The sequence below is a fragment of the Streptomyces botrytidirepellens genome (assembly GCF_003721215.1).
Lineage (GTDB): Bacteria > Actinomycetota > Actinomycetes > Streptomycetales > Streptomycetaceae > Streptomyces > Streptomyces himastatinicus.
The window spans coordinates 1-114160 of record NZ_RIBZ01000270.1 but is presented as its reverse complement, the minus strand read 5'-3'; the positions used below and the strand labels follow the sequence as shown (position 1 = coordinate 114160).

The 114160-nt window shown below is 68.4% G+C and carries 96 protein-coding genes and 23 pseudogenes (1 of these 119 cut by a window edge); 58 read left to right on the top strand and 61 right to left on the bottom strand.

What is annotated here, in order from left to right; translation table 11 throughout:
- The 3 genes in view from EEJ42_RS21880 to EEJ42_RS21870 are tightly spaced (each overlapping or abutting the next) and all read left to right on the top strand, a layout consistent with a single transcriptional unit that may run on beyond the window.
- Positions 1 to 4570, top strand: partial view of a non-ribosomal peptide synthetase gene (locus EEJ42_RS21880; RefSeq protein WP_221179404.1) — the 3' portion only. 278 nt of this gene lie to the left of the window's left edge; only the last 4570 of its 4848 coding nucleotides appear in the window; its start codon lies off the left edge, out of view; it ends in the stop codon at positions 4568 to 4570.
- The gene (locus EEJ42_RS21875) at positions 4567 to 5865 is read left to right on the top strand and encodes a condensation domain-containing protein (RefSeq protein ID WP_123102019.1); all 1299 of its coding nucleotides are present in this window, start codon (positions 4567 to 4569) and stop codon (positions 5863 to 5865) included. Before EEJ42_RS21880 ends, EEJ42_RS21875 begins: the two co-directional genes overlap by 4 nt.
- Positions 5858 to 7078 (top strand): cytochrome P450, encoded by a 1221-nt coding sequence (locus EEJ42_RS21870; RefSeq protein WP_123102017.1) that lies wholly within the window; start codon positions 5858 to 5860, stop codon positions 7076 to 7078. Before EEJ42_RS21875 ends, EEJ42_RS21870 begins: the two co-directional genes overlap by 8 nt.
- A 328-nt stretch (positions 7079 to 7406) precedes the next feature.
- Here the strand turns inward: EEJ42_RS21870 and EEJ42_RS21865 are convergent, their stop codons facing one another.
- From EEJ42_RS21865 to EEJ42_RS21830, 6 genes and pseudogenes are all read right to left on the bottom strand, one after another.
- Positions 7407 to 7970, bottom strand: coding sequence for a site-specific integrase (locus EEJ42_RS21865; protein WP_246097109.1), 564 nt, complete (start codon positions 7968 to 7970; stop codon positions 7407 to 7409).
- Between the two features lie 97 nt (positions 7971 to 8067).
- Positions 8068 to 8376 carry a hypothetical protein gene (locus EEJ42_RS21860; protein WP_246097105.1) on the bottom strand — a complete coding sequence of 103 codons (309 nt, stop codon included), beginning with the start codon at positions 8374 to 8376 and terminating at the stop codon, positions 8068 to 8070.
- 205 nt (positions 8377 to 8581) lie between these two features.
- Positions 8582 to 9408, bottom strand: a pseudogene (locus tag EEJ42_RS21855) (dienelactone hydrolase family protein).
- Between the two features lie 239 nt (positions 9409 to 9647).
- Positions 9648 to 10689: pseudogene (locus EEJ42_RS53040) on the bottom strand (transposase).
- A 20-nt stretch (positions 10690 to 10709) separates the two neighbouring features.
- Positions 10710 to 10904 carry a hypothetical protein gene (locus EEJ42_RS21835; RefSeq protein ID WP_123102007.1) on the bottom strand — a complete coding sequence of 65 codons (195 nt, stop codon included), beginning with the start codon at positions 10902 to 10904 and terminating at the stop codon, positions 10710 to 10712.
- Entirely contained in the window at positions 10901 to 11833 is a 933-nt protein-coding gene (locus tag EEJ42_RS21830) for a hypothetical protein (RefSeq protein WP_123102005.1), read from the bottom strand. The genes EEJ42_RS21835 and EEJ42_RS21830 overlap by 4 nt, the downstream gene beginning before the upstream one ends.
- A 495-nt stretch (positions 11834 to 12328) precedes the next feature.
- Between EEJ42_RS21830 and EEJ42_RS21825 the strand changes: the two are divergent.
- A pseudogene (locus EEJ42_RS21825) lies at positions 12329 to 12535 on the top strand (MHYT domain-containing protein); the annotation flags it as partial.
- Positions 12536 to 12537: 2 nt separating this feature from the next.
- Here EEJ42_RS21825 and EEJ42_RS21820 read toward each other — a convergent pair.
- The 3 genes and pseudogenes from EEJ42_RS21820 to EEJ42_RS21810 form a co-directional block, all read right to left on the bottom strand.
- A pseudogene (locus tag EEJ42_RS21820) lies at positions 12538 to 12876 on the bottom strand (electron transfer flavoprotein subunit beta/FixA family protein); the annotation flags it as partial.
- Positions 12873 to 14039: an acyl-CoA dehydrogenase family protein gene (locus EEJ42_RS21815; protein ID WP_123102003.1), complete on the bottom strand. Its 1167-nt coding sequence runs from the start codon at positions 14037 to 14039 to the stop codon at positions 12873 to 12875. The gene EEJ42_RS21815 and the pseudogene EEJ42_RS21820, both read right to left, overlap by 4 nt.
- Positions 14040 to 14084: 45 nt before the next feature.
- Positions 14085 to 15293 (bottom strand): CaiB/BaiF CoA transferase family protein, encoded by a 1209-nt coding sequence (locus tag EEJ42_RS21810; protein ID WP_123102001.1) that lies wholly within the window; start codon positions 15291 to 15293, stop codon positions 14085 to 14087.
- Positions 15294 to 15424: 131 nt separating this feature from the next.
- On the opposite strand from EEJ42_RS21810, the gene EEJ42_RS21805 reads away from it, so the two are divergent.
- From EEJ42_RS21805 to EEJ42_RS21770, 8 genes are all read left to right on the top strand, one after another.
- A complete protein-coding gene (locus EEJ42_RS21805) occupies positions 15425 to 16378 on the top strand; it encodes a LysR family transcriptional regulator (protein ID WP_123101999.1) in 954 nt (317 codons plus the stop codon).
- An 81-nt stretch (positions 16379 to 16459) separates the two neighbouring features.
- A complete protein-coding gene (locus tag EEJ42_RS21800; protein ID WP_123101997.1) occupies positions 16460 to 17257 on the top strand; it encodes an alpha/beta fold hydrolase in 798 nt (265 codons plus the stop codon).
- Positions 17258 to 17434: 177 nt separating this feature from the next.
- Positions 17435 to 17974: a thiamine pyrophosphate-binding protein gene (locus EEJ42_RS21795; protein WP_123101995.1), complete on the top strand. Its 540-nt coding sequence runs from the start codon at positions 17435 to 17437 to the stop codon at positions 17972 to 17974.
- Complete coding sequence (locus EEJ42_RS21790) at positions 17974 to 18588, top strand: thiamine pyrophosphate-dependent enzyme (protein ID WP_123101993.1); 615 nt, start codon at positions 17974 to 17976, stop codon at positions 18586 to 18588. The genes EEJ42_RS21795 and EEJ42_RS21790 overlap by 1 nt, the downstream gene beginning before the upstream one ends.
- Positions 18589 to 18628: 40 nt before the next feature.
- Positions 18629 to 20107 carry an aldehyde dehydrogenase gene (locus EEJ42_RS21785; protein ID WP_123101991.1) on the top strand — a complete coding sequence of 493 codons (1479 nt, stop codon included), beginning with the start codon at positions 18629 to 18631 and terminating at the stop codon, positions 20105 to 20107.
- Positions 20108 to 20175: 68 nt separating this feature from the next.
- Positions 20176 to 21552: an MFS transporter gene (locus EEJ42_RS21780; RefSeq protein ID WP_123101989.1), complete on the top strand. Its 1377-nt coding sequence runs from the start codon at positions 20176 to 20178 to the stop codon at positions 21550 to 21552.
- A gap of 19 nt (positions 21553 to 21571) precedes the next feature.
- Positions 21572 to 22444: an HTD2 family dehydratase gene (locus EEJ42_RS21775; protein WP_123101987.1), complete on the top strand. Its 873-nt coding sequence runs from the start codon at positions 21572 to 21574 to the stop codon at positions 22442 to 22444.
- Positions 22441 to 23289: an HpcH/HpaI aldolase/citrate lyase family protein gene (locus EEJ42_RS21770; protein ID WP_123101985.1), complete on the top strand. Its 849-nt coding sequence runs from the start codon at positions 22441 to 22443 to the stop codon at positions 23287 to 23289. Before EEJ42_RS21775 ends, EEJ42_RS21770 begins: the two co-directional genes overlap by 4 nt.
- Here the strand turns inward: EEJ42_RS21770 and EEJ42_RS54705 are convergent.
- The gene (locus EEJ42_RS54705) at positions 23195 to 23851 is read right to left on the bottom strand and encodes a LysR family substrate-binding domain-containing protein (RefSeq protein WP_425472939.1); all 657 of its coding nucleotides are present in this window, start codon (positions 23849 to 23851) and stop codon (positions 23195 to 23197) included. The genes EEJ42_RS21770 and EEJ42_RS54705 overlap by 95 nt on opposite strands.
- Between EEJ42_RS54705 and EEJ42_RS51045 the strand changes: the two genes are divergently transcribed.
- The 7 genes from EEJ42_RS51045 to EEJ42_RS21730 all read left to right on the top strand — a co-directional run bounded on the left by EEJ42_RS51045 (position 23801) and on the right by EEJ42_RS21730 (position 31136).
- Positions 23801 to 24289: an RraA family protein gene (locus tag EEJ42_RS51045; RefSeq protein WP_221179403.1), complete on the top strand. Its 489-nt coding sequence runs from the start codon at positions 23801 to 23803 to the stop codon at positions 24287 to 24289. The genes EEJ42_RS54705 and EEJ42_RS51045 overlap by 51 nt on opposite strands.
- Positions 24289 to 24843, top strand: a complete 555-nt coding sequence (locus EEJ42_RS21755) for an RraA family protein (RefSeq protein WP_425472935.1) — start codon at positions 24289 to 24291, stop codon at positions 24841 to 24843. The genes EEJ42_RS51045 and EEJ42_RS21755 overlap by 1 nt, the downstream gene beginning before the upstream one ends.
- Positions 24844 to 25144: 301 nt before the next feature.
- The gene (locus tag EEJ42_RS21750) at positions 25145 to 25831 is read left to right on the top strand and encodes a PepSY domain-containing protein (protein ID WP_123101981.1); all 687 of its coding nucleotides are present in this window, start codon (positions 25145 to 25147) and stop codon (positions 25829 to 25831) included.
- Between the two features lie 420 nt (positions 25832 to 26251).
- Positions 26252 to 26887 carry a CBS domain-containing protein gene (locus EEJ42_RS21745; RefSeq protein ID WP_123101979.1) on the top strand — a complete coding sequence of 212 codons (636 nt, stop codon included), beginning with the start codon at positions 26252 to 26254 and terminating at the stop codon, positions 26885 to 26887.
- 309 nt (positions 26888 to 27196) lie between these two features.
- A complete protein-coding gene (locus tag EEJ42_RS21740) occupies positions 27197 to 29221 on the top strand; it encodes a LodA/GoxA family CTQ-dependent oxidase (RefSeq protein ID WP_123101977.1) in 2025 nt (674 codons plus the stop codon).
- Positions 29218 to 30387 carry an NAD(P)/FAD-dependent oxidoreductase gene (locus tag EEJ42_RS21735; protein ID WP_123101975.1) on the top strand — a complete coding sequence of 390 codons (1170 nt, stop codon included), beginning with the start codon at positions 29218 to 29220 and terminating at the stop codon, positions 30385 to 30387. The genes EEJ42_RS21740 and EEJ42_RS21735 overlap by 4 nt, the downstream gene beginning before the upstream one ends.
- A gap of 35 nt (positions 30388 to 30422) precedes the next feature.
- Positions 30423 to 31136 carry a hypothetical protein gene (locus EEJ42_RS21730; protein ID WP_246097104.1) on the top strand — a complete coding sequence of 238 codons (714 nt, stop codon included), beginning with the start codon at positions 30423 to 30425 and terminating at the stop codon, positions 31134 to 31136.
- Between the two features lie 86 nt (positions 31137 to 31222).
- On the opposite strand, the pseudogene EEJ42_RS21725 reads toward EEJ42_RS21730, so the two are convergent.
- A pseudogene (locus tag EEJ42_RS21725) lies at positions 31223 to 31611 on the bottom strand (ABC transporter permease); the annotation flags it as partial.
- Between the two features lie 261 nt (positions 31612 to 31872).
- On the opposite strand from EEJ42_RS21725, the pseudogene EEJ42_RS54260 reads away from it, so the two are divergent.
- Positions 31873 to 32734: pseudogene (locus EEJ42_RS54260) on the top strand (Tn3 family transposase); the annotation flags it as partial.
- A 214-nt stretch (positions 32735 to 32948) separates the two neighbouring features.
- The gene (locus EEJ42_RS21715; RefSeq protein WP_123101971.1) at positions 32949 to 33545 is read left to right on the top strand and encodes a DinB family protein; all 597 of its coding nucleotides are present in this window, start codon (positions 32949 to 32951) and stop codon (positions 33543 to 33545) included.
- 52 nt (positions 33546 to 33597) lie between these two features.
- Here EEJ42_RS21715 and EEJ42_RS21710 read toward each other — a convergent pair.
- Positions 33598 to 33744: pseudogene (locus EEJ42_RS21710) on the bottom strand (ATP-binding protein); the annotation flags it as partial.
- Positions 33745 to 33889: 145 nt separating this feature from the next.
- Here EEJ42_RS21710 and EEJ42_RS21705 point away from each other — a divergent pair.
- From EEJ42_RS21705 to EEJ42_RS21690, 4 genes are read left to right on the top strand one after another with little or no spacing between them, the layout of a single operon-like run.
- Positions 33890 to 34954, top strand: coding sequence for a tyrosine-type recombinase/integrase (locus EEJ42_RS21705; RefSeq protein WP_221179399.1), 1065 nt, complete (start codon positions 33890 to 33892; stop codon positions 34952 to 34954).
- Positions 34951 to 35265, top strand: a complete 315-nt coding sequence (locus EEJ42_RS21700; protein WP_123101969.1) for a helix-turn-helix domain-containing protein — start codon at positions 34951 to 34953, stop codon at positions 35263 to 35265. The genes EEJ42_RS21705 and EEJ42_RS21700 overlap by 4 nt, the downstream gene beginning before the upstream one ends.
- Positions 35266 to 35278: 13 nt before the next feature.
- A complete protein-coding gene (locus EEJ42_RS21695) occupies positions 35279 to 36898 on the top strand; it encodes a site-specific integrase (protein ID WP_123102089.1) in 1620 nt (539 codons plus the stop codon).
- Positions 36899 to 36950: 52 nt separating this feature from the next.
- Entirely contained in the window at positions 36951 to 37733 is a 783-nt protein-coding gene (locus EEJ42_RS21690) for a 2-phosphosulfolactate phosphatase (RefSeq protein WP_123102087.1), read from the top strand.
- Here the strand turns inward: EEJ42_RS21690 and istB are convergent.
- The 3 genes from istB to EEJ42_RS21670 form a co-directional block, all read right to left on the bottom strand.
- A complete protein-coding gene (gene istB, locus EEJ42_RS21685) occupies positions 37690 to 38421 on the bottom strand; it encodes an IS21-like element helper ATPase IstB (RefSeq protein ID WP_123101967.1) in 732 nt (243 codons plus the stop codon). The two genes, EEJ42_RS21690 and istB, sit on opposite strands and share 44 nt — an antisense overlap.
- Entirely contained in the window at positions 38418 to 40073 is a 1656-nt protein-coding gene (gene istA / locus EEJ42_RS21680) for an IS21 family transposase (RefSeq protein WP_123101965.1), read from the bottom strand. Before istA ends, istB begins: the two co-directional genes overlap by 4 nt.
- Before the next feature lie 1633 nt (positions 40074 to 41706).
- Positions 41707 to 42774: an LLM class flavin-dependent oxidoreductase gene (locus EEJ42_RS21670; protein WP_123101961.1), complete on the bottom strand. Its 1068-nt coding sequence runs from the start codon at positions 42772 to 42774 to the stop codon at positions 41707 to 41709.
- 285 nt (positions 42775 to 43059) lie between these two features.
- On the opposite strand from EEJ42_RS21670, the pseudogene EEJ42_RS21665 reads away from it, so the two are divergent.
- The 3 genes and pseudogenes from EEJ42_RS21665 to EEJ42_RS53030 form a co-directional block, all read left to right on the top strand.
- Positions 43060 to 43494, top strand: a pseudogene (locus EEJ42_RS21665) (transposase family protein); the annotation flags it as partial.
- 89 nt (positions 43495 to 43583) lie between these two features.
- Positions 43584 to 43892: a hypothetical protein gene (locus EEJ42_RS21660; protein ID WP_123101957.1), complete on the top strand. Its 309-nt coding sequence runs from the start codon at positions 43584 to 43586 to the stop codon at positions 43890 to 43892.
- 41 nt (positions 43893 to 43933) lie between these two features.
- Positions 43934 to 44260, top strand: a pseudogene (locus EEJ42_RS53030) (hypothetical protein); the annotation flags it as partial.
- A 550-nt stretch (positions 44261 to 44810) separates the two neighbouring features.
- Here EEJ42_RS53030 and EEJ42_RS50315 read toward each other — a convergent pair.
- The 6 genes from EEJ42_RS50315 to EEJ42_RS21625 all read right to left on the bottom strand — a co-directional run bounded on the left by EEJ42_RS50315 (position 44811) and on the right by EEJ42_RS21625 (position 51542).
- The gene (locus tag EEJ42_RS50315) at positions 44811 to 45206 is read right to left on the bottom strand and encodes a hypothetical protein (protein ID WP_148082001.1); all 396 of its coding nucleotides are present in this window, start codon (positions 45204 to 45206) and stop codon (positions 44811 to 44813) included.
- A 271-nt stretch (positions 45207 to 45477) separates the two neighbouring features.
- Positions 45478 to 46437 (bottom strand): LysR family transcriptional regulator, encoded by a 960-nt coding sequence (locus EEJ42_RS21645; protein ID WP_123102085.1) that lies wholly within the window; start codon positions 46435 to 46437, stop codon positions 45478 to 45480.
- A gap of 555 nt (positions 46438 to 46992) precedes the next feature.
- Positions 46993 to 47220: a response regulator transcription factor gene (locus EEJ42_RS54700; RefSeq protein ID WP_425472938.1), complete on the bottom strand. Its 228-nt coding sequence runs from the start codon at positions 47218 to 47220 to the stop codon at positions 46993 to 46995.
- A gap of 147 nt (positions 47221 to 47367) precedes the next feature.
- Entirely contained in the window at positions 47368 to 48108 is a 741-nt protein-coding gene (locus tag EEJ42_RS21635) for a GNAT family N-acetyltransferase (protein WP_123102083.1), read from the bottom strand.
- A gap of 601 nt (positions 48109 to 48709) precedes the next feature.
- Entirely contained in the window at positions 48710 to 50080 is a 1371-nt protein-coding gene (locus tag EEJ42_RS21630; RefSeq protein ID WP_184503193.1) for an RICIN domain-containing protein, read from the bottom strand.
- Between the two features lie 31 nt (positions 50081 to 50111).
- The gene (locus EEJ42_RS21625) at positions 50112 to 51542 is read right to left on the bottom strand and encodes an endo-1,4-beta-xylanase (protein WP_123101953.1); all 1431 of its coding nucleotides are present in this window, start codon (positions 51540 to 51542) and stop codon (positions 50112 to 50114) included.
- Between the two features lie 821 nt (positions 51543 to 52363).
- Here EEJ42_RS21625 and EEJ42_RS21615 point away from each other — a divergent pair.
- On the top strand, positions 52364 to 53830 hold the full coding sequence (locus EEJ42_RS21615; protein ID WP_123101951.1) for a non-reducing end alpha-L-arabinofuranosidase family hydrolase: 1467 nt from the start codon (positions 52364 to 52366) through the stop codon (positions 53828 to 53830).
- Between the two features lie 509 nt (positions 53831 to 54339).
- On the opposite strand, the pseudogene EEJ42_RS53025 reads toward EEJ42_RS21615, so the two are convergent.
- Together EEJ42_RS53025 and EEJ42_RS21600 are read right to left on the bottom strand one after the other, a co-directional pair.
- Positions 54340 to 54471, bottom strand: a pseudogene (locus EEJ42_RS53025) (IS5/IS1182 family transposase); the annotation flags it as partial.
- A gap of 139 nt (positions 54472 to 54610) precedes the next feature.
- Positions 54611 to 55342: an SDR family NAD(P)-dependent oxidoreductase gene (locus EEJ42_RS21600; RefSeq protein ID WP_123101949.1), complete on the bottom strand. Its 732-nt coding sequence runs from the start codon at positions 55340 to 55342 to the stop codon at positions 54611 to 54613.
- A gap of 88 nt (positions 55343 to 55430) precedes the next feature.
- On the opposite strand from EEJ42_RS21600, the gene EEJ42_RS21595 reads away from it, so the two are divergent.
- Entirely contained in the window at positions 55431 to 56027 is a 597-nt protein-coding gene (locus tag EEJ42_RS21595) for a TetR/AcrR family transcriptional regulator (RefSeq protein ID WP_123101947.1), read from the top strand.
- Positions 56028 to 56443: 416 nt separating this feature from the next.
- On the opposite strand, the gene EEJ42_RS21585 is transcribed toward EEJ42_RS21595, so the two are convergent.
- The 9 genes from EEJ42_RS21585 to EEJ42_RS21545 all read right to left on the bottom strand — a co-directional run bounded on the left by EEJ42_RS21585 (position 56444) and on the right by EEJ42_RS21545 (position 65899).
- A complete protein-coding gene (locus EEJ42_RS21585; RefSeq protein ID WP_123101943.1) occupies positions 56444 to 57190 on the bottom strand; it encodes an NADPH-dependent F420 reductase in 747 nt (248 codons plus the stop codon).
- Positions 57191 to 57298: 108 nt separating this feature from the next.
- Positions 57299 to 58078 carry a zinc-dependent alcohol dehydrogenase family protein gene (locus EEJ42_RS21580; RefSeq protein WP_246097103.1) on the bottom strand — a complete coding sequence of 260 codons (780 nt, stop codon included), beginning with the start codon at positions 58076 to 58078 and terminating at the stop codon, positions 57299 to 57301.
- 88 nt (positions 58079 to 58166) lie between these two features.
- Positions 58167 to 58868: a nitroreductase gene (locus tag EEJ42_RS21575; protein ID WP_123101939.1), complete on the bottom strand. Its 702-nt coding sequence runs from the start codon at positions 58866 to 58868 to the stop codon at positions 58167 to 58169.
- Positions 58869 to 59144: 276 nt separating this feature from the next.
- On the bottom strand, positions 59145 to 59879 hold the full coding sequence (locus EEJ42_RS21570) for an NADPH-dependent F420 reductase (protein WP_123101937.1): 735 nt from the start codon (positions 59877 to 59879) through the stop codon (positions 59145 to 59147).
- Positions 59880 to 59985: 106 nt separating this feature from the next.
- Positions 59986 to 60579, bottom strand: coding sequence for a TetR/AcrR family transcriptional regulator (locus EEJ42_RS21565; protein WP_123101935.1), 594 nt, complete (start codon positions 60577 to 60579; stop codon positions 59986 to 59988).
- A 561-nt stretch (positions 60580 to 61140) separates the two neighbouring features.
- Positions 61141 to 61980, bottom strand: coding sequence for a helix-turn-helix transcriptional regulator (locus EEJ42_RS21560; RefSeq protein WP_123101933.1), 840 nt, complete (start codon positions 61978 to 61980; stop codon positions 61141 to 61143).
- Positions 61981 to 62283: 303 nt separating this feature from the next.
- Positions 62284 to 63033, bottom strand: a complete 750-nt coding sequence (locus tag EEJ42_RS21555) for an SDR family oxidoreductase (RefSeq protein ID WP_123101931.1) — start codon at positions 63031 to 63033, stop codon at positions 62284 to 62286.
- A gap of 191 nt (positions 63034 to 63224) precedes the next feature.
- Positions 63225 to 64565: a cation:dicarboxylate symporter family transporter gene (locus EEJ42_RS21550; protein WP_123101929.1), complete on the bottom strand. Its 1341-nt coding sequence runs from the start codon at positions 64563 to 64565 to the stop codon at positions 63225 to 63227.
- A 167-nt stretch (positions 64566 to 64732) separates the two neighbouring features.
- Positions 64733 to 65899, bottom strand: coding sequence for a mandelate racemase/muconate lactonizing enzyme family protein (locus EEJ42_RS21545; RefSeq protein WP_123101927.1), 1167 nt, complete (start codon positions 65897 to 65899; stop codon positions 64733 to 64735).
- 108 nt (positions 65900 to 66007) lie between these two features.
- Here EEJ42_RS21545 and EEJ42_RS21540 point away from each other — a divergent pair, with 108 nt between their 5' ends.
- Entirely contained in the window at positions 66008 to 66718 is a 711-nt protein-coding gene (locus tag EEJ42_RS21540; protein ID WP_123101925.1) for a GntR family transcriptional regulator, read from the top strand.
- Between the two features lie 731 nt (positions 66719 to 67449).
- Here EEJ42_RS21540 and EEJ42_RS21525 read toward each other — a convergent pair.
- Entirely contained in the window at positions 67450 to 67824 is a 375-nt protein-coding gene (locus EEJ42_RS21525) for a cupin domain-containing protein (protein ID WP_123101923.1), read from the bottom strand.
- A 72-nt stretch (positions 67825 to 67896) separates the two neighbouring features.
- Between EEJ42_RS21525 and EEJ42_RS21520 the strand changes: the two genes are divergently transcribed.
- The 8 genes from EEJ42_RS21520 to EEJ42_RS21485 all read left to right on the top strand — a co-directional run bounded on the left by EEJ42_RS21520 (position 67897) and on the right by EEJ42_RS21485 (position 76036).
- Entirely contained in the window at positions 67897 to 68370 is a 474-nt protein-coding gene (locus EEJ42_RS21520) for a MarR family winged helix-turn-helix transcriptional regulator (RefSeq protein WP_123101921.1), read from the top strand.
- A gap of 873 nt (positions 68371 to 69243) precedes the next feature.
- A complete protein-coding gene (locus tag EEJ42_RS21515; protein ID WP_123101919.1) occupies positions 69244 to 70239 on the top strand; it encodes a Gfo/Idh/MocA family protein in 996 nt (331 codons plus the stop codon).
- Positions 70232 to 71227, top strand: a complete 996-nt coding sequence (locus tag EEJ42_RS21510) for a LacI family DNA-binding transcriptional regulator (RefSeq protein WP_123101917.1) — start codon at positions 70232 to 70234, stop codon at positions 71225 to 71227. The genes EEJ42_RS21515 and EEJ42_RS21510 overlap by 8 nt, the downstream gene beginning before the upstream one ends.
- Positions 71227 to 71766: a VOC family protein gene (locus EEJ42_RS21505; RefSeq protein ID WP_123101915.1), complete on the top strand. Its 540-nt coding sequence runs from the start codon at positions 71227 to 71229 to the stop codon at positions 71764 to 71766. Before EEJ42_RS21510 ends, EEJ42_RS21505 begins: the two co-directional genes overlap by 1 nt.
- The gene (locus EEJ42_RS21500) at positions 71766 to 72677 is read left to right on the top strand and encodes a sugar phosphate isomerase/epimerase family protein (protein ID WP_123101913.1); all 912 of its coding nucleotides are present in this window, start codon (positions 71766 to 71768) and stop codon (positions 72675 to 72677) included. Before EEJ42_RS21505 ends, EEJ42_RS21500 begins: the two co-directional genes overlap by 1 nt.
- Positions 72674 to 73657, top strand: a complete 984-nt coding sequence (locus tag EEJ42_RS21495) for a Gfo/Idh/MocA family protein (protein WP_123101911.1) — start codon at positions 72674 to 72676, stop codon at positions 73655 to 73657. Before EEJ42_RS21500 ends, EEJ42_RS21495 begins: the two co-directional genes overlap by 4 nt.
- Before the next feature lie 181 nt (positions 73658 to 73838).
- Entirely contained in the window at positions 73839 to 75275 is a 1437-nt protein-coding gene (locus tag EEJ42_RS21490; RefSeq protein WP_123101909.1) for an MFS transporter, read from the top strand.
- A complete protein-coding gene (locus EEJ42_RS21485) occupies positions 75272 to 76036 on the top strand; it encodes an SDR family NAD(P)-dependent oxidoreductase (RefSeq protein ID WP_123101907.1) in 765 nt (254 codons plus the stop codon). The genes EEJ42_RS21490 and EEJ42_RS21485 overlap by 4 nt, the downstream gene beginning before the upstream one ends.
- Positions 76037 to 76183: 147 nt before the next feature.
- On the opposite strand, the gene EEJ42_RS53015 is transcribed toward EEJ42_RS21485, so the two are convergent.
- Entirely contained in the window at positions 76184 to 76384 is a 201-nt protein-coding gene (locus tag EEJ42_RS53015; RefSeq protein ID WP_123101905.1) for a hypothetical protein, read from the bottom strand.
- Here EEJ42_RS53015 and EEJ42_RS53010 point away from each other — a divergent pair.
- The 3 genes from EEJ42_RS53010 to EEJ42_RS21450 all read left to right on the top strand — a co-directional run bounded on the left by EEJ42_RS53010 (position 76379) and on the right by EEJ42_RS21450 (position 78518).
- Complete coding sequence (locus EEJ42_RS53010) at positions 76379 to 76657, top strand: hypothetical protein (RefSeq protein WP_246097101.1); 279 nt, start codon at positions 76379 to 76381, stop codon at positions 76655 to 76657. The genes EEJ42_RS53015 and EEJ42_RS53010 overlap by 6 nt on opposite strands.
- 445 nt (positions 76658 to 77102) lie before the next feature.
- Complete coding sequence (locus EEJ42_RS21455) at positions 77103 to 78080, top strand: hypothetical protein (RefSeq protein ID WP_148082000.1); 978 nt, start codon at positions 77103 to 77105, stop codon at positions 78078 to 78080.
- Between the two features lie 18 nt (positions 78081 to 78098).
- Positions 78099 to 78518, top strand: coding sequence for a hypothetical protein (locus tag EEJ42_RS21450; protein ID WP_123101901.1), 420 nt, complete (start codon positions 78099 to 78101; stop codon positions 78516 to 78518).
- 116 nt (positions 78519 to 78634) lie between these two features.
- On the opposite strand, the pseudogene EEJ42_RS21445 reads toward EEJ42_RS21450, so the two are convergent.
- Positions 78635 to 79404 (bottom strand): annotated as a pseudogene (locus EEJ42_RS21445) (transposase).
- Positions 79405 to 79787: 383 nt separating this feature from the next.
- Here EEJ42_RS21445 and EEJ42_RS21440 point away from each other — a divergent pair.
- Together EEJ42_RS21440 and EEJ42_RS21435 are read left to right on the top strand one after the other, a co-directional pair.
- Positions 79788 to 80636 (top strand): oxidoreductase, encoded by an 849-nt coding sequence (locus EEJ42_RS21440; RefSeq protein ID WP_042158760.1) that lies wholly within the window; start codon positions 79788 to 79790, stop codon positions 80634 to 80636.
- On the top strand, positions 80636 to 81250 hold the full coding sequence (locus EEJ42_RS21435; protein ID WP_018093608.1) for a TetR/AcrR family transcriptional regulator: 615 nt from the start codon (positions 80636 to 80638) through the stop codon (positions 81248 to 81250). The genes EEJ42_RS21440 and EEJ42_RS21435 overlap by 1 nt, the downstream gene beginning before the upstream one ends.
- 297 nt (positions 81251 to 81547) lie before the next feature.
- Here the strand turns inward: EEJ42_RS21435 and EEJ42_RS21430 are convergent, their stop codons facing one another.
- The 4 genes and pseudogenes from EEJ42_RS21430 to EEJ42_RS21415 all read right to left on the bottom strand — a co-directional run bounded on the left by EEJ42_RS21430 (position 81548) and on the right by EEJ42_RS21415 (position 86251).
- Positions 81548 to 82828 carry an IS701 family transposase gene (locus tag EEJ42_RS21430; protein ID WP_123101899.1) on the bottom strand — a complete coding sequence of 427 codons (1281 nt, stop codon included), beginning with the start codon at positions 82826 to 82828 and terminating at the stop codon, positions 81548 to 81550.
- Between the two features lie 76 nt (positions 82829 to 82904).
- Positions 82905 to 83798 (bottom strand): helix-turn-helix transcriptional regulator, encoded by an 894-nt coding sequence (locus EEJ42_RS21425; protein ID WP_123101897.1) that lies wholly within the window; start codon positions 83796 to 83798, stop codon positions 82905 to 82907.
- Positions 83799 to 83825: 27 nt separating this feature from the next.
- Complete coding sequence (locus EEJ42_RS21420) at positions 83826 to 84632, bottom strand: SDR family oxidoreductase (RefSeq protein ID WP_123101895.1); 807 nt, start codon at positions 84630 to 84632, stop codon at positions 83826 to 83828.
- Positions 84633 to 85170: 538 nt separating this feature from the next.
- Positions 85171 to 86251: pseudogene (locus EEJ42_RS21415) on the bottom strand (integrase core domain-containing protein).
- Between the two features lie 52 nt (positions 86252 to 86303).
- Here EEJ42_RS21415 and EEJ42_RS21410 point away from each other — a divergent pair.
- Positions 86304 to 87305: pseudogene (locus EEJ42_RS21410) on the top strand (integrase core domain-containing protein).
- Positions 87306 to 87367: 62 nt separating this feature from the next.
- A pseudogene (locus EEJ42_RS21405) lies at positions 87368 to 87640 on the top strand (transposase); the annotation flags it as partial.
- A 16-nt stretch (positions 87641 to 87656) separates the two neighbouring features.
- Here EEJ42_RS21405 and EEJ42_RS21400 read toward each other — a convergent pair.
- From EEJ42_RS21400 to EEJ42_RS21385, 4 genes are all read right to left on the bottom strand, one after another.
- On the bottom strand, positions 87657 to 88898 hold the full coding sequence (locus EEJ42_RS21400) for an amidohydrolase family protein (RefSeq protein ID WP_123101893.1): 1242 nt from the start codon (positions 88896 to 88898) through the stop codon (positions 87657 to 87659).
- Positions 88899 to 89082: 184 nt separating this feature from the next.
- Complete coding sequence (locus tag EEJ42_RS21395) at positions 89083 to 89526, bottom strand: Rrf2 family transcriptional regulator (protein WP_123101891.1); 444 nt, start codon at positions 89524 to 89526, stop codon at positions 89083 to 89085.
- A gap of 360 nt (positions 89527 to 89886) precedes the next feature.
- Positions 89887 to 90015, bottom strand: a complete 129-nt coding sequence (locus EEJ42_RS21390) for a hypothetical protein (protein ID WP_425472934.1) — start codon at positions 90013 to 90015, stop codon at positions 89887 to 89889.
- On the bottom strand, positions 90012 to 90611 hold the full coding sequence (locus tag EEJ42_RS21385) for a TetR/AcrR family transcriptional regulator (RefSeq protein WP_123101889.1): 600 nt from the start codon (positions 90609 to 90611) through the stop codon (positions 90012 to 90014). The genes EEJ42_RS21390 and EEJ42_RS21385 overlap by 4 nt, the downstream gene beginning before the upstream one ends.
- A 118-nt stretch (positions 90612 to 90729) precedes the next feature.
- Between EEJ42_RS21385 and EEJ42_RS21380 the strand changes: the two genes are divergently transcribed.
- Together EEJ42_RS21380 and EEJ42_RS21375 are read left to right on the top strand one after the other, a co-directional pair.
- The gene (locus tag EEJ42_RS21380) at positions 90730 to 91476 is read left to right on the top strand and encodes an SDR family NAD(P)-dependent oxidoreductase (protein ID WP_123101887.1); all 747 of its coding nucleotides are present in this window, start codon (positions 90730 to 90732) and stop codon (positions 91474 to 91476) included.
- 14 nt (positions 91477 to 91490) lie between these two features.
- Entirely contained in the window at positions 91491 to 92240 is a 750-nt protein-coding gene (locus EEJ42_RS21375; protein WP_123101885.1) for an SDR family oxidoreductase, read from the top strand.
- 437 nt (positions 92241 to 92677) lie between these two features.
- Here EEJ42_RS21375 and EEJ42_RS54255 read toward each other — a convergent pair whose 3' ends face one another.
- Both EEJ42_RS54255 and EEJ42_RS54250 read right to left on the bottom strand, forming a co-directional pair.
- Positions 92678 to 93193, bottom strand: coding sequence for an MmyB family transcriptional regulator (locus EEJ42_RS54255; RefSeq protein WP_342778305.1), 516 nt, complete (start codon positions 93191 to 93193; stop codon positions 92678 to 92680).
- 211 nt (positions 93194 to 93404) lie between these two features.
- Positions 93405 to 93518: pseudogene (locus tag EEJ42_RS54250) on the bottom strand (helix-turn-helix domain-containing protein); the annotation flags it as partial.
- Between the two features lie 501 nt (positions 93519 to 94019).
- Here EEJ42_RS54250 and EEJ42_RS21360 point away from each other — a divergent pair.
- The 3 genes from EEJ42_RS21360 to EEJ42_RS21350 all read left to right on the top strand — a co-directional run bounded on the left by EEJ42_RS21360 (position 94020) and on the right by EEJ42_RS21350 (position 97588).
- Positions 94020 to 95156, top strand: coding sequence for a GAF domain-containing sensor histidine kinase (locus EEJ42_RS21360; RefSeq protein ID WP_184503192.1), 1137 nt, complete (start codon positions 94020 to 94022; stop codon positions 95154 to 95156).
- The gene (locus EEJ42_RS21355) at positions 95153 to 95785 is read left to right on the top strand and encodes a response regulator (RefSeq protein ID WP_123102081.1); all 633 of its coding nucleotides are present in this window, start codon (positions 95153 to 95155) and stop codon (positions 95783 to 95785) included. Before EEJ42_RS21360 ends, EEJ42_RS21355 begins: the two co-directional genes overlap by 4 nt.
- 150 nt (positions 95786 to 95935) lie before the next feature.
- Positions 95936 to 97588, top strand: a complete 1653-nt coding sequence (locus EEJ42_RS21350) for an AMP-binding protein (RefSeq protein WP_123101881.1) — start codon at positions 95936 to 95938, stop codon at positions 97586 to 97588.
- A gap of 70 nt (positions 97589 to 97658) precedes the next feature.
- Here EEJ42_RS21350 and EEJ42_RS53005 read toward each other — a convergent pair.
- Positions 97659 to 97946: pseudogene (locus EEJ42_RS53005) on the bottom strand (metallophosphoesterase); the annotation flags it as partial.
- Positions 97871 to 98284, bottom strand: coding sequence for a winged helix-turn-helix transcriptional regulator (locus EEJ42_RS21340; RefSeq protein WP_123101879.1), 414 nt, complete (start codon positions 98282 to 98284; stop codon positions 97871 to 97873). The gene EEJ42_RS21340 and the pseudogene EEJ42_RS53005, both read right to left, overlap by 76 nt.
- A gap of 101 nt (positions 98285 to 98385) precedes the next feature.
- Between EEJ42_RS21340 and EEJ42_RS21335 the strand changes: the two genes are divergently transcribed.
- Positions 98386 to 99237 (top strand): alpha/beta fold hydrolase, encoded by an 852-nt coding sequence (locus EEJ42_RS21335; RefSeq protein ID WP_123101877.1) that lies wholly within the window; start codon positions 98386 to 98388, stop codon positions 99235 to 99237.
- Between the two features lie 26 nt (positions 99238 to 99263).
- Here the strand turns inward: EEJ42_RS21335 and EEJ42_RS53000 are convergent.
- The 7 genes and pseudogenes from EEJ42_RS53000 to EEJ42_RS53880 form a co-directional block, all read right to left on the bottom strand.
- Positions 99264 to 99603 (bottom strand): annotated as a pseudogene (locus EEJ42_RS53000) (metallophosphoesterase); the annotation flags it as partial.
- A gap of 226 nt (positions 99604 to 99829) precedes the next feature.
- Positions 99830 to 100038 (bottom strand): annotated as a pseudogene (locus tag EEJ42_RS52995) (5,10-methylene tetrahydromethanopterin reductase); the annotation flags it as partial.
- Between the two features lie 256 nt (positions 100039 to 100294).
- Positions 100295 to 100834: an NAD(P)H-dependent oxidoreductase gene (locus tag EEJ42_RS21320; protein WP_123101875.1), complete on the bottom strand. Its 540-nt coding sequence runs from the start codon at positions 100832 to 100834 to the stop codon at positions 100295 to 100297.
- 143 nt (positions 100835 to 100977) lie between these two features.
- Positions 100978 to 101958, bottom strand: coding sequence for an aldo/keto reductase (locus tag EEJ42_RS21315; RefSeq protein WP_123101873.1), 981 nt, complete (start codon positions 101956 to 101958; stop codon positions 100978 to 100980).
- Between the two features lie 147 nt (positions 101959 to 102105).
- Positions 102106 to 102542 (bottom strand): annotated as a pseudogene (locus tag EEJ42_RS21310) (nitroreductase family deazaflavin-dependent oxidoreductase).
- A 10-nt stretch (positions 102543 to 102552) separates the two neighbouring features.
- Positions 102553 to 103398 carry an SDR family oxidoreductase gene (locus EEJ42_RS21305; RefSeq protein WP_123101871.1) on the bottom strand — a complete coding sequence of 282 codons (846 nt, stop codon included), beginning with the start codon at positions 103396 to 103398 and terminating at the stop codon, positions 102553 to 102555.
- A 118-nt stretch (positions 103399 to 103516) separates the two neighbouring features.
- The gene (locus tag EEJ42_RS53880; RefSeq protein ID WP_281291483.1) at positions 103517 to 103651 is read right to left on the bottom strand and encodes a hypothetical protein; all 135 of its coding nucleotides are present in this window, start codon (positions 103649 to 103651) and stop codon (positions 103517 to 103519) included.
- A 214-nt stretch (positions 103652 to 103865) separates the two neighbouring features.
- Between EEJ42_RS53880 and EEJ42_RS21300 the strand changes: the two genes are divergently transcribed.
- Positions 103866 to 104825: a helix-turn-helix domain-containing protein gene (locus tag EEJ42_RS21300; protein ID WP_123101869.1), complete on the top strand. Its 960-nt coding sequence runs from the start codon at positions 103866 to 103868 to the stop codon at positions 104823 to 104825.
- Positions 104826 to 105125: 300 nt separating this feature from the next.
- On the top strand, positions 105126 to 106238 hold the full coding sequence (locus EEJ42_RS21295) for an integrase core domain-containing protein (RefSeq protein WP_123102079.1): 1113 nt from the start codon (positions 105126 to 105128) through the stop codon (positions 106236 to 106238).
- Positions 106239 to 106451: 213 nt separating this feature from the next.
- Here EEJ42_RS21295 and EEJ42_RS21290 read toward each other — a convergent pair whose 3' ends face one another.
- On the bottom strand, positions 106452 to 106562 hold the full coding sequence (locus EEJ42_RS21290; RefSeq protein ID WP_246097106.1) for an acyl-CoA dehydrogenase family protein: 111 nt from the start codon (positions 106560 to 106562) through the stop codon (positions 106452 to 106454).
- 88 nt (positions 106563 to 106650) lie between these two features.
- On the opposite strand from EEJ42_RS21290, the gene EEJ42_RS21285 reads away from it, so the two are divergent.
- The gene (locus tag EEJ42_RS21285) at positions 106651 to 107739 is read left to right on the top strand and encodes an integrase core domain-containing protein (protein WP_123101867.1); all 1089 of its coding nucleotides are present in this window, start codon (positions 106651 to 106653) and stop codon (positions 107737 to 107739) included.
- Positions 107740 to 108009: 270 nt separating this feature from the next.
- Here EEJ42_RS21285 and EEJ42_RS21280 read toward each other — a convergent pair whose 3' ends face one another.
- The 3 genes and pseudogenes from EEJ42_RS21280 to EEJ42_RS21270 all read right to left on the bottom strand — a co-directional run bounded on the left by EEJ42_RS21280 (position 108010) and on the right by EEJ42_RS21270 (position 110275).
- Positions 108010 to 108588, bottom strand: coding sequence for a rhomboid family intramembrane serine protease (locus tag EEJ42_RS21280; protein WP_246097100.1), 579 nt, complete (start codon positions 108586 to 108588; stop codon positions 108010 to 108012).
- A 313-nt stretch (positions 108589 to 108901) separates the two neighbouring features.
- Positions 108902 to 109066, bottom strand: a pseudogene (locus EEJ42_RS21275) (site-specific integrase); the annotation flags it as partial.
- 243 nt (positions 109067 to 109309) lie between these two features.
- Positions 109310 to 110275 carry a helix-turn-helix transcriptional regulator gene (locus tag EEJ42_RS21270; protein WP_123101865.1) on the bottom strand — a complete coding sequence of 322 codons (966 nt, stop codon included), beginning with the start codon at positions 110273 to 110275 and terminating at the stop codon, positions 109310 to 109312.
- A gap of 96 nt (positions 110276 to 110371) precedes the next feature.
- Between EEJ42_RS21270 and EEJ42_RS21265 the strand changes: the two genes are divergently transcribed.
- The 3 genes and pseudogenes from EEJ42_RS21265 to EEJ42_RS21255 all read left to right on the top strand — a co-directional run.
- A complete protein-coding gene (locus EEJ42_RS21265; RefSeq protein ID WP_046929261.1) occupies positions 110372 to 110737 on the top strand; it encodes a VOC family protein in 366 nt (121 codons plus the stop codon).
- 87 nt (positions 110738 to 110824) lie between these two features.
- Positions 110825 to 111514, top strand: a pseudogene (locus EEJ42_RS21260) (helix-turn-helix domain-containing protein); the annotation flags it as partial.
- A 234-nt stretch (positions 111515 to 111748) separates the two neighbouring features.
- A pseudogene (locus tag EEJ42_RS21255) lies at positions 111749 to 112396 on the top strand (hypothetical protein); the annotation flags it as partial.
- A 123-nt stretch (positions 112397 to 112519) separates the two neighbouring features.
- Here the strand turns inward: EEJ42_RS21255 and EEJ42_RS54245 are convergent.
- From EEJ42_RS54245 to EEJ42_RS53875, 3 genes and pseudogenes are all read right to left on the bottom strand, one after another.
- Positions 112520 to 112940, bottom strand: a pseudogene (locus EEJ42_RS54245) (IS630 family transposase); the annotation flags it as partial.
- Positions 112941 to 112956: 16 nt separating this feature from the next.
- Positions 112957 to 113511: a hypothetical protein gene (locus EEJ42_RS21245; RefSeq protein ID WP_123101863.1), complete on the bottom strand. Its 555-nt coding sequence runs from the start codon at positions 113509 to 113511 to the stop codon at positions 112957 to 112959.
- A gap of 395 nt (positions 113512 to 113906) precedes the next feature.
- Positions 113907 to 114038 carry a hypothetical protein gene (locus tag EEJ42_RS53875; RefSeq protein WP_281291482.1) on the bottom strand — a complete coding sequence of 44 codons (132 nt, stop codon included), beginning with the start codon at positions 114036 to 114038 and terminating at the stop codon, positions 113907 to 113909.
- Between the last annotated feature and the right edge of the window lie 122 nt (positions 114039 to 114160).

Sequence of the window (114160 nt, the reverse complement as noted above, 5' to 3'; positions counted from 1 at the left end):
AGTGGCGTTGGTGGTCGGCGCCCCGATCCCAGGCTTTCCGCATCTGGACGAGGTGTCCGAGGACGCCGGACCGGTCGAGGACCGGGACCCGCCCGAGGACCGGAACACGGCCGGGGACTTGGCGTATGTCGTCGCCACTTCCGGGTCGACAGGCACTCCGAAGCTGGTCATGATCGAGCACGGCGGCCTGATGAACCTGGTGCACGCGCAGCGCGAGTACCTCGGCGGAATCCCGGCGCGCTCACGGGTGCTCCAGTTCGCGCACCCGGCCTTCGACGCGGCCCTGTTCGACGTCCTGATGGCGCTGCCGAACGGAGCGCGGCTGGAGTTGCTGGGCGGCGCCCAGTTATCCGGCGATCCGCTCGCGGACGTGCTGACCGGCAGGCGCATCACACACGCGGTACTGCCGGCGGTGGTGCTGCGCACCTTGCGGCCGGGCCGGTACCCGGACCTGGACGTGCTGATGAGTATCGGCGATGTGTGCCTGCCGGAAACGGCCCGCCAGTGGGGTGCACACCACCGTTTCGTGAACGGTTACGGCCCCACTGAGACCACGATCTGCGCCACACTGCACACTTCAGTCGGCGCGGAGGACGCCCGCATGCCCATCGGGCGCCCGATCGCGGGCTACCACGTCGTCATCCTGGACGAGGAACGAAACCCGGTTGCACCGGGCACGGTGGGGGAAATCTGCATCGGCGGACCCGGCGTGGCCCGCGGCTATCTGGGACAGCCGGGGCTGACCGCCGAACGGTTCATCCCAGATCCGGCGGGCGGCAGGCTCTACCGAAGCGGGGATCTCGGGCGTGTGCTGGCCGATGGAACGATCGAGTTCCTCGGGCGCGCGGACGACCAGGTGAAGGTGCGTGGCGCGCGGATCGAGCTCAGCCAGGTGGAAGGTGCGCTGGCGGCGTTACCCGGCGTGCGCGACGCGCTGGCGGTGGTCGACCGGCGGGGTGAGCCGCGGCTGCTCGGGTACGCGATCGCCGACGTCGAATCCGAGGAGCTGAGGGCGGCGCTGGCGCGCACGCTGCCCGCGTACCTGGTCCCCGAGCAGGTGGTCGTGGTCGACGACTGGCCGCTCACCATGAGCGGCAAGGTGGACCGGGCCGCCCTGCCCCGGCCGGGCCGGGCGGTGCGTGAGGCGGACGTGCCGCGGGACCGCACCGAGGCCGAGGTGGTCCACGTCGCCGCCGAACTGCTCGGCGCCGAACGGGTCGGGGTGCACGACAACCTGTTCGAGCTCGGAGGCGATTCGCTCTTCGCCACGCAGCTCGTGGCCCGGCTGCGGTCACGGCTGGGGGTCGAGGTGCCGCTGCGGACGGTGCTGACGGGTGCCACGGCGGCCGGGATCGCGGCCGGAATCGGCGGCGAGGCCACCGATCGCGGGCCTCGGCCGGGGGCGGCGCCGGAGCCCTCGTCCGGGCAGCGGCGGGTGTGGCTGATGCACGGGCTGAGCCCGGACGCCCGTGCCTACCATGCGCAGTCGGTGTTCCGGCTTGCCGGCGAACTGTCCCTGGAATCACTGGAGGCGAGCCTCACCGGGATGGTGCGGGCGCACGACGTGCTGCGCAGCCGGTTCTTCGAGGTCGACGGCGAGCTCGCCTGCGTGGTCGACGAACCTGGGCCGGTCGCGCTGGAGGTCCGCGACCTGAGCGCGTCGGAGGACCAGGCCGCTGCCGTCGGCGCGGCGGTGCGCGAGCTGCTGGGCGCGCCGTTCGACCTGGCACACGAGCCACCGTACCGCTGGGCGCTGCTGCGGCTCGGCGCTGAGGAGCACGTGTTCGTCTGTGTGGAACACCACCTGGTGCACGACGGCTGGTCGTTCCATGTGTTCGTGCGCGAGTTGCTGGACGGTTACTCCGAGCACCTCGCACACGGAAAGATCAACCGGCCGATGCCATCGGTCGGCTACTACGACTACGCGCGCTGGCAACGGGAGTGGCTGGAGTCCGAGGAAGCCGCGGAACAACGGGCTTTCTGGCATGCGGAGTTGGCCGGCGCCGAGACCGTGCTGCGGCTGCCGCGCCGCATCGGGGTACGTACCACCGGCTTCCGGGGCCGCGCGCCGCGGCTCGAGATCGACGGCGAACTGACCCATCGCCTCAGGGATCTCGCCGAACGCGAAAACGTCTCCCTGTTCACGGCCCTGCTGGCCGCGTTCTTCGTGTTGCTGCGCCACAGCACTGGATCCCGCGACCTGCTGGTCGGGTCCGCGGTGGCGAACCGGCGATGGCAGCAGACCGAGGACGTACTCGGCATGTTCGTCAACACCGTGGTGTTTCGCGGGACGTTCGAGGGCGATCCGACGTTCGCCGAGTTCCTGCGGCGGGTCCACGAGCGGTCGATGGCCGTGTACGCACACCAGGAGCTGCCCTACGACCTGATCTTCGGCGAGTCGCCGGCCGGACACGGCGACGGTGCGCGCCCGCTGGTGCAGGCGATGTTCAACTTCCACGACTCGCCTCTGGGACCGCTGCGGCCGACGCCGCTCGACGTCACCATCGTCGAAGGGGTGGGCAACGGCTCGGCCAAGTTCGACATCTCCGTCGTCGCGGTGCCGCGATACGCCGAGGCCGGTCACATCTCACGGCACGCCGGCGACCTGATCGCGATCCCGAGATCGACCACACCGGTGATGCCCAGCTCGCGCTCCGCGCTTCAGGGCATCACGCTGGCCTGGGAGTTCGACACCGACCTGTTCGACGACTTCTTCTGCGCGCATCTGCTGACAGCGTTCGAAACCCTGCTCCGGTCGATCGTGGAGGCGCCCGGAACCCCGGTGTCGCGGCTTTCGCTGGTGGACGACCGGACCCGCGCACGACTACTCGCATGGGGGCGGGGCAGGAACGCCGAGCCGCACTCGTGGTGGGTGCCCGACCTGGTCGCCCGCTGGGTGCGCGACACTCCGGACGCGATCGCCGTCGCGGGCGCTCATCCGCTGACCTATGCCGAACTGGGGGCGTGGTCCGATCGGGTGGCCCGGCATCTGCGAGCGCGCGGGCTCGGCGCCAGCGATGTGGTGGCGGTGCGCATGGGGCACTCCCGCGAGGTCGTCGTGGCGCAACTCGCCGTGATGAAGGCCGGCGCCGCGTACCTGCCGTCCGATCCGGCACACCCGCCGGCCCGGCTGGGCGCGCTCATGGCCGACTGCGGGGCGAGGGCGGTCCTGACGACCGCCGCGCTCGCCACCGACGTGCCCGAAAACGCGATCGCCGTGGTATTGGAGGACGTTCCCGACACCGGTGGCGATCTGCCCGCAGGCACCGGCAGCGACGCCTGCTACGTCATGTATACCTCGGGCAGTACCGGCCGACCCAAGGGCGTCGTGGTCGAGCATCGCTCGGTCGCAGCACGCCTGCACGACGACGGTGTCACCGGCCTCGCCCCCGGCGACACCCTCCTCGCGGTCGCCGCCCTCGCCTTCGACGTGTCCGTACTGGAAGTGTGGGGCCCGCTCGTGGCCGGCGCGACCGTGCGGTTCCTGCCGTCCCCCTGGCATGTGACCGACCTGGCGCACGAGTTGGGCGAGCCCACGGTGACCCACGCCGCACTGTCCACCGCGGTGTTCCACGCACTGGTCGCCGAGGCGCCCGAAGCGGTCCGCGGGCTGCGCAACCTGCTCGTCGCCGGTGACGTGATCTCGCCGGAGTCGCTCACAGCATTGCGCGCCAGGGGAATCACGTCCGTCTCCAACACGTATGGACCGACGGAGACCACGGTGATCGTCACCGGAATGCCGGTGAACGAGTGGCGTCCCTCCGACCAGCCGCGCGTGCCGATCGGGCGTCCGCTGCCGAACACCTCGGTGTACGTCCTCGACGAGCACCTGCGGTTGGTGCCCCCGGGAGTGGTGGGAGAGATCTGCGTCGGTGGCCCAGTGGTGGCACGTGGCTATACGCGGCCGGAGCCGGGGTTCGTGCCGAACCCGTTCGGGGCGGGAATGCTCTACCGCACCGGCGATCGGGGGCGCTGGCTCGACGGCGGGGTGCTGGACTTCGTCGGGCGCACCGACGGCCAGGTCAAGATCCGTGGATTCCGGGTGGAACCCGCCGAGGTTCGCGCGGCGCTCCTCGCGCTGCCCACCGTGCGAGACGCGGTGGTCGTCGCGGACCGCGCCGCGGACAGACTGGTGGCGCATGTGGTGAGCACGCGGACGGGCACCGCCCTCCGGCGTGCGCTCGCCGCCGACGTCCCCGGCCACCTGGTGCCGAGCGTGGTCGTGCCGCACGAGCGGTTCCCGGTCACCGCCGGCGGGAAGGTCGACGTGCCGGCGCTGGGACTACCGCCGCAGCCGGTCCAACCGGACGCGCCGCGCACCGCGCTGGAGACCCTGATCGTGGACCTGTCCGCCGATGTGCTGGGCGTCCGGCCGGGCGTGCACGACAACGTGTTCGAGCTCGGCTTGCACTCCTTACAGGCCATGCGGCTCGCGTCCCGCATCACCGCCGCGACCGGCCGCGCGGTCGGGCTCGGCCTGGTGCTCGCCGAGCCGACCGCCGCCGGGCTCGCTTCCGCGCTGGAGTCGGCGCCCGACGAGGACGAGAAGATCACCAGGATCCCGCGGTGAGCACCTCGTTCCCCTTGTCGGCCGCACAACGGGCCGTCTGGAGGCGGCACACACAGGACCCCAGCGGGCACCGACAGAGCACCGTGCGCACGTTCGCGGTGACCGGAGCCCTGGACGTGGCGGCGCTGCGCACCGCGGTCGAGGCGCTCGTACGGCGGCACGAACCGCTGCGGACCGTCTACCTCGACGGGCCCGTACAGCAGATCCGTCCGGACGCGCCGATGGCGGTCCGGATCGTGGCCGGACCGCCGCGGCCGAGCGCCTTCGACCTGGCCCGCGGGCCGCTGTTGCGTGTGGACGTCCGCCCGATGGGCCCCAACCGGCACGAGGTCACGTTCTTCGTGCATCTGCTGGCGGCCGACGGCTGGTCGTTGAGCGTGTTCTTCACCGACCTCGCGGCCTGCTACCGCGCCGCGCTGCGGGGTGAGCCGGCCACCCTGCCCGATCTCGCCGTCCAGTACGTCGACTGGGCGGCATGGCAGACCAGGCGGCTGACCCGGGAGCGCACCGGCGAACTGGTGCACTGGTGGCGCGGCGCTCTCGACGGTTACGGGCAGCTGCTCGAAGCGGGGGCCGGTGCCACCACCGGTGAACCGGGCCGGGGCAGACGCCGGGCCGTGGCGCTGGACACCGGTCTGGTGCGCGCGATCGGCCACCTGGCCGCCGCACACGGCAACACCACGTTCACGGTTCTCTCGGCTGCATGTGCGATCGCCCTGACCCGGCGCACCGGTCAGGACCGCGTGCTGCTGGGCCTCGCGGTCGCCAACCGCGACCGCCCGGAAGTGGCCGGTGTCCTCGGCTTCTTCGCCACCCTTACGGTGCTGCCGGTGGACCTCACCGAAGACCCCGCGTTCGGCGCGCTGCTGGGGCGTGTGGCCGAGGCGACGGCGGCCACCTACCAACACCGCGACCTGCCGCTCGACGAGATGGCGGCCGCGCTCGGGTGCCCCGACGACCCGGACGCCCCGGATCGCATGCCCTGGGTGCAGGCGGTCTTCGCGCACCACCCGGCGGGGAGCACCGGCACGCTCCGCCTGGACGGCTGCGAGATCGCCGAGCTCCCGGTCCCCGACACGGCCAAATTCGCCCTGACCGTCCGCGTCGAGGACACCGTTGACGGCGCCGCCACGGTCTGGGCGGAGTACGACACCGCCCGCTACCGCGAGCCCCAGATCGACTCGCTGCTCAAGGCCTACCAGGCCGTCCTGCGCGCGGTCGTCGCCCGGCCGGCGACACGGGTGTCGGCGCTGCGCGCGCTCGTCCCACCACTTGGAGGAACCTTCCATGGCTGAGTTTCCCGCCTACCCGCTTGCCAGGGACCCTGAGCACCCACTCGACCCGCCGCCCGGCTACCGGGAGCTGCGCGCTTCCGCGTCACCCACGCGCGTACGGACGTGGGACGGCAGCACACCGTGGCTGATCACCCGTTACGACGACGCCCGCCACGCGCTGGTCGACCGGCGGCTCACCATGGACGTCACCTCGCCCGGATTCCCGCACACATCGCCGTCGTCGCTGTTACGCAGCCGGGGCGCGGTCTTCTTCCCGTCCCGCCCCGAAGAGCGGTACGCGGCTGCCCGGGCGATCGTGATCAAAGAGTTCACTCCGCGCCGGATGGCGGAGCTGCGCCCGTATGTCCAGCGCGTGGCGGACCAGAAGATCGACGCCCTGCTCGCCGGACCGCGTCCGGCCGACCTGATCGAGGCGTTCGCACTGCCCTTCGCCATCGAGGTGATCTGCGAGTTCCTCGGTCTCCCGCTCGCCGGCCGCGACCGCTTGCACGAGCTCAGCCGCGTCCTCGGCTCCCGCACGGCGCCCGCCGAGCAGGTCACCTCGGCGCTGTCCGAGATGGCCGCGTACTTCCGCGCCCTGGTCGCCGATCCGGGCGACGGGCTCATGGGCCGGATCGTGCGTGCGCACGTGGAGACCGGTGAACTGTCCGAAGAGGACGCGGCGGCCGACATCCAGGGCCTGTTCTTCACGGGCCACGGCCCGACCGCATACATGATCGCGATGGGAGTGGTCGCCCTGCTGCGCCACCCCGAGCAGATCGAGGTGCTGACCGGCACCTACGACGAGTCCGTGCACACGACGGCGGTCCAGGAACTCCTGCGCTACATCACCGTGTCACACAACGCGCGACAGCGCGCCGCCACCGACGACATCGAGATCGGCGGCACACTCATCCGCCGAGGAGAGGGCGTGCTCATCCAGATCGACTCCGCGAACCGCGACGAGACCGCCTTCCCCGACCCCGACCACCTCGACCTGCTCCGCACCCCGTCACGACGCCATCTCGCGCTCGGACTGGGCGTGCACCACTGCACAGGGCACACCCTGGCCGGCATCGAACTGGACATCGCCTACACCACCCTCTTCCGCCGCCTGCCCGATCTGCGGCTCGCCGTGGACATCACCGAAGTGCCGTTCAAGTTCGACGAAAACCTCGTCGGTGCACACGCCTTGCCGATGACCTGGGGCCCTGACCTTCGGGCAGCCCGGTGAAGGCATACGGACGAGGCGGCGAAATCGCTGTACCGCGCCCACGACAGATCGTCGCCGTACCCACCGTGGAGAAGGTAGAGGACCGGCCGTGAGGCACTGAACCGCGACCTGAACCGATCCGGAAGGATGATGCGCGCCGACGCGGTATGGCCCAGTGCGCCCAGTGCAACCGAGTCGATCGTGATGTCCACCGTGCGCGCATCAAGGAAGTTCTGCGCGATCACGCTCGCGCCGTTGTCGGCCTGGCGCGGTGCCGCCGTCAGGGGTGTGACCGAGATACGCGCCAAAGGGGCAACGGGATGATCTTGAAGCACTGATCCGCTCGGATTTACCTGCGGCGACGTGCAGCGGGGTCGCGTTCGGCGACGTGCCGGGCGACCGAGTCGACGCCGGGGCGGGCGTAGCGCTCCAGGGAGCGGACGGAGGCGTGGCGGGAGCGGGCCAGCAGCATCGGGGTGGAGGTGCCGTCCTCCGCGTCGTGCGTCAGGGCACTGTGACGTAGCCGGTGAAGCGTCCAGCCGTCCAGGTCCTCGATGTCGTCGGGCGAGGCGAGGGGGTTTGCCAGCAGCCGGGTGTTCTCCTCGAAGATCTCCTCAGCGCGGCGGTAGGAGAGCCGGGCCCGGCCGGTCTCCGGGCACACGTCGAGCGTGGGTGTTCCGGCCGGGGCCCTGCGGTCGGTGAGGAACAGCGGGCCGCGGGTACGGCGGGCGATGAGGCGGGGCAGGAGCTGGGCGGTGCCGGACTGCCAGTGGATCCACTCGGTCGCCCCGCCCTTGGCGGTGATCCTGCCGCGCTTGTCCTGCGGGTAGAGGTCTTCCACGTTGATGCACAGCACCTCGTCGGCCCGTGCGGCGGACTCGTAGAGCATCTTCCACTGCGTCTTCTCCCGCAGCGCGACGTCGAGGCGCCACAGGGCGGAGATCTGGTTCTCCGCGAGAGCCTTGGTGCGGTCCGGCGGCGCCGGCCGCCGCTCGATGCCGATCGTCGGATCACACTCGATCCAGCCTTGGCGCTGCCACCAGCCGATCGCCTTGCGCGCGAGACAGCTCCCGGACGGGCGGTTTCGCGCCTCGGCGGGCGGGTCCGGTCGGCGGCGGTTCGCCGGCGAGCATCCATCCCCACGTCGTGAGGGAGATCCGGTAGATCCGCGCGGAGGACTTCGCGATGCCCGCGCCGGTGAGGTACCGCTCGACCGCCGCGGTGTACGACGACGGCGGGGCGGACAGGGGTACGACCCGAGCGCGCGGCAACCGAAGTGCGCCCCCGCTCCCGAGTTCGGTCACCGGTTCGATCGTCACGCCGTCCGGCCCTTCCGGTACTGCCGCAGTAAATGCGTACACCTCGCCCCGGCGGCCGGATTGGTCCGCCGCAGGTCGCGGTGATCACGGCATGGGCTCTGCCGCAGTAAATCCGGTATTTACTGCGGTAGTTGTGAAGACGTCTCCGCGATCGAGTAACCGCCCGAATGCGTTTCTGCTGTGCGGACTTGAGGGGAGTGGACTGTCAGTGCCCGGGGCCAGCATGCTTACCTGGGTCATGCCCCAGATCCTCCGTCACGGGCAGGCACTCGGCGAGCAGGTCGACGACGTCGCGCCAGGCTCGCTGCGCGTGCCGTGGGTGGTAGCCGACGCCGGGGACCACGGGGTGGCCGACCGGCGGGTGGTGGAAGGCGTGCAAGGCGCCGCCGTAGACCGTGAGGCGCCAGTCGACGCCCGCGGCCTGCATCTCAGCGGTGAACGCGTTCCGTTGCGCGGGCGGCATGATCGGGTCTTCCGACCNTGCATCTCAGCGGTGAACGCGTTCCGTTGCGCGGGCGGCATGATCGGGTCTTCCGACCCGACCCCGGCCCACACCGGGCAGCGAATGCGCGCCGCCTCGCCCGGTCGGCCCGTGGTCAGTGCGTTGACTGTCCCGATCGCGCGCAGGCTGACGCCGCCGCGCCCGAGTTCCAGCCCGACGGCACCCCCCGTGCCATAGCCGACGGCGGCGATCCGGTCGGGGTCGGTCCGCGGTTCGGTGCGCAACCCATCGAGCGCCGCATGGCCGATGCCTCGCATCCGCTCGGGATCAGCGAGCAGCGGCAGGCAACGGGCCAGCATCTCCTCGGGGTCGCCCAAATAGCGCCCGCCATGAAGGTCGAAGGCCAGCGCTACATATCCCAGCTCGGCGAGAGCATCGGCCCGGCGGCGCTCGACGTCGCTGAGCCCCATGCCCTCTGGTCCGAGCAGCACCGCGGGCCGGCGGTCGACACCGGCCGGGAGCGCGAGGTGCCCGATCATCGTCAAACCGTCGGCCGGATACTCGACCGTACGCGTCGTAATCGTCGCCATGAGACTGGACTGTAGTGATCGTCGAGCCCGGTCCGGCCGGTGTTCTGCCGCTGGCAGAACAGCGCGGGTATCCCTCTGAAATACGGCGAGGGCCCACAAGAACCGTCACAAACCCCACCCCCACGGCAGCGCTATCGGATCACCTGCCCGGGCCACGGCGTTGGTGACCCTCGCAGCAGGATTCTGGGGCATACCGGCCCGCTCCCGTGAAGGGCGTCACCAGCTAGTTCCCTCACGGCTCAGACAGCCTGACCGAGACCGGCGGCGGTCAGGTCCTGCTCGCGCAGCGGGGTGAAGTCGACGTCGAGTTTCGGGTCGTACGCCTCGGGCTGGATGCCGAGTTCGTGGGTGCTGTACTCGCCGAACCGGTTGATGTGTTCGGTCAGGTACGGCGAGATGTGCGCCAGGTCTTCCGGGTCGATCTCCCATCCCTCTTCCAGCAGCTGGCGGACGATCTCCGCGATGTCCAGGGCATTGTGGAAGATCACCGCGTTCGTGAGCAGGGCGTTGAACTTCATCGCCTTTCCTGCTCGATGGGGTCGTTGTCGGCAATGACACCGCGGTTGCCGAAGCCAATCCACTGGGAGAACCGGTTGAACGACTCGACCTTGTTGGTCGCCGCGGTCACCCGTCGGCGAAGCGGCGCGTCCGAGAGGTAGCGCAGGAGCTGGACGGTGCGGATCACGCGGCCGACCTCGCGGAAGGCGGCGTAGGTGGCGTTCTTCCTCGACCCCGAGCGCAGGCGCTTGAGCAGTGTGGAGGAGGAGATGGTGCCCTCGCGTACGGAGACGGCCACCCGCATCAGGTGACGGAACTGGGACTCGATCAGGTCGAAGTCAATGACGTGCTTGCCCGGCTCGCCGAACAGGGCGTCGATGTGCACGTACTCGCTCTGCTTGGAAGGCCGGTAGAAGGTCAGTTCCTTCCAGTTCCTGATCCTGGGCATCAAGTCGAAGCCCAGCAGGTGGGCGAGCGCAAAGACAGGGAAGCTCTGGCCCTGCGTATCCGCGTGCACCGTGGTCGGCTGCACCTCGCTGGTGTTCTTCAGCAGTCCTCGATGATGTAGACGGCCTCCCACACCCCGCACGGGATGAAGTGCGTGAACAGCGCGATGTAGGTGTCCGAGACGTGGTGGTGGGCGATCCCGCCCGGCTTGCCGTACCGCACGCTCGTCTCGGAGAGCAGGTTGTCGAGATACGTGTCCATGTGGGTGCCGTCCGCCGCCACCGCGGTTCCGTCGCCCCACGCCTGCGAGATGTCCAGGCGGGCGTGCGCGTTCACCAGGTCCGCGACCGCCTCGTTCAGCACTCGTTGCCGGACGGCGGGCCGAAACGGCGCCACCACTCCACCCAGTACGCGGTCCGGGCCACGATCCCCATCAGGGAACGCTCCGGCATCCTCGCCTTGACCTCCTGCTCCAGCCGCTTCGCCGAGGGTCGCTGACCGTCAGCCCTGAACGCCTTCAGCGACGGGATACCCGTCTCCGGATCGATCACCAAGCCATCGTTCTCCGGGTACCCGGCGTCCGCCGCCGCGGCGGCACCTCGCAGCTTGTCCTCCAGTTGCCGGCGGAAGAACGTGGCGTCGAACTCGGCACTCTCGCCCTGCTCGGCAAGACCGACCTCCACCAGGTAGGGCCCCAGCGTCTCCTGGACGACCTCCCAGGCCAGCAGCTGCTCGGACCAGTCGGCGTACTCCTCCGAGCCGACCACCGCGACGTCGCCGGTGCGCAGCTCCTCGGCGAGCGCGGTAAAGACCATCGCCTCGAAGTGCTTGCGCACGAACTGCCCGGTCCGGTGTCGACCACCGCCTTGCGCCAGTTCTGGGTGGCGAAGGAGATGTCGACCTCCTTGCCCTCCTCGTTGAAGGCGGTGATGTAGTCGCCGCGGCCCGCCTGGTGCCGCTGGGCGTGCGCGAGGGCGTCCAGCACCCGGCTGTCCTCGCTGGTCGCGGTGAACTTCAGCTTGTCGTTGTCGGCCAGGTCGAACATCACCGCCCGGTCCCGGCCGATCTGCCCGTACAGCAGCACCTCCCAGAAGTCGCCGTGATGGGCAGAGACCTTCTCGATCTGCTCGTACTGCTTCGCGAACCCGCCGAAGCCGTCCACCGCGCGGGTGACCGCGCCGAACCCGCCGGCCTGCACCACCTGGGCCTTCACCAGGGCGAGGACCGCCGGGGAGACCCTGCCCTCCAGCCGCATCGCGACCTCGTCAACCGACGCCTCCTCGTCCAGACCCTCCAGGGTCTGGCGGACCTCGGCGGTCATGGCCGCGGCCTTCGCGAGCGCCTCCTGGGCCGGGCCGCCCTCGTCGATGTGCTTGAGCACCATGCGGTAGTTCCCGATCAGGGCCTCGACGATCTCCCGCTCCGCGAGCCGCTCCGCCTTGGCCTTCTTGATCTTCATCGCCACGCGCTTGCAGAACATCGTAGATGCAGCTCATGCGCGGTGATCAGCCGCTTGAACCGCGGATACGCGGTCCGTTCAATCGATGTCACAACCCACCCCAGGCCCAGACGACGCTCAACATCACCACCAACGACACTGAGCCGAATGGGTGACGGCCGACGGGTGCTCAGGGCTTCAAGATCATCCCGTTGCCCCTTTGGCGCGTATCTCGGTCACACCCCCGTCAGGCTTGCGAAGAACCCGCAGCCCGTCAAGCCCGAACGGGCCTTCAAGCGCTTCCCCACACGCCGCACCGTGATCTGTGCCATAGGCGCACTGCGAGAGTCTCGTCCCCCGGGACAGCTGAAGTGTCCGGGTGACGCAGATTGCGACCACGGAACTCGCAAGTAGGACAGCTCGAAGTGACCACACCGGCCGCGAGCTCCAGACACGCACTTTCCTGTGAAGTTTCTGTGAGGAAGCGGAATGCTAGCGTCCACATCGCCTTGAAGTTGAGAAGGAGGAGGGGACGTCTTGGCACACCTTGACCACTTCAGCGCCGGATGGCTTTCACCTGTCACCGCGTATGTGATGGCCTGCATCGGAGCCGCGCTCGGACTGCACTGCACCATGAAGGCGCTGGTGTCGGACGGCCGCTCCCGGCGCAACTGGCTGGTGACGGCATCGGTCGCGATCGGATCGGGCATCTGGGCGATGCACTTCATCGCCATGCTCGGCTTCGGGTCGAAGCCCGCCTTCTCGATCGCCTTGGCCAGCACGAGCGAGGTGCCGATGACGTCGGTGCCGTGCAGGTCGTCGTCCTCGAGGTGGACGGCCTTGTCGGCTCCCATGGACAGGGCCTTGCGCAGCGCGTCCTTGGCGTCCTCCGGGCCCACCGTCAGGGCGGTGATCTCCACGTCGTCGCCGGAGTTCTCGGAGATCCGCAGCGCCTGCTCGATGGCATACTCATCGAGCTCGGAGAGCAGACCGTCCACGTCGTCCCGGTCGGCGGTCAGGTCATCGGCGAAGTGCCGGTCGGCTGTGGCGTCGGGCACGTACTTCACACACACGACGATGTTCATGCGTCGAGACCTCCGCGCTTCACGAGCTGGCTCGCGATCACGTTGCGCTGGATCTCGTTGGTGCCCTCACCGACGATCATCAACGGTGCGTCCCGGAAGTAGCGTTCGACGTCGAACTCGGTCGAGTAGCCGTAGCCACCATGGATACGGACGGCGTTGAGCGCGATCTGCATGGCCGTCTCGGATGCGAAGAGCTTCGCCATGCCCGCCTCCATGTCCACCCGGCGGCCCGCATCCGCCTCGCGCGCCGCGTACAGGGTCAGTTGGCGCGCTGCGGTCAGCGACGTGGCCATGTCCGCCAGGTAGTTGCCGATCGACTGGTGCTGCCAGATCGGCTTGCCGAACGACTCCCGCTCCTGCGCGTACGCCAGCGCGTCCTCCAGCGCCGCCCGCCCGACTCCCAGCGCCCGGGCGGCGACCTGGAGCCTGCCGGTCTCCAGGCCCTTCATCATCTGGGCGAAGCCCTTGCCCTCGGCTCCGCCGAGCACCGCGTCCGCCGGGGCGCGGTAGTCCTCGAAGGACAACTCGCAGCTCTCCACGCCCTTGTAGCCGAGCTTGGGCAGGTCGCGGGAGACCGTCAGTCCCGGGCCGTGCTCGACCAGCAGGATCGAGATGCCCTGGTGCACAGGGCTGGCGTCCGGGTCGGTCTTGCACAGCAGCGCGATCAGCTGCGAGCGGCGGGAGTTGGTGATCCACGTCTTCGCGCCGTTGACCACGAAATCATCGCCGTCCCGACGGGCGACCGTGCGCATCGCTTGCAGGTCCGAGCCTCCGCCCGGCTCGGTCAGGGCCATGGTGGCGCGGATCTCGCCGGTGGCCATCCTCGGCAGGTAGCGGCGCTTCTGCTCCTCGGTGCCGAAGTGCAGCAGCAGCTTGGCGACGACGGTGTGCCCGCCCATGGCTCCGGCCAGGCTCATCCAGCCCCGGGCGAGTTCCTCGGTGACGAGGACATAGCAGGGGGTCGACACCGGCGTACCGCCGTACTCCTCCGGGATGGCGAGGCCGAAGATGCCGAGTTCCTTCATCTGCTCGATGAGGGCCTCGGGATAGGTGTTGGTGTGGTCGAGTTCTTGCGCGACGGGTTTGATGTCCTTGTCGACGAAGTCGTGCACCGTCCGGACGATGAACTGCTCGTCCTCGGACACGATGTCGAGAGTGCTCATGGAAGGAGATCTCCTTGTTTCGGTCTCTGGTGGGGCCCCGAGGGGTCAGAGGGCGCCCTCGGCCCGTAGGGCCGCGATACGGGCGGAGTCGTAGCCCAGCTGGGCAAGAATCTGCTCGGTGTGCTCGCCGAGGGCGGGGACGGCGTCGTTGCGCGGAGTGGTGCCTGCCAGGTCCACCGGCGGCAGCAGGGCGGCCACCGTCTCTCCGCCGGGTATCCGCACCTGGCGCCAGCGGCCGCGGCCGGTCAGCACGGGATGTTCCAGGAACTGTTTGACGTCGTTGACCGGTGCGTTGGCGATGCCGATCGCGTCCAGCTGTTTCATCACCTCACCACTGTCCGAGGCCGCGATCCGCTCGGCCAGGATCGCGTTCAGTTGGCGGCGGTGGCTGACACGGGCGGATCCGGTGGCGAAGCGGGTGTCGCCGATCAGGCCGGGGGTTTCGAGGAAGTGCTCGCACAGGGCGGCCCATTCGCGTTCGTTCTGGACGGAGAGCAGTACGTCCTTGCCATCGGCCGCGGTGTAGGTGCCGTAGGGGGCGATGGTGGCGTGCTGGGTGCCGGCCCTGGGCGGCTGCGTACCGCTGTACGCCGTGTAGTAGGCGGGCTGGCTCATCCACTCGGCCAGCGCCTCGAACAGGGAGACCTCGACCGCCCGGACGGAACCGCGGGTGGCCCTCGTGAACAGCGCGGTGAGGATGCCGCTGTAGGCGTACATACCGGCTGCGATGTCGGCGATGGACACGCCCACCCGCGCCGCTTCCTGAGCACTGCCGGTCAGGGAGACCAGGCCGGTCTGGCACTGCACGAGCAGGTCGTACGCCTTGCGGTCCGCCCATGGCCCGCTTGTCCCATAGCCGGAGATCGAGCACGGGATCAGCGACGGGAACCGCGCCGCCAGGTCTTCGGCGCCCAGGCCCATGCGGGCGGCAGCGCCGGGGGCCAGGTTCTGCACGAACACGTCCGCCTCCGCGAGGAGTTTCTCCAGGATCTCCCGCCCCTGCTCCGACTTCAGGTCCAGCGTCACCGACTCCTTCGAGCGGTTGAGCCACACGAAGTAACTGGACTCCCCGTGCACGGTCGTGTCGTACCGGCGGGCGAAGTCTCCGCCCCCCGGGCGCTCCACCTTGATCACCCGTGCTCCGAGATCGGCGAGCTGACGGGTGGCGAAGGGAGCGGCCACCGCCTGCTCGATGCTCACGACGGTGATGCCCGACAGTGGCAGGCCGTCGGCGGACACTGTGTGTTCGGCCATGCGTTGCCCTCCGGAGATGTGGGTGACCCGAGCCGGAGTAACATCATGAGCACTCATGAGTCGCTGAGTGAAATAGCAATCCGTGATGCCACCATGCGGGCTGCGGATGGCGAGGAAAGGAAAGGCCACCGATGGACGTCAAGCAGCTGAAGGCGCTCATCACGGTCGCCGAGGTGGGCAGCGTGACCCGTGCTGCGGAGCTGTTGCACTTGGTGCAGCCCGCCGTGACCCGGCAGATCCGCACCCTGGAGGAGGAGCTCGGTGTCCCCCTCTTCCAGCGCACGAGACAGGGCATGCGGCCCACCGAGGCCGGCGAGATCATGGTCGACCGGGCGCGCCGGGCCCTGAACGAACTGGAGCGGGCCCGGGCCGAGGTGCAGCCCAGCCCCGGAGAGGTGACCGGCATCGTCACCCTCGGCCTGCTGGAGAGCACGCTCGACCTGCTCGCCGAACCGCTGGTCTCGGCTGTCGGCGAGGCCCATCCGGGGGTGGAGCTGCGTCTGATGACCGGCTACTCCGGTCATCTCCAGCAGTGGCTCGACGACGGCGACCTGGACCTGTCCTTGCTGTACAACCTGGACAGCACGCCGTCCCTCAACGCCCGGCCACTGGTGCGGGAGCGCCTGTGGGCGGTGGCCCCGGTGGCCGCCGGGCTGCGCGCCGACCATCCGGTCGCCTTCGCGGAGGTGGCGGCGCACCCTCTGGTGATGCCTGCCTCCGGCCACGCTCTGCGCACCCTGATCGACGCCGCGGCGGCCCGGTCCGGAGAGACGATGGACGTGACGGTGCAGACCAACTCCATGGGCGTGCAGAAGCAGCTCGTCCTGGCCGGACACGGCTGGACCATCCTGCCCGGCCTCGGCATCGCCGAGGACATCACGAACGGCACCCTCAGCGCCGCTCCCCTGTCCGAGCCCGACGTCTGGCGGTCGATCGTCCTGGGGACCCCGCGCTACGGACGCGTACCACCGGCCGTCGAGGTCGTCGCGCACGAGCTGGTCCACCACATCAATACGGCCGTGTCGCTGGGGCGGTGGCCGTCCGCCCAGTCGCACTCGTCGCACGCACCGGACACCGACGTGTGACGCCGGCACCGCCGCGCGCCGGCGGCCTTCCGCCGTGGCGCCGGCCGAAGATTCCCACGACCTCCCTCTGCAAGGATTCCTGTGATCTACCCCGATGATCGAACCGACGCTTTCGCCCATGCCGACGACGGGGTCGCGGTGGCGTACCAGCGCCGCGGCGCCGGGCGTCCGCTCGTCCTGCTGGCGGGCCAGGCGAACAACCATCACTGGTGGGACGGCGTACGCGAGGACTTCCACGACACGCACAGCACGATCACACTGGACTACCGAGGCACCGGGGCGAGCGACAAACCCCGCGAGGGCTACTCCACCCGGCGCTTCGCGGAGGACGTGGTGACCGTCCTCGACGCTCTCGGTGTCGAGCGGGCCGATGTGTACGGCACCTCCATGGGTGGCCGGGTCGCCCAGTGGATCGCGGCCCGCCACCCGGAGCGCGTTCGGCGCCTGGTCCTGGGATGCACCTCACCCGGCGGCCCCCGAGCCGTCGAACGCGACGCGTCGGTGCGACGGGCCCTGGCCCAGCCCGACCCGGACGCCGTACGCCGGACCCTGACCGACCTGATGTACAGCCCCGGCTGGCTCGCGGAGCACCCCGGCCCGTACGGCACCCTCGGCGACCCTCACATGCCCGCGCATGCCAGACGCGGCCATCTGATCGCCAGCAACGGGCACGACGCCTGGGACGCGCTCCCCTCCATCGGTGCGCCCACGCTGATCCTCCACGGCGACCAGGACCGACTCACCCCGCCCGAGAACGTACCGCTGCTCGCGGCCCGCATCCCCGACGCCCGGACTCGTCTCTTCCCCGGAGCCCGGCACGCCTACTTCGAGGAGTGCCGTGGCGCGGCCGGCGCCCTGACCCGCGAGTTCCTCCGCTGAGGAGCAGGGCCGGCGTACGGCAGAACTCACTGCCCCACCCGGCCCACCACGGTGGGGCAGCCGTCTTCAACCATGCGGACGCGTCATGCGGGCATCACGCAATTCTATTGTTCTTCCAGCTCCATCAGCACTCATGATGTGTGGCACCTGAGCCCCGAGCGGACGGAGTCGCCACGGATGAGCCAGCCCCAAGCAACCGCACCCCCCTCCTGGCAGGAGGACGTGTTCACCGCGCTGAAGAAACACGACATCCAGCAGATCGCCTACGTCCCGGACGCGGGCCACTTCCACGCCATCCGTGAGGCACAGCGGGATCCCGCCATTCACGACGTCGTGCTCACCACCGAGGAGGAGGGCGTCGCCGCCGTCAGCGGAGCGTGGCTGGGCGGGCAGCGCGCCGTCCTGCTGATGCAGAGCAGCGGCGTCGGCAACTGCGTCAACATGTTCTCGCTGCTACAGATGGGCCAGTTCCCCTTTCTCGCGCTGGTGACGATGCGCGGGGAGCACGCCGAGTTCAACCCGTGGCAGAGCCCCATGGGCCGCACCACCCAGCAGGCACTGGAGCTCATGGGCATCACCGTCCTGCGCACCGATGCCCCCGAAGACGTCGGGGAGACCGTCGAGGCCGCCCTGGAGTCGGCCTTCGGCGCCGGTGAACGCGTCGCCGTACTCCTCGGGCAGAAGCTGATCGGCCGCAAGAAGTGGGAGCGCAACTGATGGCCACCGCCACCGCATCGCCCACCGCGCCGGACGCCCGGCTCGACCGGCGGCGGTTCGTCGCCGACCTGGTCGCCCGCCTCCCCGAGGACGCCCTCGTCGTCACCGGCCTCGGCTCGCCGAGCTACGACGTCTTCGCGGCCGGCGACCGTCCGGGCACCTTCTACCTGTGGGGCGCGATGGGGGCCGCCGCGCCGCTCGCCCTGGGAGTCGCCCTCGCCCAGCCGGACCGTCCGGTCCTCGCCGTCACCGGAGACGGCGAACACCTCATGGGAATCGGCACACTGGCCACCATCGGCGCCCAACTGCCGCCCAACCTGACCGTGGTGGTCCTGGACAACGCCCACTTCGGCGAGACCGGCATGCAGCCCAGCCACACCGGGCTCGGCACCGACCTCGTCGCCGTCGCCCAGGGCTTCGGCATCCACGAAAGCCTGCGCATCACCGACCTCGCGCAAGTCGACGACCTCGCCACCCGCATCGGGGCGCGCTCGGCGACGACATACGCCCAGGTGCTCATCGCCACTGATGAGCCGCCACGTGCCCTGCCGCCGCGCGACGGCGTCGCCAACAAGAACTCCTTCCGCGCCGCCCTGGGCCTGAACACGTTCTGAGCCGCCCAGCGCGACGGGGCCGCCGAATCGAGTACCCCCTATGCAGCGCTACGACATGTTCATCGACGGAGAGAGCCACCCGCCCTCCACGGACAACTGGTTCCCCACCGACAACCCCTACCTGGGCGCACCCTGGGCCGAGATCGCCCGGGGCGGGCCGAGGGACGTCGACACCGCGGTGCGAGCCGCCCATCGCGCCCTGGGCACCGGCCCGTGGGCCGAACTGACGGCCAGCGCGCGGGGCGCCCTGCTCCACCGCCTCGGCGACACGGTCGCCGCCCATGCCCGGCCCCTGGCCGAGACCGAGGTCCGGGACAACGGCAAGCTGTTCACCGAGATGCACGGGCAGGTGAGCTACCTGGCCCAGTGGTTCCACTACTACGGTGGCCTCGCCGACAAGATCGAGGGGACCGTCCCCCCGATGGACAAGAAGGGCTACTTCGCCTACACGCGGAAGGAGCCCGTCGGCGTCGTCGCCGTCATCACCCCCTGGAACTCCCCGCTCCTGCTGCTGGCCTGGAAGATCGCGCCCGCGCTGGCCGCCGGGTGCACGGTCGTGGTCAAGCCGTCGGAGTTCACCTCCGCCTCCACCCTGGAACTCGCCCGTCTCTTCCACGAGGCCGGCCTGCCGCCCGGTGTGTTCAACGTCGTCACCGGCTTCGGCCAGGACGTCGGCGCCGCCCTCGTGGAACACCCGCTGGTCCGCAAGGTCAGCTTCACCGGCTCGGACACCACCGGCCGCCGCATCAACCAGGCCGCCGCCCGCGACTTCAAGCACGTCAGCCTCGAACTCGGCGGCAAGTCGCCCAACGTCGTCTTCGCCGACGCCGACCTGGAGGCCGCCGTCAACGGCGCCGTGTCCGGCATCTTCGCCGCGACCGGACAGACCTGCATCGCCGGCTCCCGGCTCCTGGTGCAGGACAGCGTGCACGACGAGGTCGTCGACCGGCTCCTGGAGCTGGCGGGCACCGCCCGCATGGGCGACCCGATGGACGAGGACACCCAGGTCGGGCCGATCACCACACCGGCCCAGTACGCCAAGGTGCTGGATTACATCCGCATCGCCCGCGAGGAAGGCGCCGAACTCGCCCTGGGAGGCAAGGCCGCCACCCGGCCCGAGTGCGGCGACGGCTGGTTCGTGGAACCGACCGTCTTCACCGGCGTGAGCAACAGCATGCGCATCGCCCAGGAGGAGGTCTTCGGCCCCGTCCTCGCGGTCATCCCCTTCCGTGACGAGGAGGAGGCCATCGCCCTCGCCAACGACAGCCGTTACGGCCTGGGCGCGGGCGTGTGGACCCGCGACATCGGCCGCGCCTTCCGCATGGCCGAACGCGTCCACTCCGGCACCCTCTGGGTCAACACCTACCGCGCGGTGAGCTACCTGGCACCCTTCGGCGGCGTCAAGGACTCCGGTATCGGCCGGGAGAACGGCATCGGCGCCATCACCTCCTACCTGGAGGACAAGAGCGTCTGGATCAACACCGGCGCCCCCACCGGCGATCCCTTCGTCCTGCGCTGAAGCGCCGTCCCGAGCCGACAGGCCACCGAGCCGCACCACCCCGAGCGACACGAGCAACGGAGCTTTCCATGTCGCAGAGCCGCACTTCCACACCCTCCACACCCGACCGCACACACGTCACCACGAACGTCATACGCGGCTGTCTGGGCAACCTGGTCGAGTGGTATGACTGGTTCGCCTACGCCACCTTCAGCATCTACTTCGCCTCCGTCTTCTTCCCCAAAGGCAATCAGACCGCCCAACTGCTCTCCACGGCCGTCGTCTTCGCCGTGGGGTTCTTCATGCGCCCGCTCGGCGGCTGGCTACTCGGCGTCTACGCCGACCGGTACGGCCGCCGGCGTGCACTGACCCTCTCGGTCACGCTGATGAGCGCCGGATCGCTGACCATCGCCCTCGCACCCGGCCACGACACCATAGGCATGGGGGCTCCGGCCCTGCTGGTCCTGGCCCGGCTGGTCCAGGGCCTGTCCGTCGGCGGCGAGTTCGGCTCCAGTGCCTCATACCTCTGCGAGGTCGCGCCCCCGGGACGGCGTGGCTTCTACTCCAGCTTCCAGTACGTCTCCATCGTGCTGGGCCAGCTCATCGCCCTGCTCGTGGCGATCGGTCTACAGAATCTGCTGACCGAGGCCCAGCTGCACAGCTGGGGCTGGCGCATCCCCTTCGTGATCGGCGCCGCTGCCGGTCTGGTGGTGATGTACCTGCGCCGCACCATGGAGGAGTCCGAACACTTTCGGCGGGAGCAGGCACGCACCGCCGCGCAGGATCCCGCGTCCCGCGAACGCAAGGGCCTGATCTCCCTGTTCGCCGAGTATCCGCGCCAGCTCATCGCGGTCTTCGGCCTCGCCATCGGCGGCACGGTCGCCTTCTACACCTACACCACGTATCTACAGAAGTACCTGGTGACCACCGCCGGGATCCCCAAGTCCACGGTCACCGTGATCGGCTTCGCCGCCCTGTTCGTGTACATGCTGCTGCAACCGGCCGTCGGCGCTGTGTCCGACCGCATCGGCCGCCGCCCGGTCATGTTCGCCTTCTCCGGCGGCTGCATGCTGCTGACCGTGCCCCTGATGACACTCCTCGGCCGCACCGGCAACCCCTGGCTCGCCTTCCTCCTCATGACCGTCGCCCTGACGTTCGTCAGCGGCTACTCCGCCCTGGCCGCCGTCATCAAGGCCGAGATGTTCCCCACCAAGGTCCGGGCCCTGGGTGTGGGCCTCCCCCACGCGCTGGTCACCGCCACCTTCGGCGGCCTCACCGAGCCGATCGCACTGGCGCTGAAGGACACCGGCCAGGAATCCCTCTTCTTCTGGTACGTCACCGGATGCGTCGGCCTGACCTTCCTGGCCACCCTCGTCGTCAAGGAACCGTCCCGGGCCTCCCACCTGGACGCCACGCAGGCGTCCCCGGCCGCACCGCAACCGCCGAAGACCGCCCCACTCACCTGAACCACGAGGTCACACCACCATGCAGCCCGCCACCACGCCCCTCAGCTCCTACGTCGAAACGTGGCACCCCGAGGCGGTCACCGCTCACGACCCCATGGACCCGGGCCCCACCGCCGCCATCTCCGCCCTCCTGGACCTGCCCGAACCCGCCGCGCAGGCCGGTGACCCGCTCCCTCCACTGTGGCAGTGGTTCCACTTCCTGCACTGGCCCGCCCAACACGAACTGGGCCCCGACGGCCACCTGCGTGACGCCCGCTTCCTGCCACCCATTCCCGACCGGCAGCGCATGTTCGCGGGCGGACGCTGCGAGATCACCGAGCCGCTGCGCCTGGGGGAACCGGCCGAGCGGGTCAGCAGCCTGGGCGCGGTGACACCGAAGCACGGCCGCAGCGGAGAGCTGCTGTTCGTGACCGAGCGCCAGGAGTTCCGCCAGGCGGGCCAGGTGTGCATGGTCGAGGAGCAGGACATCGTCTACCGCTCCGGCCGCAGCGCCGGCGGACAGCATCCGGCCACCATCGACGACCGCCCCGCCCCCGATCCCGAGGGCCCGTGGCACCTGGGCATCCGGCCCGACCCGACCCTCCTGTTCCGCCTCAGCGCCCTCACCGCAAACGCCCACCGCATCCACTACGACGCCCCCTACTGCCACGACACCGAGGGCTACCCCGGCCTCGTCGTCCACGGCCCGCTGCTCGCCCTGCTCATGCTGGACGTGGCGCGCCGCAACGCTCCCGAGCGCCGGGTGCGCTCACTCTCGTTCCGACTTCGCCGACCGGTGTTCGCGGGCGAACACCTCCTCGCCGAGGGCGTACCCTCCGGCACCGGCGCCCAACTGCGTACCGCCACCCACCGCGACGCACAGCACGCGACCGCGGAGGTGACCTTCGCATGACCCCGCGCATCAATGACCTTCGGGAGGCAGGAGGGCCCGTCGCGGCCGCCCGGGCCCTGCTCTTCGTGCCGGGCCACCGCCCGGACCGCTTCGACAAGGCCGCCCGCTCCGGCGCCGACCTCGTCATCGTCGACCTGGAGGACGCGGTCGCCGCCGACGACAAGGAGCAGGCCCGGCAGGCCGCCGCCGACTGGCCCGGCCTCGGCGACCGCACCGTCGTACGCGTCAACGCGCCCGGCACCCCGTGGTTCGAGGCGGACCTGCGGACAGCCGCCGACCACGGCTGCCCGGTGATGGTCCCGAAGGCCGAGGAGCCCGCCGCCCTGACCGACATCGTTGTCCGTACCGCCGGCCGCTGCCCGCTGATCCCGCTCATCGAGACGGCCCTCGGCGTCGAACGGGCCTACGACCTGTGCTCCGTGCCTGGCGTCGTACGTGCCGCCTTCGGCAACGTGGACCTGGCCGCAGGGCTCGGCACAGCCCACGACGACACCCTTGCCCTGGCCCACGCCCGCTCCCGCCTGGTCCTCGCCTCGGCGGCAGCGGGCATCCGCCCGCCAGTGGACGGTGTCACCACCGCCGTACGGGACCCACAGGCGCTCGTCGCCGACACCGCCCATGCCCGCCGACTGGGCTACGCGGGCAAGCTCTGCATCCACCCGGCGCAGATAGGCCCCGTCACCGACGGTTTCGCCCCCTCCGAGAGCGAACTCCGCTGGGCCCGAGCCGTCCTGGGCGCCGGAGAAGCCGTCACAACGGTGGACGGCCACATGGTCGACAAGCCGGTACTGGAGCGGGCCCGAAACATTCTGGCGCGCGCCGCCAAGCCGCACACCGCTCCATAGACGCGCCCGTCCGGACCCGATCCGCACCGGGGACCCGGATGGCACGTGCGGTGTGGGAAACCGGAAAGGGGCGGTGAGGGCGCCGCCCGCCCCCGACGTGCCTAGTTCGTCTCCTGCCGGTCAGCCGAGGCGTGGCGCAGGAACTCCTGCACCAGCGGCTCGTGCGCGTCGGCCCGGGAGACGAGGGACAGTTCGATGATGTCGGCAGAGTCGGTGAGGGGCCGGTAGACGATGGTCCTTGGATCGAGCGGACGGCCACATTCGGTACGAGGGTGACACCGAGGCCGCAGGCCACCATCGCAAGCTGGGACAGGATCGAGTTGGCGATGTGGCGCGCCTCAGGGGTGAACCCGGCGCGGCGGCAGGTCGCCATGAGCTGGTCGTGGTAGTCGGGGGACGCCTCACGGCGAAGCCACGCCCAGGGCTCGTCCGCGAACCGCGCGAGGTCGACCGGGTCCGGGGTGTCCCCGGCCAGCGCATGCCCGCTGGGTAGCGCGATCACGAACTGGTCGTGGCGCCAGGGCCGCACGCGCAGCCCACGCACCGGCGCGCTGGGCCGGATGACGGCAAGGTCGATCTCGTGCCGGGCGGCCGCACGGACGTGTCGTCGTGGGGCGGCATCGTCAGCGTCGGCGCCTCGGTGCGCGGCATCCGCGGTGTCGTCACGGACGGCGCCTGCCGGGACGTTGCGCAGGCGCGCGAACTCGGCTTCCCGGTGTTCGCCCGCGCCCAGGTGCCGGTGACCGCGCGCGGCCGCCTGCGGCAGAAGTCGTCCGGTGAGCCCATCCGGCTCGGAGAGGTGACCGTGCGGCAGGGAGATGTGCTGCTCGCGGACGAGGGGGGTGTCGTGATCGCGCCCCGCGAGCGGGCTACCGAGGCACTGGAGGCCGCCCAGCGGCTCGCCGACCTGGAGGCGGCCATCGAGGCCGAGGTGCGGACCGGAGTGCCGCTGCCACAGGCGATGCGAGACGCCCGCCTGGCAGGAACGGAGGCGAAGTGATGAGTGCCTCGTCATGCGCCTGCGCGCGCTGCCCACCGCCGCGATCTCCGACGCCCTCGACCGAACCGGGATCGAGGGCGCGTTGCACGGCCTCTCCCCCCCTGTCCAACGACTTCCGCGCGGTGGGCCCGGCCTTTACCGTCCGCTACGCGCCCGTCGACGAGTCCAGCGATGGCACGGTCGGCGACTTCCTCGACGACGTCCCGCCCGGATCGGTCATCGTCATCGACAACGACGGCCGCACCGATGTCACGGTCTGGGGCGGCATCATGAGCGAGGTCGCCGCCCACCGCGGCATCGCCGGAACGGTGATCAACGGCGTCTGCCTCGACGTATCGGCCTCTCTGGCGCGAAACTACCCGCTGTTCAGCCGCGGCCGGTTCATGCGCACCGGCAAGGACCGAGTGCGGCTGGTCACCGAGACCGCTGAACGCATCGAGCGCGTCGAGGTAGCGATTCCGCGCCCTCCGCCCCATCGTGATGGCATGTGGCGCCTCGCGGAGGCTGTCGCCTCGCTCACTGCACCAGACGCCCGTCATAGAGGCAAAGTCTGATGCAGACTTTCATCGATATATCGAGAGCGTCTTACTGGGTAGTCGGTCCTACATCCCCCAGGTCAGCCCGTCCAGCAGCGGCAGCAACCGGGTGATGTCGTGGCGGTTGCCGCCGGTGAGCGTGGAAGAGCCGCGGCGCGGGGCTGCGAGTGAAGGCACATCACATGGCCTGAATCTGAAGAGCGCTTCAGGACTTCAGGCTGGGTTCAGGTTCGGTTCGGCACTGTGGTGAATGTCGGAAGGGCGCGAGAGGGCCCGCCGACGGAAGCGAAACCGCGACACGAACCGGAGGAACGTCCTCATGAAGGCCACCGCCAAGCGCACCCTCACCCCCCGCGCCGTCGTTCTCGGCACGGCCGCCGCCATCGCCCTGATCGGCGGCACGGGCGCCGCGAACGCCTTCGCGGACGACGACGGCCCGGCGCCGCGCTCCTCGGTCCAGCTCACCCAGAACGAGCGCCACCTGGACGACACCGCCCAGGACCGCACCGAGGTCAAGGCCGACAAGGTCAGCTATGACCAGGCCACCGCCGCCGCGCTGAAGGCCGTCCCCGGCACCGCGACCTCCGCCGAACTCGACACCAACGACCGCAACGGCTCCCTCATCTGGGAGGTCGACGTCTTCGGCAAGGACCACAAGAACCACGACGTGACCATCGACGCGGGCAACGGCAAGGTCCTGAACAAGCACACCGACCGCGACGACGACGCCGCCCAGGACGCCCGCGAGACCCAGGCCCTGATCAAAGGCGACAAGACCGGCTACGGCAACGCCACCGACCAGGCCCTGAAGGCCGTACCCGGCACCGTGACCTCCTTCGGCCTGGACGACAACGACCGCACCGGGGCCACCGTCTACGAGGTCGACGTCCTCGGCAAGGACCACAAGAACCACGACATCACCGTCGACGCCGCCAACGGCAAGGTCCTGGGCCAGCACATCGACCACGACGACAACGACAACCAGGACGACGGCGACGACGACTGATCAGGCGACCGGGCCGCCTGCCCGAAGCCTCCCCCAGAGCCCGAAGGGGCCGCACTCGCCACTGTCCGGCGGGCGCGGCCCCTTCGTCCGTTCCGGGGGGCCGGGCCCCGTGGGGGTCGGGCGGACGCTGAGTGAGCGGTCAGGAGGGCGACCTGATCGTCCCCATCGACAAGCGCAAGGGCCAGGCGCCCAGCGTTGCCGGCATCTACCGCGCACTCGGCCGCACTCCTGGCCGTAGGACCGCCGATCTTCCCCGCCAGGCCGAACGTCACTGGTCGCCGGAGCGGAGCGGTGTTGTCATGGGTAGGGAGGACGGCGTGGACGAGCCGGCAGGGCCGCGGAGGCCGACGCACCGCGCGTGGGCCCGCCCGGGCGGTCCGACCGCGGCCGCCCTGTCGCACAGCGGAGGAGGCCGATGCCATGCTGCGCCGCCGCACGGTCGGTGACGTGATGACCGAGGAGGTCGTCACCTTCCGCCCCAGCACACCGTTCCAGGAAGTCGCCGCCATGCTGGACGCGAACGACATCGCCGCGGCCCCGGTCGTCGACGACAACGACACCCTCCTCGGCATGGTGTCCGCGTCCGACGTACTGCGGCACGAGACCGGCATGCCCGATCCGCAGGGGCAGGACGGGGACGACGAGCGCGCCTGGGGCAAGGCCCGTGCCCGGACCGCAGGCGCGCTCATGAGCAGCCCCGTCTTCACCGCCCGCGCCGACTGGACCATCCCCCGGGCCGCGCGCGAACTCCGCAGGCGGCACGTCAAGCAACTGCCGGTGGTCGGCGACGACAGGCTCCTTGGCATCGTCAGCCGCAGCGACCTGCTCGACGCCTTCATCCGCTCCGACGTCGAGATCCGCGACGAGGTCGAGCAGGACGTCCTGGGACGCATCCTCGGCCTGAACCAGGGCACCGTCGCGGTCGAGGTCCGTGACGGGGACGTCACCCTTCGGGGCCACGTCCCGGAACCGCGTCTCATCCCGGTGGTCGTGGGCCTCTGCCAGGGCGTCGACGGCGTCGTCACCGTGGACGCCCACCTCACCGCCCCGGGCTAAGTGGTCCGCCCCGGGAGTCCGGCCACAGCCGCGGCAGGCCGGCCACCAGGTGCAACCAGGCTTCCCACCGGCGCCGAGAACGGCGCCGTCCGTGGAGTGGTGGAAGCAGTGGACCGCCGACATCCACGTTCGGCGGGTCCTGGCCGCCGTCATGCGGGGGCCGCGGCCGTGCTGCTGATGGTGCACGAGGCGTGGAACCTGCCACAGGACGCATCCGTACACCCATTCGGCAGTCTCGATATGCGGCCGGAATTGCAAGATCTTACGTTTGAGACCCGCCCCCAGGGGCCCGCAAGGGAAGGCTCTTCGATGGACGGTCACATCGTACAGGTGAAGATCCACCCTGCCATTGGTGTCGCCCGGGTGGGAAACAGCATCGACACGCCCTTCATCGGCCCGGAATCACCGGACCAGAAACCCATGAACCTTGGCTCCTACAAGGACAGTTCCGGAGCGATCCGGAGGCAGGCTGCGCGTTTCCGGGTGTACGGCTACAACGCCGCAGGGGAGGTCGTACGGGAGCTGAAGCCGGGGGACGCGGGTGTTTCCGAGATCCAGTGGACGGTGCACCTGGCCAACAAAAAGGCCGCCTGGTACCAGTTCCATCTGCCGCTCGATATCCCCGAGGGCGAGATGCTCGCGGCTGGGCAATACGCTCGGCGAAACGCCGACGTCGTGGGCGCCGACCGGAAGAAGCTGGTCAACGACCCCGGAAGCCGGACCGTTCGCGGCTCGATGACCGAGACGAAGAAGTTCGATTCCGGCAAGGTCATGGGCAATGCGGTGTACCTCGGGGAGATCTCGACCCGTTCCGACGGGCGCCTGGTGGTGCTCGGTGGCAGGGGAAGCTCCGCCTCCTACAAGAACAAACCGATCACCGGAGTCGCCAACAACGACACCTGGTACGACGACGTGTCCGACGGCCCTGTCACGGCGAAGGTCCGTATCGACGGCAGGGAACTCATTGCCACCCCCGCCTGGGTCGTGGTGGGCCCTCCGGACTACGCCCCCGGTGTGAAGTCCATCCGCACCCTCTACGACCTGCTCTTCGATGTCTTCGTCGAGGCCGGTTCACTGGCCCGCCCGCAGATGATTTCGTTCGCCGATCACATCGAGCCGATTCTGCGGCGATTCTGCGATCTACAGTGGGTCAACCGGGGTTTCGCGACGCAATTCGGCTGGAACGGCCCCAACTTCTTCCTCGCCCCGGCGATGCGGAAACGACTCGCCGATCCGTCCGAGCGCAACCGGGAACTGCGTCGCCAGACGTACGTGGCCCTGCGCGATTACTGCCGCGACGGGATGTCCCCTCTGCCGTGGCCATGGCTCTACGGCGACGCCATGGCCAGCAGACCCAAATCCGTGCGTCAGCACATCACGCTGTCCCCGTTCCAGGACTGGATGCTTCAGCGCTGGGCCGACGGCGCGTTCCAAGCCGCCCCGCTGCGAGAGTCCCGCCCCACCGTGGATGACGCGCCCATCGCGGAGCAGCCGGGGCTGCTGGACCGGGCGGCCCTGGAGAACTGTGCCGCCGAGGCGTTCCACCCGGGGTGCGAGGTCACCTGGCCGATCAGGCACCCGACCATGTTCGCCGAACCCTTCCGCATCCTGCATCGCAACTCGGGTGCTTCGGAGCCCGACTTCGGGCCGATGCTCACGCCGCAGGAGGCGGCCGTCAAGGACGGCCCACTGTACGCGCAAGGGCCTGGAGATCTCACGCGCTGGATGGCCGCCCCATGGCAGGCCGACACCGCCAGCTGCCGCTCCGGCTACGAGGCGCTGGTGCCGGACCTCGGGCCCCGCTACAGCCCGTACCTGCCGACCTTCTGGCCTGCCCACGTGCCCAACCACGTACTCAAGGCGGAGGACTTCGAGAGGGTGAACACGCCACCGGCCGGCGGCGACGACAGCGCCCGGGAGGAGGCGTTCGAACGGCGGGCGACCTGGCTGCGCGGCCTCAACGGCAATACGAACCAGCAGCGCACCCAGATGATCGCGGACTGGCCGAAGCTCGGGATCGTCGAGGTGCGCGACTACACCGTCGGCGACGGGAAGTTCCCCAACCGCATCCACGTGGAGTCACGCCCCGCAGCACCGCTCGACCAGGCGATGGACACGGCAAACCTCGTCAACTTGCAGGTGCTCGAGGCGGGTGTGCCCGTGCTGGCCGCCGCAGCCGGCACCTGGCCCGCGGACGGGCCCGCCCCCGAAACCGTCGAGGCCGAGTACGTGGCGCGGGCGGTCAGCGAGGCAGTGGAGGCGACCGGCTACCGCGAGGAGGAGATCGCCGCCGGATACCTCGAGAGACTCGACCCCTTCCACGAGGCGCTGTGAGCCCCGCGCCCGCGCCCGCCCCCGGCGGGGAAACCTACGACGTCGTGGTGGCGGGCGGCGGCCCGGCCGGCTGCGCCGCCGCGCTCACGCTCGCCCGGGCCGGCCGTACGGTTCTGCTGGCGGACGCCGGCACCGGGCCGCCGAAGGTCGGCGAGACGCTCGTGCCCGCCGGGCGGGTCCTGCTCGGCGACCTCGGCGTCGCCGACCGCGTTCTCAGGTCCGGGCATCTGCCCTGCTACGGCAATCTGTCGGCGTGGGGCTCGGCCGACCTGCACGCCGTGGACTTCATCAACGATCCGCACGGCCATGGCTGGCACCTCGACCGGCTGCTGTTCGACCGACGACTGCGCGACGCCTCCCGCGCGGCCGGGGCCGAGGTCGCCGAGGGCACGGCCGTACGCGGAGCGGCGCGGCAGCCGGACCGCGGTTGGACTCTGGCCCTGCGCGGCGGCACGGGCCCTGCCGACACCGGGGCCGGTGGCGAGCGTACGGTGCGCTGCCGCTGGGTGATCGACGCCACCGGCCGCGCCGCCGCGATCGCCGTCCGGTGCGGGGCCCGGCGGCGGGTCCGGGACCGGCTCACAGCCCTCCACGCGCCCCTGGAGGCGGACCCGCGGGACACCGATCGCTGTTCGCTCATCGAGTCCGACGAGGACGGCTGGTGGTACACCGCCCCGCAGCCCTCCGGCGGGCGCCTGGTCGCCTACTTCACCGACACCGACCTGCCTGCCGCCCCGTACACCGCACGCCACTTCCGCCGACGGATGCTGGCCACCCGGCACGTGTCCCGGTGGGCCCGCCGGCACGGGCCCACGCCATCCGCCGCGCCCCGCCGGGCCGCCGCACACACAGCGCACCTGAACCGGGTGTACGGAGACGGCTGGACCGCCGCCGGAGACGCGGCGGTCGCCTTCGACCCGCTCTCCTCCCAGGGCGTCCTCACTGCTCTCTACACCGGGATGAACGCGGGCCGGGCCGTCGACGCCCGCCTGAGTCGCGTGAATGACGGCGAGGACTCGGCCCTCGCCGCCTACGCGCACCAGGTAGCGGCCGCCCGGACCGCGTATCTGCGCGGCCACCGTCTCATTCACGCCCAGGAGGCCCGCTGGATCCACCGCTCTTTCTGGGCGCGGCGCCTGGCCGACCTCCCCGACTCCTCCTTCTGACCACAGGAAAGGCGCAGCACGTCATGAGCACGGAAATGGAACACGGAGCCGGCCCCGACAGCGGAGCCCTGCATGGTCTCCACCGGTTTCTGCTGATCGGCAAGAGACGGATCTTCTCCTACCACTTGGCGCTCTACAACGTGGAGGCGCATGCCTTCCAGGCAATCGTGACCCTCAGCCTCGCGGACGCCGTGCGCGACGCGTATCTCGCGGATCTGGAGAAGAACAAGGACAAGAGGGTCTTCTACAGCCTCTTCTCCCCCGACCACTTCCCGCTCGCGGACCTCAAGCAGGGCAAGACCTTCAAGGTCCAGCTGGAACGGGTCATCGTCAAACCCGACGGCTCAAGGGAATTCCAGAAGATGCTGAACGGGCAGCAGACCGACGCGGTCTGCCGGGCGGAGGACGTACGGTACTTCCGGAAGCTCGGAGGCCTGGAATACCCCACCTACCTCACCTACCTGTTGTTCGGCGAGGGCGACGAGGTACACATTGCGCACGAGCTCGCGAAGAAGCCGAACTGGGACGAAGTCATCACCCTCACTGAGCCGCGCAACATCGACCCCACGCTCCTGAGCAAGGTCCCGGACATCACCATCGAGTCGATCGAGGACCCCCACGGTGTCGTGACGGAGAGCCCCTTGAAGAAGGGGCAGAGGTACGACGCCAAGATCAACGGAGCCGGTGCGTCGATCAGTTTCAAGGCGGGTCGGCAGGGCTGGTGGAACCACACCAGCCTCAACAACTGAGTCGGCGACGAGCCCTCGCTCCGTGCCGGGCATTGCCGGAGGACGGCTCTCCCGCCGCAGCGTCACCGCGTCCGGCGGCCCTCTCCCTACAGGCCACGGCCGCGCAGGACGCGGCGCTCCAGGGGCGCGAAGACGACCAGATCGATGCCGATGCCCACCGTCAGGATGACAAGGATGGACGCGAGGACGAGCGGCATGTCCTGGTACGCGCGTGCGTTCTGCAAGACCTGCCCGAGGCCTTCACCCAGCTCCGGTGAGCTGGCAATGAGCTCGGCGCCATCAGCGACCGCCAGGCGAAGGCCCAGCCCTGCTTGAGTCCCGGGAGATACCCGGGGAGTGCAGCGGGAAGGAGGATGTACCGGATGCCCGCCAGACCGGTCGCGCCCAGGGTGCGACCCGCCCGGAGGAACAGTGGGGGCACCTGTTCGATGCCCGCGATCAGGCCGTTGGCGACCAGCACGCCAAGCTCACTCACCGATGCCATCACCTTTGCTCGCTTGGCACACTTTTTCTTCCAGCGAGACTTCCGCGGACTGTCTCGCTGCGGCGCCACAGAGCCGGATACGGCGCTTACACTCCGGGAGTGCCCGCCGCGCCTTGACGCAGACCCTCCACGACGACCAGGACAGCAAGGCGTCGCCCGCGCTCACGGTGCGACCGTCACGCATGGCGCGACCCTCGGGGCCGTAGCCGAGGCCGGAGACGGTCATCTCGCCCCGAGGCGTCCACAAGCCTTGCCCTGCCGTCGAACTGCTGGTCCGACCCGCGGGCCAGGCTGCTGGACGGTAATCAGTGGGAGGCCGTCGCCGAGGACGTCCTGCACGGGCTGAGTCTGGACGAGCCGGTCGAGGAGCACTTGGCCGGGCGGGTGCGGGCGCTGGGTGCGGCCTGGCAGTTGATGGCCGAGCGGCTTCAGGAGGCCGGGCAGGACGCGAAGCTCAGCTTCGAGATCCAGCCCAACGGGCGGCTGAGTCTGAACGTGGACCGCCTCGGGGCGCTGGGCGAGAAGGCGTCGCTGAAGTGGCTGCGCAAGACCACCGCGGCGATGCTTCCGAAGATCGACCTGCCGGACCTGTTGTTCGAGGTCGATGCCTGGACCGGGTTCCTGGACGCCTTCGTGCACCTCGGGGACGGCCGTACTCGCATGGAGGACATCAAGCCGTCCCTGGTGGCGCTGCTGGTGGCCTAGGCGTGCAACATCGGCTGCACCCCGGTCGTAGACCCGAACGAGGACACTCTCAAGAGGGACCGGCTGGTCCACGTCGACCAGTACTACCTGCGGGCGGACACCATCACCGCGGCGAACGCGAAGCTGATCGAGGCCCTGGCACGGGTGGCATCGGGCAGATGGTGGTGCCCGGCACCCCGCGCGACTCCCTGCACATCCTGGACCCCTGCTGAACCTGGACGCCGGGGTCAAGCCGGAGATGGTCGCCACCGACAACGCCTCCTACTCCGACATGGTCTTCGGCCTGTTCGGGATGCTCGGCTACTACTTCTCCCCCAGGTTCAAGGGCCTCGCGGACCAGCGGTTCTGACGCGCGGAGCTGCCCGGCATCGCCACCGACGGCTGCGGGCCGCCGGACAGGTCCGCGCGAGCACCTGCGGGCGCTGCCCGCCGACGAGCGCGAGCACGACGCCCTGGACGAAGACGTCGCCCGCGTGTCTCCGCTCCGCCATGTGGCTGTATCACTTTCGCGGGGAGTCGTTTCGAGGTGACTTGGGGAGTCGTTTCGCGGAGGCAGGCAAGATCAATGTCAGTGGCTTTTGATGTCACTGCCGCCTGTCAGTGCCGAGTGGGAGACTCCCGGCATGGTCGAACCGAACCCGAAAGCGAACCTTCTCCGGTACTTGCAAGAGGCGCGCGACGCCCTGGTGTGGAAGCTCGATGGGCTCTCGGAGTACGACATCCGACGTCCACTGACCCCCACGGGCACGAATTTGTTAGGGCTGGTCAAGCATGTTGCCGGCGTGGAGCTGGGGTACTTCGGCGACACGTTCGGGCGGCCGTTCTTCGACAAGGAGCCGCCGCCCTGGTGGTATACGGAGGACGCAGAACCCAACTCGGACATGTGGGCCACCGCAGACGAGTCGCGGGAATGGATCGTTGGGCTGTATCGCCAGGCGTGGGAGCACTCCAACAGTACGATCGCGACGCTGACGCTTGACGCGATCGGTCACGTCCCGTGGTGGCCGGAGGAACGTCGCGACGTGACGCTGCACAACATCCTGGTGCACGTGATCTCCGATACTCAGCGGCATGCTGGTCACGCCGACATCGTGCGAGAGCTCATCGACGGATCCGTCGGATATTTGCAAGGCAAGGACAACATGCCACCAGAGGATCAGGCGTGGTGGGAGGGCCACCGGAACCGACTGGAGCGCGTGGCGCGGGAAGTCAGCGGCTGATCTCGCCCCGCTGCCGACCCCGTTGGCTCCGGGGTCGGCCGTGCGGCGCCGTTCAGCCAGCTGCGGTCTGCTCGGCCAGGGCTTTGGTGTGGGCGAGGCGGTAGGACTCGGTGCCGGTCTGGATGATGGCGCCGTTGAAGGTCAGCCGGTCGACGATGGCCGCGCAGAGCCGGGGATCGGTGAACGTCTTCGTCCACCCATCTGGGGCTGGCACTTGTTCCCTCACAAGGGTTGTCGCTGCCACCTGGCCGTATCCCGTTCCTGGGGTCCTCGTTGGTTCTCGTGGCAGCATCGCGGTTTTCCAGGTGCTGCCTTGACCGTTCAGGTGCGAGGAAGGTGTGCCGGTGGCCGAGGCGAGACTCCAGGTCATCGCGGGCGGGGCCGTCCCGCAGGAGCTCCTGGCGACGGACCCGTGGCAGTTCCAGACCGCGTGCGTTGACGCGTTCGTTGCTTCGTGGCGGGCGCGCGGGTTCAGCCCGGTGACCATCGACAACGACGTCGGCCTGCTGGAGCGGACCCTCGCGGCCCTGGGCCGACCCGCGTGGGAGGTGACGCCGGAGGACATCGACCGGGTGGTTGGTGACCTGGCGGTGAAGGGCCGGGCGACGTCGACCCGGCGCGAGTACGTCCAGATCTTCAAGGGCTTCCACCGGTTCCTGCAGGCCCGCAAGGCGGCCGACATCGAGGCCGCGTTCGGCGTCCGGCTGGTCTGCCCGGTCGACGAGTTCAATGCCTCCCGGCATGTCGGCGACGATTCCCCGGCCCTGGTGCCGCCGCCGACGCCGGAACGGGTGGCGGAGTTCTTCGACTTCATGAAGCAGCGGATCGCGACCGCGAGGAAGTACGGACCCGCTGCGAGGGACTATGCGATGTTCCGGACGCTGTATCACGCCGGGCTCCGCTCGGAGGAGGCATCGCTGCTGGACGAGCCGGATGTGCACTTCAGCCGCGGCCCGTTCGGCAAGTTGCACGTCCGCTTCGGCAAAGGGGCTCACACCTCCGGACCGAGGCCGCGCTGGGTGCCCATGCTCGACGGCCTGGACCTGGTGCTGCGCTGGTTCCTGGAGGACGTGCGGCCCAAGTTCCCTGATTCTCCTGTGCTGTTCGCCGACGAGTCCGGCGGAGCCCTGCATCGCGGGACCATCCGCAACCGGCTTCGCTATCTCATGGAGCTTGAAGGGCGCCCGCCCGCAGAGAGGTTCAGCCCGCATGCCCTGCGGAGGGCCTGCGCGACCCACAACTACGAACGCGGCGTCGACCTGGTGGCGATCCAGCAGATGCTCGGTCACTGGACAGTCAGCTCGACCATGCGTTATGTCCGGCCCTCCGCGACGTTCATCGAGGACGCCTATCAGCGGGCCGTCGTCGGCACCCTGGCCGAGCTGACAGGGAAGGACACCACGGCGTGAAGATCCGATGGCGGCTGCGGATGGCCGCCGCCCAGCGTGAGGTGTGGACCGGCACCGAGTTGCGGCGACTGCTGGCCGAGAAGGCCGGCCTGGAGCTGTCCTCCGCCTCGGTGTCCGCGCTGTTCACCAAGGAGCCCTCGCAGATGAAGATGACGACGCTGGCCGCATTGTGCACCGCGCTGGAGTGCACCCCGAACGATCTGATCGAGGTCGACACCACCCCCGTCGAACGGCCGGTGGCTCCGCCCCGGCCCGTCGCGGAGCTTCCGCAGGTTGCCTCCGCCCGGGGCCGGTCAATGCCGCCGCTGTGAGGTGGCGATCACCGTGGGCAAGAGGCAACGCGACTGCGTCACCTGCGGCGGGCCGGTCGGCTATCGCGACCGCCGGCACTGCTGCCGATGCCGACGCCGGATGCAGGAGCAGGCCGCGAAGGCGGCATGTCCGTCCTGCGGCAAGGACCGAGTCCTCCAGGAGGACACCGGCCGGTGCATCAGCTGCTCGCGCGTCTGCGAACAGTGCGGCCATCCGGTCCGCGCGGCCGGCAACCGGCTCTGCCGGGACTGCCGCGGCAAGGCCGAGCGGCTCGCCGCCCAGCAGCCCTGCCCGCGCTGTGGCAAGCCAGGCTATCTGCGCGAGGACACCGGCTGGTGCGGGTCGTGCTCCCGTCCGGGCCCGCTGAAACAGCCACCCCGGATCTGCCGCGAGTGCGGCCAGCTGAGGCGGCATGCCGGACTGGGCCTGTGCTCGGCCTGCTGGCAACGGCACCCCGGCCGCCCCTTCATCCGCGGCGAACACCTCCGCGACCAACTCTCCGATCCGCCCGCCTGGCTCGAAGACTTCGTCGCGCATGTCGCGGCCCGCTTCTGCGTCTCCCGGGCCTGCGGCCTCGTCACCGACCTGGGCCGGCTCCTGAGCGACGAGCACTCCAACTCGCCTCAGGCCCTGCTGGAGCGAGCCCGCAGACCCGGACGCTCGATGGGCTCCTTCGCCCGCGCACTGGAGGACTTCTTCACCCTGAGCGGCCTGGCCCTGCCCACCGACCAGGCCGAACGTCTCGCCGCCGGGCGGCGCAAACGCCGCATCGACGCCGTCCCCGAACCGCTCCGGCCGGCCGTGGCCGCCTTCGACGCCTCCCGCATGCGGGCCCAGAACCGGGCCCGCCGGGCCGGCACCCGCCCCCGCAGCAACCACACCCTGGAAACCGCCCTGAGCATCCTGCGGGACCTGGCCCGCTTCCTGACCGAGCACCGCGGCAAGGACGACTGGGCCCTGATCGACGTGCACGACATCGAAGCCTTCCTGGCCACCTTGCCGAAGGCCAGCAAGCGCCGACTGGTGGTGCTGCGGCAGTTCTTCCGCTTCGCCCGCTCCCAGCACATCGTGCTCATCGACCCGACCCGCACCATGATCGTGAAGGAACGCAGCGGCTTCCGCGGCCGGACTCTCACCCTCGACCAGCAGCGCGAGCTCTTCCGCCGCTGGACCACAGACGAACACGTCCACCCGCACGAGGCCGTGATGGGCATGCTCGCCCTGCTGCACGGCGCCTCCAGTACGGAGGTCCGTCTGCTGCAGATCACCGACATCGACCCGGCGGCCCAGACGGTCCGGCTCGGCAAGCGACCCCACCCCGTCCCGCTGGACCCCGCCTCCTGGACCGTGCTGCAACGCTGCCTGGCCCACCGCGAAGCATGGCCGACGTCCAACCCGCACGTGATGGTCACCAAAGGAACGAAGGCCGGGCGGAGCCCGGCCTCAACTGCCTATCTCTCCCATGTCCTTGACGACTGCGGATACCCGCCCCGGACGATCCGCAGCACCCGCCTCCTCGACCTGGTGAACACCATGGACCCCAAGCTCGTCGCCGCAGCCTTCGGCATGGACCCGCAGGCCACTCTGATCTATCTCGCCGATCACGTCGACACCGGACGACTGCCCAGCTAATGAACACCAGATGGCCCTCTCCGTTGATCAACCGGTGCCAGACTCGACCACCATGAGCGACTGGTTCCTGCAGCAAGAACACGGCGTCCGATTCGAGTGGGGCCCCACCGGTGCCCAGCAGATAGCGCAGGACGCCGCCTGCCTGGTGGTGGTCGACGTGCTGTCGTTCACGACGTCGGTGACCGTCGCCGTCGAAGCAGGGACCCAGGTCTTTCCCTATGCCTGGCGCGACGAGACGGCGACCGCGTTTGCCCAGAACAAGATGGCGGCGCTGGCCGTGGGGCGGCGAGCCGCCACCTCGACCTCACCGTGGTCGCTGTCTCCGGCAGCACTCCGGCAAGCCCCGTTCACCCCCCGACTCGTGCTGCCCTCTCCCAACGGATCCGCCATCGCCGCGGCAGCAGGCGATTCGACAGTGGTGGCGGGCTGTCTGCGTAACGCCACCGCTGTCGGACGATGGCTGGCCCGGCACGACTACGGGACTGCAGGACGTCCCGTCGTGGTGATCGCTGCTGGTGAGCGGTGGCCGGACGGAAGCCTGCGACCCGCGCTGGAGGACTTGCTGGGTGCCGGGGCGATCATCGCCGAGCTGGAGTCGCGAGGCGTTGGCCCGCTGTCTCCCGAGGCAGCTACCGCACGGGCTTGCTTCGTGCAGACCGCCGATGTCGTCAGCGCCGTGGCCGCCTGTTCCTCGGGCAATGAACTGGCCCGGAGCGGGTTCGCCGACGACGTGGCCATCGCCACCGAGCTCAACGCCAGCGCGGTCGTACCCGTCCTCTCCGATGGAGCCTTCAACCACAGCGCCGACGGCACAGGGTCGCCGCCGAACCTGTGAAGTTTGGGCGGCACCTTGCACGAGTTCGCCGGAACATGTGCGCTTTGCTGAAACTCTCGTTCGAAGCGATCGCGACGCTGTTCTTCTCCTCACGCTCGGTCAGAACCTGAAACAGCAGCTCAGCGCCCCTGCGGTCAAGCTCCATATAGCCGAGTTCATCAATGCACAAAAGATCGACACGGCCGTAGCGGGCGATCGTCTTCGACAGATGCTTCTCGTCGGCGGCCTCGACCAGCTCGTTGACGAGCTTGGTAGCCAGCACGTAGCGGACGCGGAAGCCGTGCATCGCCGCCTCGGTGCCCAGCGCGATCAGCAGGTGGGACTTGCCGGTGCCGGAGTCGCCGATCAGGCAGAGCGGCTCTCCCTTCTTGACCCATTCGCAGGTCGCGAGGGTGTTGACGGTGGCCGGGTCGATGTTCGGGTTGGCGTCGAAGTCGAACGCCCGCAAGCTCTTGTCGCGGGGGAAGGAAGCGGCCTTGATCCGGCGTTCGGAACGGCGGCGGGCCCGGTCATCGCACTCGGCCAATAGCAGTTCGGCGAGGAAGGCCCGGTATGACATCTGATCACGGGCGGCGCCTTCGGCGAGGTCGGTGAACTGCTGGCGGATCGACGGCAGCCTGAGCATGCGGCATGCCTGGTCGATCGAGGCGGTGGCGGCTTCTTCGGTCAGTCCGCGTTTGCGTGTCATGATCCCTCTTTCTCGCCGGCCGTGCGGCCGTGCCGTTTCAGGAGCTGGTCGTAGTGGGCCACCGACGGCAGCGGCCGGTTATCGGGCGGGAGGTGGGACAGCTTCCAGTCGGACATGAAGGTGACCGTGCCGCCGGTCGCCTCCTGCGGCTGAATGGCAAGGTCCGGGGCGGGCCTCACGGGCTCGGTGAAGGTCTCGCCCTCGGCGGCCTTGCGGGCCTCCAGCGCGACCGCGTCCGCAGTCAGGGCACCCGCCCGGTGGGCAGCAGCGAGTCCGGCGACGACGTGTTCGTGTTCCATGTGGCGGCCCAGCAGCAGCACCTCGATCAGGGCTCTGGTGCCGGCCGCCTCGCCGTGGGCGGCGCGGGCCGCAGCCCACCAGGCTTCATGGACGGGGGTGAACTTCCCTGCGGCTTTGGCCTGTTCGAGAGCGGTCGCTCCGGGGAAGGCGCCCGGCTTGCGTAGGAGTGCTTCCAGGTAGTGGTCCAGGACCAGGCGGGACTCGCCCCGGCCGCTGAGCCGTTCGTGGTGGGCGACCACCGTGCGGCCGTCATAGACGACCAGGTCGTTGGCGTGCAGCAGCACCCGCAACTGGCGTCCGATGAAGCGGACCGGGACCGAGTAGGCGTTGCAGCGGACGGTGACCTGGCCGAATCGGTTGACCCGCGGAGTGAACCAGCGTCCGGTCTCGAACACCTCGCATGGCAGTGGCCGCAGCAGCGGCTGTTCCTGGGCGAAGTACTCGCCGATGGTGCGGGTCCTGGACCGCAGGCGTCGGCCTTCGTCGTCCAGGTCCCACTGGTCGACCAAGGCGTTCAGCTCGGTCAGCGAGGCGACCTCGGGGACGGGGACGAAGTGGTTGCGGCGGTAGTAGCCGATCTGCCCCTCGACGCCGCCCTTCTCGTGGGCGCCCTCGATGCCGGGACGGCAGTAGAAGGCATCGATGCGCCAGTGCGAGCGGAAGGCCGTCCAGCGGTCGTTCTCCACCCGGGCCCGGGACAAGCCCAGTACCCGTTCGACCGCGGCTCGCAGGTTGTCGTAACGGATCCGGCCGCGGGGAATGCCGCCCAGCACCCGGAACGCGTGCACGTGCCCCTCGAAGAACGCTTCCTGGCCGCAGGAGGCGAAGACCCGGTGCACCGCCTTGCCGGAGTAGGACAACCGCAGCGAGAACAGATAGGCCTTGGTCATCTTGCCCGCGAGCATCACGTGCACGTCGCCGAAGTCGACCTCCGCCTCCGCCCCCGGCAGATGCGTCTGGGGCACGAACATCGTATCCGGGCCCACCCCGGCCTGCCTGCGGATTTCCTTGCGGCGGTCCTTCACATAGACACGGACCATGGAGTACGAGATGTCATCGGCCTCATGGCCTTCGACCAGGCGGTCGTAGATCCGCTGAGCGGTGTGCCGCTGCTTGGGCGGAGCGTCCAGGTCGGCCCGCAGCATCCCGTCGATCAGCGGTTTGTACGGGTCAAGCCGGGACTCCTTGCGCCGCTGCTTCTTCCGCGGCTCGGGCCACTGGCCGTCCAGAGCCCGCCGGACCGTCCTCCAGGTCACGTTGTGCGTGCGCTGAAGCGCCCGCAACGACATGCCCATCCGGTGATCCCGGCGGATCGCCGCGTACAACTCGACCTTCGACTGCGAGTTACCCATGAGGCCCCCAGCGGAGAAGCACACCTCACGGTCCCACCGCAAGACCCCACGTGACGTCAAAACAAACTGACATCGCAAACTCGGTCAGATAGTGACTCCCACAGTCACAGCGAAACGGCTCCCGCAGTCACGTACATAGCCAGCCATGACAACCTCAACGTCCTGGGCCGCTACGCCTTCCGCCGCTCCCGGCTGGACGGGGCCCTGCGGCCCCTGCGCGACCCAGCCGCCGGGCTCGACGACGGCGAAGACGAGGCTGAGGAGTGACCTCGCGCCTGTCAGCCCGCCGTCGTGGCCGAGGAGGCGATCGAAGGGGCGTTTGCACTGGTCGGATCCGTCACAGCGGCCGCAGGCGTGACGGCTTACGGCGCGCCATCTCGTGCGCGACGAACAGCAGCCCTCTGCCGCAGTACAGGGTGCGTGCACGAGCCGTCGGGGCGGACGCGGTCGAGCCTGTACGGCAGTCTCCGGCCCGGGCACGGGGCGCGGCGTTCGGGCCTGTGGATAACGTCAGAACGAGGGGTCAGAGACGCCGTGCAGGCGCGGCAACTTCCGTTCGCCCGTCGGCTCGGCTACGCCGAACGCGCCAGCTCCACGCGGTGTGTCCCATGAGAGCCACGGCGACGACGCATGCTGCGACGCGAATTACGTTCCAGGTCATGGCGAAAACGGGACCCTGCGAGTCCGTCTCTGTACTCAATCGCTGAATGGCCTCGAAGAAGGCGATCAATGGAACAAGCAGGCGGAACAGAAGGCCACCAACTCCGGGCGCCCGCGCTACGTTCCCCACGAGCCCCACAGGCGCACCAAACACGAAAGCCGCTATTCCCCACACGCGAATTTGCCCCTCACTGGAGGCGCCAGATTCCATTCCGGCCGGAACGGAAGTGGCAGGTTCCATTCCGGCGGGAATGGTGGGGTTCATATCCTTAAAAGAGTAATACGTGACTACGCCGACAGCCAACCCCAAAAACGACAGCAACGCTGACTCGATTTTCGATCGACGGAAATAGCCCACCAGGAATGCATAACAAGCCCACGGCCAGCCACTAGAAAAAACAATACTCACGGCGGCGCAAACGGGATCATCCCATTCCCCAGCAACGGGACCCACCAGGCCAAGTAGCAAACCCGCCCCGAGAGACACAGCGACCGGCACAACACGAGCACCCGTAAAGCGCATGATTTCTCTTCCCCGTTCAGCGAGTAAGTCCGAGTGGGAGGTGAGGTGGCGCCACTTCGAGGCTGCGCGGGCGACCGTACAGCCCCTGAGGGGCACACCGATCCACCCAACTTACCGGGGAGTTACCCCTTGATGCAGGGATCAGAACCTCATCGACGCTGTAGTAGGTAGAGCAGGTGTATGCGAGACCCGCAGTGGGGTGGGCGTTAGAGACGTCGCCAGCCGCGGCGTGAACGCGTTTCGTGCTACCGGCGATCTTCACTGTGGACGAGCCTTCGTCTGGTGCAAGTAATTCGAGTAGCAGTACTTATTGAATACCCCGGTGCCGACTTCTGTTGTGTACCAGCCGTAACACCGGGTGCCGCCGCTGGACGGGTTGACCAGGGCGATTGCAAAGTCTTGGTGATCTTATAGGTGTGCACGTCATGGACGTGCGGCGGGCGCGTCCGCTCAGGTGAGGAGTTTCGCGAGCTGGGCCATCTCGGTGGGCGGGTCGATCACCGGCTGGACGAGGAGTTCGTCGATGCCGGCCTGTTCCAGGGCGGTGATGCGGGTGAGGAGGTCGTCGCGGGTGCCGACCAGGGCCAGGGTGTTCATCAACGAGGGCAGGACCAGGTCGCGGTCCTGCGGTGCAATGCGTCCGAGGTAGTTGGGGTAGAGCTTGGTGTGCCGGTCCGGTGCGGTGGAGGTGGTGCCGCGCCGGTCAAGGAGCCGCCGCACCGCCTCGCCTTCCTCAGGGCCGAGTTGCTCGGCGAAGGCGGGTGTGTCGGCGGCGAAGGCCAGGAGCGACATGACGAGGTGGCCTGTGGCGTCCCGGGCCGGGTCGCCGTGGGGGTCCTCGTCCTCGTCGAGGAGGTGGAGCGAGGTGACCACGTAGGAGTCGATCCGGGAGTCCGTGTGGGAGTCGGGGTCATGGGGTGTGGCCTGGGCGGCGTGGCGGCGGGCGTCGTGAAGCGCGTGCCAGGCGGTGGGGTCCAGCAGGCCGACGGAGATGAGGCCGGTGCCGCGGCGGCCGGCGACGGCGGCGGCCTTCGGTCCGAGCAGCGCGGCCACGACGAACTCGATCGGGTCGGCGGTGTTCACGTGCGCCCCGGTGTGCAGGAACCGGATGTCGCTGACCCGGTCACCTTCGCGATACTCCGTCGAACGTCCGGCGCACAGGTCCTGCAGTGCGGCGGTGAAGTTCTCCAGCCCGGCCGCCGTGGTCGGCCGCATGCCCAGGGTGCGCCGGGCGGTGTTCCCGGTGCCGACCCCGCAGATGATCCGGCCCGGTGCCAAGGCGTTGAGGCTGGCGAGCCCGCTCACGGCGGCCGGGGCCGAGCGCAGCGCCGGTGAGGTCACGCCGATGCCGAGCCTGATGCGGCTGGTGGCCTTCGCGCACAGGCTCAAGGCGACGAAGGGGTCACCGTGGACCATCGGGGTGTCGTAGACCCAGAAGCTGTGCAAGCCCAACTCCTCGGCCCGCACGGCGAGGTCCTCCACACCGGGGTGCGCGGCGACAATGACGCCCGTACGCATCAAGACCTCCAAGGTGTGCGAATGGAATCGAACGTGCTCAACATGGCAGTTCCCGGCGCAGGGCCGTTGCGGAGTCGCGTGATCTCGTACCGTCGCAGGCCGGATGGCCGTGCCTGATGCAACGAAGCACTGTTGATGCAGATGACCTTCCCAAGTCGTCTGCCTGCAACGGAGCTTCGATGTGCGGTCAGTCTGCCACGCCGTGTCTCGTCAAGACCCTGCCGCCGCACCGGGTGGCGGGCATGTCGCTGACGGAACGGCTGGTCAGGTTGGGCGGACCCGCGTCGTAGGCGGGGAGTACGTCATGCGTTCGTGAGTGTGGTGCTGATCGCGGCGTCCGCGGTGGTGACCGGCGCCCGCTCGTACACGGCAATCGGGCATTGGGCCGCTGCGGCCCCGCAGACCACCCTGGCCCGCCTGGGTACACGGGTCGTCGGCGCCTTCGCGGTGCGTATCGCGCCCAGTGCCGCGACCATCCGCCGGGTGCTGGAGCGGGTCTGCCCAGGTGGGCCGGCCGACTTGGCCGGTGGCGATCCGGCCGGGGCCACCACACTCGCGGTGGACGGCAAGAGTGCCCGCGGCTCTCGCAACGGCCACGTCCCGTCCGCACATCTGCCGGCCGCGATGACCAGCGACGGGCAGACGATCAGTCAGCCACGGGGGCCGGACAAGACCAACGAGATCACGGGCTTCGCCCGGCTGCTCGCCCCTTCGACCTGACCGGGATCGTCGTCACCGCCGACGCGCTGCACACCCAGCGCGAGCACGTCCGCTTCCTCACCCAGGACAAGCCGGCGCACTACCTGCTGGTGGTCAACAACAACCAGCCGTCCCTGCTCACGGTGCTGCGCTCGCTGCCCTGGAGCCGGGCCAACGCCCGCCATGCGGCCCGCAGCCGCGGGCATGGACGGCCCGAATTGCGGGGCGCCAAGGCACTGACCGTTGACGGGCTGGGGCTGGACTTTCCCGGCGCGGTCCAGTCCGCCCGGATCATGCGCTTCCGCGCGAACGCCGCAACCGGCCGACTCACCCGCAAGACGATCTACGCGATTACCGACTTGCCCTCGACGCAGGCGTCGCCGCAGCAGCTCGGCGAAAACCTCCTCGGCATCAGCTGACCAGCACAGCGTCAGATCACGCGACTTTGCAACTGCCCTGCCCGCACGATGCCTTGGCACTGGCCAAGGGAATGCGGCTGAGCAAGGACACTCCGCCGTCCTGGCGGACGTGGCTGCTGCTGGACGCGGCCCGAGCGCACACGGACACAGGCGATGCCGCCGGAGCAGTGAAGGCGCTGGAATCCCTGCGCCGAGTGGCACCGACGTGGATGCAGCATCACACGTTGGCCGTAGCCATCGTGCGCGACCTGTGGGCCCCCAACCGCCCGTCGGGACTGCGGCCGTTGGCGGAGTTCCTGGGGGGTCCTGCTGCTCACCGTAGCCCGCCCCACCGGGCACCCCGGCTACGGCGCGACCCTGCCGCGTGAACCGGGGAGCGCGGCCACCGCCCGGCGTCTGGTGCACGTCGCCTCCGGATCACGGTCACCCGGCCCGAGGCGGTGTGGGTGCGTATCGGTGTCGTGGACAAGTCGAAGAAATTCCCGATGCCCCGGGCGAGCGCGGAGGACGAGGGCGGGCGCGGCCTGGCGCTCGTGGAGGCGGGACGCCGACTGGCGGGGCATCGTCGCGGATGTACGCGGTGGAGCCACGTGGGTGCTGCGGCCGGACATGGGCGTGTTTTCGTGGAGTGTCCTGGGGCACCGTTTGTGGTCGGTGGCCAACTCGTCGAACTCCTGCTGTGCGGGGCTCGTTACCGACGTTCCTCGGCGAGGGCGGCGAGGGTTTCGTCCAGACGAAGAAACCAGCTACGCGGCCGGGACGCCGAAGGCGTCACCAGCGTGGCGGACACTCCGCGGAAGACGGCCCGGGAAGACCTCGCCGGCCACCACGACCCGGACCGGGCGAGACGCCGGGGCCCTCCCGAGGGCCCCGGCGTACGGGATCATCACGGGACCGGCGGTGCCGGGCCCCGCTGCCCTACTCGTTCAGCGACAGCCCCAGCAACGCCGTGTCCTGCGGGATGTCGTGGGTCTGGTTGCGGTCGAAGGGAAGGTCCCACTCCCTGGAACCGGTCTTCAGGTGCAGCGAGCCACGGTTGTTCGCGGTGTGCACCTGGCGAAGTTCACCGCCGTCGTGGTTGTCGGCCCGGCCCGATCCGCTCCAGCAGATGCTCTGGTCCGGGGCGTCGTCGTTGATGGTGTCGAAGTCGAGGACCAGCGACCCGGCCGGCGCGGCGGTGCAGTAGAACCAGCGGTCGGGCGAGGCGGCGGACCGGTCCGAGGCGCCGGCCGATGACGCGGCCGCTCCCAGGCAGCCGACGGCGGCAACGACGGTCAGGGCAGCGGATACCTTGCGGCGAATGGTAGAAGCCATGGGTGTTCTCCCCGTATCGGTGTGGTGCTCCACGGGGGCATCACGAACAGCCGTGAAGCGCGCGCCGGCGCGCGCTGACGGCTCAAGGAGTCCCCCCGTTCACGTGTGCGGCGTTGATCGGCGCCGCATGCACAAGCCTGCCGCCGTCCCCCGCGAAGGGAAAGGACACCCTGATAGGTGTTCAGCCCGTATCGATAGATGTTCCCGTATCGGTGCGGGTCAGGACCGTGTACCCCCGCTTACCGGACCGGCGGTTACGGAGACCGCGCCCCTATTGGGACCGGTGGCGGTCAAGGATCGTCCGCGTGATGTTCCGTATCAAGGTGATGTCAGGGCGATCGCGGTTCTTCGCGAACCATGAGAGGGCCATCGTGCAGGGCGGCGCGTCCGGCACATCCAGGTAGCGAATACCCGGGCGCGGATAGAATTCGCGGGCCGAGGCAGGCAGGAAACCGATGGCCTGACCACGGGCGACCAGGTGCAGCACGCCCTCGACATCCACCGCCAACGGGCCGAAACGGATGGGCTTTCCGTCAGGACGGGGGTTGATGGCCCAGAAGTCCCGCCACACACGGGGGGACTCAGGCGGCATGGTGACGAAGGCGTGATCGGAGATCTGAGCAAGGGAGATCCGCTCATGGGCGGCCAGCGGATCATCGGCCGGAAGACAGACGACGCGGGGTTCCTCGGTCAGGTGCAGGGTCTGGATGCCCGGGGGCGCGGGTGGGCGCAGGAACGCCACGTCCACCTCACCGCGGGCGAGGGCTTCGTACTGGTTGACGAAGTTGAGGCTGCGCATCTCGATCGCCAGACCGGGGTGGTGCGCATGCAGTTCCTCAAGGAGATCCCTCGTGTGGGGCATCGCGGGCTCGGCCGTGAGGGTGCCGATGACGATGCGGCCGGATACCTGACGTGCCCGCACTTCGGCGAAGTGACGCAGGTCTGCCATGGCCTCCGTGACGGCACGCGCCTGGGGAAGAAGCGCCTGCCCCGAAGCGGTGAGATCCACGGCGCGACTGGTGCGCTCGACCAGTTGAAGGCCGAGCCGCCGTTCCAGCACACGTATCTGCTGGCTGAAGGCGGGCTGTGACATGAACAGTCGCGCGGCGGCCCGTCCGAAATGCAGCTCCTCCGCCAACACGATGAACAGCCGGAGTTGATGGACGCTGGGCTCGGAGAGCCCTTTCGGCTCACTGGGTGAGGGGTCGCCGTCATCGCTGCCTGCGGCCATAGGTAAGAAGCTATCAAAGGGAAACGTGTCCACGAGGGCGGGCACCGAGGTGATCGTGCCCGAGATGGCGGGCCGGGCCATGGGGCCGGCTCGCCGCGTATTGCCTTAATCCTTCGCGGGCACAGTCCACTCAGCGATCATCTAGCCGCCCATGAAGCCGTGAACGCCATCGACACGGCCCTGACCAAAGCCGACCGTGACACCACCCGCCGGCGCCGACCACCTGGCTGCGACCACGCCGCGACCACGCCCACGACCATCACAACCCGCCCAAAGTCCTCTACACCCCTGCCCGCGACCTGACTTCACCGACTGCGTCCCGACCTCAAGGCACGCGTGCCACCACCATGCGACCACCACGCCGGAAAACACGGAAAAGGCCGCCCCCGCATCTCTGCGGAAACGGCCTCCGAACTGCTAAAACGCTGGTCGGGACGACAGGATTTGAACCTGCGACCCCTTGCCCCCCCCAGTCAGCTCAACGCTCCCACCACCACGTACGCGCTCCTCTCCCCCGTCCGCAGAGGCATTCCGTTCCGCGGGAACGGACCAGCGTCAGGGAACAGGCTGTAGGAGACAACCACTGTCACTCTGCCGACAGCACGCCGGACTCATGGGCGAGGATTGCGGCTTGGACGCGGTTGGCGCAGTCCAACTTGGCCAGGATGTTCCGACGTGCGTCTTGACCGTGCCCTCCCCCAAGTAAAGCCTTCTGCCTGCCTCGGCGTTGGACAGCCCGAGGCCGACCAGTACGAGGACCTCCCGCTCGCGTGCCGTCAGCACGTCCACCAGACGCCGCGCCCTGGCGGTCCGCCTGGCATTCGTGATCACGTAGTCCTCGATGAGGCTGCGGGTGATACGCGGGGAGAGGATCGCCTCGCCGCCCCGCGGCAACGCGTACCGCCTGCCGTGGACAACGCCGTCGGTGGGTCAGTTCGCCAGCGCGTAGAAGTGCATCGGTGAGTTCGGCTCGAAGCCGATCCGCGGGTACACGGGTGCCCCGGCGGCGGTCGCGTGCAGAGTGGCGCGGGTCAGGCCGGTGGCGCGGGCGCCCTCATACAGCGCCTTGCGCGTCACCGCCTCGCCGTACCCCCGACGCTGCGCGTCCGGATCGGTGGCGACGAGCACGACGAACAGGCGGCCCTGCGCCCCGACCGTCGCGGCGCAGGCGACCGGGACACCGTCCCGCAGGGCCAGGTAGGCGTACACCTCCTTCTTCCACAACGTGGAGCCGACGATGCCGTCGCGGCCTTCCTCGAGGGGAAAGCCGTAGGCGCGCGAGTTGATGTCCGCGTAGGCCCGCAGCTGTTCGTCGGTGGTCACCCGCTCGAACGTCAGGTCCAGGTGGTGCGGCTCGGGGATCGGCAGCAGGTCGCCCGCCATGCCGGTACCGGGAAAGGCGTAGACCAGGCCCGCGCGCTGTGCCGCCTCGCCCAGTGCCGCGCGCGCGTCGTCCGCGAGTAAGTCCTCGAAGAGCCACAGGAAGCCCGGCTGCTTCTTGGACCGCATGATGTCCGCCGCTTGCCCCAGACGCTGGTCGAGGAGCGCCGCGTCCGCTCCGACGTCGGTCAGTGTCACCGCGTTCCAGAAGGCGAAGCGGCAGTCGGCCCAGCGGACGGCGACACCAGGAAGATCCCGTACGTCCGCCTCCTCGTCCCGGTCGAGCACCATGGCGCGCCAGACCGTGGAGAGCTGCTCCACCGATTCGACCGCGGCCGTCAGATCTGTCACCGCAAACCCCTCACATTGTCGTGTGTGCAATGCCCTTCGTCCTATACAACGCTGCCCATCGGCCGGAGGTTCGGATTCCGCCGTGGCGCATCGCGGCAACGGGGGGCCGAGGTGACGTCCGAGGACGCCTTCGCGTGGCGCGGAGCCGTTGCGAGCAGTCCCGGGCTCCCGCTCGGACCGCCCCCACGGCGGGGCGAACGGTGAGCCCCGCCGGGGAACCATCGGGCGCCTGGCATGGCGGCGTAGGCTCGTCGAGTAGCCAGACACCGTGTTCCCCGCCGAGCCCGCCGCGCAGTCGAACGCGCCGCCCCTTCGGCCTGTTCGCCTACACCGTGGTCACCACCTCGTACGCGCTGCCCGGCCACCAGCCCGTTGACACCACGACCACGAACGCCACTTCTCCCACGGCCTGTTCGCCAGACGTGACCAGTCCGAAGGGGTGGGAGCTCTCCTGAAAAGGCCTCCCCGTCCTTCAATCCGGGATAGACGTCGACGGAGTGGAGCCAGGATCATCCTGGCTCCACTCCGTGGTGCGGGTGTGTCACTGGAACTGTGCGAAGAACCTCCAGATCTCTGCTTTGGTCCAGGTGGCGACGCCGCTTTCGCCGGGAGAGCCGTCGACCGGACCGGGTATGTGGCCTCCGTCGAACGCGGCCCATTGGACCGGGTATCCGGCACGGCAGCCCGAGTAGGTGGTGGTGATGTGCGTTCGACTGCCCGGCGCGGGCTCGCGCGGGCCCTGGGGGGTGCAGCCGTTGTTGCTGACGAATCTGTCGCGCAGGGACCGTCCTTGCGCGATGTTGAGGACGGAGTCGCTGACGCCGTGGATTCCGAAGTAGGCGATGGGTTGGGTGCCGCCGCTGCACCCGCTGATCTGAGCGCCGGAGATGACCGCGACGGCCCTGAAGACGTTCGCCCGGCTGCATGCGAGTGCGTAGCTCATACCGCCGCCCCAGCTGAATCCCGTGGCGAAACGCTGTGCCGGGTTGACACAGAGGCCGCCCTCGATTCGCCGGATCATGTCGTCGACGAAGGTGACGTCCTCACCGCCCGAATTGGCCCAGCCGTTGCCGAGGCCCTGGGGGGCGACGAGGATCGCGCTGTTGTTGGACTGTTCCTGTTGGCCGTAGTAGGACCAGGCGTTCCCGCTCGTGCCGCCCGAGGCGACGTCGCCGGCGGTTCCGCCCCGCCAGTGGAACGCGAAGATCAGCCGGTAGCGGTGGCTGTTGTCGTAGTTGGCGGGAACCCTGAGGATGAAGCTGCGGCTCTTGCCGCCGCTCTGAATCGTGTGCGTGCCGCTCGCCAGAGTCGGGGCGCTGCCGCATCCGCCGCCGCCACCGGACGACAGCTTGATCATCTGCCATTGCTGGTTGGCGCCGCCCCAGTCGGAGTACTGGACGACGTTGCCGCCGTCGGCGGTGGAGGCGCCCTGCACCTCCACCGCCTTGCTGCTGGTGCGGTTGATCAGCCGGACGTGGCCCGCGTCGGAGTCGGCCAGGCGGAACTGCTGGTTGGCCCCGTTGTGGTCGGCCCACTGCTGGATCGCGGCACCGTCCGCGGTCGAGGCGCCGGCCACGTCGAGAACCTTGTCCGAATGCCGGGCCTTGAGGCGGTAGAAGCCGCCGCCGGAGTCCACGAACTGCCACTGCTGGTTGGCTCCGTCGTTGCGCGTCCACTGGCTGACCCGCGCGCCGTCGGCGGTGGACGTGTCGGAGACGTCCAGCGCCTTGCCGCTGTTGCGATTGACCAGGACGTACCAGGCATTGGTGTCCACCGTCGCCGCCTCGGCGGGCGCCGGGTTCACCACGGCGAGCATGCCGATCGCGAGGGTCGCCGCCACCACGGCGGCGACCCGGGACCACCAGCGATGTCTGCGTGGAGGGGCGGGGGAAGCCGCACCGTAGGTCTTCATCGATTCACCCTTTCGTTTGTGGCAGGTCCCCTCAGGTGCGGGTCCAGCGTTGGTTGCTGCCGTTCGAGCAGGAGTAGAGCTGGATCAGGGTGCCGTTGGCGGTGCTGCCTGAGACGGCGTCGAGGCAGAGGCCGGACTGGACGCCGACGATGGATCCGTCGGAGTTGAGACGCCATTTCTGGTTGTCGGCGCCCCAGCAGCTGTAGATCTGGACTTTGGTGCCGTTGCCGGTGCCGCCGGCGTCCAGGCACTTGTTGCCGTAGACCCTGAGCTCACCGGCGGCGGTGTACGTCCACTGCTGGTTGGTGCCGTTGTTGCAGTCCCACAGGTGGAGCTGGGTGCCGTCGGTGGTGCTGCTGCTGGGCACGTCCAGGCAGCGGCCCGACCCGACGCCCTTGATCTGTCCGGAATCCGAAGGGGGCGTGGAGGTACCGCCGTTGAGTGCGTTGAGGACGGCGGTGTAGGCGGGTTTCTTGCTGCCGTCGCCGTTGAACAGCAGCGGCGTGTGCTCCGGTCGCCAGGAGTCGGTGTCGCGCACACCCCAGACGGTGATGCCGAGGCAGCGCGGGACGGCCAGGCAGTCGTTGGTCACGTTGGCGTAGGTGGTGGCCGGGGCGCCCTGGATGTCGAGTTCGGTGATGGCCACGTCGACGCCGAGGGCGGCGAAGTTCTGCAGGGTGGTGCGGAAGTTGCTGTTGTAGGGGCTGCCGCTGTTGAAGTGCGACTGGAAGCCGACGCAGTCGATCGGCACGCCGCGCTGCTTGAAGTCTCGGACCATGGCGTACATGGCCTGGGTCTTGGCCCAGGTCCAGTTCTCGACGTTGTAGTCGTTGTAGCAGAGCTTGGCGGCCGGATCGGCGGCGCGCGCGGTGCGGAAGGCGACCTCGATCCAGTCGTTGCCGGTGCGTTGCAGGTTGGAGTCGCGCCGGGCTCCCGAACTGCCGTCGGCGAAGGCCTCGTTCACGACGTCCCACTGGGCGATTTTGCCCTTGTAGTGGGCCATCACGCCGTTGATGTGGTTGATCATCGCCTGGCGCAGCGTGCTGCCGCTGAGGCTCTGCATCCAGCCTGGCTGCTGGGAGTGCCAGGCCAGGGTGTGGCCGCGCACCTGCTTGCCGTTCTGCACCGCCCAGTTGTAGACACGGTCACCGGCGGTGAAGTTGAACTGGCCCCGCTGCGGTTCGGTGGCGTCGATCTTCATCTCGTTCTCGGCCGTCACCGAGTTGAACTCACGGCCCGCGATCGTCGTGTACGCCGAGTCGCCCAGCCTGCCCGAGGCGATGGCGGTGCCGAAGTAGCGGCCGCTCTGCGCCGCCGCGGCGCCGAGCGTGTTCTCGGCGGCGTGTGCGGTCGGCGGCGCGACCAGTGCGGTGACCGCACCGAGGACGCCGACGACCAGCGCTAACAGCAGGCCGCGGATCTTCCGGCGGATAACGGGTCTGGGAAGGGCATACGAGCCCATGACTGTGCCTCCAAGGTAGAAATCACGGAAGGACTGAAGCGCAGGGGAATGCGTCGTCCGCTCCCACTCGGCAGACGGACGGGGCGGGCCGGACCCGGGCAGCACGGAATCACCGGACACCGCGGTCATGGGACCGGGACGATCTCAATCGGCACGGACGGCACCCGGTCGGCCGTCGGGTGACGTACGGCGGGCGGCGGCGGTGTTTCGACACAGGCATGGGGGCACTCCATCGCGGCTCAGCCGGGGGACCGCCACGCGGCGTCGCGTACCTCTCCAACTGCGCGAAGAGCCAGGATGCGCTGGTGCGAACCTCACCGGAACGAAACGGGGTGGCGCAGGTGCTCTGGTGCGCGGATCTGCCGTGCAGCTGTGCGTGGATCTGCCGTGCAGCACAGATCGCTCAGGGCCGACGCGGTTCGATATCTCGAACTACGGCTGGGTTCTCAGACAGGGATGATTGAGGCATTGACGATGGATCGCAATACTCCCCGCAGAAGAAGTTTCCGTTCCTCGCCCGAAATTTTCCGGAATCCCGACGAGCCGGACGGCGAACCCCCGGCGCCGCCGTCGACGGATGCCGTAGGACGGGGGCCAGGGCCGGGACGGTCGGCGCGACAGCTTGTCAAGCCCAAAGGGGAGGCGCTGTTTGTGGACAGATCGGCGACAGACCTTGACCAGAGGGCCCCACATTCCTAGCTTGTGGCGTCAAAGCTTCCGGGAATTCTCCGAAACGTTTCGAGATCGTCCCCGCCCCCGGCACGTCCGCCCCGCGGTTCATCGGGGTCACCTCACCCCTGCCCCCAAAGGAGTGCCCTCTGATGTGGTTTCGCCACCCGTCCCCGGTCCGTCCAAGACGCTTACTCGCCGTCCTTGCGCCCTTGCTGCTCGTGGCTACCTTCCTCGGTGCCCAGCCCGCCGGCGCGGCGACCGTGGACCCCAACGCCTCGTATGTGCTGGTCAACCGCAACAGCGGCAAGGTCCTGGATGTCTACAACATGGCGACCGACGACGGCGCCCGCATCACCCAGTGGACCAGGAACGATCAGAAGCAGCAGCAGTGGCAGTTCGTCGATTCCGGGGGCGGCTACTACCGCATCAAGTCCCGCCACTCGGGCAAGGTGCTGGACGTCCACAACTGGTCCACCGCGAACGGCGGCTCGATCGTCCAGTGGGCCGACCTGAACGGCACCAACCAGCAGTGGCGGCTGGCCGACAGCTCGGACGGCTACGTGAGGTTCATCTCGCGCCACAGCAACAAGGCCCTCGAAGTACAAGGCGCCTCCACCGCCGACAACGGGAACGTCGTCCAGTACGACGACTGGGGCGGCACCAACCAGCAGTGGCAGCTCGTCAAGGTCGGCGGCGACAACCCCGGCCCGTGCGATCTTCCGTCGACATACCGCTGGACATCAACGGGCGCGCTGGCGCAGCCCAAGCCGGGGTGGGTCTCGCTCAAGGACTTCACCGTCGTCCCCTACAACGGCAGGCAACTCGTCTATGCGACGACGCACGACACGGGGACGAGTTGGGGTTCGATGAACTTCGGCCTGTTCACCAATTGGTCGGAGATGGCCTCGGCCGGCCAGAACACGATGTCGGCTTCCACCGTCGCACCCACGCTCTTCTACTTCGCGCCGAAGAACATCTGGGTGCTCGCCTACCAGTGGGGCGGGACCGCCTTCTCCTACCGGACGTCGAGCGACCCCACCAACCCGAACGGCTGGTCATCCCAGCAGGTGCTCTTCTCCGGCAGCATCCCCGACTCCGGAACAGGACCCATCGACCAGACGCTCATCGGTGACGGGACGAACATGTACCTGTTCTTCGCCGGTGACAACGGCAAGATCTACCGGGCCAGTATGCCGATCGGGAACTTCCCGGGCAGCTTCGGCACGACCTCGACAGTGGTCATGAGCGATACGAGGAACAACCTGTTCGAAGCCCCGCAGGTCTACAAGCTACAGGGCCAGAACCGCTACCTCATGATCGTCGAGGCGATCGGCTCGCAGGGCCGCTACTTCCGCTCGTTCACGGCCACCAGTTTGAACGGCTCATGGACACCCCAGGCCGCGACCGAGAGCAATCCCTTCGCCGGCAAGGCCAACAGTGGCGCCACCTGGACCAACGACATCAGCCATGGCGAACTGATCCGCACCAGCCCCGATCAGACCATGACCGTCGATCCCTGCAATCTGCAGTTGCTCTACCAGGGGCGCAGCCCCAACTCCGGCGGCGACTACGGCCTCCTGCCCTACCGTCCGGGTCTGCTGACACTGCGGCGCTGACGGCGTGACACGAGTCCGGCTCCGGTATGGAGCCGGCGTGGCGGGCTCGGCGGAAGGCCGAGCCCGCCCGGGTCGGGAGGCGACGCCCATGGCGCGCTCGGGCCGGCCCATGTACCGCGCGGTGTTGACGACCTGGCTCTCCAGCGCGCGGACCGCCCCAGGCGATGCGGTTTCCCGACGCCTGCATGATGACGTCGTGGGAGGCGACCCAGCTCGCCCGGCGCGGCTGGTGAAGGGAATCCGTGCCTGACGAGTGGCGGGTTTGTCCTACGCCGATCACAAAGTTGGTTGATCTTTGAGTGCCCAGGTGGTGGGCCTGGACAAGTCCAGGGAGGACAGTGACCTCCCCGGTCCGCACCGATGCGAGTTCTCACCCAACACGTCGTCGCGGACCAGCCAGGAGGCCACCGTTGTCGGTGTCGCACGCCCCGGGAACCGATACCGACCCAGGCTTGTCCATGAGGACGCGCTCGATACGTGCCGTGGGCGCGGAAGAAGGCGGCTGCGGGGAAGATCCGCCAGGACTTGAGGCGGGCGGCGCCACGCTCGGCCGGGGCGCGGGTCCGGGCCGGCGCCCGGTTCACGGTCTGCTGGGTGGGAGTGAGGCCGTGGTGCGGCCGACGCTTGACGCCGGTGGTGACCGCCCACGGGCGGGTGGCGGGCACAAGGTGCTGCCCCCCTCCCACCTGGTCAACACGGGGACGTAGGCGAGCAGTCAGGCCCCATGGGCAAGGCCGTCCGGTGAACCAGGGTGCCCGGTATGCCCACCGAGGGGCGCGGTCAGACCTGCGCCTGGCCTCCGTCGACGAACCAGTCGACGCCGTTGACGAAGCTGGAAGCGTCCGAAGCCAGGAACGTCGCCACGGCGGCGATCTCATCCGGGCGGCCGATCCTGCCGAGCGGCACCTCCGAGGCGAGCTGGTGGTCCGGGCCTACGGCGCCGAGCAGGCCCGGGGTCTCGGTCGGGCCGGGGCTCAGCACGTTCACCCGGAACTTCCGTTCCTGCGCGCTGAGCGCCCAGCTGCGCACCAGGTTGCGCACCGCTGCCTTCGATGCGCCGTAGATTTCCAGGCTCGGTCCGGGGCGGAGGGCGTTGGTCGATCCTGTCACTACGATCGAGGCGCCGTCCGACAGCAGGGGCAGCGCCTTCTGTACGGTGAAGATCGTGCCCTTCACGTTCGTACCGAAGGTGGCGTCGATGGCTTCCTCTGTGATCTCACCGAGACGCTGAGGGACAGCGCTGCCGGCGTTGGCGACAAGCACGTCGATGCGGCCCGCCTCCTCGCGCACGACCGAGTAAAGGTCATCGAGGTCCGTCTGTACCGAAACGTCGGTCCTCACACCGGTGGCCGCCGGCCCGATCTCAGCGACGGCCGCGTCGAGCGGCTCCTGACGGCGACCGGCCAGGAACACCCGTGCCCCCTCCGCGGCGAACCGCTTGGCGATGGCAAGCCCAATGCCGCTGTTGGCTCCGGTGATCACCGCCACCTTGCCTGCGAGTACTTCCGTCATAACGCGCCCACTCCTCAATTCTTGACTGGTTCGTCCATAACGTTAAACCGTTATGGACGAACCAGTCAAGAATGGGTAAGCTGGCCCCATGGCACGACCTAGGAAGTTCGACGAGCAGCAGGTACTGGACACTGCCCGGGAGCGGTTCTGGTCGGGTGGGTACGCCGCCACGCGAATGGAAGACATTGCCGAGGCAACGGGGCTCGGCAAAGGCAGCCTGTACGGCGCGTTCGGCGGAAAGCAGGAACTGTTCCACCGCGTGTTCGACGATTACTGCGGCTCCGTCGTCGATGCTGTGAGCCGACAGCTGCGCGGCAACGATGCGGACGCCTACGCGCGGCTGTCCGCCCACGTGTACGCGGTGGCGGCGGCGACTGCCGCAGACACCGCCCACCGCGGATGTCTGTTGGCCAAGGGCGCCGCCGAGCTAGCCGAACACGACGAGACGGTGGCCAAGCGGGCGCGCGCGGCCATCGAGGCGCTGCACGCGCTACTGGAGGGCGACATCGCAGCCTGTCAGCGCAATGGCGATATCGCCGCGGACGCGGATCCGCGAAAGCTGGCTGCGCTGGTGCTCGCCGTACTGCGGGGCATTGAAGCGCTGGGCAAGGCCGGAGCGAGCGAGGAGACGCTGACCGATATAGCCCGGACAGCCCTTGCTGTACTGCCCCGCCCCGCTCACTGAGCTTCTTCAGTCCGGCCACCGATCGGGGGATGGCCGAGGGTGCGTGACAGACGAGGCCCCCGGGTTGTTGGTGGAGATGTCTGACGTCTCAACCAAGCAGCCCAGGGGCCTCGTTGAACATCTTGTGCCGTTCAGAAACCCATCGCGGCTTGTCAGGCCGCCTATCTGTACTCGTTGATCACGCCGCCGAGGACACGAGTCCGGCATAGCCATTACGCGGCGCTCCGAGATGGGGCATTACGTGGCATCAGCCCTGGGGAAATACGCCGCCGTTCACAGGGCCAGGCCGCTTGAGCCGGCTATAGCCAGTTCGGAGAGGGTGAGGGCCACAAAGCCGACTGCGAGCTCACCCAGGGACGGACGGGGGCGAGATACGAGGGCCTCTCACGGGTCACCGCGTCAGCCCTCGTCCCTCCTCACATGAAAATTGCGCGGTCCAGGCGGACAAGGTATTCCGCGTCCGGTTGCCTCATGTCGGCCCCGAAGCGTTCCTGGACCACGGCGAGCATGAGGTCGCGCCGCTTCGGTGATCGCGCCGCGTCGGCCGTCGCCAGTGCGTCCGGCAGCTCCTGACGGGTGAGATCCGTGCAGTAGGCGGGTGTGCCGGGCTGCTGCCGCCACGATTCCGCGAGCGGCCCCGCATCAAAGGCGTCGAACCCGGTGTCCTCAACGAGTGCCATTGCCAGGTCACGCTCTCGCGGACTGTCGGCCGCGACGGGGAGCGAGATGCGGTCCGCACTTCCCGCCGGCTTGTTCCTGTGCGCGAACGACTCGGATCCGATCGAGTTCCACGCCTTGACGATGGGCCGGCCCAGCTGCTCGGCAGCCCACACGCTCTCGGCCTGGCCGGCCTCGATCGCCGCGATTCCGTTGTCCCGATGCGGGAAGTAGTTCGACGTGTCGAGGACAACCGTGTCAGCCGGCACCTTGGCGATCAGTGGTGCGACCTGCGGAATGCGGTCGAAGGGAATGGAGAGGATCACGGCGTCGACGTCCACTACGGCTTCCGCCGCTGTCACCGCGCGTCCGCCCGAGGACAGCACGTCAGCCTCGATCGTCTCCGGGCCGCGCGAATTGGCCACCTTCACCTCGTGCCCGGCCGCGCTCAACCGCCTGGTCAACGTCTTGCCGATGTTCCCGGTGCCGAGAATGCCGATCTTCATGGTGAAACTCCTTGTCCGGAACGGAACCCCGGTTTCGGTGACCGGGGTTCCGGGGCTTGGTCCCTGCGGCGCGACCGGGGCTGCGGGCCGGCCGCGGACGCGGTGGTGTCAGTGGGTGATGACGACCTTGCCGAAGTGAGCGCAGCTCACCAGGTGGGATGCGGCGTCGAGGGCTTCCTCGAAGGGAAAGACGCGGTCGATCACCGGGTGCAGCTTGTGCGCTGAGATGACCCTGTTCATGTTCTCCAGGTCGCTCCTGCTGCCGCCGCCGATAGTGCGCAGGGTGGCGCCGCTGGCGGTGAATTCCAGGAGGTTGACGCCGGTCGTCTCGGGCGGTACGTCGCCGAAGAGTGAGACGTGGCCGACCTGCGAGATGACGCCGCGGTAGGCGACAGCCTTGATCGACTGCGCCGGCGTTCCCGCGCCGCCGATCTCCACGATGACGTCTGCGCCGTGGCCGTCGGTGAACTTGCGTACCTCGGCGCCCCAGTCCGGGGTGTCGACGTAAGTGATGACGTCGCTGGCGCCGAGTTCGCGCAGTCGCTCCGCCTTCTTCTCGCTGGAGGTCGTGGCGATCACGCGGGCGCCCGCGGCGCGGGCGAGCCGCAGGGCGAACAGCGAGACGCCGCCCGATCCCTGGACCAGCACGGTGTCGCCGGGGCCGACGCCTTCCAGTGCCGACCAGGCGGTGACGGTGGCGCAGGGCAGCGTCGCGGCCTCGGTGAAGTCCAGGATTCGGACATCCTGTAGCGGCGCATGGGTTTTCTCTTTCTGCGGTGGTGCCGCGTGCGGAGGCGCGGCAGTGGCGCCGGGGGTGTCAGTGGTGGGCGGAGCGGTTGATCTCTTGCCGCGCTCGGCGGCCTGCGCGTCACGCACGAACTGGTGCATGTCCGTGTGGCTGTTCAGGTTCGCACCCGGCAGCCGCCAGGCCCCGCGGCCCGGGCCCAGGCGCCGGATGGTCCTGCGGGCGGAGGAACTACTGCCTGTCGAGGACTCCGGGTGTGTCATGCAGGACCACGCTCCGCCGCAGCGGAACCCGCTCCGTGCGGAGCGTGTTCACCGGTGCCGCCGGGGCAGCCATGCCGAAGGAGATGCCGAACAGCAGCTTGAGTTCCGCGGGGACACCCAGGAACTCGCGGACGGTGTCGGCGTAGACGCCGAGTACGGTCTGCGGGATGCCGGCCAGCCCCCGGGCCGCCAGCGAGAGCAGGAAGTTCTGCGCGTACATGCCGATGTCGCCGGCCGTCCGTACCCCGTCGCCGAGGGCCGGCATGAACAGGAAGGCGGCATGGGGAGCACCGTAGAACTCCAGGTTCTCGCGGACCACCGCCCTCCGGCCGTCCCGGTCCGAGCGCTCGACGCCCCGGGCCCGGTAGACACTCGCGCCCAGGGCCTGCGACCGCTCGAGGTAGATGCCCTCCTCGCCGTAGCCATCGGTGAAATCCGGGGAGGTCCGTCCCTCCTCCTCGGCCCGGAGCAGCTCTTTGGCCAGGGCGTCCCGCGCCGCGCCCGAGACGACGTGCACCGTCCACGGCTGGGTGTTGCTGTTCGAGGGGGCCGTCTGTGCGTCCTCCAGCACGCCGCGGATGTCCGAAGGGGACAGGGCGGTGGGCAGGAACTGCCGGGGGGAGCGTCGGGAGCGTGCGATATCGGTGAAGGGTGATGCGGTGCCGGGCAAGGCGGTTCCTCTCCATGGCGCGCAGTCACCGCCACGGCGGCCGCGGCGCAGCGCAGTACGGCAGGCCATGCAACGAGGCAGTCGGCGTAAGGCCGGGTGCGGACGCACCCTGTGCGGGTACTGGCAGACGCGCGGATGCTCGCAGGCAGCGGCGTGCCGAGGCTGCGGGCTGCACCGCGGGGGACTGTGCGCTCTTCGTGTTCGTCTTTTGTGTTGGTGGCGTGCCGACGCTGCCGCCCTCGTGCCGTTGCGTGCACGGGAGCCGCGTCGGGTGGCTCAGCGGTGGGCGGCGCGGTTCATCTCGACGACGTCCTCCAGAGTGGCCGTGGCCGGGAGGGCGGCGAAACGTTCCGGCACGCTGTCGCGGATGCGGGCGTCCTTGACGCGGTCGGCCGCGGCCAGGGCCGCCGGCAGCTCGTCGAGGGTCAGCTCGGTGCAGTAAGCGGGGCCGTTCGGCTGCTGGCGCCAGGAGTCGGCCAGCGTGCCGGCGTCGTAGGGGTCGAAGCCGGTGTCGTCCACGAGCTGCATGGCCACACGCCGCGCCACCTCGGAGTCGCCGGCGACGGGGATGGCGATGCGGCCGGGCGTTCCGGCCGGAACGCCTTTGGTCCGCTGGGTTTCGGCCAGGGCGGCGTTCCACGCCTTGACCACGGGGCGCCCCAGCTGCTCGGCGTTCCACACGCTCTCGACCTCGCCGTTGTCCACGGCCTCGATCTGCCCACTGAGGTGCGGATAGTAGTTCGAGGTGTCGATGACCACCGTCTCGGCGGGGACCGAGGCGAACAGGCCGGCCAGCTTCCCCGCCACCCCGAAGGGGATGGCCAGGACGATGACGTCCCGGCCCTGGACGGCGTCGGCGAGCTCCGCCGCGCGGGCCCCGGACTCCAGTACCTCCGCCCGGACGGCCTCGGGGCCGCGGGCGTCGGCCACCTGGACGTCGTGACCGGCCGTGCTGAGCTTGGCAGCGAGGTTCCCGCCGATGGCACCGGCGCCTATGACAGTAATTTTCATAATTTGTCCCTTGGGAGGTCGTGCCGCCCCTGAGGGCAGCGCGATGTGATGACTGGGTGGTGGCGCCACCCGGCGTTGCGGGGGTCGGGGCGGGGTGCCTGACGTATTACGCCTGGGTGTCCCGCTGGCGGTAGCCGCTCGCGATGAGCATGCGGAGCCGGTCGAGCGACTCCTCCTCGGTACCGGTGCCCTTGATCCAGGCAACGGAACAGGCCGCGAGGAACAGGTCGTGCCCCCGCACCGACGCGCGCACGCGCCCCGCGCGCTGCGCGGCTCGCACGTACTGATCGGTGGCGGCGATGAGGATGTCGCAGGGAATCGTGAGCGGGTTGTCCGGCTCCTGCGCCCTGGCCGCGGCCATGAGCGGGTCCGGCAGCCCGCTGAAGGCGCTGAAGTACTCCTCCATCGCGCGCAGCCACTGTTCCAGCGCCTCGGCCGGGTCGCCGAGCTGATCGATGTCCGCCTGGCGGGCCACCAGCTCCTCGGAGCGCGTCTGCAGCACAGCCGCCAGCAGCGCCTCCCGGGTGGGGAAGTGCCGGTACAGGGTGCCGGGCCCGACGCCCGCCTCCTTGGCCACTGCCTCAAGGGAGGTGCCGACCCCGTGCTGCAGGAAGTGACGCTGCGCGGTCTCCAGGAGGGCAGCGCGGTTGCGCTGGACGTCCGCGCGGGGCTTGCGTCCCCGCTGTTCGCCGGCGCTCATGCGCCCTCCTGCCTGCCGTGATCCTGCGGCCGCATCAAAACGGATGCTGCCTCCGTACGCATTCGAGAGTAAAGCGGAGGCAGCATCCGGTCAAACCGGCGGCCCGATCACGGAGCCCGGACAGCGCAGGGGGCCGACATGTCTGGCCGCAAAGCGCAGGGCAAGAGCCGTGCGGAGGTGGGTGGGCGCGGTGCCGCGCTGCCGGTCCCGGCGACTTCCGGCGCCCTGGACCGTGGCCCGCATGCATCACCGGTGCCCCTGACAGGGTTAGGCACATAGGTCTCCACACCCCCGGCCCCCGGCGTCGGGCCCGGGATGGCTGAGCGCACCCTCTACTCCCCCGGAAGCCGCCGTGGCACAGGGCGTTGCACTTCAGGCTCGCAGAAATGAAGGCGCGGCCGGAGTTCGTCAAGGCGATGGACTACACCCGCACCATCAAGAAGGCCGTCCTCCCATCAACCGGTCATCTTCTGGTTCGCCGTTCGTTAACGGCACCCCCATAGAACCGCAGGTTCTCGCGGATGACTTCGCCGAACTCGACCCGCCTCCCGGCCGAGGACGTCAGGGGGTGAGCTGCCGGTGTCCGATGACCGAGAGCAGTTCGAGTTTGCTGTGGCTCTCCGTGCCGGGGCGAGTGGTCAGCACCACCAGAGTCTGGGCGCGGTTCTCGGTGAACAGGGCCTGGCCGTCGACATCGATGCGGCCGAGTTCGGGATGGAGGATGGTCTTGCAGTCGTCGTAGCGCTGAGCGACCTCCTGAAGTTCCCACATGCGGACGAACTCATGGCTGTGTTCCTGGAGTTCGGCGAGGATCTGGGCGGCTCGGGGGGTGTCGCTGCCGGCTTTCAGCGCGGCCCGCAGGCGCGCCGCCTGGGCACGGCCGTGGCGTTCGTGGGTCTCCTCGGGAAACACCAGACGCTCGGCCGGGTCCATGAACCAGCGGTAGAAGCCGCTGCGGGCCAGACCGGTGTGGCGGGTCTGGTCGCCGAGCAGCGCCACGGCCAAGGGGTTCATCGCGAGAGTGTCGACCAGGTCGGTCTGCACCAGGGCCGGGGAGTCGTCCAGGCGGTCCAGGACCCGCATCAGCGTCGGGCTGACATGTTCCGAGCGGTGGAAGCGGGCCGGGGCGTTATGGCCGATGAGGACGAAGAGATGGTCGCGTTCGTCCAGGGTCAGTCGCAGCGCCCGGGCGAGAGCCGTGGTGATCTGGACGGAGGGCTGCGGAGCACGCTGCTGTTCCAGCCGGGCGTAGTAGTCGGTGGACATACCCGCGAGCTGCGCGACCTCCTCGCGGCGCAGCCCCTGCGTACGCCTGCGCGGCCCCTCGACCAGCCCGACGTCGCGGGGGCGCAACGCCTTACGCCGGTGGCGCAGGAATTCCGCCAGCTCCTTCTTGTCCATGCCCCCATCCTCACCGCATCGCGCCCGACTATCCAGAGACCGCCGATCCATGGCTGAGCAGTCCTCTTCCGCCCGCGCGAAGCCGCTCATACGGCCGACGCCGAGGGCGCTCGCAGCGAGACGACCCGATGGTCACCTGACCTGCATGACCCGCTGGGAAATTCGCCGACTGTCGGCGGTGCGCCGCAGGCCGTCAACCTGGAAGACGGCCTGCGGCGATGGCCCCGTCGACGACGCCCAACGCTTTGGACCGGCCGCACTCGGGCCCGCGTGCTGTTGTTCCGCGTCGGTCATACAGGTCGGTCAGCTGCCGCTGATCATGGCGAGGACGTTGTCGTAGGAGCCGTTGGCCTCCGCGTCGCGGATGAACCTGGCGCGCTCGACGACAAGCTCCTTCGCGTCGGGCTTCTCGCGCAGCAGGTCGAGGATCTCGGTGAGGAAGTCGTCCAACGGCATGGCGCGGTCGTCGTCCTGCTGGCCCAGCAGGGTCGTGCGCACGCCCGGCGGGACCACCTCGATCACCTGGACACCGGCGTCAGCACCGGCGAGTTGGATGCGCAGGCTCTCGGAGAAGGAGTGCAGCGCTGCCTTGGTCGCAGCGTAGGTCGGGGTGCTCGGGAACGGTACGAACGCCAGCGCGGATGTGACGTTCATGACGACCGCGTCGTCCTTGCCCACCAGCAGCGGCAGGAAGGCGTACGTCATCCGGATCGTGCCGAGCAGGTTGACCGTGACGTGATCCTCGGCGACCGGGAGTCCGGCCGGGTCGAGGAGGTTCTCCCGCAGCATGATGCCGGCGTTGTTGACCAGGACGTTCAGCCCCGGGTGGCTCGCCGCCACGGTCTCACGGGCCCGGGCAATCGACTCGGGGTCCGCGACATCGAGAACGAGCGCGTCGATGCCCGGGTGCTCAGCCGTGATCTCGTCGAGGAGTTCCTTGCGCCGGCCGGCGACAATCACCCTGTTGCCGGCCTCGTGCAGGCGCAGGGCCAGGCCGAGCCCGATGCCCGAGGTGCCGCCAGTGATCAAGATCGTATTGCCGGTCATCTTCATGGGGGTCTCGCTCCTTCGTTGCGGCGGGCCGGTGAGCGCCCGCGGCCTCGACCGTAGGGGCGCCCGAGCAGGGGCGGGAGAGGAAGGTTTATCCATGGATCGGCGGTCTCTGCCTGGTGGAGTGGCCCACCCAGCGCCGCCGGTGGGTGACGTATATGCCGTCGAGGGGTGACCGCACTCAACGGGCACGGCTACTTGTCGGCGCCGACCTTGGCGGTGTCCCACTCGGCCTGCGGCGGCGTGGTGGTGCGGGAGTGCAGGACCTTGCGGGCCTGTTCGGTGTCGAAGTCGTTCTCCCACTTGCCGATCACGATGGTGGCGACGGCGTTGCCGAGGACGTTGATGAACACGCGGCCCTCGTTGAGGATGCGGTCGATGCCGACGATCAGGGAGAGGGCGGCGAGCGGGATGTGGCCGAGCGCGGTGACGCTGCTGGCGAGGACGATGAACGCGCCGCCCGCGATCCCGGCGGTGCCCTTGCTGGTGAGCATCATGACGCCGACCATGATCAGCTGCTGCTGCCAGGACAGGTCGATGCCCATGGCCTGGGCCAGGAAGAGGGAGGCCATCGTGAGGTAGACCGCGGAGCCGTCCAGGTTGAAGGAGAACCCGGAGGGGATGACGATGCCGACCACGGGCCGGCCGATGCCGAGGATCTCCAGTTTGCGTACCAGCTGGGGCAGGACGGCCTCGCTGGAACAGGTGCTGAGGGCGACGAGCAGTTCGGCCTTGAGGAAGCGCATGAGGCCGAACAGGCTCAGGCGGCAGGCCCGCATGATGGCGCCGAGGACGACCAGGACGTAGATGATGCAGGTCGCGGTGAACAGGATGATGAGGTAGGCGAGCTGTTTGAGGCTCTCGGCGCCGTAGGTGGCGACCACGGTGGCCAGGGCGCCGAAGGTGCCCAAGGGCGCGAGACGCATCACCCAGCCCACGATGCGGAAGACGACGTCCGACAGCGCCTTGATGCCGCGGGTCAGCGGTGCCCCTTCTTCGCCGGCCATGTTCAGGGCCACACCGAAGACGATCGAGACCATCAGCGCGGCCAGGATCGCATCCCCGGTGATCGCGCCCAGCAGGGAGGCGGGGATGAGGGAGGAGATGAAGCCGGTGAAGGTGGCGTGCTCGGTGGCGGTCTGGGGCACGTCGTCGGCGTTCAGTGACGAGGGGTCGACGTGCAGGCCGGAGCCGGGCTGGAAGATGTTGGCGACGACCAGCCCGATCAGCATGGACACCAGGGACAGCACCAGGAAGTAGCCGATCGCCTTCACACCGATCCGGCCCGCCTTGCGCAGGTTGTCCATGGAGGCGATGCCGGTGGTGACCACGCAGAAGACGACCGGGATCACGATCATCTTGACCAGCGCGATGAACCAGTCGTTGAGCGGCTTCAGGTCCTCACCCAGCCCGGGCACGAGGATGCCGACGGCGATGCCGAGGACGGCGGCCAGTACGACCTGGAACCACAGCTCCCATATGAGACGGCTCAGCCGTGACCGCTGCGGGCGGCCGGCGGTGGTGGTGCTTGTCATCGTTGGTGCTCCCTTGCACGACGATCGTGTATAGCCCTGTCCCGTGGGGGGTGCGGGGGACGCGACGCGGCTCCGCGCGCCCCCGATCTCGTGTGTGGCGCCCGTATCCGGCGGCGCCGGCCGATGGCGCCCGCCCGGTGGCGGGCGCGTCTGCGGTGGGGTGGCGGTCAGCTGTGCAGGGCGCGCAGCACCTTGTAGAAGGCGGCCTTGTTCTCGAAGCCGATGCCGGGGGTGTCGGTCAGGCCGACGCGGCTCTTCTCGACGACGGCGTCGTCGGCGAATCCGCCGGTGGGCTGGAACTCGCCCGGGTAGGACTCGTTGCCGCCGAGCTTGAGGGCGGCTGCGATGTGCAGGGAGAACTGGTGCCCGCCGTGCGGGATGCAGTGCCTCGATGACCAGCCGTGCTGACGGAGCATGTCCTGGATGCGCAGGTACTCCACCAGACCGTAGGAGAGCGCGGGGTCGACCTGGATGGTGTCGCGGTCGGGGCGCAGGCCGCCGTAGCGGATCAGGTTGCGGGCGTCCTGGAGAGAGAAGAGGTTCTCGCCCGTGGCGATGGAGCCGGTGTAGTGCTCGGCGACGGTGGCGTTGAGGTGGTAGTCGAGCGGGTCGCCGATCTCCTCGTACCAGAACAGCCCGTAGGGCTCGATGGCCCGCCCGTACTCCAGGGCCGTGTTGAGGTCGAAGCGGCCGTTGACGTCGACGGCCAGCCGGGAGCCGTCGCCGTCCAGGACGTCGATGACGGCCTCGATACGGCGCAGGTCCTCCGCCAGGTCGGCGCCGCCGATCTTCATCTTGACGACGTCGTAGCCCAGGTCGAGGAAGCCGCGCATCTCGTCCTGAAGGTCGGTGAGGGTCTTGCCTGGGGCGTAGTAGCCGCCGGCGGCGTAGACGAAGACGGAGTCGTCGGGCTGCCCGTCGCCGTAGCGCTCGGACAGATACCGGTACAGCGGCTTGCCCTCGATCTTGGAGGCCAGGTCGAACAGGGCCATGTCCACCACACCGACCGCGACCGAGCGCTCGCCGTGCCCGCCGGGCTTCTCGTTACGCATCATCACGTCCCACGCCTTGGCGTGGTCCAGGCCGCCCTGCTCGTCGAGCAGGCTGCCGGGCTCGGCCTCGAGGAGGCGGGGCAGGACCCGGCGGCGCAGGATCTCTCCGGCGCTGTAGCGGCCGTTGGAATTGAAGCCGTAACCCACCACGGGCTTGCCGTCCCGGATGACGTCGCTCTCGATCGCCACGATCGAACAGTCCATGGAGCTGAAGTCGATCCAGGCGTTGCGGATCGAGGAGCTGATCGGAACGACACCCTCGTAGACGTTGGTGATCTTCACTGCGGAACCCTTCTCATATCTTATAAGATGCGATGTGTTAGAGTGAGCTGGTCCGATGCGGGATGTCAAGGGGTTGGGGAACCTCCGGAAAGGAATGGTCAGGGGGCCATGGCAGGACAGAACCTGTTCTTCAGCAAGAGCGACCTCGCCTACGCAGAACTCCGCGATCGGATCCTCTTCGGCACTCTTCCTGCCGGGTCACGGCTCGCCCAGTACGACCTCGCCGAGTCCCTCAACATGAGCATCACGCCCCTGCGTGAGGCCATCCGCCGCCTCAGCAGCGAGGGACTCGTCACCGTCGACACCCACCGCGACGTCCGGGTCTCCGTCATGAACTCGAACGAGGCCCGCCAGCTTTTCGAAGTCCGCCTGTCCCTGGACCCGACCGCCGCCGAACTTGCCGCCCAGCGACGGACCGACGACGACATCGCCACGATGCAGGCCGCCGTCGACAAGCTCCTCCCCGTCACCCGCCAATGGGGGGAAGAGGCACTCACGGCCCACCGCGCCTTCCACCAGGCGCTGTACCGGGCCTCGCACAACGACGTCCTCATCCGTCTCCTGGACGACCTGTGGGACAAGTCCGATCGCTACCGGCGCCTCGGCCTCGAGCTCCCGCCCGGTGACGAACCCCGCACCCGGGACCTACAGGAACACCACCAACTCGTCTCCCTCATCGTGGACGGCCGCGCCGCCGAAGCCGCCCAGCTGATGCGAGGCCACATCACCCACAGCCTCACCGCCACCGCCATCAGCGCCCTCGAAGACCGCGAGGGCATGCGGGCAGGCCAGTCCGTGGGCAGACCGGCGAGCCGGTGATCACCCGACCGACAAGAGCCTGGGCCACGAAGGATCCCGGGCTCTGCACGTACCAGTCGACGGCCTTGCCGAACAGTTCCTCTTTGTTGCCGTAGTCCGGCGGCCGGCTCCAGCGCTGCGCGCTGGTCCGCGCGCTGACGGCACATCCGTCCCTGCTCGTCTGCGACGAAGTGACGTCGGCGCTGGACACCGTCTCCCGGCAGCAGGTTCTCGACACACTGCCCCACCTCCTCGCCCCGCACCGCGGTCCGCTCAAGGCCCTCTACTCCCCCGCCCCGGCCCTCACTTCACCGAGCGCGTCCCAGCCCCAGGGAACGCATGAGACCACCATGCGACCACCACACCGGAAAACACGGAAAAGGCCGCCCCCGCATGTCTGCGGAAACGGCCTTCGACCTGCGAAAACGCTGGTCGGGACGACAGGATTTGAACCTGCGACCCCTTGACCCCCAGCGCGCCAATTCTCCTCTTATGCTCCACTTTAAGACTCTCGCGGACATGTCACGCCGTCAAGCTGCGTACGACGCCGTACACGGAAGCGGTCAAGTGACACATGGAGCAGCATCGACGCGGTGCATCGCGACCCACCGAACAACGCAACTGCCCATGGTTTCGAAACCTATGAACCGACCGCGGACGGCTACCAGCCCCGCAGGAACGCCCGACGCCTGACCAGGGCGGATGTAATATTCGGCACCCACAGGCCTGGCCGGGCTGCTCCCAGAAGGGAGTCACTCCGCCCACGGAAGAGGAATCTTGTTCTCGCTGCCCGGCATCATTGCCTTGCCTCCCACGGTCATGGCAACGAAGGCTTCCGCCGCACTGCCGACAGCCTTCATCTGCCGCACCACACCCGCGGGCAGAACGACCGCTTGCCCCGCCTTGACCCGCTCAGTCTCGCCGTCCATCACGACCTCGAACTCGCCCGAAATCGGCATCCATACCTGCTCGCGGTCGATGATGTGTACTGGCGTGGACATCTCAGCACCGATCTCCACCCGCCAGGTGCTGACTTCCGCACTGCCCTGACTCGGACCAGCTAATCCGAACATCGCTCCGGCGGGAGTCTTGGTCGTCCGCTGCTCACTCTCACTGATCACGTACACGGCGCCTCCTATGTAAAGTAGCTTTACTCGCAGCGAGTAAAGCTACTTTACATATATGTGTCAAGATGAACCATGGAGATCGACGACCCACTCGAGCGCACCGAGTTGACCTTCCTGCTTGGCATGGCCTTCCAACTGGTCCTGTCCGAGTTTGTGGACCGCCTCGATGCCGTCGGCTACGCCGAACTACGCCCGATGCACGGCTTGGTGTTCCAAGCACTGCGTGGCCCGGGCGCAACGACCAGCGAGCTGGCCGAACAGCTCGGCGTCACGAAGCAGGCCGCTGGTCAGATCGTCGACGACCTGGAGAAACGCGGCTACGTCGAGCGCAGGCCGCACCCTGCTGGCGGCCGACGAAGGCTCGTCGTGCTGACCAGCAAGGCCCTGGAGCATCTCTCCGTCGCCGGACGGATCCTGCACGAACTCGAGGCGCAGTTGGCCAGGCGGCTTCACGAAGTCGGCCTTCGGGTGCCACGAGCCGAAATCACTGCTGTCATTCGCGCTTTGGCCGGCGACTCCATCCCACCACTTCGACCCATCTGGTGAGCCGACTAACCTGACAGGCGCTGTCTACGGCCTCGGTCATCGCGTTGTCCTAGCTGCTCACGACAGAACTGACCGAGGTGTACGCGTCGACGTCGTTCGAGCCAGCCAGGGTAGCCGGTGCAGCAAACCACCAAGACGCCTGGGCGCAGGTCGGGTGGATCCGCCAGATCCCAGGTGAGCTGACTTGGCACACTTTTCACGATCTTCGAGGGTGTACCGGTTACCCACACTCGACAAGGGATCACCGCAGCTCAGGTGGGGTATGCGGCCGAGTGTGGTCGCATGGTGGTCGCATGATCCGTGAAGCGGCGACCGACTATGGGGGTGACAGTTCAATGCGTAACCGCTGGACGTGATCTCCATGCGCTCCGCCACCACCCGGGGACGCGTCTACCGCCCGTGCGGCTGCCGCGACCGGCAGCACCAGCAGCTCGGCGCCCGTTGCCCACGGCTCGCCACTGAGCCTGATCACGGCAGGTGGAGTTTTCGCCGTCGACCTCCCCTCCCCCACCTCCCGCCGCCACACCATCCGCCGCGGCGGCTTCCCCACCCAGGAAGCAGCCACCGCCGCACTGCAACGGATCCTGGAAGGTGAAGACGGCGGATTCTCCGCGGACCCGAACCAGAGCGTTGCCGACTACCTCACCGCATGGCTGACGGCCAAGGCCCTCATCCTGAAGCCCACGACCATGGCCCGGTACCGCGCCTACGTCACCGCCACAGGGTGTTGACGGAGCTTAGGATCCTCTGCTTCGGTGATGCAACCGATCTCAGCAACCGATCTCAGCAATCGATCTCAGCGCTCGATTGCAGTCCGGCTTCGGAGAGGGAGATCGGCAGTAGTTGCCCCATACCGAAGTTGGGAGGCGCGTCGTGAGACGTCCGCTCACAGCAGTTCTAGGCGCCCGCCACTGGCACGTACCCCTGTATGTCAGTGCCTGGGCGGACACTCACGATGTCGTGCTGGTCCAGGACGGGGAGCCCGATCAGATCACGGACATGGCCCGACGGCTCGACGCGTCCGTGTATGGGGACATCGAGGCAGCTCTGGACGCCGGACCCTTGGACCTGGCCTACGTTTTCGGGCCACACGACCGCATGGTGGACACCTGCCTGTCCCTGGTCGAGCGCGGCATCCCCTTCGTGGTCGAGAAGCCGGGCGGCCTGGGGGCCGAAGACGTGGAGCGGATTCGGGATGCCGCCGCTTCGGCAGGGGTCGCGGCGACCGTCCCGTTCGTCCAGCGCGGCGGCCCCGTGGATCACGCGCTGTCCCTGGCCGGCGCGCCGACGTACCAACGGGCGAGCTTTGTGGCCGGCCCGCCGGAGCGCTATCACGCGGCAGGCTGCTCCTGGATGCTCGTGCCCGCCCGCTCCGGCGGGGGGTGTCTGGTGAACCTGGCGCCGCACTTCGTCGACCTCTTCCTGCAGCGAAGCCGGGCCCGGCGCGTGGAACTGGTGACGGCCAATCTCTCCGCAAGCCTGCACCGCGAGGCGGTCGAGGACCATGCCACGCTGGTGCTCGCGGGCGACGACGGCAGTGAGGCCATCATCGAGGTCGGTTATGCCTTCCCGTCGAGTCCCGCCAAGCGGTACTGCTCCTACACCAGCGCCGGCGACGGGGGATACGTCGACGTGGGTACCTCCGGCGACGTCTCCTTCACGCGCGCGTCGGACGGTGTCACCGTGTCGAACTCCATCGACGTGGACAGCGACCCGCTGTACGACGTGTTCGTCCGACAGGTGGCCGACACCTGGGCGGACGGCTTTCCCGGGCTGCCTACCTTGGCCGACCTTGCCGACACAATGAGCCTCATCTGGGCCGCGTACAGGCGGTCCCCCATTGCGTCCCTGGAGGTCAGCCATGGCTGAGGTGAGCATCGACGACGTCGCCGCCCGAGCGGGCGTGCATCGCTCCACGGTTTCCCGCGCCTTCTCCCGGCCGGAAGCCGTGAATGCCGCGACCCGGAAACATGTCCTGGAGGTGGCGGAGAGTCTCGGGTACCGGGTAAACCCGCTGGCGCAAGCCCTGCGCCGTCGTGCGAGCAAGCTTGTCCCGCTGATCGTCCCGGACATCACCAACCCCTTCTACGGTGAGCTGGCGAGGACCATGGCGGCAGCGGCGGCCGACCGGGGTTACCAGTTGGTGTTGTGCGTGACCGGCGGCGAGGTGGCCCAGACCAACGCGTATCTGACATCCCTGCAGGAGATGTACGCGCCCTTCGGGATCGTCGCGCCGTCGACCACCGTGGACCTCGACGAGCTGCAGAACGTCGCGCTCGGCAGCAAGGTCGTCGTCGTCGACCGCGTCAAACAGGCACAGGTGCCGACCGTGACGGTGGACAGCGCCGAGGGCATCGCACTCGCCGTCGACCATCTGCGCGGCCTGGGGCACCGGCGCATCGCCTACGTGTCCGGCATCTCCGGGGCGTACACATCCAGGGACCGCCTGGCCGCCTACGAGGGGCTGGCCGCGGAGCTGGACATGCCGGCGATGATCCTGGACGGGGGCACCGGGCCCGATGTGGGGGAGCGGGCCGCCGAGCGCCTCGTGCACATGACACGCGAGGAGCGCCCGACAGCGGTCATCGCGGCCAATGACATGGTCGCCTTCGCCCTCATCTCCGCTCTTGGTGTGCGAGGTGTGTCCGTCCCGGACGAGGTGTCGGTGATGGGCTTCGACGGCCTGGAGTTCGGCGCCCGGTTCAACCCGCGACTGACCACCGTCCGCCAGCCCATCGCCGACATGGGAGTGATCGCCATCGACCTCGCCGAGAAACTCCTCAAGGACGGGGAGACGGGACATGTCGTCCTCGCCCCCGATCTGCTGATCCGTGAGTCGACCGCGGAGGTGCCCTGATGAGCCTGCCCGCAGGGTTTCAACACGTCGACCATGTCGCCTTCACGGTGCCCGACCTCGGCGAAGCGGTCGCCTTCTTCGTCAACGCCCTGGGCGCCGAGGAGCTCTACCGCTCGACACGCGGGCCCGACGCCCACTTCATGCCCGAACATTTCGAGGTCCCGGCCGATGCCCGTCTGGAACTCGCCATGTTGCGCATGCCGCCCAACCTCAACGTGGAGCTGTTCCAGTGGTGGAGCACGGACCAGCGGCGCGACTACCCGCGCCACTGCGATCCCGGCGGCCACCACCTGTGCTTCACCGTGGCGGACGTCGACACGGCCGTCGAGCATCTCCGGTCGCACGGCGCCCGTGTCCTGGGCGGGACGAAGGAGGTCGGCCCGGACAGCCCGCTCGTCGCTGGCAACCGGTGGACCTATCTCCGGGCGCCCTGGGGCCTGTTGATCGAACTGGTCGACCGCTCCCGCGTCCACCACCCGCCACCGCTGGTCGGGCCTGCTGACTGGACCGACCCCTCCCGAACTGGAAAGGACCTGTAGTGCGGATCATTGGCCACACCCTCGGCACGCCGGAACAGACCCTCCCCGAGGCGCTGGAGCTCTTCGCCTCCGCCGGTCTGGAGGGAGCGGAGGTCATTTACCAGAACGACTACCGCAGCGGACTGCCGGTCGGGGACGACGCGGCAGCGGCCGAGGCGGCCCGCGTGGCGGACGATCTCGGCGTACCGGTGGTGGGGCTCGCTCCGTACACCACGGGGCTCAACCATGAGGACCCGGCGCAGCGCCGGGCCGCGCTCGACGAGCTGCGGGCGACGGTGGACTGCGCTCATCGCGTGGGAGCGACCCGGATCCGCGTGTACGCGGGTTCCTGGGGAGCCGATCGAACCGACCACGCCGGACACTGGGAGCGCCTACGCGCGAGCCTTTCGGAGCTGGCGCCGCTCGCCGCCGACGCCGGAGTGCGCCTGTGCGTGGAGAACCACTTCGGAACCATGACGCAGTCGGCCAAGGAGACCGCTCGGCTGATACGTGAGGTGGACTCGCCTGCCGTTCGCGTGCTCTACGACCAGGCGAACCTCACCTTCACGCACGACGAGGCATGGCCGGAGGCGCTGCGGGAGCAGGGCGACCTGATCGGGCACGTCCACGTGAAGGACCTCGTCTTCACCGACCCGGACGCCCCCTTCGTCGCTTCCGAGACGGCCCGGGTGAAGGCGGACGAGCGGGCCGTGCGATCGCGCGTCGTCGGCGACGGCATCGTGCCCTGGTCCGACATCCTTCGGGCGGTCAAGCAGCACGGATACGACGACGTCCTCAGCCTCGAGTACGAATACCGCTGGCACCCGCAGGATCTCCCGGCTCCGGCTGAGGGCTTCGCCCGGGCCGCCCGCGTGCTGCGTTCACTCCTCGACGAGGCCGCCGGCCTCACGCCCGCGGAGGTGTCCCGATGAGCCGGCCCCCGCTGCGCGTCGGTGTAGTCGGCGCCGGGAACATCGCGCACATCGCGCAGTTGCCCACCCTGGTGGCGCGGGACGACGTCGACCTCGACGTCCTGGTGTCCCGGCGCGAGGACCCCTCCGAACTGGTCCGTCGATGGGGATTCTCCACCGCGGTCCCGACGATCGAGCAGGCCCTCGAACGTGACCTGGACGCCCTGTTCGTCCTGACCCCGAGGTCGGAGCATTTCGCCGGCGTGAGCCGCGCGTTGGAGGCGAGCGTCGACGTCTTCTGCGAAAAACCCCTCGCGACCGCGACCAGCGACGCGGAGCGGCTCGCCGACCTCGCCGACGAGCGCGACCGCGTGCTGATGGTGGGGTTCAACCGCAGGTTCGCGCCGTCCTACGTCGCCGCTCGTGACGAGTTCGGGGACGCCGGCGCCGCCTTCTGTATCGCGCAGAAGAACCGTCGCGGCAGTGAGTACCGCGCGACGTTCGAGAACGCCATCCACATGGTGGACCTGCTGCGCTGGTTCTGTCCGGGTGAACCGGTCGATGTCTCCGCCCACGCCGCCGGTGACGACCCCTGGGAGGAGGACGGCGTCTCCGCCCTGGTCCGATTCGCCGGGGGCGGCACCGGCGTCCTGACGGCGGCACGGAACGCGGGTGCGTGGGCAGAAAAGCTTGATGCCTACGGTGCGGAGCGCTCGGCCGAGGTGGTGGCTCCGGACACGGTGACCCTCACCCGGGACGGTGTGAGCACCGTGCGCTCGATGAGCCCCGAGGCATTCGGCTGGGCCACGGCGACGAACACCTTCGGGTTCGCCGCCGCCGTTCACCACTTTCTCGACCGCGTACGAGACCGTGGCGCGCCGCTGACGTCGGGGCGGGAAGCCGCCCGCACGCAGGCGCTCCTCGACGAAATCCTGCAGGCCGCCGGTCTCCCCGTGAAGGAGCAGGAGGGCCGCACCTGGTCCAGTCACGCGACGCGCTGACCCTCCGCGAGCCCCGACCGGCCCCTCATCGCGGCCGGCATCGGTGGCATCAACTTTCGAAGAAGGCTTCCGGAACCGCCGACAGCGTCGACCGGAATCGACCGGAACCCCCTGGTCCGCGGCGCCCCAGACCGCCGACTGTTCGCACAGCCCCATCCCTCACTGCACTGAGGAGCGCTCAATGGCGAACGCACCAAGAACAGCCTCACCGAAGTCCCCCTCCGCCACCGGCCACGCGGAAGCCCCGCCCCGCGGGAGGCGGTTGAACATCCTGGCGGGCACCGTCGGCCACTTCATCGAGTGGTACGACTGGTACATCTACGGCCTCCTGGCCGCCGTCTTCTCGAGCCAGATCTTTCCCGGGGGCAGCCCGGCGATGTCGCTGATCAGCGCCCTGCTGACCTACGCGATCGGGTTCGTGGTGCGTCCGCTGAGCGGCATCATCATCTCCCCCCTGGCCGACCGCTACGGCCGCCGTGTCGTCCTGGCCACCACCGTCGGCGGCATGGCCGCGGGCAGCCTGATCCTCGCGCTCACCCCGCCGTTCTCCGCAATCGGATACGCGGCGCCGCTGCTGTTCCTGTTCGCCCGCGTACTGCAGGGCATCTCGGCCGGCAGCGAGATGCAGAGCGCCATCGCCTACATGGTGGAGAACGGCTCGACCGACCGGCGCGGCCTGTTCGGCTCGTTGTCGAATATGGCCAGCGGCCTGGCGACGCTGGCCGCCACCGGCATGGGGGCGATCGTCACCTCGACGCTGGACACCCATGACCTGGAGACGTGGGGCTGGCGCATCCCGTTCGCCATCGGCGGCCTCCTCGGCGTCGTCGGTCTGCTGCTGCGCTCGCGCGCCGACGAATCCCCGGAGTTCGAGGCCGCCGTCGAGGAGTCCGCCGCCGGCCGGCAACCCGAGAACCTGCGACTGCGGGAACTGCTGCGCAGGCACCCCAAGGCACTGCTGCAAACCGCGGCTCTGTCGGCCCCCGCCGTCGCCTACTACACGTGGGCCACCTTCCTGCCCACCTACGCGCACCTGACCACCGGCCGTGACCTGGACTCCGCCTTGGCCGGGAACGCCATCGGGCTGGGCCTGCTGGTGATCAGCGTGCCGCTGTGCGGTGCCCTGTCCGACCGCATCGGCCGGCGCAAGCCGTTCCCCATCATCGGGGCCATCGGCATGGTGGTGCTCTTCTATCCGCTGCTGCTGTTGCTGCAGCACCCCGGATTCGGCGTATATGTGACGGTGACCGTCTCTGGCTGGGTGGTCCTGGCGATCTGGCAGGGGGTCTACCCGACGATCCAGGCCGAACTGTTCCCCGCCGCCGTTCGCGTGTCCGGCATCGGTGTGGCCCACCAGATCGTCATCGCGGCCCTCGGTGGGACGGCACCACTCATCGCCAGCGCCTTCATCGAGGCGGGCCACCCCATGGGCGTAGCGGTGTACATGACGGCCGTCGTCCTGCTCTGCCTGATCGTCTACCTGACCCTGCCGGAGACGGGCAGCGCAGGCACGCACACCACTTCCACCACGCCCCTTGCTGCGGTATCCGACGCCGAGCACAGCTCCACATCCACGAAATCCACGAAATCCACGAAGTCCACGGAGGACACCCCATGACCGCCCCGTCCCAGATCGCGCTGGTCACAGGGTCCAGCGGAGGCATTGGAGCCGCTACCGCCGAACGACTGCATGCAGCAGGCGCGGTGGTCATCGGCTGCGACCGCACGGCATCGGACAGCCGCCCGAAGTGGCTGGCGGACTTCCGTGAACTCGACGTCACCGACGAGCAGTCGGTGCGCGACACCGTGACCGGGATCAAGGCGGAGTACGGGGCGATCGATGTCCTGGTGCACGCCGCCGGCGTTCTCGGCAACGAGCCGGACCTGCTCACGACTTCGAGCTCCGAGTTCGCCCGGGTGATGGCGATCAACGCCACGGGTGCCTTCTCCGTACTGCGCGAAGTCGGCCTTGTCATGCAGGCCCAGAGCTCCGGCTCCATGGTCGCGGTGGCCTCGGTCGCCGCGAAGGAGGCCCGTCGCGCGTACGTGCCGTACAACGCCAGCAAGGCGGCCGTGTTGAACATCTGCTGGTCACTGGCTCTGGAACTCGGCCCGGACAACGTGTCGGTCAACTGCGTGTGCCCCGGCCCGGTCAACACCGCCATGTGGGACCAGCTCGCGACCCGCGCCGGCGGCGGCGATCCCGAGGGGGACCGGCGCGCCCGCCAAGCCCGGTCCGCGCAGATCCCGATGGGCCGGTTCGCCGAGCCGGAGGAGGTGGCGGCGACCATCGCCTTCCTCACCGACCCGACAAACCGTTACCTGACCGGCCTGAGCCTGGATGTCGCCGGTGGTGCCCGGCTGGGGATGGGCAGCTGATGGAATGCCTCCGCACGGGGAGCCGGTGACACGTCCCGGGTTCCGTGAGCCGGAGCCCGGGGCCCCCGGGAGGCGAGCTGTACCAGTGAGGGCTCACGGGCCCATCACGCGCAGGGGGCAAGGGGTCGCAGAGTGGGGAGGGAGGGATCAGGACTTCGGTGCCGGTTCGGCGATACGGGCTTCGAGGTCGGCGACGCGCCGGTCCTGGAAGCGCAGGTTCGAGCGGGCGGCCTTGAGCCGCTCGTGGAGGGTGCGGTTGTCGGTGGTGAGCTGGCGGACGCGCTGTTTGAGGGTGGTGTTCTCGGTGGTGATCCGCTGGATGGCGCCCTCGGTCCACTCAGCTTGCAAGTCGCGTATCTGGCCGAGGAGTTCGCCGATCTGAGTGCGCTGGGCGAGGATCTCGGTGTGGGCGGCTTTAAGGGCGTCCTCGGCGTTCAGGGCGCGTTCGCGCCAGGCCGCTTCGCGGTCGGAGACCTGGCCGAGGTAGCGGCGGATGTGCGTCAGGGTCGCGCCGTGCCGCAGCAGCCGGGTGGCCAGCGTGTGCCGGGCCTGGTGGGCGACGTAGTGACCGCCGAGGTCAAGCGGCTCTTCGCAGTTGAGGGTGTAGCGCCGAGAATGTAGAGCTGTTGGACGGTTGGATGTGAGTCGTCAGGAGGTGCGAGCGTCGTAGTTCTCGCGGTTTGCGAGGACCTCGGCCATGTGCGTCTGCGCCCTACGCGAAGCACTACAACCAACACCGGCCACACCAATCCCTCGGACAACGGGCGCCGGACCGACTCACCGAACCCGGACCACCTACCGCCACTGACCACACTCGCGTCCTTCGACTCGATCGACTCGGCGGCCTCATCCACGAATACACGCAGGTCGCATAGGGTGACACCGTTTTCGACACCCACAGGCCACGAGGTAACGGATGGCGTCGATCATCTGCCGGTGGCAGTAGCCCTCCGGCTGCCCGCTCCTGCCCTCAAGCCATCCCGGCACCGGCAACAAGCCCCGAACCTCGTCCGGTCGCTCGTGTCGCCTTCACTACGATGAGCACTCCAACGGACGGGGGGGATTCGTGGAGGATGCGCGTCTTAGCGAGCTGGCCGCTCGTGTACGGGAGTTCGGCGAAGGCGGAGATCCGCGGCGCGTACTCGAAGACGACGCCTTGGCTGTTGCGGCGGAACTCTTCGCGTCGGTGGGTGGGCGACCCGAAGAAGCCGACCCCGATGCCCTTCACACCATTGCCGCGTTCTATTGGGCCCGGTCCCTGGCGCACGAGGGCGGCACCTTCGCTGCCCGGGATCTCGAGACGGCGATCAGTGTATTCGGTCTGCTTTACCTGGTCGATCACCGGCGGGTGCCGCGTGAGCTGTGGCCCCGGCTCGCCGATGAGACCGGATACGACCCGTGGAGCGACCCGCTGGAACATGCGGCAGATCTGGTCGTCGGTGCTGAGGAGGCAGCCCTCGCTCTGGAGGCCGCGCGCTCCCGTTGGGGTGCCGGACACGGAACGCCATGGTGGTGGGCGGCCGATGCCTACGTCGAAGCAGGACGACATGCGCTGATCGACGTGGCCGACGGGATGCTCTTCAGCCGCGCCTGTGCCGTGGCGGACGAACAGATCGCCGTTCTGCGCGACAGCGGCCGCGCCGAGGACGTCGCCGAACTCGCGGAGACGCTGTTCGCCGCGGGGCTGCTGCGCGTCAGCCCGTATCTGGGGAACATGTCGGGACTGTCCTTCGAGTCGGCTCATGATCTGTGGCGCAAACGCCAAGCTCGGCACCGCTCGGTCCACCCCGACGATTCCGTCGCACCAGAAACTGCGGAGATGCCCCCTCCACTGGTCGCCGCCGAGGAGGCGGTCCGGTATCTGCGTGAGGCCGCCGACCTGTCGCGCGAGCACGAGCGGGGACGTGTCCTCAAGGCGTTGGCTGAAGCCCTGTCCATGGTCGCCGGTCTCAAGCAGGAGTCGCATGACGAAGAGATCCCGGCGGCTGCCCGTGAGGCGTTCGACTTGCTGGACCCGGTCCGGGATCCCCTCACCCATCTATAGCTGCTGAGAATCCTGTGCTTGTCCGGCGAGCTCTCGCTGCCCGGCAACCTTCAGGACGTGCTGCCCCTGCCACTGGCAGCCGTCCGGGACCGACAGGGGATGCGGGAGGCCGCGAGCGTCCTCGCCGAGGCGCTCACGCTTGCGGAGGAGGCCTGCCGGCCCGACCTGGAGTTCCAGCTGATCGAGGCCGCTGACCGCGAACTGCCGGACCTGCCCACGGCTTCCTACCGACGTCGCCGCTGGGCCAGCGAGGTGCACTGTCTGGCGGACAATCGCCTGGGCTGCTTCGCAGGGCTGATCCGAGTGGAGGAAACCGCAGGTCAGCTCCGCAACCGCGCGGACGAAGAGGGCTGGCCCCCCGAGGAACGCGCGGCGACCCTCATCCACCTCGCCGCCCACGCCCGGGAAACGAGGAGGAACACCTCGGCCGCGCTCTGACAGCGGAGGCGCGGGAGCTGGCTCCGGAGCTGTGCCGCCGGTGTGGTCCCGCACTGGGCTACCTCAGGGCTGTCCCGTAATGACCTCCGGTGTGATGGTGGCCAGCGCGGCTCCTCCTATCCAGCCAGCGTGAGGTTGTGCAGACGGGCGATGCCGAGCATGGCGTAGTGGACACCGTCGCCTTGGAGGCGGCAGTCGCGCAGGATCTTCCACGCCTTCATGCGGGCGAAGGCGTGCTCGACGCGAGCACGGACTTTCCGGTGGGAGGTGTTGTGGTCCTCTTTCCAGGCTGGGAGTTCGGTCTGGCCGGGTTCGCGTCGGTGCGGGATGACCAGTCCAGTGCCCCGGTAACCACCGTCGGCGATCACGGTGGTGTGACCGACAGCGGCCTTTGCGCCGGAGATTTCCCATGCCTTGCAGTCGTTGCGGTTGCCCGGGACAGGCCGGCCGACGGCGACAACGAACCGGGTGTCGGCGTCGATGACGACCTGGTGGTTGGTCGAGTAGCGGTAGTTTTTCGACTGCTCGGCGACGGTGTGATCGCGGGTGGGGACCAAGGTGCCGTCCGCGATCAACACGGTGCCGTCGCGGAACCGCTTACGGGTCTGGAGAGCGAGTAATGGCCCGAGGTGGTCGATGATGCGGCCAGCGGCCGACTTCGACACCCCGAACAACGACGCCAACTGCCGAAAGGTCAGGTTCGTCCGCCAGTACGCGACGACCAGCAGGACCCGGTCCTCCAGCGGCAAGCTCCACGGCCGGCCCTGCGTGCCTGGTCGGTTCTTTCACGCCGCGAGGCTGTGATCAGCTTGCCGAACTGCTGTGGGCTCAGCCCGGTGAACGGGGCTATCCAGGATGACTTCGACGCCGTGATCACACCAGACACGTGGGAATGATCCCGGAGGTGAACAGCCACCTGACGCTGATCAGTCCGTCTCCGCTGGCAGGACCCACCGATGCGTCCATCAGCCACCGCAACTCGGCATCCTGGTAATGATCCGCGACGCCAGACCATGCCAGGCCACGACCTGCCGGATGTGGACGGTGACGGCCGGAGTGACTTCGCGGGACGGCACCGCAGCTCACCAGCCAGTGCGCACAGCGGCGTGCGCCAGCGGGCCCCGGTCTCGGTGCGGCCGGATCTCCCCCGGCCAGGCGTGATGCCGTTGAGTAACCCAAAACCAACGTGGCGAAGATAAAAATATACACCGTGTAGACTTTCTGGGCAGGGAGCAGCCCTGCTCCCCGCGAGACCTTCCTGGAGGAGCAATGCAGAGGCAGAACTGGCTCATCACCGGCGTCAGCACGGGCCTGGGACGTGCCTTCGCCCAGGCCGCCCTGGCTGCCGGTCACACCGTTGTCGGCACGGTCCGCTCCGAGGAGGACCTGCGGGCCTTCGAGGGGCTTAAGCCCGGTTACGCTCGCGGCCGCATCCTGGACGTGACGGACGACCACGCCGTCTCGGATGTGATCACGGAGGTGGAGCGAGGTGTCGGTCCCTTGGATGTCGTCATCGCCAACGCCGGCTACGGCCTGGAGGGCACCTTCGAGGAAACCCCGCTGGCCGAGGTGCGGCGGCAATTCGAGATCAACGTATTCGGGGCAGTGGCCACCCTGCAGGCAGCACTGCCCCACATGCGCCGACGCCGCCGCGGACACCTGATGGCCGTCACCTCCATGGGCGGGCTCATGGCCGTGCCCGGCATGTCCGCCTACTGCGGCAGCAAGTTCGCCCTGGAAGGCATCCTCGAAGCACTGGGCAAGGAGGTCGCACAGTTCGGGATCCACGTGACGGCGATCGAGCCCGGCTCCTTCCGCACCGACTGGGCCGGACGGTCCATGACACGCGCCGCGCGGACCATCGACGACTACGACGAGCTGTTCGATCCCATCCGTGAAGCGCGGCAGAAGGCAAGCGGGAACCAGCTCGGCAACCCGGCCAAGGCCGGAGAAGCCGTCGTGCGCATCGCCTCGGTCGACCAGCCGCCGGCCCACCTCGTCCTGGGCTCGGACGCGCTGCGGCTGGTCACCACTGCGCGCACTGCCGTGGACGAGGACATCCGCGCATGGGAGACGCTCTCCCGCACGACCGACTTCGACGAGGGTGCTCAGCTCTGATGCCCAGCCACCACCCCGCGCGGAGCCGACGCAGCACCGAACGCAAGGGCGATCTGCGGGAGCGGGCCATCCTGGACACCTGCGAAGCCCTGCTCGCGCACAAGGGCTACAACGCCATGACCGTCGGCGACATCGCCCAGGGCGCCGGCATCACACGCGGCGCCCTGTACTTCTACTTCGGCTCCAAGCAAGAAGTAGTTGTGGCACTCGTGGCGCGTACCGTCGAGCACCTGTGGGAGCGGTCCCGGACCACCGCGCAGACCGACGAGCCCCGCCAGGCCATCGCAGAAGCCATGCAGCGCACGGTAGAGCTGTGGAACGAGCACGGCCTGGTCATGCGCACGGCGATCGACCTGTCGTTGACCGTGCCGGAGATCGGCGAGCTGTGGAGCCATACAGCGGACTTGTTCATCACGGCCATCACCGCCGTCCTGGAACGGGCCGGCATCCAGGCCGGCACCGAACCAGAACAAGCCTCAGCGATGGCACGCGCCCTGTGCTGGATGATCGAGCGGACCTTCTACCACGCCTCACAAGAGTCCCGCGAGACGCTGCAAGGGGCATCCGCGACCTGCGAACACATCTGGCTGACCAGCGCCGGTCTGACCACCTGACGGACGTGGCGTGACGGTCAGGCGCGAAACCGAACCCCGTGGCTTCCAGCCCTACCGTCCATTGTGCTTCCCCGGTGGACACCCCACGAGGCACAAACATCCTCTCCCAGCTCGAGCACCAGCAGCTGACGTTCAAAGCTCTCGTGCATGACCTTCCGAACTAGGTAGCGAGATCTGGAAGATCACTTACGGGACAGCCCTTAGTAGGACTCCGTTAGGTCTTTCTCGATCTTGGAGTCGTGGAGGTCCTGGTGGGCAGGGTTTGGTGGCAGGTGGTGCAGATGCCGGTCCAGCACCTCAAGACGTCCTGGGGGGTCTCGAGGACTTGGTAGAGGGTGAGACCGGCCCGGGCACTTTTGGGGCCAGGCGCTGTTCGGTGAGGAAGGCGTGGGCGGCGGTCACGAGGGTGACGTGGTGGTGCCAGCCCGGCCAGGAACGCCCTTCGAAGTGGTCCGGGCCCAGGCCGTGCTTGAGTTCGCGGTAGTCGTGCTCGATGCGCCAGCGGACCTTCGCCAGACGGACCAGGTCGGCGATCGGGGTGTCGGCCGGCAGGTTGGACAGCCAGTAATCGGTCGGCGCCTCGGCGCCGGCGGGCCATTCGACCAGTAGCCAGCAGTCGGGCAGGATCCCGTCCCACCAGCCCTGTCCGGCCGAGGCCGCAGCTTTGATCGGGCGCTCGACGGCCTTGCCGGCGGGACGGACACGCACGGCGGCTAAGCGGGAACGTAACTCCCCTCTCGAGCCGTGCCGCCAGGTGAGCGGGGTGAATGCCTCTTGATCAAGGCCGGCGGCAAGGGCCGCCAAGGACGGTGCTGGATGCCGGTAGCGGGGCTGTGGCCAGCAGCCGACGGGCCCGTTGCGGGTTGGGGCCTCAGGCTCCGCGTCGAACGGGTGGGCGGTCACATCGCCGCGGACGGCCAGCACGTAGGCGACTTGGCGGTCGGACAATGCGGCTCGCAGATGCGCGTTGGTGCCGTAGGCGGCGTCAGCCACCACAGCCGGCGGCCTCATGCCCCAGCCGGCGAGCGTGTCGAGCATGTCCAGGACCAGGCGCCACTTCTCGCTATGCCTGATGTCCGCCGGGATCCGCGCGAGGTCCCGGCGGACGGTGTCCGATACCCACTCCTCAGGCAGGAACAGACGCCATTGCAGCGGGCAGGAGGCGGTGTCGGTGGCGGCGTGGATACTGACCGCGACCTGGCAGTTTGCTCTCTTTCCCAACGCCCCGCAGTACTGCGGAGCCACCCCGGCCGACATCCGGCCGTCCTTGGGCACCGACACATCGTCGATCACCCACGCCGCCGGACCGATCAGCGGCAGCATCCGTTCGCAGATCCTGCGCTGCACCGGCACCGGATCCCACGTGGACTGGTTCACGAACTGCTGCAGGTTCTGCTCGTTGCCGTCCGGTAATCGCGAGGCCATGGCCTGGATGGACTTGCGCCGACCGTCCAGCATCAGTCCGCGCAAGTAGCAGTCGCCCTTGGCCCGCTGGTCCTTCCGCGGCACCGAGGCGAACACATCCGCCACGAACAACGCCAACGTCGCCCGTACACGGTTCACTTCATGTGCATCCACCCAACCCAACATGCTCCCGTACAGGCCCGACCGGAAGACCTAACGGAATCCTATTAGTACGGCTGAAGGGGTTGGACTATCCGTTGTGTGCTTCGAGCTCGGTCGCCAGCGTCTGTTGGGTGGCCGCCCACGACGCCAGGAGCGCTAAATTGTCAGCGGTCGGTGTGCCCGCGGGTGCGGTGTAGACGTTGAGGTGCAGGCCGGGTTCGGCGGGCAGTTCCAGGGACTCGACGTCCAAGTCGAGCTGGCCCACGATCGGATGGCGCACACGCTTGCGGCCGGACCGGTGCAGCTGCACGTCCTGAGATGCCCACCGCTGCCGAAATAGCTCACTGCACGTTGACAGTTCGCCGACTAGGGCGATCAGCTCCTCGTCGTGCGGATTGCGACCGGCTTCCATGCGTAGCTTCGCGGCCGCGTCACCGGCAATTTGGTCGTAGTCGACAAAGAAATCTCTGGCCGCCTCGGGGTTTAGATAGACGAACCGCGCTGTGTTCGCGGGCCGTCGCGGGTCGGCCAGCACCGGCGAATACAGCGCGCGAGCGAGTTGATTCATGGCGAGCACGTCATAACGGCCGTTACCGATCAAGGCCGGCGCATCGGAGATCGCGTCGAGCACCTGCTGCAGCGTCGAGCGCACCGTCACGGCAGGCCTACGCCGACGTGGGCCGCTGGGCGCCCTGGATTGGCGCGCGAGGTGGAACAGGTGGTCGCGCTCGGCCTCGTCGAGTTGCAAGGCAGAGGCCAACGCGTCGAGCACGCCATCGGAGGCACCGGCGAGGCTGCCGCGCTCCATGCGCACGTAGTAGTCGACCGATACCCCCGCCAGTAGCGCTACCTCCTCGCGGCGCAGACCTTTGACCCGACGGTTGCCGCCGTAAGCGGGCAGGCCCGCCTGCTCGGGTGCGATGCGGGCGCGACGCGAGCTGAGAAACTCCCGGATCTCGGTGCGTAGATCCATCGTGGCCATCCCCTCACCGTAAGCCCGTCCCGCAGTCTAAGGGGTACCCGATGCGGTCGTCGCGATGCCGCCGTCTACCGGGATGATGGTGCCCGTGAGGTAGGACCCAGCCCGGCTAGCGAGAAACACGGCGATACCCGCCATGTCGTCGTCGCGGCCGAGCCGGCGCAGAGGGGCCGCCGCCGCGATCGTGTCGCCGATGGCATCGAGCGTGGACGCCATCATCTGCGACGGGAACACTCCCGGTGCTACCGCGTTCACCGTGACGTGCTGTGGGCCCAGCTCTCTGGCAAGCACTCTGGTGAGTTGATGGAGTGCCGCTTTGCTGCTGGCGTACGAGTAGTTGGGCGACTGGGCGACGTGGATGGCGGCGATACTGCCGATGTTAATGATCCGCGCGGGATCATCGGCGGTGCCCGCCCTGCGAAGTGCGGGGAGCAGCGCCTGCACCAGCCAGAACGGCGACTTGAGGTTGAGGTCGATCACTGCGTCCCAGGCCTCGTCCGGGAACGTCCCTAGCGGCTCGCGCCACATCGCTCCCGCGTTGTTGACAAGGATGTCCAGGCGTTCCGAGTCGACCTTGACAAGATCAGCGAGGCGCTGACACTCGTCGTGCCTGGACAGGTCGGCGGGGATTGCTTGAACGTCGCCGAATTCGGACAGTAGATGCTGTGCCTCCGCGCACGTGTCTGCCTTGCGTGAGCTGATGACGACGCGGGCGCCCGCCTGGAGAAGGCCGCGCGCTATCATCATCCCAATGCCCCTGGTGCCGCCAGTGACAAGGGCGTACTTCCCACGCAGATCGAAAAGTTCTGTGTGAGTGGTGAATTGGTTGTCCGCCATTGGTCTCCGTCCCTTCTGTCGTGGAAAAATGCGCCGACACGGTCGCGCATTCGGGGCAGCTGAATTGAACTGATGGGGGTAAAGCTGCAGTGCGTGTCCATGGAGTGTTGTCGGCGCTTTCGACTCGACCAGGTTGACAGGCGTTTGGGACGTCTGGGAGACCCTGGTGATACAGGTACTGTGAGATCCCCCTTGCCTGGTGCGCTGACTCATCCCGGATCCACCGGCTTGATTCCCGATTGACCATTTCGGGGTCGTGCAGGCCGTGTTGGGGCTGAGTTGCGGATTCGGGCATGGGGTGGCCGCTGGTCTGCCCAGCAGGTCTCGGGCCCCTTCGGGCAGGTCGGTCACGGAGCGTCAGAGGGCCAGCGGTGCATGCACCGTGCTGAACAGCTGGGTGAAGTCCTCGCTCCAGGGCCGTTCGGGCATGTGCGGGGTGAGGCGGCGGGCGGAGCGGGCCAGGCGGCCGGGCACGTTGATCAGGCGGTCACGGATGGTGGCGGTGGTCGTGTGGGGCTCGAATATTCATCGCTCCTGGTCAAGAGGTATATCTGTACTCGTTGATCACACCGCCGAGGATGCGGGTGCGCAGGACTCTGCGGCTGGCCGGCTTCAGGACTGGAGGTGGTTGTCCATGGACTGGGGGAGGTAGTTGGCATCGGGCCCGGTGGGGGCGGTGCTCGTTGTAGTGCCTCTGGTACGTGGCCAGGACGTGGCGCGCGTGAGCTTCGTCGAGAATGAGTATGTGGTCGAGGACTTCTCGGCGGAGGGTGCCGATCACTCGTTCGCAGTGGGCGTTGGCCTTCGGTGCGCGGACCGGTGTCTTGATGATCTCGATGTCCTCGGCCTGGAACACGGCGTCGAAGGCTTCGGTGTACTTGCTGTCGCCGTCCCGGATGAGGAAGCACAGCGAGTCCATGCGCATGCCCAGGTCGGTGGCGAGGTTGCGGGCCTGCTGGGTGGCCCAGGCCGCGGTCGGGTGTGCGGTGACGCCGACGATGTGCAGGCGCCGGGTGCCGTGCTCGAGAAAGACCAGGGCGTACAGGCGGTGCAGGCTGATGGTGTCGATGTGGAGGAAGTCGCAGGCGATGAGGCCGGTGGCCTGCGTAGAGAGGAACTCGCGCCAGGTTGGGCCAGTGTGGCGGGGTGCGGGGTCGATTCCTGCGGCGTGGAGGATCTGCCAGACGGTCGACGCGGCGATCGGGTGTCCGAGCCAGGCCAGTCCACCTTGAATCCGGAGATGGTCCCATCGGCTGTTCTCGCGGGCAAGGCGCAGCACGAGGTTCTTGACGGCGGCCTGCGTGGGCGGCCGTCCGGGACCTCGGCGTCGTCGGGAGTAGTCCCATCGGCGGGCGACGAGTCTGCGGTGCCAGGCCAGCAGCGTGCTCGGTGTGACCGGGAAGACCTTGGCCCAGCGGCGGCGGGGGATCAGCGAGGACGGGGCTGCGAACCAGAGACGGTCCGCCGGCTCGTACCATCCCTTGCAGTTGGCGTCGTAGCACAGCGTTTTCGTGCCGGAGGACGAGAAGCTCAGCCTCCTTCGAGGTGTCCCGCCGTAGGAGCACTGCTGGGACAGAGAGAAGACGTCGAGTCATCCGGTAGAGAAGCGACACGACCATCCAACCAGGATCGCAGTGCCACGCGGAGGCCGTGGCGTTTTGACCAGCAGCGATGAATATCCGAGCCCCACAGGAACTGCTGGTGCTGCGGCACGAGAACGCGGTCCTGCGCCGCCAGTTGGCCGGACCGGTCCGCTATGAGCCTGCCGACCGGTTCTGGTTCGCCGCCCTGTTCGGGCTGATACTCCGGCGCCACTGGCTCAAGATCTTCCCTGTCACCCCCCGGCACCCTGCTTGCCTGGCACCGAAGGTTCATCGCCGCAAAGTGGGACTACACCGCGCGCCGGGGCACCGGTTGCCCACCCACCCCGGCAGCGATCAAGAATTCGTCCTGCGACTGGCCCGGGAGAATCCGACGTGGGGGCACCGGCGGATCCATGGGGAGCTGACCCGACTCGGGCATCGGATCGCCGCCTCGACCGTCTGGGAGATCCTCAACGCGGCCGGCATCGACCCTGCGCCACGTCGCTCAGGCCCCACCTGGCGCCAGTTCCTGACCACGCAAGCCGAGGGCATCATCGCGGCAGACTTCTTCCACATCGACACCGCCCTCGGCAGGCGGTTGTATGCACTGGTGTTCCTCGAGCACGGCACCCGGCGACTGCGCATCACCGGGGTCACAGCCCGCCCGACACGGGAATGGGCGGTGCAGCAGGCGCGGAATCTCACCGCCGACCTGGGCGTGCGATTCTTGCTGCGCGACCGCGATGGCAAGTACGGCGAGGCGTTCGACGCCGTCTTTGAAGCCGAGGAGATGGACATCCTCACAAGTGCGCCACAGGCTCCCCGTATGAACGCACACTGCGAACGCATCATCGGCAGCATCCGACGCGAAGCCCTCGACCACATCCTCATCATGAACGAGACCCACGCCCGCCACATCCTCGCCGCCTACGAACAGCACTACAACGAACACCGACCCCACCAGGCCCGCAACCAGCTACCACCCGACGCCCACAAACAACCTGTTGCGGCGCATGCCCTCAGCACCAGCAAAGCCCTGCGCACCCGGATCCTCGGCGGCCTCATCAACGAGTACAGATACGCGGCATGACATGCAGCGATGACTTTTCGAGCGGCACAGCCGTGGACCGACGCGCAGTGGGGCGTAACTTCTCCCGCGCGATCCGCGAGCACCTGCGCGAGCGCGGCATCCGGGCAGCGATCCCCGTCCCGGCGGACCAGCGGAGCCACCGGCTCCGTCGGGGCGGCCGAGGCGGCCGGCCACCGGCCTTCGATCGCGAGACTTACAAGCAGCGCAGCACCGTCGAGCGGTGCGTCAACCGCCTGAAACAGTGGCGAGGCATCGCCACCCGCCACGAGAAGACCGCCACCGTCCATCTGGCCGGACTCCACACCGCGGGCGCCTTCCTCTGGTCCGCCCAGTGATTCCGGACGGCGCTGCCTAGCGCTTGTCGACGGCGAGTTCGCCGTTCAGGATCACCACGCGGAGGTCGCGTACGTTGCGGATGTCCGTGGTGGGATCGGCGTTCAGCACGAGCAGGTCGGCGCGCTTGCCAGGGGCCACCGTGCCGAGGTCGGGGCGGACACACTGCCGCGACGCACCGCTGGTGCCTGCGGCCAGTACCTGGGTGGGCGTCATCCCGGCCGCCACCATGAGTTCGGCCTCTTCCAGAGTGTTGGCTCCGAACAGGCCCCGACCGCTGAAGGTGTCGCTGCCCAGCGCGATGTGCACGCCGGCCTCGGCGACCTTCCGGAGATTGCCACGGGCGTCCGGGTGGGCGTCGTCGATCCAGAGCGTGGGTGTGTAGGTGATGCCGTGTTCGAGCATCAGGTCGATGAGCGAGCGGTCGGTGAGGGGCTCGACGGTGACCCCGTGCTCCAGGCCGTCTGCCCCGGCCTCGATCGCCTCGCGTGCCGCGGCTTGCTGGGTGGTGTGGACGGTGACCCGAAGACCCCGCTCGTGCCCGGTCTCGATACCCGCCCGAAGGAGGTCAAGGGGAAGCCGTTCCAACTCGACACCATCCGGAAAGGCAGGATTCTGCCAGAGGTATTTCGGCCCGCCGGAGTGTGGGCACGCCCCCTCTGACAGGAGTTTGATCGCGTCCACCTTGCGGTCAGCCAGGTGGTGCACCAGGTCGCGGATCTCCTGCACGCTGCCGGCCTCTCTCGTGAAGCGCTCGCGCGCCCAGGGGTTGTCGCTGAAGACAGTGGCGGCGGGGTGCCCACCGCGTCCGGTGATGCCGCAACCGGTCGCCAGCAGTCGCGGGCCACTCAGCGTGCCTGCGGCGATTCTGGCCCGTGTGGCCAGGATTCCGTCCGTCGGATCGCCCACCGACTTGATGGTGGTGATCCCGTGGTCGAGGAACAGCCCGAGCCGTCCGGGAAGCTCGTTCTCCTCGAAGGCCCGCATCGAATCGGGATCGGAGACCGCGCGCACGTCGTAGAAGTGGATATGAGTGTCGATCAGTCCCGGCATGACCCATCCTCCGGCGGCATCCACCTCCTGTCTGCCCCTGAGCGGCTCGGCCGATACGGAAGCGATCCGTGCGCCGTCGACGGCGACGTCATACAGACCGGTGAGCGCCTGGCGGCCGTCGAAGACACGTGCGCGACTGATCACGAGGTCGTAGGTCGCAGGACCGCGAGCCTCGGCGCTCGCGATCGCTTCGTCTTTCTGGTTCATCGCTCTCACTCCTGGCACGTTCTGAGTAGGTGTTCAGGTTCGGGTGCGTGTAGATGGACCGTGCCGCCGCTGACACCGGGAGCCGGGAGGCCCTGGAGCACCGCACCCCGGAGCAAACTGCAACTAAGCGAGTTACAGTTGGGGCGTGCGTCAAGACGCAGGACGTGTATGCGTCACCGCTGAATCAGCGGTCCTTCGCTTCGTTGTCGGAGGCCAGTATCTGCTGCAGCAGGGCGGCGATCGTCGTCCGGCCGAGCCGCTCCTCCAGAGCTCGCTCCGCGTTCTGGAACTCGACGTCAAGCAGATTGCCGATGTTGCGGCCGACCACGCACGCCCCGCTGGGCGGATGGAGGTGCCTCGAGAAGACCTGCTCCCCCTCCACGGCGGCGTACGCGTCATAGAGCGTGATGTCCCGCGGGGTGCGAGCAAGGGACCAGCCACCTCCACGCCCCTCGGTGGACCGCACCAGGTGAGCGTCTCGCAAGCGGCCGAGGATGCGCCGCACAAGAACTGGATTGCTTTCGAGGCTGTCCGCGATCTCCGCGGAAGTCAACGAGCCTCCACGCCGGTGCGCCAGCATCGCAAGCGCGTGAATCGCGACCGCGCTCCTGCTGCTGAGCCCCGCCATCTCCGACTCCTGTCGCCGCCAGCAAACTGCCACCAAACTAGTTGCAGATGATTCGATGGTCAACCGAGTCGTCCGGGGACCTCGGACCTGAGCAGGCCGGATGCACCCTGGTCGGCTCATCGCCTTCATGACCCGACGCCTTCGGGGGCTTGCCGCATCCACTACGAGATACGCGCCTACCTCCACCAGGGGCTCCTCCGACTCGGGTGCTCGGGCGGGCCCATCGTCCGTGATGCCGGCATCAGCGACACGACCCGGGGCCGCACAGGTCTGATCGAACGCGGCGAGTTCACACGGATCCTGCAACGCCTCGACGAGTGACAGCTGCCCCGCCTGCACTTCTCATTCCGAAACGATCGATCAGTCGCCGCGGGCGACCGGCTCGGGATCCGCGTCGAGCGCCTCGGAGACTGCGTCGCCGTTCGCCATCGCCCGCTCGGCCAGCATGTGGACCGGGTCGATCAGCGCCGCCCCGAGAGCTCCGGTCACGCCCGCAGCCCGTCCAGCGCCGTGTCGATCGCCGCCAGGGCCGCAGCCCTGTCGAGCCCCGCCCTCGATACGAGCGAGAGACCTTGGACCAGGTAGAGCAGCATCTGGGCCTGGGCCGCGGGACGGGCTTTGTCGGTGACCTCTCCGGCGGCCTGCGCGCGGCGGAGCGCGTCGGTGACGATGTCGGTGAACCGGTGGTACGAGCGGGTGACGATCTCCGTGGCTTCGCTGTCCTGGGGGACGAGTTCGGCGGTCGTGTTGCCGACCAGGCAGCCCTGCGGCACGCCCACGTCGGAGATCAGTTCGTCCAGCCGCGCGGGATGGGTCAGGATCTCCCGCAGGGCGGGCAGGAGCTGGCTGGTGTCGAGGGCGGTGATCAGGTGCCGCTCGTACACCTCCCAGTAGAGCCTGACGGCTTCGAGGTAGAAGCGGCGCTTGTCGCCGAATGTGCCGTAGAGGCTGCCGCGCTCGACGGCCAGCGCATCGACCAGGTCCTGGACCGACGTCGCCCCGTACCCCCGGGACCAGAACAGTTCGAGTGCCCGCTCCAGCGCTTGTTCCTTGTCGAACTCGCGGGGGCGTCCGGTTCGTGCCACGTGCCCGATACTACGACTTCTTGACTCCTTGTTCAAGAAGTCGTAGCTTCCGTTGAGTCACTTCTTGAACGCACGCACAGAAGTCGGTCGCTCGCCGGCCGGCACGAAGGGCGAAGCAATGGAATTCGCAGGCAAGACGGCACTCGTCACCGGATCCGGCGCGATCGGCGGACTCGGGCACGCGACCGCCAAGGTTCTGGCCACGGGCGGAGCCGACCTGATCCTGACCGGCACCGATCCACAGCGCGGCGCCCAGGTCGTGGAAGACCTCGGCGCAGCCGGTGGCACTTCCGCCGGGACGGTGCGTTTCGTCGCCGCCGACGTGTCCGATGTGGCGGGCGTGCGGCAGCTGGCCGCGGACGCAGGAGCCGTCGACATCCTGATCAACAACGCAAGCGTCATGACGTTATCCCCGACCACCGGGCAGGATCTCGCGAGCTACGACGCCGCCTTCGCGGTCAATGTGCGTGCCCCGTTCCTGCTCACCGCTCTGCTCGCGGAGAAGATGGCCGCGGGCGGCGGCAGCATCGTCAACGTCAGCTCCACCGCGGCCGGCCTCGGCATGCCGGGCATGGCCGTCTATGGCGCCACCAAGGCGGCGCTCGAATCGCTGACCCGCACCTGGGCGGCGGAATTCGCCGAGTCGAACGTGCGGGTCAACGCCGTCGCTCCGGGCCCGATGCGCACCTCGAAGGTGGTCGCGGCGATGGGACCGGACATGGGTGGCATGGGCCTGGCCACCGTACTCAAGCGCACCTCCGACCCGGCCGAGGTGGCCCACGTGATCGCCTTTCTCGCCAGTGACCGGGCCAGTTACATGACCGGCGCGATCGTGGCCGTCGACGGTGGCCGCACCGCAATCTGAAAGGGGCCAGAAACATGGATCGTCTCGCGGGAAAGCACGCGCTGATCACAGGAGGGACGAGCGGCATCGGCCTGGAAACGGCCCGCGAGTTCCTCGCCGAGGGGGCGACTGTCGCCATCACCGGCCGCTCTCAGGAAAAGCTGGACGAGGCAGCACGGCAATTGGACGGCCCGCTGCTGACCATCGCCAGTGACGCCGGCGACGTACCCGGCCAGGCGGCGCTCGCGGCGCGGCTCCGGGCGGAATGGCCGAAGCTCGACATCCTGATGAGCAACGCCGCCGACGTCACCCACCTCCCCATCGAGGCATGGACCGAGGAGGCGTTCGACAGGCTCCTCGCGACAAATCTGAAGTCGCCGTTCTTCCTGATCAGGGACCTGCTACCGCTCTTCTCGCAGCAGTCCTCGGTCATCCTCGTCGGCTCGGTCTCCGCCTACATCGGACACGAGAACGCGACGGTCTACGGTGCGGCCAAGGCGGGCCTGCTCTCCTACACCCGCGGGCTGACCCATGAGCTGAAGGACCGGGGCGTTCGCGTCAACGGACTGAGCCCGGGCCCGACGATCACCAACGCGTTCGCGCCGCTGGGCCCCGAGCGCCAGGCCGCCCTCTACGAAGAACTCCGGCAGACCGTGCCTCTCCATCGCCTGGGAACCGCCACCGAGCTGGCGAAGGCAGCGGTCTATCTCGCCTCGGACGAATCCACTTACACCGCGGGGACTGTGCTGCGCGTTGACGGGGGCATCGGGCAGCTCGCGTACTAGTACTGCACGGGCGGGGCACCCGGATCGCCTCCTTCACGGTGGTGAACTGCGTGCAGCCGTTGGTGTTCCCGCTCGTGACGGTGAAGGTGAGCGGGCGGCCATAGACATCGCAGGCCAGGTGGATTCTGCTGGTCAGCCCACCTCGAGAACGGCCGAGACCGGGACTGTGCAGCCCCCTCTTCGGGCCCCCGCCACATGCAAGGCCCGGCCGCCAAAGGGACCGCCGTACGAGTCGTGCCAGGGCAACGCGGGCGGCGTCGCAGCGGCCGACCGGGGCCACGAGTACAGATATACCTCTTGACCAGGAGCGACGATTATTCGAGCCCCACAGGGGCATATGGGCGTCGCGGAAGTGGCGTGCGTGAGTCCGGGCCGGTGATCCGAACGAGGCCGCGCGGGTGGTTGGGAAGTGGCGACCGCAGTACGTGACGGCCGGATCACCCGCTTTTGTTGTCGTCGGCGCCCGGTGGGCGGGCTGAGGTCGGTGGCTGGGGGTGCTGGTTCGTCTCCTGCCCTGGGGTGGCAGCCCAGGCGTTGAGCAGGGACAGGTTGTCGTGCGAGGGGGTGCCGGCCACCGCGGTGTAGGCGACCAGGAGCAAGCCTTGCTCGGCGGGAAGGTGCATGACCTCGAAGGCCAGCTCGAGGCTGCCGACGACGGGGGGCTTGAAACCTTTGACACCGCGGGGGTGGACCCGGACGTCGCACCGTGCCCAGAAGACCCGGAACTCCTCGCTGCAGGTCGACAGCTCCCCGACGAGCTGGGTGAGTGCGCGATCGTGCGGATCGCGCCCGGCCGCTGCCTGCAGGTGACCGACCATGTCACCAGCGACCTTCGGCCAGTCCACCCAGAAGTCGCGGGCCCGGGGGTCGAGGAAGGTGAAACGGGCGAAGTTCGCCGGACGCCGCGGATCCTCGAGCACCGGTGCGTAGAGCGTCCTGCCGAGGTGATTCATGGCCACTACGTCCAGCAATGGGGCCGCGCACCAGCGCGGGCACGCCGACCAGCGCGTCGAGCACCGCCTGCACCCCGGGAGCCACTGAAGAAGCGCCCGCCCGACGCGTCCGAGGCCGGGCAGCGGGTTGGTCGGCACGAGCCAGGTCGAAGAGATGCTCCCGCTCGACGTCATCGAGTTGCAGCGCACGTGCGATGGCGTTCAGCACGCTGTCCGAGGCCACGGCGAGCTTGCCTCGCTCGAGCCGGTTGTAATAGTCCACACTCAGCCCGGCGAGGGTCGCCACCTCTTCGCGCCGCAGCCCCGGAACCCGCCGACCACGCATCGGCACCGACAGCCCCGCCTGCTGCGGCGTAATGCGTGCCCGCCGCGAGGACAGGAACTCCCGGATCTGACGTCGCTGGTCCATACATTCGATGCTAGGTCGGCTGCCTGGAACGAGGGAGGACCTGCCAGTACCTGGTTCAGCAGGGCCTCGACCCCGGCATCGAGGTCTGGCCTGCTTGATGGCGTGACGACCAGAACGCCTTCGTGCAGTCGCCCGCAGCGACAGTTCGACTCGCTCTTCCCCGTGGCTGAGCCGGACGCTGCTGCTGTTCGCGGTGACCACCGCTGGTGGGTGCGGCCGTGCGGAACCTTTACGGGGCGCGGCTCCTTCTCAAGGACCGTTCCGGCCGCGGCCTGATAGCTCTTCGGAGGTCTCCGAGCGGAGGTCTCCACTTGGAGATAGCGCGGGAACGGATTTGCAGTGACGATCGGCCGCAGGACTGTATTACGGGCTTGTTAACCCTGGTGGCCCGACGGAAGGCCTCATAGCATGTCTTTTATGGCACTGAAGCGGCCAAGGCCGCCGCAGGTGAACCTGCTCTCCGAACTCACCGATGGTTACAGCCAGATCCTGGCCCTCTTCGACGGTTCCACCGCAATGCGCCGGATCGTGGACGACGTCCCGGCCTCGAGCGGTGTCGATGTGGCATGGGTCGGCGAACCGGACGGCGGCGATCAGATCGTGCTGCGACACATGGTGAACACGCGCACACCCGCAATCAACGGACTCACCGTGCCCAGAGGCCGCGGGCTCGGCGGGCAGGTGATCGAGCACCGCCGTCTGCTTTCTGTGAGCGACTACCAGTGCGCTGAGAACATCACGCACCACTTCAGGTCTCAGGTGGAGAGTGAGGGCCTGCGCGCGGTCATAGCCGTTCCCATGATCTATGAGGACCAGCTGCTGGGTGTGCTGTACGGAGCCAACCGGTTCACGTCGTCGTTCGGTGACCGGGCGACACAGGCGCTGGAGCAGGCCGCCGGCCGTGCCGCCGCCGCCGCGGTCGTCGCCGAGCGGGCCAAGCACGCTGCCGAGGTCGCCGTCCATGAGGATCGGCGCCGCGTCGCCGTCGACCTGCACGACACCGTCGGTGCCATGCTGTTCACCATTGGCGCGGGGATCCGCGCGCTGATCGACGACCTGCCTTCCGGGGATGCCGTTCAGTCCCGGCTGGGCGACATCGAGCAGCAGGCTGGGGAAGCGGCGGCCGCCTTGCGTGGGTCACTGCACGCGCTGAGCGCCCCGCGTGAGCAGGTCAGTCTCGGCGTGGCCCTGCGTGGCGACTGCCGCGCCTTCGAGGAGCGCACGGGCATCGCCGCCCGCCTCATCACCGTCACCGAGTTGCCGGCCATGTCCTCGGCATGCATCGGGGCGCTCTCCGGCACGGCCCGGGAAGCGCTGCTGAACGTGGAGAAACACGCCAAGGCCCGCTCCGTCGTGCTCAGCGTGTTCGCCGTCTCAGGCGGGGTGACGGTGAGGATCAGCGACGACGGTGTGGGCCTGCCGACCGCGGGGAGGGGCCCGGAGGGACTCGGTATGTCGACCATGTCCGAGCGCCTGGCCCGGGTCGGTGGGCAGCTGGACATCGGTGGCAACGAAGACGGCGGCGTCACCGTCCAAGCGTGGGTCCCCGCATGATCACGTCAGTGATCCGGGTGCTGGTCGTGGACGACCACCCCATCGTCCTCGACGGCGTCACCATGGCGCTCAGCAACACTCCGTGGATCACCGTCTCCGGCTACGCCCGCTCTGGGCGCGAGGCCATCACGGCCGCCGGACGTCTCCAGCCCGATGTCGTCCTGCTCGACCTGCGGCTGCCGGACATGCTCGGCCCTGAAGTGATCCGGGCACTGCGCGCGCACTCCCCCGGCGTCAAGGTAGTGATCTTCACCGCGTATCCCGAGCACGCGGCTCTGGACGCGGCACTCGACGCCGGAGCCCACGCCTTCGTCGTCAAAGACACCGAGCGTTCCGATCTGGTGGAGATCATCCGCCGGGTGAACGCCGGCGAACGCGTGGACTCCACCGATCTCGCGCCCGACTTCAATGTGCTGCTGGCAAGGAAGCTCAAAGAATGCGGTCTCACCCGCCGCGAGTACGAGATCCTGCGCAGGGTCGCGATGGGCGAAACCAATCCGGAGATCGCCGAGGCTCTCGGCCTTGCCCGCAACACCGTCAAGACCTACCTCCAGCGAACCCTGGAGAAGCTGGGCGCCCGCAACCGCGTCGAAGCTCTGGCCCGGGCAAGCGAATACGGAATCCTCTAGCGGCGCTGTGACCTCACCGACCCGACGAGGTCGGTAGACGATCCGCAGCCAACCGCCGAGGTAGAGACCCGCAACGGCCGAGTTGGCCTCGATCTTCGCCAATCTCCCCATTCGACTCGCCTTCAATTCGACGTGTTTCAAGGAGCTTTCATGGTTACGCCTCATCTCAGTTATGCCTCGGGCGTCTCTGAGACGCCGTTGCTGGACGAGACCATCGGCAGCCAATTCGACCGTACCGTGGCTGCTTTCGGCGAACGGGACGCTCTCGTTGACGTCCCGACGGAGCGGCGATGGACCTACCGAGAGCTTGCCGAGGGGGTGGCCGCGGTTGCGCTCGGACTGCTGGAGTCGGGCGTGACCAAGGGTGATCGGGTGGGTATCTGGTCGCCGAACTGCGCGGAGTGGACCCTTGTTCAGTACGCGACCGCGAAAATCGGCGCCATCCTGGTCAACGTCAACCCCAGCTACCGGACTCACGAGCTGGAGTACGTCCTCAACCAGGCAGGCGTCCGCACGGTGGTGGCCATGCCGACCTTCAAGACCTCCGACTACGCGGCGATGCTCGCCCAAGCCCTTCCGAACTGTCCGACGGTGAAGGATGTTCTGCTCATCGGCCAGGATTCGTGGAGCGAGCTCATCGAGACCGGCTTCTCCAGCGACCGTGCGCGTCTGGCCGACATCGGTGCGGGCCTGAGCCCCGACGACCCGATCAATATTCAGTACACGTCGGGGACGACCGGCTTCCCCAAGGGGGCGACTCTGTCGCACCACAACATCCTGAACAACGGGTTCTTCGTCGGCGAGTTGTGCCACTACACCGAGGAGGACCGGGTCTGTATCCCAGTACCCTTCTACCACTGCTTCGGCATGGTGATGGGCAATCTCGCGTGTACCAGCCACGGCGGGACCATGGTGATCCCCGGGCCTTCGTTCGACCCCAAAGCCACCCTCGAGGCGGTGGCGGCGGAGCGGTGCACCTCGCTGTACGGAGTGCCGACAATGTTCATCGCCGAGCTGGCCGATCCGGACTTCGACTCCTACGACCTGTCCAGTCTGCGGACCGGCATCATGGCGGGTTCGCCCTGTCCGATCAACGTAATGAAGCAGGTCATCGAGCGGATGGGAATGGAGGAGGTCTCCATTTGCTACGGGATGACCGAGACCTCGCCCGTTTCGACCCAGACCCGGGCGGACGACTCGCTGGACCGTCGTGTCTCCACGGTGGGCCGGGTGGGACCGCACCTGGAGGTCAAGGTGGTGGACCCGGTGACCGGCCTGACGGTGCCCCGGGGCGAGGCCGGCGAGCTGTGCACCCGCGGGTACTCGGTCATGCTGGGCTATTGGAACCAGCCGGAGAAGACCACCGAGGCCATCGACGCCGAGCGCTGGATGCACACAGGGGATCTGGCGGTCATGGACGACGAGGGCTATGTCAGCATCACCGGCCGGATCAAGGACATGGTCATCCGCGGCGGCGAGAACATCTACCCCCGCGAGATCGAGGAGTTCCTCTACACCCATCCCGACATCCTCGACGCACAGGTCGTCGGCGTGCCCGACGCGAAGTACGGCGAAGAGCTGATGGCCTGGCTGCGAATGAAGGACGGTGCTGAGCCGCTCACCACCGAGGCCGTCCATGAGTTCTGCCGAGGCAAGCTCGCCCACTACAAGATCCCGCGCTACGTACGCACCATCGACGAATTCCCCATGACCGTCACCGGAAAGATCCGCAAGGTGGAACTGCGCGAGATTGCCGTCCAACAGTTCGGTCTCGGCGACGCCGCCCCCACTCCCCACGGCTGACGTGCTCGCCGGGATCACGGCCCAGACCTCCGCGCGCCGTGGATGAGGTCCATCGCCCCCGCCCATCCACCCGTACTTTCTCGACCCGCTGCTCGGCGTCGGAGTAGTACTCGTGGTTGCCGGTGACGAAGAACGTCCCGTGACGGGCCCGCAGCCCGGCGAGCGGTTCAGCGGCCGGGCTGAGGTCCTTCACGCTGCCGTCGACCAGGTCACCTACGACGGGGATGAGGCCGGGCTGAGTGGCGTTGATCGTGTCGACGACACGCTGGGCGAAACCACGACCTAGTTGGGGGGTGACTCGTCGGCGAGCTGGTTGCTGCGGTCGATCTCCGGCATGTGCGTCTCGGCCCAGACCCGCAGGGCGGAGAGCGGTCTTTCGAGGGACAGGCCGAGCTCGGTGAGCCGGTAGTGGACGGCGGGCGGCACGGTGGGTTCCACGCGGCGCGCGACCAGGCCATCGCGGACCAGGCTCTGCAGGGTGACGGAGAGCATCTTCTGTGAGATGCCCGGGATACGGCGCCGCAGTTCCGCGAAACGGAGCTCGCCGGGAGCCTCCTCGGCCAGCACCTTGACCGCCATCGACGTCCACTTGGTGCCGATACGGTCGAGCAACTGGCGGGTCGGGCAGCGCGGATCCAGCAGGTCACCGCGCTCACCGGGCCGCTGGTCACGTCCGCCGGGCTTCGACGTGGTCACCCGGGGCTCACCACCTGAAGGGAAAGTGCCGTCTTGGGCGGACCAGCATAGTTCCCTAGCGTGACCTAGTCACCATCACTCACCACCCCTGGAGCCCCTCCATGCCTGAGCTGCGACGCGTCCCCGCCAACGGTGTCGAACTGAACGTCGCCCTCGCCGGATCGGGCCCGGCCGTCCTGCTGCTGCACGGCTTCCCGCATACCTGGGAGCTGTGGACGGACGTGATGGCCGGTCTGTCCGGCCGCTACCGCGTCATCGCGCCGGACCTGCGCGGGTTCGGCGCGAGCAGCCGGGCCGCCTCCGGGTACGACGCGGACACCCTGGCCGAGGACGCCGCGGCGCTTCTCACCACGCTCGGCGTGTCCTCGGTCGCGGTGGTGGGCATCGACGCGGGCACCGCGCCGGCCTTCCTCCTCGCCCTGCGCCGCCCCGGTCTCGTCCGGCGCCTGGTCGTCATGGAGTCCCTTCTGGGCAGGCTACCCGGCGCCGAGGACTTCCTCGCCGACGGGCCGCCGTGGTGGTTCGGCTTCCATTCCGCCGCGCCCGGCCTTGCCGAGACGGTGCTGGATGGCCACGAGGCCGCCTACGTCGACTGGTTTCTGAGCGCCGGCACGCTCGGCGACGGGGTGCGCCCCGCCCTCCGGGACGCCTTCGTCCGCGCATACACCGGCCGCCAGGCGTTGAGCTGCGCGTTCTCGTACTACCGGGCCCTGCCCGAGAGCGCGGTACAGATCGAGCAGGCGGTCGCCACTGCCCGCCTGACGGTGCCAACGATGGCGCTGGGCGCCCGGCCTGTCGGTGCTGCGCTGGAACGCCAACTCCGCCCGGTCACCGACGATCTCACCGGACATGTCATCGAAGACTGCGGCCACATCATCCCGCTACACCGGCCGCGCGCTCTGCTCACGCTGTTGTATCCGTTCCTGGCCGGTGAGGACGCGAAAGCAGCGTGACCGGGCCGGGGGCTGACATTCGATACACGACCTAGGACCGAGCCGAGGTGGATGTCGCTGACCACGGCGATCCGGAAACCGTGTGCTCTGCGCGGGAGTTCGGCCAGCGGAACCGTGAGGTGCTTGACCTTGGGGCCGCGGAGCACGCCGTACCGTGCCGTGGCCGACGGTGCCGACGGCGATGGCCGCGGCGCTGCCGCCTATGACGCGGGAGACGAACAGGCGGCGTGAGGGGTTCGCCGTTCCAGGGCGCGGCGGGGATTCGGGTTCCGGTGTGGGCGGATGCTCCGCCATGGTGACGGTCGCCGCGGTTTCCGGGGTGGTGCCGGACACGCCGTGCGCGCCCGGCACCGGCCGGGGCCCGCCGGCGGCGAGTTCCGCTTACGGCGTTGCGTGGCCTTCGGCATCTGCGGCGCGGCCAGCGGTATCGGCCATGGTCAAGCCGCGGCAGGCCGGCCGTCAGGGGGCTGGTCGTACCAGGCGAACGCTGCGATCCGCCAGCTCTCAGAGGTGCGGACGAACTGGATGGTCTTTGCCCCGCCCCCTCGAACGGCTCACCATCCAAGCAGGTCGATCTGCCCAGCACGGACTACAGCGGCAGCCCCGCGTGGTCGAAGAGAAAACTGCCGCTGGTGGTCACCGGCGTACGCCGTAAGGAAAGCATTTTCTCGACCACCTGTTCCGGCGAGCCGATGGTCAACGGGTCTGGGTTATGAAGCCCTCCAGGGAGGTACCGTGCCCGTACACCGGTGCGACGTCGAAGTAGAACCGGAACTCGCGTACCGCGTCCGGGGAGTTACGCCACCATCACCTCCGGAGCGGCCTGCTCCGAGTGTGTATCAGCTGGGCAGTGAGCTGCTCTCCGGCCAGCTGGTGTGCTGTCGCTCGCGACCTGGGGGGCCGTCTCGGCAAGCTGGTGGGCGTTGCGGACCTTGTGGTTGCGCGGTCAGGTCTCCGGCCGCTCGACGCCGATACGGCGAAGGGCGGCCGGAGACTGGTATGACCCATCACCACCGCGTCCTCTCGAGGGCAAGCGGCCACGGTGGTGAGAGCGACGTCAGGCGGCGAAGGAGGCGAGCAGTTCGTTGTACTGCTTGGCGGCGGTGGTCAGGTCCTCGTCGGAGAGGCCGAAAGCCGTGCCGTACAGCTTGACCATCGGCTGGATGTCGAACTGGCACAGCCGCAGGGTCGCGTGCCAGTTGCTGAGGAGCGTCTCTAGGGTGGCCTGGTTCGCGCCTTCGGGGGTGTAGTGGTCGGCGGGGACGCCGGCGGTGACGGCGACGACGGCTTTCTTGCCGGCCAGCTGCGAGGCAGAGCCGTCCATGGTGAAGGCCCAGCCAAGGGTGAAGACCTTGTCCTGCCACTGCTTGAAAAGAGGGGTTGTGTTGTACCAGAACACCGGGTGCTGGAAGACGATCACGTCGTGCTCGGCGAGCAGCGCCTGCTCAGCGTCGGTGTCGATCTGGAAGTCGGGGTAGGTGGCGTAGAGGTCGTGCACGGTGACATGTGCCAGGTCGCGGACGGCGTCCACGAGCGCCGCGTTGGCCTTCGACTGGGACAGGTCGGGGTGGCCTACGACAAGGAGAACCTTGGACATGATGAGGAACCTTTTCAGTGATCAGTGAAATGGGTTAATAGATGCAGGCTGGTCGGGTATGACGGGTCAGGAGCTTCGCCGGGGCGTCAGTCCTTCGCGAAGTCCGGGAGCGCGGGCTGAGCCGGGCTCAGCGGCGCCGGCGGTCAGAGGTCGATGCTGGCCATGTTGGCCTCGTCGTGGCGCTCGCCCGCGGCCGGTGTGAGGTTGTTGAGGCGGTCGAGCTGTGCGGCGCTGAGTTCGATGCCGTCGGCGGCGGTGTTCTCCTCGACGCGCGAGACCCGGCGGGTGCCGGGGATGGGGGCGATGTCGTCGCCGCGGGTCAGCAGCCACGCCAGCGCGGTCTGTGCCGGGGTGGCTCCGATCTCGGCACCGATGGCCTGCACTTCGTCGACGATGCGCAGGTTGCGCTGGAAGTTCTCGCCGGTGAAGCGCGGGTTGGTCTTGCGCCAGTCGTCGTCGGCGAAGTCGTCGACGGTGCGGATCTGCCCGGTCAGCAGGCCGTGGCCGAGCGGCGAGTAGGGAACGAACCCGATGCCGAGCTCGCGCAGCAGCGGGAGGATCTCGGCCTCGACGTCGCGGGTCCACAGAGAGTATTCGGTCTGCAGCGCGGCCACCGGATGCACGGCGTGTGCCCGGCGGATCGTCTCGGGACCGGCCTCCGAGAGGCCGATGTGGCGCACCTTGCCCTCGGCGACCAGCTCGGCCAGCGCGCCGACGGTCTCCTCGATGGGCGTGTTCGGGTCGACGCGGTGCTGGTAGTACAGGTCGATGTGGTCGGTGCCGAGCCGCATGAGCGAGCCCTCGACCGCGGCCTTCACATTGTCGGCGCTGCTGTCGATCACGCCGGGGCCGCCGCCGGCGTGGGAGACGAGACCGAACTTCGTCGCCACCACGACGTCGTCGCGCCGACCCTTGATGGCCTTGCCGACGAGTTCCTCGCTGTGGAAGGGGCCGTAGATCTCGGCGGTGTCGATGTGGGTGACCCCGAGGTCCAGGGCGCGGTGGATGGTGCGGTTCGACTCGGCGTCGTCGAGGCCCCCGCCCGTGGTGTAGACGCCGGCCATGGTCATGGCTCCCAGGCCAATGCGGGAGACATCAAGCCCACCCAGTGATACGTGCTTCATCAGGTACTCCTTGTCGTGACGGCTGTCAGGCCCGGTCGGTGGTCGTGATCAGTGCGGTACGCGCTCAGGCTCGGGGTGGCCGTAGGCCAGGCCGGTGTTGCCAGTGACAGGCGGCGGGGATCGGTTGGCTGAACAGGCTGTGCCGGGTCAGTACTCCTGGGCAGCCGGTTCCAGAACGAGGACCGGGATCTCGCGGTCCGTGTTCTTCTGGTACTCGGCGTATTCCGGGAAGGCCTCGACGGCTCGGGCCCACCACAGGGCCTTCTCGTTGCCGGTCGCCTCGCGTGCCAGCATGTCCTGGCGCACCGGGCCGTCCTGGAGCTGGGGGCTCCTCCCGCGGAGGCGATGGCGGCGTAGGAGCCGTCGTGCTCCACCCGAATGACCGGGGACTTGCGGATCTTGCCGCTCTTCGCGCCCAGGGTGGTCAGGATGACGACGGGCACGTCTCCCAGCTTCTCGTCTTCTTCACGTGTGACCAGGACACTCAGCGTCGTTCCCTGTGTACCGCCGGAGCTTTCGTACAGCTCCACGTGATCACGTACGAACTGCGCCTTGCTCGGCTCGTAGTCGCCTTTGAGTGGCATGTTGCCCCTCTCAGGCGTGGGTGTCGTCGTAAGCGAGGCTGTCGCCCAGTTCGCGTGAGGCTTCGGCCTGGGCGAGGAGTTCCTTCGCCTTGGCCTCGGCGGCCTCGATGGCGTCCGCCCCGGCGACGAAGCGCGGCAGGGGCTTGTCCTGGCCGGCGATGGTGAGCAGGGCGCGGGCGAGCTTGGCGGGGTCGCCGGGCTGCCTGCCGTTCATGCTCTTCATGCCCTCGATCCGCGGGGCGGTCCGCGGGGCGTAGTCGTCGATGGACAGCTCGGGCCAGGTGGTGGAGCCCTCCACGAGGAATTCGGTGCGGAAGTAGCCGGGCTCCACCACCGTGGTGTGGATGTTGTACGGCTCGACGTCGTAGCGCAGGGACTCCATCCAGCCCTCTTCCGCGAACTTGGAGGCGGCGTAGGCGGAGGTGAACTCCATGCCGACCAGGCCGGCGGTCGAGGTGATGGTGATGACGTGCCCGGCGCGCTGGCGGCGCATGATCGGCAGGACAGCGCGGGTGACGTTCATCGGGCCGAAGAGGTTGGTCTCGAACTGCCGGCGCATCTGCGCGGGCGAGATCTCCTCGAAGTAACCGGTGAACAGATTCCCGGCGTTGTTGATCAGGACGTCGATGCGGCCGAAGCGGTCGACGGCGGCCTGCGCGGCGGCCTCGGCGTCCTCCAGGCTGGTGACGTCCAGCTTGGTGACCAGCAGGTTGTCCTGCGGCCCGCCGAGGGTCTTTTCGACCTCCTCGGGGCGGCGGCCGGTGGCGACGACCTGGTGGCCCGCGGCGAGGGCCTCGCGGGCGATGTCCGTGCCCAGACCGCGTCCGGCACCGGTGACGAGAATGACCTTACTCATGAGGGATTTCCTTTCAGGCGCCGTATCCGGCACCCGGTGTGTGCGGTGGTGATGCGTCGTGCCCGTCCCGGCGGCCGGCCGGGCGGTGGACGGGGAGGATCGGGCGGGTCGGACGGCGTCAGGCTTCTTCGGTGGGCATGATCCACAGCTCGCCGATGGAGGCGTGACGGGGCCGGGTGACCATGCGGGCGACGCCGAGGCTGAGCGCTCCCAGAGCCGTGACTACGGCGGCCGGCTTGGTGTATCGACGCATGATCGTCCTTCTGACTCCGGTGATCACGGCGCCGACGGCACCGCGGAAGGGCTGGAGACCAGCGGCACAGGCGCCGCCGTGTCCGGGCCGTTCACACCGCCGTGGGCGGTGCACCACCAACAGAACCGGTTGTCACGGGAGCGTGGGAGTCCCTGATGAGGGGGTCACTCACAGGGACCCCCAACCCGACGGAAGCGCTCGTAGAGTGGAGCGTATGGTAGGCAGAAACGACACGAACGGCACCAAACGCGACATTCGTGATGATTTTCGCGCGGAGATCCGGGAATTCCTGGGCACGCGACGGGCCAAGGTCACCCCCGAGCAGGCCGGACTGCCCACGTACGGCGGAGACCGCCGACGGGTCACCGGGCTGCGCCGCGAGGAGGTCGCCCTGCTCGCGGGCATCTCCAGCGAGTACTACACCCGGCTGGAGCGCGGCAACGCCACCGGCGTCTCCGAGAGCGTCATCGAAGGCATCGCGCAAGCACTCCAACTCGACGAGGCCGAACGAATCCACCTGCTCGACCTCCTGCGCGGCGCCGGCACGACCCGTCCGCCACGCCGCCGACCCGCCCAGCAGCGCGTGCGGCCCGCGGTGCAGCGCGTCCTCGACTCGATGACCGGCACGCCCGCGTTCGTCCTCAGCGGACGCGGGGACATCCTGGCCGCCAACCACCTCGGCCGCGCCCTGTTCTCACCGGTCTACGCCGACCCGGCGCGTCCGCCCAACAACGCCAGGTTCGTCTTCCTCAGCCCGCACGCGACCGAGTTCTTCCGCCACTGGGACGAAGTCGCCAATGACACGGTCGCCATGCTGCGTGCCGAGGCCGGCCGCGATCTCTACGACCGGCGACTCTCGGACCTGATCGGGGAGCTGTCCACCCGCAGCGAGGAATTCCGTTGCCGCTGGGCGGCCCACAACGTCCGCATGCACACCACTGGGGTGAAGCTCCTCCACCACCCGGTCGTCGGCGACCTCGACCTGCCCTTCGAAACCTTCCCACTCGGCGACGGCCCCAGCCAGTTCCTCCTCACCTACACCGCCGAGCCCCACTCACCCTCACAGGACGCCCTCAACCTGCTGGCCAGTTGGGCCGCGACCAACGACGACATCGAGCGGTCCGCGCCGACCAACGACTCCCAGTCGGCCGACTCATCCGAGAAACCCGACTGACCGACGAGCCACGCGAGTCGATCCGCGAAGTCGTCAACGGCTCTGACGTAGCGGCACGGTCCGCCGTGTTCCGTGTCGACCTCGTTTTCGAGACCGTCACAGAAGACCGTAGCGAATGGTCGCCACCGGGCTGCATTCAACCCCGCGTCACCGGCCACTTATATCGAATCGTATTTCCCCAGGTCAGCGACATGGTGGAGTTCATACACTGAAGCGGAACTCTTGAAGGGTGTCTTTATCGTCGTACGGTGGTTGACCTGGGGCTTTGCGATCGCCTGCGTGTGGGCATGATCAATGATTGTGGGTCTGCGACTGCTCTACCTGATCTTCTGTCGACTACTGGGCTCCTTATCCTTGCTGGGCCGATCGACCGCCGCGAACCATGCTGAGATCCTCGTGCTTCGTCATGAGGTCGCTGTACTTCGCCAGCAGGTCGAGCGGCCGCGGTTTTCGTGGGCTGATCGTGCCGTGCTCTCCGCTCTTGCACGGCACCTTCCCTCCGTCTTACGTCGCCATCGGCTGGTCACCCCGGGCACGCTGCTGACCTGGCACCGACGTCTGGTGCGCTGGAAGTGGCGCCAGACGGCGGTCGGACCCGGTCGGCCACCGTTGCCAGAAGAGACGGTCGCGCTCATCCAGCGCTTGGCGCGAGAGAACCCGACCTGGGGGTACGTCAGGATTCAAGGTGAGCTGCGGCGGCTCGGACATCGGGTCGCCGCCGCCACGATCCGGCGCGTCATGCGCCGCTCCGGCCTACCGCCCGCACCGCAGCGCGCCTCCCAGCAGACTTGGCGCTCGTTCCTGCGCTCACAGGCCCACACGCTGCTCGCCTGCGATTTCATGCGCGTGGAGACCGTCTTCCTCAAGCGCCTCTATGTCTTCTTCGTCATGGAGATCGCCACCCGGCGCGTCCATGTCCTGGGCGTCACCGCCCACCCGACCGGCACATGGGCCACCCAACTCGCCCGCAACCTGCTCATGGACCTCGAGGACCGAGCCGGGCGCTTCCGGTTCCTCATTCGTGACCGGGACAGCAAGTTCACCGCCGCATTCGACGCCGTCTTCGCCGGCAACGGCACAGCCGTCATCCCGACTCCGCCACAAAGCCCACAGTCCAACGCGTTCGCCGAACGATGGATACGCACAGCCCGCACCGAGTGCACCGACCGACTCCTGATCACCGGCGAACGGCACCTGCGCACCGTCCTCACTCAGTACGCCGAGCACTACAACGCGGGACGGGCCCACCGCAGCCTCGGCCTACCGGCACCAGACGACGACCCGAATGTTATCCCCCTGCCCGCTGCCACGGTCAGGCGTCGCCAGGTACTTGGCGGACTGCTCAACGAGTACCGCACCATGTCACCCCGAGTGCCTCATCATCCACAGGAAACGCCCAGCTCAGCAGCCTGATCGGAATATTGGCACCCTTCACGGCTCCACGCCCTCCCGAACCCCGGCTGACCAGCACCTTCCCGTCCCTGCGAGCAGCACCACCCCCACCGGAGCCGTGGAACCCGGCGCACACCCGACGCGACAGCCGGGCGCTCAACTCCGAAAACCCCCACCAACACTCACCGCAAAGGATCCCTCACCAAGCTGACGAACCCTCATGAGCGATCGAGGTTAGAGGCCGAGATCGCGGCCGATGACTTCGCGCATGATTTCGTTGGAGCCCGCCCAGATCTTGGTGACGCGGGCATCTTTCCAAGCCCGGGCGACGCGGTATTCGTTGATGTAGCCGTAGCCTGTGCCGTTCAGAAATGCGTCGCTGCAGGTCGTAGGCGGTCTGGCGGGATCAGCAGGCGCGCCGGGCCATGTCCAGGTGATCGTGTCACTGGCGTATCAGGTCACGCGGAAGCTTGTTTCGGTCCCAGCAGTGTTGCTGCGTCGGCAGACGTCCAGAGACGCTGAGTTGCTCGTGCTCCGGCACGAGAACGCGGTGCTGCGCAGGCAACTTGCGAGTCCCGTGCGATACCAGTGGGCGGACCGGTTGTGGTTCGCGGCATTGTCCTCGCTGATACCCCGGCGTCGCTGGGCTCAGGTGTTCCCTGTGACACCAGGGACGTTGCTGGGTTGGCATCGGCGTCTCGTTGCACGCAGGTGGGACTACGGCGAGTGCCGGAGCAGGCCGGGCCGGCCGGCGACAGCGAAAGCCGTGAAGAAGTTGGTGCTGCGGCTGGCGCGGGAGAACCCGCGCTGGGGCTGCCGCAGGATCCAGGGGGAGCTCGCCCGGCTGGGCAACAGGATCGGCGCCTCCACCGTCTGGAAGATCTTGACCGCAGCCGGTGTCGACCCGGCTCCCCGCCGCGCCGGGCCGACATGGCGCGAGTTCCTGACATCCCAGACCGACGCCATCATCGCCTGCGACTTCCTGCACATCGATCTGGTGGATCTTCACCGGGTCTACGCGCTGGTCTTCCTCGAGCACGGCACACGCCGCCTCCACATCGCCGGCGTAACCGCGCATCCGACCGCACAGTGGACGGCCCAGCAGGCCCGAAACCTCGCCTTCGACGAGGGCATGCGTCTGGAGTCACTGCGCTTCTTGATCCGCGACCGGGACAGCAAACACACCGAATCCTTCGACGCCGTCTTCGAAGACGAGGGCATCGAAACCGTCAAGACCGCCCCGCAGTCCCCACGGATGAACGCACACTGTGAGAGGGCCATCGGGACACTGCGGCGCGAGGTCCTCGACCACCTGTTGCTCTGGAGCGAGCGCCACGCTCTCCGTGTTCTCAGCACCTACGCCGGACACTACAACGGACATCGACCGCATCAGGCCCGAGAGCAACTACCTCCCCTCGCCGACCACCACACCGCGCCGCTGACCGACCTGAAAACCCCACGACGGCTCTTCCAGACCCGTGTCCTTGGCGGCCTGATCAATGAGTACAGATACGCGGCATGACCAGCAGTGACGCGTTTATGAACGGCACACCGGCAGCTCCGGGGCCGGGGCGTCCAGGTCGACGACGGTGCGCTCGGGCAGGGGTCGGCGACGGCGGTACGGATGGCACCGCGGCACCCATGGCAAGGTCGCCCTCGCCAGGGAACCGGCAGACCGGCGAGAGCGCAGGATCGTTCCTGGCACACCGAGGCCGTGCCGCGGCCATGTCAGGCCGTTCGCCGGGAACACACCTGCCACAGCAGCCCGCTCGCCGGGAACACATCCGCCGCGTCAGGCCGCTCGGCGGGGGCGCGTGCGTCGCAGCAGGAGCGCGCCGATCGCGGCCCCTGCCACCGTGGCGGGACCGTGGATGTCCCCCGTGAGCGCCGTGACGGCTGTGACCGTGGCGAGTGCGGCCGTGGCGAGTACGGTCGCGAGGGTGCGGCGGGCAGGGGGCGAGAGACGCAACTGCAGCACATCGCTGCCCGCTTCGGACAGCAGATACACGGCAAGGGCGCCGATCATGCCGCAGTCCGCCACGGAGTTACCCGCGCCGTGCGGCTGAAGGGCATAGCCGAAGGCCTCGCCGGCGAGGCCGGAGCCGAGGTAGACGGTGAGCATGCCGAGGCCGCCGAAGAACTTCTCGACGTTCACGCCGAGGACGAAGATGCCGGGCACGGTGGCCCACGCCTGCCAGGGCGGGTCCTGCACGAGCAGCGGCGTGACCGCACGCCACCACTCGCCGGACGTCAGCAGATCGCGGTCGCGGCGCAACTGGTCGAGCAGCTGGGGGTCGCGGAACTGCCAGACGGTCACCGCCCCCGTGACGATCAGCACGGACAGGGTCGCCACCGGTGTGCGGCCACGCATCGAATCTCCTTTGCCGTCTCGTGCGGTAACTGAGCGGCTGCGGGGGGTTGTTGTGTTGCGCACGAGCACCATTAGACGTCATCCGACGGTCGGAAGCCGACCAAAGCACTCAACGGCAGGCCGGGGCGGCTGTGATGTTGCGCCTCGGTCAGGCCGGCGCGGGCGAGCATCGCGCGGTAGGCCGCGGTGGAGTGCATCTCGCCGCCTCGGTCCAGGACAGCATCAGCAGGCCCAGCAGGTGGGCGTGTTCCTGTTGCACCGCTGGCGCGTCCGGGGGATCGCCGTGGCCCCTTTTGGCGGCGATCCCCCATGTTCAGCGCCGCGCGTCGCCGGGAGCAAGAAGGCTGGTGAGCTCGGCGATCGCGTCCGGGGAGGGCTTGAAGTAGCGGCGGACGTTCTCCGGCTTCTTGTGCCTCGACTTCGCCATCAGCATCAGCAGCGACGCGCCTTGCTCGCTGAGGAGAGTCAGGGAGGAATGGCTTGTGTCCGCAGAGGCTGTGTGCAGATGGGTTCGTGTGTCATTGAGCTGGGTGGTGGAGGACGACGCGTTCGCGACGCTGACAACTGGCCGTGTTGCATTCCGATGGCCCGAATCTGAGGCAAGCCACTTCCTGGGTGACCGGATCGAGTGAACCGATGGGTGTGTGGCACGGGTCTCTGGGGCCATCGCTAGCTGTACTGACCGGGCACGTTGATTGAGAACAGGGGACCTGATCGGCAATCATGATGCGGGGGTTGAGTGACTGTCAGCCAGGTCCCTGGCGAGCTGACTGATGCGTGCGCGGGCCGTCTCAGGGGCGAGCACCTCGATGTGGTCGCCGAACTGAAGAAGCTGACGCACCGACTCGATGTCGGGGTAGCGCACGACGACGACGCACGAGCCTTTTTCCGCGTCGGAGACATGGTGGATGCGGGTGCCGAGGATGCGCCGCGCCAGGTCGAGACCCTTTTCCGGCAGGCGGATGGTCACGCTCACGCGATCTTGCTCCTCAGTGCGTTTCTTCAACACGGCCCATCTGGTGCGGAGGGTTTCGCCTGGTTGGAGCACGGCTGGTGCGTCTAGCTGTTCGAAGGCCGACAGTCGTTCCAGAGCGAGCAGCCGGCTGTCGCCCTGGTCATCGGCGACGAGATACCAGCGACCTGATTTCGCCACGATCCCGTACGGGTCGACCACCCGTGTCGAGGCCTGGCTCTCGGCGCTGCGCCGGTACAGGATTCGAAGGCGTCGCCGGTGTCGCAGGGTCGAGGCCAGATCCGATACTTCGACCGCTGCCTCGGGGGCAGCAAACCACGCGGTGCTGTCGACAAGCACAAGGTCAGCCAGCCGCAGCGGGCTCGGCGACTCAGGTGCTGCAGCCTGGCGGGCGGCGATCTTGCGCTCGGCCGACTCCCACACCGCAGTTAGGCCCATTCGCTCACGTAGTGCGCTGTCCAAGCCGGCCACGGATAGGGCCTCCAGTTCTGGTGGTTCCAGATGGGATGCGCTGAGCCGTGCACTGGGGAGCAGGACGATCCCGCCGTTCCGCCCACGTTCGGCATAGACGGGCACGCCCGCTGTCGATAGCGCCTCGACGTCCCGCAGCACAGTCCGCCGGGACACCTCAAGACGCGCGGCGAGCTCCGTGGTAGTGAGCCGCTGACGGGTCTGCAGGAGCAGCAGGAGATGCAGGAGTCTTGAAGCCTTCATGCTTACCCATGTTCTCAGAAAAGGTGACAGGTTCCGTCGCGATTGGGTGATCCACTGGGTGCTGGACCGAGAAATCAACGAGTTGAGGAGCACTCCATGCCCGCACCGAACCTGTTCCTGATCGGCGTCCGCGACGCCGAGGCCGCCACCGCCTTCTACAGCGACCTGTTCGAGATCGAACCGACCTTCACCAGTCCCCACTACGTAGCCTTCGAAGCTGCCCCCGGTGTCCTGTTCGCACTGTGGACGGGCTACAGCGAGCACGCGGTCCCGAGCCTCCCTCGTACGACAGAGATCGGACTCATGGTGCCGGGGCCATCGCAGGCGATTGACGAGATCTTCACGAGGTGGGCCTCGAAGGGGGTCCACGTTGTGCAGGAGCCGCATGATGCTGTCTTCGGCCGCACGTTCGTGATTACGGACCCTGACGGCAACCTCATCCGAGTCTCCCCGGTCGACTGACCTGCACTATCCCTCCCCGCATATCTCCAAGCTGAAGGGCCGGCCACACACCATGGCCGGCCTTTCAGCCTGTCTAGGAGCTCAGAAATGTCGCATTCGAACGCGGCCCTCACCCCGCGCCACCGGCTGAAAGTCGCTCGACTCGTCGCTGACGACGGCTGGCCAATCAGCGAAGTCGCGGCCCGCTTCCAGGTGTCCTGGCCGACCGTGAAGCGCTGGGTCGATCGCTACCTCGCAGGCGAGTCCATGCAGGACCGATCCCCACGACCGCGGAGCTCTCCGGCCAAGACACCCAAGACCGTGACGAAGAGGTGCGTCAGCCTGCGACTACGTCTGCGGGAAGGGCCGGTCCAGCTCGCTGCGAGACTCAATATCGCCCCGTCGACAGTGCATCGAATCCTGCGATCGGCCCGCCTGAACCGACTCGCCTACGTCGACCGTGAGACCGGTGAGCCCGTCCGCCGGTATGAGCACGACCATCCAGGATCACTGGTGCACGTGGACGTGAAGAAGCTCGGGAACATCCCCGACGGTGGCGGCTGGCGCTACGTCGGCCGCCACCAAGGCGAGAAGCACCGCGCCGCGACGCAGAGCAAGTCACGCAACGCCTACGGCGGCCCGAAGGTCGGATACGCATTCGTGCACACCGTCATCGACGACCACTCCCGCGTCGCCTACACCGAGGTCCACGACGACGAAACAGCCGTCACCGCCGTCGGCTTCCTGCACCGGGCTGTCGACTGGTTCGCTGACCGTGGCGTCACCATTGAGAGGGTGTGCCGTTCAGAAACGCGTCACTGCTGGTCATTGGCGCGTACCTGTACTCATTGATCAGGCCACCAAGGACACGGCTCTGGAACAGCCGTCGTGCGTTTTCAAGTCGGTCAGCGGCGCAGTGCGGTGGTCGGCGAGGGAGGTAGTTGCTCTCGGGCCTGATGCGGTCGATTTCCGTTAGTGTCCGGCGTAGGTGCTGAGAACACGGAGAGCGTGACGCTCGCTCCAGAGCGACAGATGGTCAAGGGCCTCGCGTCGCAGTGTCCCGATGACCCTCTCGCAGAGGGCGTTCACCCGCGGGGACTGCGGGGCGATCTTGACGGTTTCGATTCCCTCAGCTTCGAAGACGGCGTCGAAGGACTCGTGCGCCTGGCCAAGGAGAACAGCACATGGGGCCACCGCCGCATACAGGGCGGACTCGCACGCCTCAGCTACCCGATCGCCCCGTCCACAGTCTGGGAGATCCTGCACGCAGCCGGCATCGATCCCGCTCCGCAACGCCCCGGCCCGACCTGGCGTGAATCCGTCACCGCCCAGGCCCACGGCATCCTCGCCGACTTCCTCCACATCGACACCATCGCGCTCAAGCGCCTGTACGTCCTGATCTTCATCGAACACGACACCCGGCGCGTTCACCTCGCCGGCGTCACCGAACGCCCCACCCAGTGGACCGTCCAACAGGCCAGAAACCTCACTATGACACTCACGTGCCGGATGGACTCCCTGCACTTCCTCCTCCGCGACCGGGACAGCAAGTACACCAGCGCCTTCGACGCCGTCTTCCAGGCCGACGACGTGGGAACCCCGCTCAGCCCGCCTCGGGCACCAAAGGCGAACGCCATCTGCGAGCGAGCCGTGGGTACCCTACGCCGCGAAGTCCTCGACCGAATACTGATCTACAACGGGGCCCACGCCCAAGCAGTCCTGACCGAGTACATCCGGCACTGCACCAATCCCAACAGCAACTACCCCCGGACAGTACCGAACCGCCCGCACCGGCCAACGTCAGTCGGGCTCTTCCCCTTCGGGTATGACCTCGCCGTCGGCGATCGCGTAGAGGTGTTCGACGCGGGCCTTCTTGGCCGCGTAGTCGGGATCACGGGAGGTCTTCCAGGTCTTCAGGCGTTGAAAGGAGACGCCTTCCTCGCGGAGCAGGATGCGCAGGCCCTCGTGGCTGATGTCGTCGACCACCCCCTCCGCGACCAGGAAGTCCGCCAGCTTGGTCAGGCTCCAGGTGGACATCGCGGACCCGGTCGACGCTGGTGAACGACACTTCGGCGATCTTCGCCACCGGCATGCCCTGAGCGGACAGCAGGACCACCTGGGCCCGCCGCCAGGTCACCACCGACCCGGTGCCCCTGCGGATGATCCGCAGCAGCCGCCGCCCCTCGTCATCGTCGATCTGACGCACGCGTACTCGCTCGGTCACCAGGACAGGGTGCCTGTCACGCGCCGCCAGATCCCTCATTTCCTGCCCCTTGCCCGGCAGCGGTTGCCGCCGCTGCCACTGTCCATATCGCCATACCCCACAGGGAGAGCGCAGAAATAAGGCCCACCACGAGGCGCACGGTCTCGTCCGGGCCGTTCGTGAGCCAGACGGTCATGCCCGCCGCCCCGGAAGCGATCAACAGGGCCGCCGGTATTCGCAGTCGGGGCTGCTCGAACACCGCCGCCAACGGCAGGAAGTGGAGCCCAACGACAACCGCGATCAGCGGGGGAATGAGCACCGGCACCCCGACGTGACGGCAGACTGCGGCGATGGCGATGATGAGCAGCCACTGGAGCCCGTTGATCTGGTTGAACCGCCGACGTCGGTCAACGGGAAATGGTCTCCCTTCCGACGGGGGAAGGAATCCGCGCGCGGCGAGCATCAGCCCCACCATGACAGCACAGCCAACTGCGACCAGGACCTGCCGCATCAACCCGTCGAATGCGCTCGTGCCCAGCAGCCACCAGCCGAGCCCGAACAACGCGAGGAACCCCACCCCTGACCTGAACATGATCGAGACTCTACGCGGAAGAGCAGCCCTGAAGGTCCAAGGATCCTCAACTTAGCGCGGGCCTCGTGGCCGACGTCCTCATCCGCCGCCGGTTCTGCGGTCGTGCCCCTTCGAACCAAAGCCGCAGCCGAACAGGGCGAACGTTGTCTGATGCGGCACTAGTGTCCTGAGTCGTTGATTCAGGACACTAGATGAGGGCGACCATCTCTTCCGGCAACGGTGGCCGGCCGGGTCTGACCGGTGCTTGGCGCCATTTCCAGCGCACCAGACGGCGGTGCCAGGTCAGCAGTGTGCCTGGGGTGACCAGCCGATGGCGGCACAATGGGGGTGGCAGGTGCCGTGCGAGAGCGGAGAGCACGGCACGATCAGCCCATGAGAGCCGCGGGCGCTTCGATCTACCGGCGCAGCACAGCGACCTCATGGCGGAGAGCGAGGATCTCGGCGTTGTTCGCGGCGGCCGACCGGCCCAGCAAGAGGAGGCAGTCCAGCAGTCGGCAGGAGATCAGGTAGAGCACTCGCATACCCACGATCACCGATCATGCCCATATGTGGACGATCGCAGAGCCCTAGGCCGTTTCGTTCGGATCAGTCGGTCGTTGGTCCGGGTATGCCGTTAACCGATGCGCAGTGGGCGCGAATCGAGCCGTTG

Bases quoted from the DNA above. Each gene is read 5' to 3' on its own strand.
- EEJ42_RS21870 (WP_123102017.1), top strand. From the start codon at position 5,858: ATGGCTGAGTTTCCCGCCTACCCGCTTGCCAGGGACCCTGAGCACCCA.
- EEJ42_RS21830 (WP_123102005.1), bottom strand. From the start codon at position 11,833: ATGTTCTGCAAGCGCGTGGCGATGAAGATCAAGAAGGCCAAGGCGGAG.
- EEJ42_RS21815 (WP_123102003.1), bottom strand. From the start codon at position 14,039: ATGAGCACTCTCGACATCGTGTCCGAGGACGAGCAGTTCATCGTCCGG.
- EEJ42_RS21810 (WP_123102001.1), bottom strand. From the start codon at position 15,293: ATGGCCGAACACACAGTGTCCGCCGACGGCCTGCCACTGTCGGGCATC.
- EEJ42_RS21805 (WP_123101999.1), top strand. From the start codon at position 15,425: ATGGACGTCAAGCAGCTGAAGGCGCTCATCACGGTCGCCGAGGTGGGC.
- EEJ42_RS21795 (WP_123101995.1), top strand. From the start codon at position 17,435: ATGAGCCAGCCCCAAGCAACCGCACCCCCCTCCTGGCAGGAGGACGTG.
- EEJ42_RS21790 (WP_123101993.1), top strand. From the start codon at position 17,974: ATGGCCACCGCCACCGCATCGCCCACCGCGCCGGACGCCCGGCTCGAC.
- EEJ42_RS21785 (WP_123101991.1), top strand. From the start codon at position 18,629: ATGCAGCGCTACGACATGTTCATCGACGGAGAGAGCCACCCGCCCTCC.
- EEJ42_RS21780 (WP_123101989.1), top strand. From the start codon at position 20,176: ATGTCGCAGAGCCGCACTTCCACACCCTCCACACCCGACCGCACACAC.
- EEJ42_RS21775 (WP_123101987.1), top strand. From the start codon at position 21,572: ATGCAGCCCGCCACCACGCCCCTCAGCTCCTACGTCGAAACGTGGCAC.
- EEJ42_RS21770 (WP_123101985.1), top strand. From the start codon at position 22,441: ATGACCCCGCGCATCAATGACCTTCGGGAGGCAGGAGGGCCCGTCGCG.
- EEJ42_RS21755 (WP_425472935.1), top strand. From the start codon at position 24,289: ATGAGTGCCTCGTCATGCGCCTGCGCGCGCTGCCCACCGCCGCGATCT.
- EEJ42_RS21750 (WP_123101981.1), top strand. From the start codon at position 25,145: ATGAAGGCCACCGCCAAGCGCACCCTCACCCCCCGCGCCGTCGTTCTC.
- EEJ42_RS21745 (WP_123101979.1), top strand. From the start codon at position 26,252: ATGCTGCGCCGCCGCACGGTCGGTGACGTGATGACCGAGGAGGTCGTC.
- EEJ42_RS21740 (WP_123101977.1), top strand. From the start codon at position 27,197: ATGGACGGTCACATCGTACAGGTGAAGATCCACCCTGCCATTGGTGTC.
- EEJ42_RS21730 (WP_246097104.1), top strand. From the start codon at position 30,423: ATGGAACACGGAGCCGGCCCCGACAGCGGAGCCCTGCATGGTCTCCAC.
- EEJ42_RS21715 (WP_123101971.1), top strand. From the start codon at position 32,949: ATGGTCGAACCGAACCCGAAAGCGAACCTTCTCCGGTACTTGCAAGAG.
- EEJ42_RS21690 (WP_123102087.1), top strand. From the start codon at position 36,951: ATGAGCGACTGGTTCCTGCAGCAAGAACACGGCGTCCGATTCGAGTGG.
- istB (WP_123101967.1), bottom strand. From the start codon at position 38,421: ATGACACGCAAACGCGGACTGACCGAAGAAGCCGCCACCGCCTCGATC.
- istA (WP_123101965.1), bottom strand. From the start codon at position 40,073: ATGGGTAACTCGCAGTCGAAGGTCGAGTTGTACGCGGCGATCCGCCGG.
- EEJ42_RS21670 (WP_123101961.1), bottom strand. From the start codon at position 42,774: ATGCGTACGGGCGTCATTGTCGCCGCGCACCCCGGTGTGGAGGACCTC.
- EEJ42_RS50315 (WP_148082001.1), bottom strand. From the start codon at position 45,206: ATGGCTTCTACCATTCGCCGCAAGGTATCCGCTGCCCTGACCGTCGTT.
- EEJ42_RS21645 (WP_123102085.1), bottom strand. From the start codon at position 46,437: ATGGCCGCAGGCAGCGATGACGGCGACCCCTCACCCAGTGAGCCGAAA.
- EEJ42_RS21635 (WP_123102083.1), bottom strand. From the start codon at position 48,108: ATGGTGCTCGACCGGGACGAGGAGGCGGACGTACGGGATCTTCCTGGT.
- EEJ42_RS21630 (WP_184503193.1), bottom strand. From the start codon at position 50,080: ATGAAGACCTACGGTGCGGCTTCCCCCGCCCCTCCACGCAGACATCGC.
- EEJ42_RS21625 (WP_123101953.1), bottom strand. From the start codon at position 51,542: ATGGGCTCGTATGCCCTTCCCAGACCCGTTATCCGCCGGAAGATCCGC.
- EEJ42_RS21615 (WP_123101951.1), top strand. From the start codon at position 52,364: ATGTGGTTTCGCCACCCGTCCCCGGTCCGTCCAAGACGCTTACTCGCC.
- EEJ42_RS21600 (WP_123101949.1), bottom strand. From the start codon at position 55,342: ATGACGGAAGTACTCGCAGGCAAGGTGGCGGTGATCACCGGAGCCAAC.
- EEJ42_RS21595 (WP_123101947.1), top strand. From the start codon at position 55,431: ATGGCACGACCTAGGAAGTTCGACGAGCAGCAGGTACTGGACACTGCC.
- EEJ42_RS21585 (WP_123101943.1), bottom strand. From the start codon at position 57,190: ATGAAGATCGGCATTCTCGGCACCGGGAACATCGGCAAGACGTTGACC.
- EEJ42_RS21580 (WP_246097103.1), bottom strand. From the start codon at position 58,078: ATGCACCAGTTCGTGCGTGACGCGCAGGCCGCCGAGCGCGGCAAGAGA.
- EEJ42_RS21570 (WP_123101937.1), bottom strand. From the start codon at position 59,879: ATGAAAATTACTGTCATAGGCGCCGGTGCCATCGGCGGGAACCTCGCT.
- EEJ42_RS21565 (WP_123101935.1), bottom strand. From the start codon at position 60,579: ATGAGCGCCGGCGAACAGCGGGGACGCAAGCCCCGCGCGGACGTCCAG.
- EEJ42_RS21560 (WP_123101933.1), bottom strand. From the start codon at position 61,980: ATGGACAAGAAGGAGCTGGCGGAATTCCTGCGCCACCGGCGTAAGGCG.
- EEJ42_RS21555 (WP_123101931.1), bottom strand. From the start codon at position 63,033: ATGAAGATGACCGGCAATACGATCTTGATCACTGGCGGCACCTCGGGC.
- EEJ42_RS21550 (WP_123101929.1), bottom strand. From the start codon at position 64,565: ATGACAAGCACCACCACCGCCGGCCGCCCGCAGCGGTCACGGCTGAGC.
- EEJ42_RS21540 (WP_123101925.1), top strand. From the start codon at position 66,008: ATGGCAGGACAGAACCTGTTCTTCAGCAAGAGCGACCTCGCCTACGCA.
- EEJ42_RS21520 (WP_123101921.1), top strand. From the start codon at position 67,897: ATGGAGATCGACGACCCACTCGAGCGCACCGAGTTGACCTTCCTGCTT.
- EEJ42_RS21510 (WP_123101917.1), top strand. From the start codon at position 70,232: ATGGCTGAGGTGAGCATCGACGACGTCGCCGCCCGAGCGGGCGTGCAT.
- EEJ42_RS21505 (WP_123101915.1), top strand. From the start codon at position 71,227: ATGAGCCTGCCCGCAGGGTTTCAACACGTCGACCATGTCGCCTTCACG.
- EEJ42_RS21495 (WP_123101911.1), top strand. From the start codon at position 72,674: ATGAGCCGGCCCCCGCTGCGCGTCGGTGTAGTCGGCGCCGGGAACATC.
- EEJ42_RS21490 (WP_123101909.1), top strand. From the start codon at position 73,839: ATGGCGAACGCACCAAGAACAGCCTCACCGAAGTCCCCCTCCGCCACC.
- EEJ42_RS21485 (WP_123101907.1), top strand. From the start codon at position 75,272: ATGACCGCCCCGTCCCAGATCGCGCTGGTCACAGGGTCCAGCGGAGGC.
- EEJ42_RS21440 (WP_042158760.1), top strand. From the start codon at position 79,788: ATGCAGAGGCAGAACTGGCTCATCACCGGCGTCAGCACGGGCCTGGGA.
- EEJ42_RS21435 (WP_018093608.1), top strand. From the start codon at position 80,636: ATGCCCAGCCACCACCCCGCGCGGAGCCGACGCAGCACCGAACGCAAG.
- EEJ42_RS21425 (WP_123101897.1), bottom strand. From the start codon at position 83,798: ATGGCCACGATGGATCTACGCACCGAGATCCGGGAGTTTCTCAGCTCG.
- EEJ42_RS21420 (WP_123101895.1), bottom strand. From the start codon at position 84,632: ATGGCGGACAACCAATTCACCACTCACACAGAACTTTTCGATCTGCGT.
- EEJ42_RS21400 (WP_123101893.1), bottom strand. From the start codon at position 88,898: ATGAACCAGAAAGACGAAGCGATCGCGAGCGCCGAGGCTCGCGGTCCT.
- EEJ42_RS21395 (WP_123101891.1), bottom strand. From the start codon at position 89,526: ATGGCGGGGCTCAGCAGCAGGAGCGCGGTCGCGATTCACGCGCTTGCG.
- EEJ42_RS21380 (WP_123101887.1), top strand. From the start codon at position 90,730: ATGGAATTCGCAGGCAAGACGGCACTCGTCACCGGATCCGGCGCGATC.
- EEJ42_RS21375 (WP_123101885.1), top strand. From the start codon at position 91,491: ATGGATCGTCTCGCGGGAAAGCACGCGCTGATCACAGGAGGGACGAGC.
- EEJ42_RS54255 (WP_342778305.1), bottom strand. From the start codon at position 93,193: ATGAATCACCTCGGCAGGACGCTCTACGCACCGGTGCTCGAGGATCCG.
- EEJ42_RS21360 (WP_184503192.1), top strand. From the start codon at position 94,020: ATGGCACTGAAGCGGCCAAGGCCGCCGCAGGTGAACCTGCTCTCCGAA.
- EEJ42_RS21355 (WP_123102081.1), top strand. From the start codon at position 95,153: ATGATCACGTCAGTGATCCGGGTGCTGGTCGTGGACGACCACCCCATC.
- EEJ42_RS21350 (WP_123101881.1), top strand. From the start codon at position 95,936: ATGGTTACGCCTCATCTCAGTTATGCCTCGGGCGTCTCTGAGACGCCG.
- EEJ42_RS21335 (WP_123101877.1), top strand. From the start codon at position 98,386: ATGCCTGAGCTGCGACGCGTCCCCGCCAACGGTGTCGAACTGAACGTC.
- EEJ42_RS21320 (WP_123101875.1), bottom strand. From the start codon at position 100,834: ATGTCCAAGGTTCTCCTTGTCGTAGGCCACCCCGACCTGTCCCAGTCG.
- EEJ42_RS21315 (WP_123101873.1), bottom strand. From the start codon at position 101,958: ATGAAGCACGTATCACTGGGTGGGCTTGATGTCTCCCGCATTGGCCTG.
- EEJ42_RS21305 (WP_123101871.1), bottom strand. From the start codon at position 103,398: ATGAGTAAGGTCATTCTCGTCACCGGTGCCGGACGCGGTCTGGGCACG.
- EEJ42_RS53880 (WP_281291483.1), bottom strand. From the start codon at position 103,651: ATGCGTCGATACACCAAGCCGGCCGCCGTAGTCACGGCTCTGGGAGCG.
- EEJ42_RS21300 (WP_123101869.1), top strand. From the start codon at position 103,866: ATGGTAGGCAGAAACGACACGAACGGCACCAAACGCGACATTCGTGAT.
- EEJ42_RS21280 (WP_246097100.1), bottom strand. From the start codon at position 108,588: ATGCGTGGCCGCACACCGGTGGCGACCCTGTCCGTGCTGATCGTCACG.
- EEJ42_RS21270 (WP_123101865.1), bottom strand. From the start codon at position 110,275: ATGAAGGCTTCAAGACTCCTGCATCTCCTGCTGCTCCTGCAGACCCGT.
- EEJ42_RS21265 (WP_046929261.1), top strand. From the start codon at position 110,372: ATGCCCGCACCGAACCTGTTCCTGATCGGCGTCCGCGACGCCGAGGCC.
- EEJ42_RS21245 (WP_123101863.1), bottom strand. From the start codon at position 113,511: ATGTTCAGGTCAGGGGTGGGGTTCCTCGCGTTGTTCGGGCTCGGCTGG.